The organism is Streptomyces sp. NPDC029216 (genome assembly GCF_040648015.1).
Lineage (GTDB): Bacteria > Actinomycetota > Actinomycetes > Streptomycetales > Streptomycetaceae > Streptomyces.
Window position 1 is genome coordinate 1 of the sequence record NZ_JBEZWL010000006.1, and the last position, 111,577, is coordinate 111,577.

119 protein-coding genes, 4 tRNA genes and 1 pseudogene (1 of these 124 cut by a window edge) are annotated in these 111,577 nt (G+C 70.3%); 100 read left to right on the forward strand and 24 right to left on the reverse strand.

The window, feature by feature from the left end; translation table 11 throughout:
* The 12 genes and pseudogenes from AB0F18_RS03870 to AB0F18_RS03925 all read left to right on the forward strand — a co-directional run.
* Positions 1-522, forward strand: a pseudogene (locus AB0F18_RS03870) (NADH-quinone oxidoreductase subunit C); the annotation flags it as partial.
* Positions 519-1,487 (forward strand): complex I subunit 1 family protein, encoded by a 969-nt coding sequence (locus AB0F18_RS03875; protein WP_362054759.1) that lies wholly within the window; start codon positions 519-521, stop codon positions 1,485-1,487. The pseudogene AB0F18_RS03870 and the gene AB0F18_RS03875, both read left to right, overlap by 4 nt.
* Positions 1,487-2,098 (forward strand): NADH-quinone oxidoreductase subunit I, encoded by a 612-nt coding sequence (locus tag AB0F18_RS03880; protein WP_362054762.1) that lies wholly within the window; start codon positions 1,487-1,489, stop codon positions 2,096-2,098. The genes AB0F18_RS03875 and AB0F18_RS03880 overlap by 1 nt, the downstream gene beginning before the upstream one ends.
* A complete protein-coding gene (locus AB0F18_RS03885) occupies positions 2,095-2,760 on the forward strand; it encodes an NADH-quinone oxidoreductase subunit J (RefSeq protein WP_362054945.1) in 666 nt (221 codons plus the stop codon). Before AB0F18_RS03880 ends, AB0F18_RS03885 begins: the two co-directional genes overlap by 4 nt.
* Positions 2,760-3,128 carry an NADH-quinone oxidoreductase subunit NuoK gene (gene nuoK / locus AB0F18_RS03890; RefSeq protein ID WP_362054765.1) on the forward strand — a complete coding sequence of 123 codons (369 nt, stop codon included), beginning with the start codon at positions 2,760-2,762 and terminating at the stop codon, positions 3,126-3,128. The genes AB0F18_RS03885 and nuoK overlap by 1 nt, the downstream gene beginning before the upstream one ends.
* The gene (locus AB0F18_RS03895) at positions 3,125-5,128 is read left to right on the forward strand and encodes an NADH-quinone oxidoreductase subunit L (protein ID WP_362054768.1); all 2,004 of its coding nucleotides are present in this window, start codon (positions 3,125-3,127) and stop codon (positions 5,126-5,128) included. Before nuoK ends, AB0F18_RS03895 begins: the two co-directional genes overlap by 4 nt.
* Before the next feature lie 38 nt (positions 5,129-5,166).
* Positions 5,167-6,720, forward strand: coding sequence for an NADH-quinone oxidoreductase subunit M (locus AB0F18_RS03900; RefSeq protein WP_362054947.1), 1,554 nt, complete (start codon positions 5,167-5,169; stop codon positions 6,718-6,720).
* Positions 6,717-8,258 carry an NADH-quinone oxidoreductase subunit N gene (locus tag AB0F18_RS03905; protein WP_362054771.1) on the forward strand — a complete coding sequence of 514 codons (1,542 nt, stop codon included), beginning with the start codon at positions 6,717-6,719 and terminating at the stop codon, positions 8,256-8,258. Before AB0F18_RS03900 ends, AB0F18_RS03905 begins: the two co-directional genes overlap by 4 nt.
* A 203-nt stretch (positions 8,259-8,461) precedes the next feature.
* Positions 8,462-9,325 carry a zinc metalloprotease HtpX gene (gene htpX / locus AB0F18_RS03910; protein WP_362054774.1) on the forward strand — a complete coding sequence of 288 codons (864 nt, stop codon included), beginning with the start codon at positions 8,462-8,464 and terminating at the stop codon, positions 9,323-9,325.
* Entirely contained in the window at positions 9,322-9,714 is a 393-nt protein-coding gene (locus tag AB0F18_RS03915) for a YccF domain-containing protein (protein ID WP_362054777.1), read from the forward strand. Before htpX ends, AB0F18_RS03915 begins: the two co-directional genes overlap by 4 nt.
* Entirely contained in the window at positions 9,711-10,802 is a 1,092-nt protein-coding gene (locus tag AB0F18_RS03920) for a hypothetical protein (protein WP_362054780.1), read from the forward strand. The genes AB0F18_RS03915 and AB0F18_RS03920 overlap by 4 nt, the downstream gene beginning before the upstream one ends.
* Before the next feature lie 50 nt (positions 10,803-10,852).
* A complete protein-coding gene (locus AB0F18_RS03925) occupies positions 10,853-10,984 on the forward strand; it encodes a hypothetical protein (protein ID WP_362054783.1) in 132 nt (43 codons plus the stop codon).
* Here the strand turns inward: AB0F18_RS03925 and AB0F18_RS03930 are convergent.
* The 3 genes from AB0F18_RS03930 to AB0F18_RS03940 all read right to left on the reverse strand — a co-directional run bounded on the left by AB0F18_RS03930 (position 10,962) and on the right by AB0F18_RS03940 (position 14,379).
* Positions 10,962-12,206 (reverse strand): APC family permease, encoded by a 1,245-nt coding sequence (locus AB0F18_RS03930; RefSeq protein ID WP_362054786.1) that lies wholly within the window; start codon positions 12,204-12,206, stop codon positions 10,962-10,964. The genes AB0F18_RS03925 and AB0F18_RS03930 overlap by 23 nt on opposite strands.
* A 19-nt stretch (positions 12,207-12,225) precedes the next feature.
* Positions 12,226-13,650, reverse strand: coding sequence for a SulP family inorganic anion transporter (locus AB0F18_RS03935; protein ID WP_362054789.1), 1,425 nt, complete (start codon positions 13,648-13,650; stop codon positions 12,226-12,228).
* Between the two features lie 240 nt (positions 13,651-13,890).
* Positions 13,891-14,379 (reverse strand): YajQ family cyclic di-GMP-binding protein, encoded by a 489-nt coding sequence (locus tag AB0F18_RS03940; protein WP_362054792.1) that lies wholly within the window; start codon positions 14,377-14,379, stop codon positions 13,891-13,893.
* Between the two features lie 204 nt (positions 14,380-14,583).
* Between AB0F18_RS03940 and AB0F18_RS03945 the strand changes: the two genes are divergently transcribed.
* Positions 14,584-14,665 (forward strand) — tRNA-Tyr (locus AB0F18_RS03945).
* Positions 14,666-14,724: 59 nt separating this feature from the next.
* On the opposite strand, the gene AB0F18_RS03950 is transcribed toward AB0F18_RS03945, so the two are convergent.
* The gene (locus AB0F18_RS03950; protein ID WP_362054795.1) at positions 14,725-15,228 is read right to left on the reverse strand and encodes a hypothetical protein; all 504 of its coding nucleotides are present in this window, start codon (positions 15,226-15,228) and stop codon (positions 14,725-14,727) included.
* 104 nt (positions 15,229-15,332) lie between these two features.
* On the opposite strand from AB0F18_RS03950, the gene AB0F18_RS03955 reads away from it, so the two are divergent.
* Entirely contained in the window at positions 15,333-15,773 is a 441-nt protein-coding gene (locus tag AB0F18_RS03955) for a DUF3574 domain-containing protein (protein WP_362054798.1), read from the forward strand.
* Between the two features lie 43 nt (positions 15,774-15,816).
* Here the strand turns inward: AB0F18_RS03955 and AB0F18_RS03960 are convergent, their stop codons facing one another.
* Together AB0F18_RS03960 and AB0F18_RS03965 are read right to left on the reverse strand one after the other, a co-directional pair.
* Positions 15,817-16,473, reverse strand: a complete 657-nt coding sequence (locus AB0F18_RS03960; RefSeq protein ID WP_362054801.1) for an SDR family oxidoreductase — start codon at positions 16,471-16,473, stop codon at positions 15,817-15,819.
* 54 nt (positions 16,474-16,527) lie between these two features.
* Positions 16,528-17,841 carry an amidohydrolase family protein gene (locus tag AB0F18_RS03965; protein ID WP_362054804.1) on the reverse strand — a complete coding sequence of 438 codons (1,314 nt, stop codon included), beginning with the start codon at positions 17,839-17,841 and terminating at the stop codon, positions 16,528-16,530.
* A 338-nt stretch (positions 17,842-18,179) separates the two neighbouring features.
* Between AB0F18_RS03965 and AB0F18_RS03970 the strand changes: the two genes are divergently transcribed.
* From AB0F18_RS03970 to AB0F18_RS04015, 10 genes are all read left to right on the forward strand, one after another.
* Positions 18,180-18,252 (forward strand) — tRNA-Thr (locus AB0F18_RS03970).
* 48 nt (positions 18,253-18,300) lie between these two features.
* Positions 18,301-18,376, forward strand: a tRNA-Met gene (locus AB0F18_RS03975).
* A gap of 89 nt (positions 18,377-18,465) precedes the next feature.
* Complete coding sequence (gene rpmG, locus AB0F18_RS03980) at positions 18,466-18,630, forward strand: 50S ribosomal protein L33 (RefSeq protein ID WP_003956487.1); 165 nt, start codon at positions 18,466-18,468, stop codon at positions 18,628-18,630.
* 133 nt (positions 18,631-18,763) lie between these two features.
* Positions 18,764-19,216 (forward strand): MaoC family dehydratase N-terminal domain-containing protein, encoded by a 453-nt coding sequence (locus tag AB0F18_RS03985; protein WP_351878454.1) that lies wholly within the window; start codon positions 18,764-18,766, stop codon positions 19,214-19,216.
* Between the two features lies 1 nt (position 19,217).
* Positions 19,218-19,646, forward strand: coding sequence for a MaoC family dehydratase (locus AB0F18_RS03990; RefSeq protein WP_045945265.1), 429 nt, complete (start codon positions 19,218-19,220; stop codon positions 19,644-19,646).
* Between the two features lie 124 nt (positions 19,647-19,770).
* Positions 19,771-20,349, forward strand: a complete 579-nt coding sequence (locus AB0F18_RS03995) for a TetR/AcrR family transcriptional regulator (RefSeq protein WP_362054807.1) — start codon at positions 19,771-19,773, stop codon at positions 20,347-20,349.
* Positions 20,350-20,430: 81 nt separating this feature from the next.
* Entirely contained in the window at positions 20,431-21,876 is a 1,446-nt protein-coding gene (locus tag AB0F18_RS04000) for a DHA2 family efflux MFS transporter permease subunit (protein WP_362054809.1), read from the forward strand.
* 131 nt (positions 21,877-22,007) lie between these two features.
* Positions 22,008-22,406, forward strand: a complete 399-nt coding sequence (locus AB0F18_RS04005) for a DUF3291 domain-containing protein (RefSeq protein ID WP_362054811.1) — start codon at positions 22,008-22,010, stop codon at positions 22,404-22,406.
* On the forward strand, positions 22,407-23,507 hold the full coding sequence (locus tag AB0F18_RS04010; protein WP_362054813.1) for a UDP-N-acetylmuramate dehydrogenase: 1,101 nt from the start codon (positions 22,407-22,409) through the stop codon (positions 23,505-23,507).
* Position 23,508: 1 nt separating this feature from the next.
* Positions 23,509-23,925, forward strand: a complete 417-nt coding sequence (locus tag AB0F18_RS04015; protein ID WP_362054815.1) for a hypothetical protein — start codon at positions 23,509-23,511, stop codon at positions 23,923-23,925.
* Here the strand turns inward: AB0F18_RS04015 and AB0F18_RS04020 are convergent.
* Positions 23,915-24,934 (reverse strand): adenosine deaminase, encoded by a 1,020-nt coding sequence (locus AB0F18_RS04020; RefSeq protein WP_362054817.1) that lies wholly within the window; start codon positions 24,932-24,934, stop codon positions 23,915-23,917. The two genes, AB0F18_RS04015 and AB0F18_RS04020, sit on opposite strands and share 11 nt — an antisense overlap.
* 138 nt (positions 24,935-25,072) lie before the next feature.
* Positions 25,073-26,299, reverse strand: coding sequence for a pyridoxal phosphate-dependent aminotransferase (locus AB0F18_RS04025; RefSeq protein ID WP_362054819.1), 1,227 nt, complete (start codon positions 26,297-26,299; stop codon positions 25,073-25,075).
* A 191-nt stretch (positions 26,300-26,490) separates the two neighbouring features.
* On the opposite strand from AB0F18_RS04025, the gene AB0F18_RS04030 reads away from it, so the two are divergent.
* The 10 genes from AB0F18_RS04030 (at position 26,491) to AB0F18_RS04075 (ending at position 39,793) form a co-directional block, all read left to right on the forward strand.
* Positions 26,491-26,563: transfer RNA gene (locus tag AB0F18_RS04030), tRNA-Trp, on the forward strand.
* A gap of 105 nt (positions 26,564-26,668) precedes the next feature.
* Positions 26,669-26,950, forward strand: a complete 282-nt coding sequence (gene secE / locus AB0F18_RS04035; protein ID WP_045945273.1) for a preprotein translocase subunit SecE — start codon at positions 26,669-26,671, stop codon at positions 26,948-26,950.
* Between the two features lie 84 nt (positions 26,951-27,034).
* Positions 27,035-27,952 carry a transcription termination/antitermination protein NusG gene (gene nusG / locus AB0F18_RS04040; protein WP_362054821.1) on the forward strand — a complete coding sequence of 306 codons (918 nt, stop codon included), beginning with the start codon at positions 27,035-27,037 and terminating at the stop codon, positions 27,950-27,952.
* A gap of 171 nt (positions 27,953-28,123) precedes the next feature.
* Positions 28,124-28,558: a 50S ribosomal protein L11 gene (gene rplK, locus AB0F18_RS04045; RefSeq protein ID WP_042818558.1), complete on the forward strand. Its 435-nt coding sequence runs from the start codon at positions 28,124-28,126 to the stop codon at positions 28,556-28,558.
* Between the two features lie 88 nt (positions 28,559-28,646).
* Positions 28,647-29,375, forward strand: a complete 729-nt coding sequence (gene rplA / locus AB0F18_RS04050) for a 50S ribosomal protein L1 (protein WP_362054823.1) — start codon at positions 28,647-28,649, stop codon at positions 29,373-29,375.
* Positions 29,376-29,539: 164 nt separating this feature from the next.
* Positions 29,540-30,436 carry a hypothetical protein gene (locus tag AB0F18_RS04055; protein WP_362054825.1) on the forward strand — a complete coding sequence of 299 codons (897 nt, stop codon included), beginning with the start codon at positions 29,540-29,542 and terminating at the stop codon, positions 30,434-30,436.
* A gap of 261 nt (positions 30,437-30,697) precedes the next feature.
* On the forward strand, positions 30,698-31,228 hold the full coding sequence (rplJ, locus tag AB0F18_RS04060) for a 50S ribosomal protein L10 (RefSeq protein ID WP_042818555.1): 531 nt from the start codon (positions 30,698-30,700) through the stop codon (positions 31,226-31,228).
* 110 nt (positions 31,229-31,338) lie between these two features.
* Complete coding sequence (gene rplL / locus AB0F18_RS04065) at positions 31,339-31,725, forward strand: 50S ribosomal protein L7/L12 (RefSeq protein WP_079429292.1); 387 nt, start codon at positions 31,339-31,341, stop codon at positions 31,723-31,725.
* Between the two features lie 587 nt (positions 31,726-32,312).
* Positions 32,313-35,795 (forward strand): DNA-directed RNA polymerase subunit beta, encoded by a 3,483-nt coding sequence (gene rpoB / locus AB0F18_RS04070; RefSeq protein WP_362054828.1) that lies wholly within the window; start codon positions 32,313-32,315, stop codon positions 35,793-35,795.
* Positions 35,796-35,893: 98 nt separating this feature from the next.
* Positions 35,894-39,793: a DNA-directed RNA polymerase subunit beta' gene (locus AB0F18_RS04075; protein ID WP_042818551.1), complete on the forward strand. Its 3,900-nt coding sequence runs from the start codon at positions 35,894-35,896 to the stop codon at positions 39,791-39,793.
* Positions 39,794-39,852: 59 nt separating this feature from the next.
* Here the strand turns inward: AB0F18_RS04075 and AB0F18_RS04080 are convergent, their stop codons facing one another.
* From AB0F18_RS04080 to AB0F18_RS04105, 6 genes are all read right to left on the reverse strand, one after another.
* A complete protein-coding gene (locus tag AB0F18_RS04080) occupies positions 39,853-40,797 on the reverse strand; it encodes a M48 family metalloprotease (protein ID WP_362054830.1) in 945 nt (314 codons plus the stop codon).
* A gap of 2 nt (positions 40,798-40,799) precedes the next feature.
* Positions 40,800-41,831, reverse strand: coding sequence for a hypothetical protein (locus tag AB0F18_RS04085; protein WP_362054832.1), 1,032 nt, complete (start codon positions 41,829-41,831; stop codon positions 40,800-40,802).
* A gap of 15 nt (positions 41,832-41,846) precedes the next feature.
* Positions 41,847-43,970 carry a hypothetical protein gene (locus AB0F18_RS04090; protein WP_362054834.1) on the reverse strand — a complete coding sequence of 708 codons (2,124 nt, stop codon included), beginning with the start codon at positions 43,968-43,970 and terminating at the stop codon, positions 41,847-41,849.
* A complete protein-coding gene (locus AB0F18_RS04095; RefSeq protein ID WP_362054836.1) occupies positions 43,967-44,740 on the reverse strand; it encodes a hypothetical protein in 774 nt (257 codons plus the stop codon). Before AB0F18_RS04095 ends, AB0F18_RS04090 begins: the two co-directional genes overlap by 4 nt.
* Before the next feature lie 109 nt (positions 44,741-44,849).
* Positions 44,850-45,557, reverse strand: coding sequence for a Crp/Fnr family transcriptional regulator (locus AB0F18_RS04100; protein ID WP_362054838.1), 708 nt, complete (start codon positions 45,555-45,557; stop codon positions 44,850-44,852).
* Positions 45,558-45,656: 99 nt separating this feature from the next.
* Positions 45,657-48,140: a YfhO family protein gene (locus AB0F18_RS04105; RefSeq protein WP_362054840.1), complete on the reverse strand. Its 2,484-nt coding sequence runs from the start codon at positions 48,138-48,140 to the stop codon at positions 45,657-45,659.
* A gap of 402 nt (positions 48,141-48,542) precedes the next feature.
* Between AB0F18_RS04105 and rpsL the strand changes: the two genes are divergently transcribed.
* The 41 genes from rpsL (at position 48,543) to glmM (ending at position 77,381) form a co-directional block, all read left to right on the forward strand.
* Positions 48,543-48,914, forward strand: coding sequence for a 30S ribosomal protein S12 (gene rpsL, locus AB0F18_RS04110; RefSeq protein WP_007265893.1), 372 nt, complete (start codon positions 48,543-48,545; stop codon positions 48,912-48,914).
* Positions 48,915-48,916: 2 nt separating this feature from the next.
* Entirely contained in the window at positions 48,917-49,387 is a 471-nt protein-coding gene (gene rpsG, locus AB0F18_RS04115; RefSeq protein WP_007265894.1) for a 30S ribosomal protein S7, read from the forward strand.
* Positions 49,388-49,426: 39 nt separating this feature from the next.
* A complete protein-coding gene (gene fusA / locus AB0F18_RS04120) occupies positions 49,427-51,559 on the forward strand; it encodes an elongation factor G (protein ID WP_362054842.1) in 2,133 nt (710 codons plus the stop codon).
* A gap of 149 nt (positions 51,560-51,708) precedes the next feature.
* Entirely contained in the window at positions 51,709-52,902 is a 1,194-nt protein-coding gene (gene tuf / locus AB0F18_RS04125; RefSeq protein WP_362054844.1) for an elongation factor Tu, read from the forward strand.
* A 193-nt stretch (positions 52,903-53,095) separates the two neighbouring features.
* Positions 53,096-54,184, forward strand: coding sequence for a hypothetical protein (locus AB0F18_RS04130; protein ID WP_362054846.1), 1,089 nt, complete (start codon positions 53,096-53,098; stop codon positions 54,182-54,184).
* A 454-nt stretch (positions 54,185-54,638) separates the two neighbouring features.
* Positions 54,639-54,947 carry a 30S ribosomal protein S10 gene (gene rpsJ, locus AB0F18_RS04135; protein WP_003948644.1) on the forward strand — a complete coding sequence of 103 codons (309 nt, stop codon included), beginning with the start codon at positions 54,639-54,641 and terminating at the stop codon, positions 54,945-54,947.
* A 14-nt stretch (positions 54,948-54,961) separates the two neighbouring features.
* Complete coding sequence (gene rplC, locus AB0F18_RS04140) at positions 54,962-55,606, forward strand: 50S ribosomal protein L3 (RefSeq protein WP_042812328.1); 645 nt, start codon at positions 54,962-54,964, stop codon at positions 55,604-55,606.
* Positions 55,607-55,610: 4 nt separating this feature from the next.
* Positions 55,611-56,261 (forward strand): 50S ribosomal protein L4, encoded by a 651-nt coding sequence (gene rplD, locus AB0F18_RS04145; RefSeq protein ID WP_362054848.1) that lies wholly within the window; start codon positions 55,611-55,613, stop codon positions 56,259-56,261.
* On the forward strand, positions 56,261-56,584 hold the full coding sequence (gene rplW / locus AB0F18_RS04150) for a 50S ribosomal protein L23 (RefSeq protein WP_007265901.1): 324 nt from the start codon (positions 56,261-56,263) through the stop codon (positions 56,582-56,584). Before rplD ends, rplW begins: the two co-directional genes overlap by 1 nt.
* Before the next feature lie 39 nt (positions 56,585-56,623).
* Positions 56,624-57,460 carry a 50S ribosomal protein L2 gene (gene rplB / locus AB0F18_RS04155; protein WP_007265902.1) on the forward strand — a complete coding sequence of 279 codons (837 nt, stop codon included), beginning with the start codon at positions 56,624-56,626 and terminating at the stop codon, positions 57,458-57,460.
* Between the two features lie 12 nt (positions 57,461-57,472).
* Positions 57,473-57,754, forward strand: coding sequence for a 30S ribosomal protein S19 (rpsS, locus tag AB0F18_RS04160; RefSeq protein ID WP_007265903.1), 282 nt, complete (start codon positions 57,473-57,475; stop codon positions 57,752-57,754).
* Positions 57,755-57,796: 42 nt separating this feature from the next.
* Positions 57,797-58,144 carry a 50S ribosomal protein L22 gene (gene rplV / locus AB0F18_RS04165; protein WP_007265904.1) on the forward strand — a complete coding sequence of 116 codons (348 nt, stop codon included), beginning with the start codon at positions 57,797-57,799 and terminating at the stop codon, positions 58,142-58,144.
* Positions 58,144-58,983, forward strand: coding sequence for a 30S ribosomal protein S3 (gene rpsC, locus AB0F18_RS04170; RefSeq protein WP_007265905.1), 840 nt, complete (start codon positions 58,144-58,146; stop codon positions 58,981-58,983). Before rplV ends, rpsC begins: the two co-directional genes overlap by 1 nt.
* 5 nt (positions 58,984-58,988) lie before the next feature.
* Positions 58,989-59,408, forward strand: a complete 420-nt coding sequence (gene rplP / locus AB0F18_RS04175) for a 50S ribosomal protein L16 (RefSeq protein ID WP_007265906.1) — start codon at positions 58,989-58,991, stop codon at positions 59,406-59,408.
* Positions 59,408-59,632 (forward strand): 50S ribosomal protein L29, encoded by a 225-nt coding sequence (rpmC, locus tag AB0F18_RS04180; RefSeq protein WP_007265907.1) that lies wholly within the window; start codon positions 59,408-59,410, stop codon positions 59,630-59,632. Before rplP ends, rpmC begins: the two co-directional genes overlap by 1 nt.
* Positions 59,632-59,913, forward strand: coding sequence for a 30S ribosomal protein S17 (gene rpsQ / locus AB0F18_RS04185; RefSeq protein ID WP_030008467.1), 282 nt, complete (start codon positions 59,632-59,634; stop codon positions 59,911-59,913). Before rpmC ends, rpsQ begins: the two co-directional genes overlap by 1 nt.
* Positions 59,914-60,015: 102 nt before the next feature.
* Entirely contained in the window at positions 60,016-60,384 is a 369-nt protein-coding gene (rplN, locus tag AB0F18_RS04190) for a 50S ribosomal protein L14 (RefSeq protein WP_003956455.1), read from the forward strand.
* A gap of 2 nt (positions 60,385-60,386) precedes the next feature.
* The gene (gene rplX, locus AB0F18_RS04195; protein WP_079429301.1) at positions 60,387-60,698 is read left to right on the forward strand and encodes a 50S ribosomal protein L24; all 312 of its coding nucleotides are present in this window, start codon (positions 60,387-60,389) and stop codon (positions 60,696-60,698) included.
* On the forward strand, positions 60,698-61,249 hold the full coding sequence (gene rplE, locus AB0F18_RS04200; RefSeq protein WP_358893649.1) for a 50S ribosomal protein L5: 552 nt from the start codon (positions 60,698-60,700) through the stop codon (positions 61,247-61,249). The genes rplX and rplE overlap by 1 nt, the downstream gene beginning before the upstream one ends.
* A gap of 5 nt (positions 61,250-61,254) precedes the next feature.
* Positions 61,255-61,440 (forward strand): type Z 30S ribosomal protein S14, encoded by a 186-nt coding sequence (locus AB0F18_RS04205; protein ID WP_003956452.1) that lies wholly within the window; start codon positions 61,255-61,257, stop codon positions 61,438-61,440.
* Between the two features lie 221 nt (positions 61,441-61,661).
* Positions 61,662-62,060, forward strand: coding sequence for a 30S ribosomal protein S8 (gene rpsH, locus AB0F18_RS04210; RefSeq protein WP_042812335.1), 399 nt, complete (start codon positions 61,662-61,664; stop codon positions 62,058-62,060).
* A 20-nt stretch (positions 62,061-62,080) separates the two neighbouring features.
* Positions 62,081-62,620, forward strand: a complete 540-nt coding sequence (rplF, locus tag AB0F18_RS04215) for a 50S ribosomal protein L6 (protein ID WP_042812337.1) — start codon at positions 62,081-62,083, stop codon at positions 62,618-62,620.
* 4 nt (positions 62,621-62,624) lie between these two features.
* Positions 62,625-63,008: a 50S ribosomal protein L18 gene (gene rplR / locus AB0F18_RS04220; RefSeq protein WP_042812338.1), complete on the forward strand. Its 384-nt coding sequence runs from the start codon at positions 62,625-62,627 to the stop codon at positions 63,006-63,008.
* A gap of 45 nt (positions 63,009-63,053) precedes the next feature.
* Positions 63,054-63,656, forward strand: a complete 603-nt coding sequence (gene rpsE, locus AB0F18_RS04225) for a 30S ribosomal protein S5 (RefSeq protein WP_007265914.1) — start codon at positions 63,054-63,056, stop codon at positions 63,654-63,656.
* Positions 63,656-63,838 carry a 50S ribosomal protein L30 gene (gene rpmD, locus AB0F18_RS04230; RefSeq protein WP_005313525.1) on the forward strand — a complete coding sequence of 61 codons (183 nt, stop codon included), beginning with the start codon at positions 63,656-63,658 and terminating at the stop codon, positions 63,836-63,838. The genes rpsE and rpmD overlap by 1 nt, the downstream gene beginning before the upstream one ends.
* 2 nt (positions 63,839-63,840) lie before the next feature.
* On the forward strand, positions 63,841-64,296 hold the full coding sequence (gene rplO / locus AB0F18_RS04235) for a 50S ribosomal protein L15 (RefSeq protein ID WP_344163495.1): 456 nt from the start codon (positions 63,841-63,843) through the stop codon (positions 64,294-64,296).
* Positions 64,297-64,484: 188 nt separating this feature from the next.
* Entirely contained in the window at positions 64,485-65,798 is a 1,314-nt protein-coding gene (gene secY / locus AB0F18_RS04240) for a preprotein translocase subunit SecY (protein WP_362054853.1), read from the forward strand.
* A complete protein-coding gene (locus tag AB0F18_RS04245) occupies positions 65,798-66,445 on the forward strand; it encodes an adenylate kinase (protein WP_362054855.1) in 648 nt (215 codons plus the stop codon). Before secY ends, AB0F18_RS04245 begins: the two co-directional genes overlap by 1 nt.
* Positions 66,446-66,541: 96 nt before the next feature.
* A complete protein-coding gene (gene map, locus AB0F18_RS04250; protein WP_362054857.1) occupies positions 66,542-67,393 on the forward strand; it encodes a type I methionyl aminopeptidase in 852 nt (283 codons plus the stop codon).
* 139 nt (positions 67,394-67,532) lie between these two features.
* Positions 67,533-67,754, forward strand: a complete 222-nt coding sequence (gene infA, locus AB0F18_RS04255; RefSeq protein WP_003956442.1) for a translation initiation factor IF-1 — start codon at positions 67,533-67,535, stop codon at positions 67,752-67,754.
* Positions 67,755-67,816: 62 nt separating this feature from the next.
* Positions 67,817-67,930: a 50S ribosomal protein L36 gene (gene rpmJ / locus AB0F18_RS04260; protein ID WP_003956441.1), complete on the forward strand. Its 114-nt coding sequence runs from the start codon at positions 67,817-67,819 to the stop codon at positions 67,928-67,930.
* Positions 67,931-68,128: 198 nt separating this feature from the next.
* Positions 68,129-68,509, forward strand: coding sequence for a 30S ribosomal protein S13 (gene rpsM, locus AB0F18_RS04265; protein ID WP_007265919.1), 381 nt, complete (start codon positions 68,129-68,131; stop codon positions 68,507-68,509).
* A 54-nt stretch (positions 68,510-68,563) separates the two neighbouring features.
* Positions 68,564-68,968, forward strand: coding sequence for a 30S ribosomal protein S11 (gene rpsK, locus AB0F18_RS04270; RefSeq protein ID WP_003956432.1), 405 nt, complete (start codon positions 68,564-68,566; stop codon positions 68,966-68,968).
* A 147-nt stretch (positions 68,969-69,115) separates the two neighbouring features.
* Positions 69,116-70,138, forward strand: coding sequence for a DNA-directed RNA polymerase subunit alpha (locus tag AB0F18_RS04275; protein WP_215023456.1), 1,023 nt, complete (start codon positions 69,116-69,118; stop codon positions 70,136-70,138).
* Between the two features lie 84 nt (positions 70,139-70,222).
* Positions 70,223-70,690: a 50S ribosomal protein L17 gene (gene rplQ, locus AB0F18_RS04280; RefSeq protein ID WP_045945293.1), complete on the forward strand. Its 468-nt coding sequence runs from the start codon at positions 70,223-70,225 to the stop codon at positions 70,688-70,690.
* Between the two features lie 99 nt (positions 70,691-70,789).
* Entirely contained in the window at positions 70,790-71,641 is an 852-nt protein-coding gene (gene truA, locus AB0F18_RS04285) for a tRNA pseudouridine(38-40) synthase TruA (protein WP_362054859.1), read from the forward strand.
* A 41-nt stretch (positions 71,642-71,682) separates the two neighbouring features.
* Positions 71,683-73,311, forward strand: a complete 1,629-nt coding sequence (locus AB0F18_RS04290; RefSeq protein WP_362054861.1) for an ATP-binding cassette domain-containing protein — start codon at positions 71,683-71,685, stop codon at positions 73,309-73,311.
* 66 nt (positions 73,312-73,377) lie between these two features.
* Positions 73,378-74,649, forward strand: a complete 1,272-nt coding sequence (locus tag AB0F18_RS04295; RefSeq protein ID WP_362054863.1) for a glycosyltransferase family 87 protein — start codon at positions 73,378-73,380, stop codon at positions 74,647-74,649.
* A 236-nt stretch (positions 74,650-74,885) separates the two neighbouring features.
* A complete protein-coding gene (rplM, locus tag AB0F18_RS04300; RefSeq protein WP_030773854.1) occupies positions 74,886-75,329 on the forward strand; it encodes a 50S ribosomal protein L13 in 444 nt (147 codons plus the stop codon).
* A gap of 41 nt (positions 75,330-75,370) precedes the next feature.
* Positions 75,371-75,886, forward strand: a complete 516-nt coding sequence (rpsI, locus tag AB0F18_RS04305; protein WP_045945298.1) for a 30S ribosomal protein S9 — start codon at positions 75,371-75,373, stop codon at positions 75,884-75,886.
* Positions 75,887-76,022: 136 nt separating this feature from the next.
* On the forward strand, positions 76,023-77,381 hold the full coding sequence (gene glmM, locus AB0F18_RS04310; RefSeq protein ID WP_362054866.1) for a phosphoglucosamine mutase: 1,359 nt from the start codon (positions 76,023-76,025) through the stop codon (positions 77,379-77,381).
* A gap of 53 nt (positions 77,382-77,434) precedes the next feature.
* Here glmM and coaA read toward each other — a convergent pair whose 3' ends face one another.
* Positions 77,435-78,457 carry a type I pantothenate kinase gene (gene coaA / locus AB0F18_RS04315; protein ID WP_362054867.1) on the reverse strand — a complete coding sequence of 341 codons (1,023 nt, stop codon included), beginning with the start codon at positions 78,455-78,457 and terminating at the stop codon, positions 77,435-77,437.
* Positions 78,458-78,736: 279 nt separating this feature from the next.
* Here coaA and AB0F18_RS04320 point away from each other — a divergent pair, with 279 nt between their 5' ends.
* The 8 genes from AB0F18_RS04320 to AB0F18_RS04355 all read left to right on the forward strand — a co-directional run bounded on the left by AB0F18_RS04320 (position 78,737) and on the right by AB0F18_RS04355 (position 86,733).
* Positions 78,737-79,540 carry a hypothetical protein gene (locus AB0F18_RS04320; RefSeq protein WP_362054869.1) on the forward strand — a complete coding sequence of 268 codons (804 nt, stop codon included), beginning with the start codon at positions 78,737-78,739 and terminating at the stop codon, positions 79,538-79,540.
* Positions 79,541-79,660: 120 nt separating this feature from the next.
* On the forward strand, positions 79,661-81,532 hold the full coding sequence (glmS, locus tag AB0F18_RS04325) for a glutamine--fructose-6-phosphate transaminase (isomerizing) (RefSeq protein WP_362054871.1): 1,872 nt from the start codon (positions 79,661-79,663) through the stop codon (positions 81,530-81,532).
* A gap of 14 nt (positions 81,533-81,546) precedes the next feature.
* Positions 81,547-81,915, forward strand: a complete 369-nt coding sequence (locus AB0F18_RS04330) for a holo-ACP synthase (RefSeq protein ID WP_045945303.1) — start codon at positions 81,547-81,549, stop codon at positions 81,913-81,915.
* 51 nt (positions 81,916-81,966) lie between these two features.
* Positions 81,967-83,385, forward strand: coding sequence for an NAD(P)H-hydrate dehydratase (locus AB0F18_RS04335; protein ID WP_362054873.1), 1,419 nt, complete (start codon positions 81,967-81,969; stop codon positions 83,383-83,385).
* Between the two features lie 135 nt (positions 83,386-83,520).
* Positions 83,521-84,657: an alanine racemase gene (gene alr, locus AB0F18_RS04340; protein ID WP_362054875.1), complete on the forward strand. Its 1,137-nt coding sequence runs from the start codon at positions 83,521-83,523 to the stop codon at positions 84,655-84,657.
* A gap of 23 nt (positions 84,658-84,680) precedes the next feature.
* Positions 84,681-85,862 (forward strand): alpha/beta hydrolase, encoded by a 1,182-nt coding sequence (locus AB0F18_RS04345; RefSeq protein ID WP_362054877.1) that lies wholly within the window; start codon positions 84,681-84,683, stop codon positions 85,860-85,862.
* Entirely contained in the window at positions 85,819-86,379 is a 561-nt protein-coding gene (gene tsaE, locus AB0F18_RS04350; RefSeq protein ID WP_362054879.1) for a tRNA (adenosine(37)-N6)-threonylcarbamoyltransferase complex ATPase subunit type 1 TsaE, read from the forward strand. Before AB0F18_RS04345 ends, tsaE begins: the two co-directional genes overlap by 44 nt.
* A gap of 171 nt (positions 86,380-86,550) precedes the next feature.
* Positions 86,551-86,733 carry a hypothetical protein gene (locus AB0F18_RS04355; protein ID WP_362054881.1) on the forward strand — a complete coding sequence of 61 codons (183 nt, stop codon included), beginning with the start codon at positions 86,551-86,553 and terminating at the stop codon, positions 86,731-86,733.
* Positions 86,734-86,812: 79 nt separating this feature from the next.
* Here AB0F18_RS04355 and AB0F18_RS04360 read toward each other — a convergent pair whose 3' ends face one another.
* Positions 86,813-87,373: a hypothetical protein gene (locus AB0F18_RS04360; protein WP_362054882.1), complete on the reverse strand. Its 561-nt coding sequence runs from the start codon at positions 87,371-87,373 to the stop codon at positions 86,813-86,815.
* Positions 87,374-87,522: 149 nt separating this feature from the next.
* On the opposite strand from AB0F18_RS04360, the gene tsaB reads away from it, so the two are divergent.
* The 5 genes from tsaB to AB0F18_RS04385 are packed head-to-tail and all read left to right on the forward strand — an operon-like array spanning position 87,523 to position 90,959.
* Positions 87,523-88,185, forward strand: coding sequence for a tRNA (adenosine(37)-N6)-threonylcarbamoyltransferase complex dimerization subunit type 1 TsaB (gene tsaB, locus AB0F18_RS04365; protein ID WP_362054884.1), 663 nt, complete (start codon positions 87,523-87,525; stop codon positions 88,183-88,185).
* 26 nt (positions 88,186-88,211) lie between these two features.
* Positions 88,212-88,811 (forward strand): ribosomal protein S18-alanine N-acetyltransferase, encoded by a 600-nt coding sequence (rimI, locus tag AB0F18_RS04370; RefSeq protein WP_362054948.1) that lies wholly within the window; start codon positions 88,212-88,214, stop codon positions 88,809-88,811.
* Positions 88,804-89,952, forward strand: a complete 1,149-nt coding sequence (gene tsaD / locus AB0F18_RS04375; protein WP_362054886.1) for a tRNA (adenosine(37)-N6)-threonylcarbamoyltransferase complex transferase subunit TsaD — start codon at positions 88,804-88,806, stop codon at positions 89,950-89,952. Before rimI ends, tsaD begins: the two co-directional genes overlap by 8 nt.
* Positions 89,949-90,227, forward strand: a complete 279-nt coding sequence (locus AB0F18_RS04380) for a hypothetical protein (protein ID WP_362054888.1) — start codon at positions 89,949-89,951, stop codon at positions 90,225-90,227. The genes tsaD and AB0F18_RS04380 overlap by 4 nt, the downstream gene beginning before the upstream one ends.
* Before the next feature lie 57 nt (positions 90,228-90,284).
* Entirely contained in the window at positions 90,285-90,959 is a 675-nt protein-coding gene (locus AB0F18_RS04385) for a hypothetical protein (RefSeq protein ID WP_362054890.1), read from the forward strand.
* Positions 90,960-91,043: 84 nt separating this feature from the next.
* On the opposite strand, the gene AB0F18_RS04390 is transcribed toward AB0F18_RS04385, so the two are convergent.
* Positions 91,044-92,234 (reverse strand): methyltransferase domain-containing protein, encoded by a 1,191-nt coding sequence (locus AB0F18_RS04390; protein WP_362054950.1) that lies wholly within the window; start codon positions 92,232-92,234, stop codon positions 91,044-91,046.
* A gap of 149 nt (positions 92,235-92,383) precedes the next feature.
* On the opposite strand from AB0F18_RS04390, the gene AB0F18_RS04395 reads away from it, so the two are divergent.
* The 3 genes from AB0F18_RS04395 (at position 92,384) to AB0F18_RS04405 (ending at position 95,538) form a co-directional block, all read left to right on the forward strand.
* Positions 92,384-93,259, forward strand: coding sequence for a polysaccharide deacetylase family protein (locus tag AB0F18_RS04395; RefSeq protein ID WP_362054952.1), 876 nt, complete (start codon positions 92,384-92,386; stop codon positions 93,257-93,259).
* Complete coding sequence (locus AB0F18_RS04400) at positions 93,256-94,143, forward strand: polysaccharide deacetylase family protein (RefSeq protein ID WP_362054892.1); 888 nt, start codon at positions 93,256-93,258, stop codon at positions 94,141-94,143. Before AB0F18_RS04395 ends, AB0F18_RS04400 begins: the two co-directional genes overlap by 4 nt.
* 729 nt (positions 94,144-94,872) lie before the next feature.
* Positions 94,873-95,538 (forward strand): HAD family hydrolase, encoded by a 666-nt coding sequence (locus AB0F18_RS04405; protein ID WP_362054894.1) that lies wholly within the window; start codon positions 94,873-94,875, stop codon positions 95,536-95,538.
* Here the strand turns inward: AB0F18_RS04405 and AB0F18_RS04410 are convergent.
* The gene (locus AB0F18_RS04410) at positions 95,519-96,745 is read right to left on the reverse strand and encodes a transcriptional regulator (RefSeq protein ID WP_362054895.1); all 1,227 of its coding nucleotides are present in this window, start codon (positions 96,743-96,745) and stop codon (positions 95,519-95,521) included. The two genes, AB0F18_RS04405 and AB0F18_RS04410, sit on opposite strands and share 20 nt — an antisense overlap.
* Positions 96,746-96,960: 215 nt before the next feature.
* Between AB0F18_RS04410 and AB0F18_RS04415 the strand changes: the two genes are divergently transcribed.
* Both AB0F18_RS04415 and AB0F18_RS04420 read left to right on the forward strand, forming a co-directional pair.
* Positions 96,961-97,119, forward strand: a complete 159-nt coding sequence (locus AB0F18_RS04415; protein ID WP_362054896.1) for a hypothetical protein — start codon at positions 96,961-96,963, stop codon at positions 97,117-97,119.
* A complete protein-coding gene (locus AB0F18_RS04420) occupies positions 97,112-97,366 on the forward strand; it encodes a hypothetical protein (RefSeq protein ID WP_362054898.1) in 255 nt (84 codons plus the stop codon). Before AB0F18_RS04415 ends, AB0F18_RS04420 begins: the two co-directional genes overlap by 8 nt.
* Positions 97,367-97,905: 539 nt before the next feature.
* Here AB0F18_RS04420 and AB0F18_RS04425 read toward each other — a convergent pair.
* Positions 97,906-99,306, reverse strand: a complete 1,401-nt coding sequence (locus AB0F18_RS04425) for an FtsW/RodA/SpoVE family cell cycle protein (RefSeq protein WP_362054900.1) — start codon at positions 99,304-99,306, stop codon at positions 97,906-97,908.
* A gap of 477 nt (positions 99,307-99,783) precedes the next feature.
* Here AB0F18_RS04425 and groES point away from each other — a divergent pair, with 477 nt between their 5' ends.
* Complete coding sequence (gene groES / locus AB0F18_RS04430) at positions 99,784-100,092, forward strand: co-chaperone GroES (RefSeq protein WP_030230757.1); 309 nt, start codon at positions 99,784-99,786, stop codon at positions 100,090-100,092.
* A 109-nt stretch (positions 100,093-100,201) separates the two neighbouring features.
* Positions 100,202-101,830, forward strand: a complete 1,629-nt coding sequence (gene groL / locus AB0F18_RS04435; RefSeq protein WP_358893479.1) for a chaperonin GroEL — start codon at positions 100,202-100,204, stop codon at positions 101,828-101,830.
* A 99-nt stretch (positions 101,831-101,929) separates the two neighbouring features.
* Here groL and AB0F18_RS04440 read toward each other — a convergent pair whose 3' ends face one another.
* Both AB0F18_RS04440 and AB0F18_RS04445 read right to left on the reverse strand, forming a co-directional pair.
* Positions 101,930-102,628, reverse strand: coding sequence for an ester cyclase (locus tag AB0F18_RS04440; RefSeq protein ID WP_362054902.1), 699 nt, complete (start codon positions 102,626-102,628; stop codon positions 101,930-101,932).
* Positions 102,629-102,713: 85 nt separating this feature from the next.
* Positions 102,714-103,487 carry an SDR family oxidoreductase gene (locus AB0F18_RS04445; RefSeq protein WP_362054904.1) on the reverse strand — a complete coding sequence of 258 codons (774 nt, stop codon included), beginning with the start codon at positions 103,485-103,487 and terminating at the stop codon, positions 102,714-102,716.
* Between the two features lie 108 nt (positions 103,488-103,595).
* Between AB0F18_RS04445 and AB0F18_RS04450 the strand changes: the two genes are divergently transcribed.
* Entirely contained in the window at positions 103,596-104,492 is an 897-nt protein-coding gene (locus AB0F18_RS04450) for a LysR family transcriptional regulator (RefSeq protein ID WP_362054906.1), read from the forward strand.
* 161 nt (positions 104,493-104,653) lie between these two features.
* On the opposite strand, the gene AB0F18_RS04455 is transcribed toward AB0F18_RS04450, so the two are convergent.
* Entirely contained in the window at positions 104,654-104,980 is a 327-nt protein-coding gene (locus AB0F18_RS04455; RefSeq protein WP_030298281.1) for a WhiB family transcriptional regulator, read from the reverse strand.
* A gap of 379 nt (positions 104,981-105,359) precedes the next feature.
* Here AB0F18_RS04455 and AB0F18_RS04460 point away from each other — a divergent pair, with 379 nt between their 5' ends.
* From AB0F18_RS04460 to AB0F18_RS04475, 4 genes are all read left to right on the forward strand, one after another.
* Entirely contained in the window at positions 105,360-105,971 is a 612-nt protein-coding gene (locus AB0F18_RS04460; protein WP_003948568.1) for a response regulator transcription factor, read from the forward strand.
* A 342-nt stretch (positions 105,972-106,313) separates the two neighbouring features.
* Positions 106,314-106,943 carry a sigma-70 family RNA polymerase sigma factor gene (locus AB0F18_RS04465; RefSeq protein ID WP_362054908.1) on the forward strand — a complete coding sequence of 210 codons (630 nt, stop codon included), beginning with the start codon at positions 106,314-106,316 and terminating at the stop codon, positions 106,941-106,943.
* 122 nt (positions 106,944-107,065) lie between these two features.
* Positions 107,066-108,565: an IMP dehydrogenase gene (guaB, locus tag AB0F18_RS04470; RefSeq protein WP_362054910.1), complete on the forward strand. Its 1,500-nt coding sequence runs from the start codon at positions 107,066-107,068 to the stop codon at positions 108,563-108,565.
* Between the two features lie 156 nt (positions 108,566-108,721).
* Positions 108,722-109,846, forward strand: coding sequence for a GuaB3 family IMP dehydrogenase-related protein (locus AB0F18_RS04475; RefSeq protein WP_362054912.1), 1,125 nt, complete (start codon positions 108,722-108,724; stop codon positions 109,844-109,846).
* Positions 109,847-109,922: 76 nt separating this feature from the next.
* Here AB0F18_RS04475 and AB0F18_RS04480 read toward each other — a convergent pair whose 3' ends face one another.
* Together AB0F18_RS04480 and AB0F18_RS04485 are read right to left on the reverse strand one after the other, a co-directional pair.
* Complete coding sequence (locus AB0F18_RS04480) at positions 109,923-110,396, reverse strand: hypothetical protein (RefSeq protein ID WP_362054914.1); 474 nt, start codon at positions 110,394-110,396, stop codon at positions 109,923-109,925.
* Positions 110,397-110,567: 171 nt separating this feature from the next.
* Positions 110,568-111,577 carry the 3' portion of a nucleotide sugar dehydrogenase gene (locus AB0F18_RS04485; protein WP_362054916.1) on the reverse strand. Its footprint extends 220 nt past the window's final position, so the window shows 1,010 of its 1,230 coding nt (coding positions 221-1,230); its start codon lies off the right edge, out of view; the stop codon is at positions 110,568-110,570.

Genomic DNA, 111,577 nt, shown 5'->3' on the forward strand with positions numbered 1-111,577 from the left:
AACGACGGGGCCCCGCTCCCGGCCCAGCCCCCCCCGCCCCCGCCCCGCCGGCCCCCCCCCCCCCGCGCCCCCGGCGCGGCGGCCCGCACCCCCCGCGAGGGCGCCCCGGTCCGCCGCACCCGCACGACGACGGAGGGCTCGGCCACCCAGGCCACCCCGGAGGCCACCCCGGGAGAGTCGCCCCGCCCGCCCCGCCGCACCCGCTCGGTCTCCGACGGCTCGGCCAGCCAGACACCCCCGGCCCCGGCCACCGCCACCCCGGCAACGGAACCGGCCACCCCGGCGGCCGACGCCCCGCGTCCCGCCCGGCGGACCCGCTCGGCCTCGGACGGGTCCGCCAGTCAGACCCCCGCGCCCGAGCCGGAGGCCCCCAGGCGCCCGGCCCCGCGCAGCACGGACGCGCCCTGGCACAACCCGAAGCCCGCCTTCGCAGAGCCCGAGCCCGCCCCCGCGCCCGAGCCGCACCCGAAGCCCGAAGCCAAGCCCGAAACCGACCCCGACACCACCGGAGGCGACGCGTGACCGACGTCCTCGACGTCGCCCTGCGACTGATCGTCGTCTTCGCCGTCTTCCTCGTGCTCCCGCTCGTCATCGGGCAGACCGAGCACAAGGTGATGGCGCACATGCAGGGCCGCCTCGGCCCCATGTACGCCGGCGGCTTCCACGGCTGGGCCCAGCTCGTCGCCGACGGCGTGAAGTTCGCGCAGAAGGAGGACATCGTCCCGGCCAACGCCGACCGGCGGATCTTCCAGCTCGCCCCCGCCGTCGCGCTGCTGCCGTACCTCCTCGTCCTCATCGCCATCCCCATCGGCCCCGGCGACAGCTGGATCGGCCAGGTCATCGACGCGGGTCTCTTCTACGCGCTCGCCGTCATGGGCATCGGCGTCCTCGGCAGCCTCATGGGCGGCTGGGCCTCCGCCAACAAGTTCTCCCTCCTCGGAGGCCTGCGCACCGCCGCCCAGCTGCTCGCCTACGAGCTGCCGATGCTGCTCGCCGCCGCCTCCGTGGCGATGGCCGCCGGGACGGTGTCCCTGCCCGGCATCGTGAACGCCTTCGAGTGGTGGTGGCTGCCCTGGCAGATCATCGGCGCGCTCGTCTTCTTCACCGCCGGCCTCGCCGAGCTCCAGCGGCCCCCGTTCGACATGCCCGTCGCCGACTCCGAGATCATCTTCGGCGCGTACACCGAGTACACCGGCCTGCGCTTCGCGCTGTTCCTGCTCGCCGAGTACGCCGGCATCGTCGTCCTGTGCGCCCTGACCACCGTCCTCTTCCTCGGCGGCTGGCACGGCCCCTTCGGCGGCGACGGCCTCGGCTGGGTCTGGACCCTCCTCAAGATCGCCGTGCTGGCCTTCGTCGTCATCTGGCTCCGCGTGAGCTACCCGCGCCTGCGCGAGGACCAGCTCCAGAAGCTCGCCTGGACCGGACTCATCCCCCTCGCGCTCGCCCAGATCGCGCTCACCGGCATCGTGAAGGTGGCGATCCAGTAATGCCCCCGATTCCCGGATCCGGCCTCGCCAAGGGCCTGGCCGTCACCCTGCGCACGATGACCAAGCGCGCGCACACCGCCCAGTACCCCGAGGTGCAGCCGGAGCTCCCGCCCCGCAGCCGCGGGGTCATCGGCCTGTTCGAGGAGAACTGCACGGTCTGCATGCTGTGCGCCCGCGAGTGCCCCGACTGGTGCATCTACATCGACTCCCACAAGGAGACGGTGCCCGCCGCCACCCCCGGCGGCCGCGAGCGCAGCCGCAACGTCCTCGACCGCTTCGCCATCGACTTCTCCCTCTGCATGTACTGCGGTATCTGCATCGAGGTGTGCCCCTTCGACGCCCTCTTCTGGTCGCCGGAGTTCGAGTACGCGGAGACCGACATCCACGAACTCACCCACGAGCGCGACAAGCTGCGCGAGTGGATGTGGACCGTCCCGGCCCCGCCCGCCCTGGACCCCGGCGCCGAGGAGCCGAAGGAGGTCGCCGCCGCCCGCAAGGCCGTCGAGAAGGGCGAGGCGGCAGCCGCGGCCGAGGCAGCCGCCGCCGCGCAGGCCGCAGCGACCCCGCCCGCCGACGGCACCCCCGACACCCCGGCGGGAGGCACCGCCTGATGTACGCCGCCCACCTCGCCGCAGCCGCGGCCGCCGTCACGGCGGCCGCCCCCGCCGGCCCCGCCCCCGCGCCCGGCCCCGGCTTCCTCTCGCCGACCGGCGTCGAGATCGCCTTCGTCCTCGTCGGCCTCGCCACCCTCGGCGCGGCCCTCGTCACGGTCACCACCAAGCAGCTCGTGCACGCCGCCCTCTGGCTGGTCGTCGCGCTCGGCGGGATCGCCGTCGAGTACCTGCTGCTGACCGCCGAGTTCATCGCCTGGGTCCAGGTCCTGATCTACCTCGGCTCCGTGGTCGTCCTCCTCCTCTTCGGACTAATGCTCACCAAGGCCCCCATCGGCCGCTCACCGGACGCCGACTCCGGCAACCGGTGGGTCGCCCTCGGCGTCGCCGGCGTCGCCGGCGCCGCACTCGTCTGGGTGGTCGTCGACGCCTTCCGCACCACCTGGATCGACCTCGACGGCCCCGCCCAGGGCTCCACCAAGGTCTCCGGCGAGATCCTCTTCCAGCACTGGGTGCTGCCCTTCGAGGCGCTCTCCGTCCTCCTCCTCGCGGCCCTGATCGGCGCCATCGTGCTCTCGCGCCGCGCCACACCCGCCGAGGAGGCCGCCGACGCGGCCGACGCCGCCGCCCGCACGGGCACCGAGAAGGGGCAGCAGCGCTGATGCACCTCGCCTACCCCGCCGTCCTCGCGGCCCTCCTCTTCGCCACCGGCCTCTACGGGGTCCTCGCCCGACGCAACGCCATCCTGGTCCTGATGTCCGTCGAGCTGATGCTCAACGCCGTCAACCTCAACCTGGTGGCCTTCGACGTCTGGCTGCGCGACACCCTGCACGCCGGCCAGGCCCTCACCCTCTTCACCATCGCCATCGCCGCCGCCGAGATCGGCATCGGCCTCGCGATCGTGCTGATGGTGTACCGCAACCGGGGCACCTCGGACGTCGACAAGCTCCGCGACACCGCCGAGGGCCACGAGCCCGGCCGGCCCGATGACAGCGCTGACATCACCACCCGGCCGGAGGTCGCCGCGTGAGCACCACGACCCTCGCGGTCCTCGTCCCCCTCCTCCCGTTCCTCGGCGCGGTGGCAGGACTCCTCCTCGGCCGCACGGCCCCCGGCTTCGTCAGGCCGCTTGCCGTCCTGCCGGCACTGGCCTCCGCCGTCCTGGCCGTACTCGTCGCCGTCCGCCACGGCGGCGGCAGGGCGATCGACACCGCCACCCAGCTGACCCCGACCGGCTCGGTACCGATCGAGCTCTCGCTGCACCTCGACGGCTTCGCCGTCCTGGTCGCCGCCCTGGTCGGAGTGGTCGCCACCTGCGTACAGCTCTACTCGACGGCGTACCTCCGCGAGGACCCGCGCTACCCGTCGTACGCCGCTCTGGTCTCACTGTTCACCTCCGCCATGCTGCTCGTCGTCTACTCCGGCGACCTGATGGTGCTGCTGGTCGGCTGGGAGATCATGGGCATCTGCTCGTACTTCCTCGTCGGCCACTACTGGGAGACCGAAGCGGCCCGCTCCGCCTCCCTCAAGGCCTTCCTCGTCACCAAGCTCGGCGACGTCCCCTTCCTCATCGGCCTGTTCGCGCTCGCCGCCGACGCCGGCTCCTTCCGGATCACCAAGATCCTCGGCACCGTCGCCGCGGGCGGACTCGACCACCCGACGCTCATCGCGCTGCTCCTGCTCGCCGGCGTCGCCGGCAAGTCCGCGCAGTTCCCCCTGCACACCTGGCTCCCCGACGCCATGGCGGGCCCCACCCCGGTCTCCGCGCTGATCCACGCCGCGACGATGGTCGCCGCCGGCGTCTACTTCATCGCCCGCCTCCTCCCGGTCTTCACGGCCTCCCGCGCCGCCCTGGTGGTCATGGCCGTCATGGCCGCGACCACGATGATCGGCTCGGCCCTCGCCGCCCTGGCCCAGGACGACATCAAGCGCGTCCTCGCCTACTCCACGGTCGGCCAGCTCGGCTACATGACCGGCGCCCTGGCCGTCGGCGACCGCGGCGCCGCCGTCTTCCACCTCCTGTCCCACGGCGCCTTCAAGGCGCTGCTCTTCCTCGGCGCCGGCGTGATCATCCACGCCGCCGGCACGAACTCCCTCGCCGCCATGTCCCGCATGGACGGCCTGGCCCGGCGCATCCCCGACGCCTTCTGGACGATGACGATCGCGCTGCTCGCGCTCGCCGCCATCCCGCCCTTCGCCGGCTTCTTCTCCAAGGAAGCCGTCCTCGTCGCCGCCGAGCACGCCGCCGGCGGACACTCCGACCTCGCCCCGAGCACGGCCGGCTGGGTGGTGCTCGTCGCCGGGGTGCTCACCGCCCTGCTCACCGCCGCCTACGCCACCCGGCTGTGGCTGATGGCCTTCCGCGGCCGGGGCGCCGCCGCCCCCGACCACGGCAAGGAGCCCGTCGCCATGACCGGCGTCCTGTGGCTGCTGGCCGTCCCCTCGATCGGCTTCGGCCTCGCCGCCGGCCCCCTCGCCGACTGGTTCGACGGCAAGGCGCTCACCCCCTCGGTGACCACCTCCGTCCTCGGCACCGGCGCCGCGCTCGTCGGCGTGATGCTCACCTACGCCCTGTGGCAGCGCGCCACCGCCAGGGCCGCCGCCGGGATCCGCAACGGAGGCGCCGTCCCCGCGTCCGTCGCCGCCGCCGAATCCGCCGCCGAGACCCCCGAGGTCGCCGAGGTGACCCACGACCACCCCGCCGTTTCGGCCGCCCCCGCCGCCGACCCCGGCCGGGCCCTCCTCGGCCCGCTGCACCGGCACGCCGCCGACGGCTTCCACCTCGACGCCGTCTACGACCGGCTCTTCGTCCGCCCCGTGCGCGCGGGCGCGAGCCTGGTGCGCTTCCTCGACCGCGAGGTCGTCGACACGTACGTCCGCGGCGCGGGCACCGGACCCCGGCTGCTCGGCAGCCTCGTACGCCGGGCCCAGACCGGCAACGTACAGAGCTACCTGAGCGCCCTGCTCGCCGGCGCCGTGGTCCTGGCGATCGCCACCGCCGTCCTCGCCAACGTCAACGCCGGATCGTGAGCCGAGAGTCAGCCGTGATCGATATCAGCCCGTCCGTGATGCAGTTCCTTCTGGCGTTCACCGTGGCCGCACCGCTCCTCGGCGCCGTCGCGGCCCTTCTCCCGGCCCCGCCCGGGCTCAAGGGCAGGAGTCCCGAACAGGCCGTGCTCCGCCACGGCGTCACCGTCACCGGTGTCATCCTGGCCGCGGCCGTCGCCCTCACCCTGGGCTTCGACCACGACGCCCCGTCCCGCTTCCAGGCGACCACGGACATCAGCTGGATCCAGGCGCTGAACATCCGGATCCACCTCGGCATCGACGGCATCTCGCTCCCCCTCCTCCTGATGACCGCGCTGCTGTTCTTCCTCTGCGCGGTGTACAGCTACTTCAAGCTCCCCGACGGCCCTTCCCCGAAGGCCTTCGTCGCACTGCTCCTCGTCCTGGAGTCCGGCACCCTCGCGACCTTCGCCGTCCTCGACCTGATGCTGTTCTTCCTCGCCTTCGAGATGGTCCTCATCCCGATGTACTTCCTCATCGCCCGCTGGGGCGGTGCTCAGCGGCAGGCCGCCGCCTGGAAGTTCATCCTCTACACCCTCCTCGGATCCGTGGTCATGCTCCTCGGACTGCTGCTGATCGGACTGAACAGCGGCACCTTCGACATGGTGGCACTCGCCTCTGACAACGGCCGCGGACTGACCCACACCACCCAGGTCCTGGCCGTCCTCGCCATCGGCATCGGCCTCGCCGTCAAGACCCCGATGTGGCCCCTGCACAGCTGGCTGCCCGACGCCCACACCGCCGCCCCCACCGTCGGCTCCGTGCTCCTCGCGGGCGTCCTGCTGAAGATGGGCACGTACGGCTTCGTCCGCATCCTGCTCCCCGTCACCCCCGACGGCATGCACACCTTCGCCCCCTACCTCGGCGCCTTCGCGGCCGTCGGCATCGTCTACGGATCCCTGGCCTGCCTCGCGCTGACCCGCAAGGGCGTCAAGGGCGACCTCAAGCGCCTCATCGCGTACTCCTCCGTGGGCCACATGGGCTTCGTCCTGCTCGGCATCGCGACCATGACCCCCACCGGCGTCAACGGCGCGCTCTTCGCGAACATCGCCCACGGCCTGATCACCGGCCTCCTCTTCTTCCTGGTCGGCGCCCTCAAGGACCGCTACGGCAGCAGCGACCTCGACACCCTCGCCGGAGCCACCGGCGCCGCCCTCTACGGCCGCGCCCCCCGCCTCGGCGCACTGCTGGCCTTCGCCGCCGTCGCCTCCCTCGGCCTGCCCGGCCTGGCCGGCTTCTGGGGGGAGATGCTGGCCCTGTTCGGCGCGTTCGACCCGGCCGAGGGCCTGTCCCGCCCGGCCTTCCTCACCTACATGGCCGTCGGCGCGTTCGGCACCCTGCTCACCGCCGCCTACCTGCTGATCGTCGTACGGCGCGTCTGCATGGGCGACCCGAAGGCCGGACCCGAACTCACCCTCGCGGACGTCCAGCGCTACGAGTTCGCGGCCTGGACCCCGCTCGTCGCCCTCACCGTCCTCGCCGGCCTGTGGCCCGCCACCCTCCTCGGCCTGACCGACCCGGCCGTCCAGAAGCTCCTCGCAGGAGGCAACGCATGACGGCCCTGACGGCCCTGGCCGCCGACACCCCCAGCCTGGTCCAGTCCGTCGACTGGCTCGCGATCACCCCCGTGGTCGTCCCCGCCGCCGTCGCCCTGCTCGTCCTGGTCGCCGACCTCTTCATGTCCGAGGCCCGCAAGCCGGTCCTCGGCTGGATCTCCGTCGCCGGCCTGGCCGCCGCGACCGCCGCCCTGCTGCCGCTGCGCGCCGGCGACCGCAGCACCTTCTGCCTCACCGCCGACCCCGGCGCGTGCAGCTACACCGCCGACCACTTCGCGCTCGTCATCCAGTTCCTGGTGCTGGCCGGAGCCCTCGTCACCGCCCTGCTGTCGGTCACCGTCGTCCGCGAGAGCCGCACCCCGGCCGGCGAGTACTGGTTCCTGCTGCTGTCCTCCGCCGCCGGCGCGGCCCTGCTGCCCGCCTCCCGCGACCTCGCCACCCTGATCGTCGCCCTCGAAGTCGCCTCGCTGCCCGCCTTCGCCCTCGTCGGCATGCGCCGCGGCGACCGGCTGTCCTCCGAGGCCGCCCTCAAGTTCTTCCTGTCCTCCGTCACCGCCACCGCCGTCTCCCTGATGGGCGTCAGCCTCGTCTACGCCGCCACCGGCTCCCTGCACCTGGCGCGGGTCGCCGACCGGCTGGAGGACGTCCCCGGGCAGCTCGACACCCTCGCCGTGGCGGGCGTCACCCTCACCCTCGTCGGCTTCGCCTTCAAGACCGCCGCCGTCCCCTTCCACTTCTGGGTCCCCGACACCTACGTGGGCGCCCCGCTGCCCGTCGCCGGCTACCTCTCGGTGATCGGCAAGGCCGTCGGCTTCACCGGCCTGATCCTCGTCACCGTGATCGCCTTCCCCGCGTACTCCGAGGTCTGGGGCCCGGCCCTGGCCGTACTCGCCGCGCTCACCATGACCCTCGGCAACGCCGCCGCCCTGCGCCAGTCCGCCGACCGCCCGCAGAGCGCCGTCCGGCTGCTCGCCTGGTCCTCCGTCGGGCAGGCCGGCTACCTGCTGGTCCCGATCGCCGCCGCCGCGTACACCGACCGCGACCAGATCGGCTCCACCGTCGCCTACGCGCTCATGTACGCCGCCGTGAACCTCGGCGCCTTCGCCGTCGCCGCGCTGGTCGCCCGGACCAAGCCGCTGCACCGGATCAGCGACTACCGCGGCCTGTACGCCGAGCGCCCCGCCGCCGCCCTGTCGCTGGCGTTCTTCCTGCTCTGCCTGGCCGGCCTGCCGCCGGGCATCATCGGCCTCTTCGCGAAGGTCACCGTCTTCCGGTCCGCCGTCGACGCCGGCCTGGGCTGGCTCGCCGTGGTCATGGCCGTGAACGTCGTCATCGCCCTGTACTACTACCTGCGCTGGACGGCCCTCCTCTTCCGCACCCCGCAGACCCAGGGAGAGGCAGGGGAGACGCCCGCGCGCACGAAGGCCCCCTGGCCCGTCGCCGCCGCCATCGCCCTCACCGCCGTGACGGCCCTGGTCCTGTCGGGCGCCCCGCAGCTGGTCCTGCGCTTCGCCGCGGGCACCCTCTTCCCGCTGTAACCCGCCCGCTCCCCGCGCCCTCACCCGTACGGCGTAACGCCCGCCACCGCCCCCCGGCCCGCCCCGCCGGGGCGGCGGCGCCGCGCCCTGCCCGGGAACCAGACGTCCCCACCTCGCGTTGACCAGGAAGGGAGGGTCCACTGGACCGAAGACCCTCAGATCCACGACGGGGCTCCCCTGACGCACCACTAGGAGGGCGTACCGTGCACCGCCGGCACAACGGGCTGAAGACCGCCGTACTCCTCGGCGGGATGTCCGCACTCATCATCCTCATCGGCAGCTTCTTCGGGCGGGGCGGCCTCATCGTCTCCGTCCTCGTGGCCCTGGGGACGAACGCGTACGCGTACTGGAACAGCGACAAGCTGGCTCTACGCGCGATGCGCGCACGGCCCGTCAGCGAGTTCGAGGCCCCCGAGCTGTACCGCATGGTGCGCGAGCTCTCCACGTCCGCGCGCCAGCCCATGCCCCGGCTCTACATCTCCCCGACCGAGGCCCCCAACGCCTTCGCCACCGGGCGCAACCCGCGCAACGCCGCCGTCTGCTGCACCGAGGGCATCCTGCGCATCCTCGACGAGCGCGAGCTGCGCGGGGTCATCGGGCACGAGCTGAGCCACGTCTACAACCGCGACATCCTCATCTCGTCGGTCGCCGGAGCCCTGGCCTCCGTGGTCATGTTCCTGGTGAACTTCGCCTGGCTGATCCCGGTCGGCCGCTCCGACGACGACGAGGGCCCCGGCATCGTCGGCATGCTGCTGATCATGCTCCTCGGCCCGCTGGCCGCGTCCGTGATCCAGCTGGCCATCAGCCGCTCGCGCGAGTACGAGGCGGACGCCTCCGGAGCCCAGCTCACCGGCGACCCGCTCGCCCTGGCCGGCGCCCTGCGCAAGCTCGACGCCGGCACCAAGCAGCTCCCGCTGCCCCCGGAACCCCGCCTGGAGACGGCGAGCCACATGATGATCGCCAACCCCTTCCGGCCGGGCCAGGGGCTCTCCAAACTGTTCTCGACGCACCCCCCGATGGCCGAGCGCATCGCCCGGCTCGAACAGATGGCAGGCCGCAGCCAGTGAAAACCATCCTGAACGTCATTTGGCTCATACTCAGCGGGATCTGGCTGTTCCTCGGCTACTGCCTGGCCGGCCTGATCCTGTGCATCACCATCATCGGCATCCCCTTCGGCATCGCGGCCTTCCGCATCGCCGTCTACGCCCTCTGGCCCTTCGGCTACACCACCGTCGAGCGCCGCGACGCGGGCGCGCCGTCCTGCGTCGGCAACGTCCTGTGGCTGGTCCTGGCCGGCTGGTGGCTGGCCCTCGGCCACATCGCCACCGGCCTCGCCCTCTGCGTCACGATCATCGGCATCCCGTTCGGCATCGCCAACTTCAAGATGGTCCCCCTCTCCCTGCTCCCCCTGGGCCGCGAAATCGTCCCCACGGACGCCCCCTTCGCCTCCCGGTGACGACGGCCGCGCGCTACGCGCTCTGGGGGGAGGACGAGGACCACGAGGAGGAGCAGCTGTGGGCCCTGTGCGAGGAGGCGGAGCACCTGTTCGCCGACCCGCCGGAGCCCCCGCGGCGCCGCTACGAGCTGCTGGGCTGCGCCTTCGAGGCGGAGCTGCCGTCGGCGCTGGGCTTCCTGGTCCTCAAGCCGCTCGACAAGAACGGCGAGCCCTTGTGGGAGTGGTACCTGGAGGACGCCCGCGTCCTCGCCACCCGTCCGTGCGCCCGAGACCTGGCGCGGCGGGACGTGGTCATCGAGGCAGTACGGTCCGAAGACCAGCCGGCGTACCCGCAGAGGGTCGCCCTGTCGGTGGGCTTCAGTCTCTCGGACATCGATGACGGACTCCTGGGCCACTTCCGGGACCTCGCCGAGGTGCTGCCCGTCGAGGAGCCGGAGCCGCACCGGGTACGCCTCCTCGGGTGCTCCCTGCGGGGTCCGCTGCGGGACGTGGTGGAGGGCCGGAGGGAACGACGGCTCGCCTACCGGCACCTCGACGCCCTGGACGCCGCCGGGGAGGTCCTTTCCGTGGCGGGGAACCCGGACATCGTCGGCTGGGAGCCGTCCCCGCGCGGGCCGGGCCTCTACGACCTGACCGTGCACATGGATCCCCAGCCGCCGGTCGTCGCCGCGATCTGGCCGCTGTGGCGCGAGGGCCGGCCGGCCGTCCCCAACCTGTGGGCGCAGTTCGATCCCACGGGCCGGGCCCGCTGGCTCGACCCGGCCGTGTACCACCGCACGGGCCCGGACCGCCCGGCCGGCGGCACCTACCACCTCGACGGGCGCCACGTCACCGACTCCGAAGGCTTCTTCTGCGCCCTCGGCGAGGCCGTCAACGGCCCCGGCGGGTACTTCGGACGCTGCCTGAACGGCGTCTCGGACGCCCTGGGCGGCGGCTTCGGAGCGACCGGGCCCTTCACCCTCGTCTGGCACGACCACGAGGTGGCCCGCCGCTGCCTGGGCGTCCAGCCGCTGACCCGCTACCCCGTGACCTTCCCCGAACTCCTCTCCTTCCTCCGGGAAAAGCGCATCGACGTGGTCCTGGCCTGAGTTGTCCACAGGCCCGGGCGGCTGTCAGTGCTGTGCCTCACCATGAACACATGAACGAGAACGAGCAATTGCTGGAGCAAGTCACCGCCCGAGTCCGGGACTCCGCGGGCGAGCGCCGAAAACCCCTGCCCGGCCCCCTGGCGGACGGGGAAGCCGAGTTCAGCGCCCGCTGGGGGCCCTGAGCCGGCCCCGCACCGCGTAGGCCAGCGCCCCCAGCGTCAGCACCGCCGCGCCCGTCACCGCCGACGTGAGGGGCAGCGCGCAGGCGAGCAGCACACAGCCGGACAGCCCCGCCGCTGCCACGGCACGACCCTTGACAACTGAACCAAGAGTCCATGCGGAGGCGTTCGCGATCGCGTAGTAGACCAGTACTCCGAAAGAGGAGAAACCGATAGCGCCCCGCAGGTCGGCGGTGGCCGCGAGCACCGCCACCACCGCACCCACGGCCAGCTCCGCGTGGTGCGGCACCTGATGCCGGGGATGCACGGCGGCCAGCGTGCGCGGCAGATGGCCGTCCCGCGCCATCGCCAGAGCCGTCCGCGACACCCCCAGCACGAGGGCCAGCAGAGAGCCCAGCGCGGCCAGCGCCGCACCCACCCGGACGACCGGGGCCATACCGGGCCGGCCGGCCGCCCGCACCGCGTCGGCCAGCGGGGCCGACGATCCCGCCAGCCCGTCGGCACCGAGCACCGACAGGGCCGCCACCGCCACGGCGGCGTACACGAGCAGGGCGATCCCCAGCGCGAGCGGCACCGCGCGCGGGATCGTGCGCTGCGGATCGCGCACCTCCTCGCCCAGGGTGGTGATCCGGGCGTAGCCCGCGAACGCGAAGAACAGCAGACCGGCGCCCTGCAACAGCCCGGCCGCGCCGCCCCACTCCCCGCCCACCAGCCGGCCCGCATCGGCCGTGCCCGAGCTCAGGCACGCCACCACGACCCCGGCCAGCACCGCCAGTACCGCCGCCACGATCAGCCGGGCGATCCGGGCGGACTTCTGTACCCCGCCGTAGTTCGCGGCGGTCAGCGCCACCACCGCCGCCACGGCCACCTCGTGCTCCCGCCCGGGCCACGCGTACGCCCCGACGGTCAGCGCCATCGCCGCGCAGGAGGCCGTCTTGCCGACGACGAACGCCCAGCCGGCCAGATACCCCCAGAAGGGGCCGAGCCGCTCGCGCCCGTACACGTAGGTCCCGCCGGAGGCCGGATAGCGGGCGGCGAGCCGCGCCGAGGAGTGCGCGTTGCAGTAGGCCACGAGGGCCGCCAGGGCCAGTGCGGCCAGGAGCCCGCCGCCCGCCGCGCGCGCCGCCGGGGCGAGGGCGGCGAAGATGCCGGCGCCGACCATGGCGCCGAGCCCGACCACGACGGCGTCGGACACCCCCAGGGTGCGCTTCAGTTGGTTGTCCACCGGCGGGAGGGTAACCGGCCTAGATGACGCCCTCACGGCCGGGAAGAGGCATCCGCTTGCGCTCCCAGCCCTCCAAGGCGGTCAGGCAGGCGTGGTCGAGGTGCCGCAGCCCGCTGAGGTCGAGCCGCACCGGCCCGTGCGGCAGCGCCTCCAGGGAGTCCAGCAGCTTGGGCAGCCGCAGGAAGCTGGCGTTGCCCACGACCCGCACGCACAGCTCGTCGCCCTCCCACACCTCCTCGACGTGCACGTGGGAGGTCTCCCAGGCGGCCTTGGCCACGGCGAGGCCCAGCCCCACGAGCACCCCCTCGAAGAGGCTGGTGGCCAGGATCGAGACGGCCGTCACCACCAGCACCACCGCCTCGCCCCGGTGGGTCCGCCACAGGGCGGCCACCGCCCGCGCCGGCAGCAGCTTCCAGCCCGCGTGCAGCAGCACCCCGGCGAGCGCCGCGAGCGGCACCACCTCCAGCACCTGCGGCAGCGCCACGGCGAACAGCAGCAGCCAGGCCCCGTGCAGGATCCGCGACGCCCGGGTGCGGGCCCCTGCCTCCACGTTGGCGGAGCTGCGCACGATGACGGCGGTCATCGGCAGGGCCCCGAGCAGCCCGCACACCGCGTTGCCGATGCCCTGGGCGACCAGCTCGCGGTCGTAGTCGGTGCGCGGTCCCTCGTGCATCCGGTCGACGGCGGCGGCGCTGAAAAGGGTCTCGGCGGAGGCGATCAGCGCGAGCGCCACCACGGTCCCCACGGCCCCCACCGAGGCCAGCGTGCCGAAGTCCGACCAGCTGGGCAGGGCCACGGCGTCCAGCACCCCGGTCACCCGCACGGTCTCGACGGGCAGCGGCAGCAGCGCGGCCGCGGCGGTGGCGGCCGCGACCCCGACGAGCGCCCCCGGTACGACGCGCAGCCGGGCCGGCGCCCGCCGCCAGAGCACCAGCACGGCGATGGTCCCCGCGCCGAGCGCCACGGCGGCCCAGTCGGCCTGCGCGCCGAGCTCGTGCACCCCGCCCAGCTTGGCGAGGGTCTTCCCGGGGGCCGGGACCCCGCCGAGGGCGTAGAGCTGCCCGGCGATCAGCACGAGCCCGATCCCGGCCAGCATCCCGTGCACGACGGCAAGGGAGATCGCCCGGAACCACCGCCCCAGCCGCAGGGCGCCCAGGCCCAGCTGCACCATGCCGGCGGCCAGCACCAAGACGCCGAGCGCGGGCAGGCCGTAGCTGTCCACGGCTTCGTAGACGAGGACGGTCAGCCCGGCAGCGGGCCCGCTGACCTGGAGCGCGCTGCCCCGGAACCAGCCGGTGACCAGCCCGCCCACCACCCCGGTGACGATCCCCAGCTCGGCGGGTACACCGGAGGCGACGGCGACCCCGACGCAGAGCGGGAGCGCCACCAGCGCGACGACGACGGACGCCCCGAGGTCCGCTCGGAAACTGCCGGCCCCAGGCATGCGGGAACCCCCTTGTGACACGGTGACGGATGTCACCCAGCCTTGTGGGGCGCGCCCGGCCGCGCCCAGTCACCACCGGGGGGCCGGGCGGGAGCGCGCGCCGCTCACGCCGGGCACACACCACGGGCGCCGAAACGGCGAAGGGCACAACGCGGGCGCCCGCCGGCAAAGCCCCGGCGATCCGCCCCCGTTGTGCCCCACGGGGTCCGATCAGCGACGTACGCGCAGGTCAGCGGTAGGTCAGCGGTAGTTCACGAACTGGATGGCGAAGTCCAGGTCCTTGCCCTTGAGGAGGGCCTGGACGGCCTGGAGGTCGTCACGGCTCTTGGAGGTGACGCGCAGTTCCTCGCCCTGGACCTGGGCCTTGACGCCCTTGGGACCCTCGTCCCGGATGATCTTCGCGACCTTCTTGGCGTTCTCCTGGGAGATGCCCTCCTGGATCGTCGCGAAGATCTTGTACTCCTTGCCGGACAGCTGCGGCTCGCCGGCGTCCAGCGCCTTCAGCGAGATCCCGCGCTTGACCAGCTTGCTCTGGAACGTGTCGAGGATGGCCTTGACGCGCTCCTCGCCGTTCGCCTCCATCAGGATCTTCTCGCCGGACCAGGAGATCGAGGCGCCGGTGCCCTTGAAGTCGTAGCGCTGCGAGATTTCCTTGGCGGCCTGGTTGAGGGCGTTGTCGACCTCCTGCCGCTCGACCTTCGAGACGATGTCGAAACTGGAGTCGGCCATGTGCTGTGGCTCCTTGAAGTCGGCTGTGGTGTGCCCCGGAGGGCCGCGGCCGGACATCCCCGGCCCGCTCCGCAAAGCCTAGCCACCGCACCCGCGTGAGGCGCTGATCAATCCGGTGGCGAAGCACCCCCGCACATCAGGTATCGTTTACGTCGTTGCCAGGGAACGACGCCGAAAGGCGGAGGAACCCGGGCGGCATCCCATGGCGGTGTGCCCGAGTGGCCAATGGGAGCGGACTGTAAATCCGTCGGCTTAGCCTACCCAGGTTCGAATCCTGGCGCCGCCACGCGAGTGGAACCCCCGTTCATCTGCGGAAACGCAGTGGGCGGGGGTTTCTTCGCATAGCTAGGGAGCGGTCACCGTCAGGTGGTAGGTCGTGTCCACCCAGAAGCCGTTCGCGGCCGCCGCGTCGATCTCCAGGACGAACTGGCCCGGCGGAAGCGGATCGAGAGCACCCCACAGGCCCCACGCGACCTGGGGTATCCCCATGACGGGGAAGGGCTTCGAGACGAACTCGCGCAGGGGCAGCGGAGTGCTGTTCAGCGCCGCCGATGCCCGCGTCACCTCCAGCCGCCACGGCTTCGTCAGGAACGGCACCGCCGGACGCTTGGTGTTCAGCACCGGGAAGAACAGCGGGCGCCCCGCCGGCACGCTGCACCGGCGCACCACCCGGCCGCCGTGCGTGCCCGCCAGGAACCACAGGTCTGCCGGCTGCCGCCGTCCGGCGTAGGCCCCCGTTGTGTCCGCCACCGGGCTCTCGTCCGCAGGGGCCGTGAGCGCCCACTTCCACCACCGGGCCGCCAGCCGGCCCCCCTCGACCTCGCCGACCTGCCAGTTCCCGTCGCCCATGCCCCGCCCCGGTCCCCCCTTCGGCCGCCCCCTGCGGCCGGATTCCGGGTGACCCTATCGGCCCCCACGGCGCACCGAACCGGGCGGACGGTCGTTCACGGGGCGTGAAACGGACTTCGGACACACGCGGAAAGGTCGGCGGCGGCGTCCTGATGGCCCTGCTCGGCGCCGGGATCCCGGCCCTGGTCGGAGCGGCACTGCACGGCCACGCGGGGGAGCCCTACCGGGAGACGAGGCTCTACTTCGGCACGCAGCGCGCCGAAGGCCACCAGCCCGTCGGGAAGGCGGAGTTCATGGGCTTCCTCGACCGCGAGGTCACCCCCGACTTCCCCGAGGGCCTCACCCTCCACGACGGGTACGGCCAGTGGCGCGGCGCGGACGGCACGATCGTCCACGAGGCCGCGTACGAAGTCGTGCTGCTCTACCCCGAGAAGGAGGCGGCCGAGCGCGGCGCCCGCGTCGAGCGGATCCGGCAGGCCTACGAGCAACAGTTCCGGCAGGGCTCGGTCGGGCGCTCCGACGACGAGCTGGAAGCCGAGTTCTGACCTGCGCCGGCCGGTGTTTGACGGAGGGTCGGGCCGGGCGGAGTCAGTTCCCGGCCACGTCCTTCACGGCGACCTGGACCGGGGTCGCCCCCGACAGGAGCTCCAGCGTCAGACCGGCCGTCGCCGGAGTCTCGACCAGTTCCGCGAGCACCGCCGCCACGTCGTCCCGCGTCACACTGCCCGGCCCGGTACGCGCCTCCAGCCGGACCAGCCCCGTACCGGGATCGTCGGTCAGCACGCCCGGGCGCACGATCGTCCACTCCAGACCCAGCCGGGTCCGCAGGTGGTCGTCGGCCTCGCCCTTCGCCCGCAGGTACGCGTCGAAGACCTCGGCCCCCTCGTGCCGTGAGTCCGACCCCATCGTCGAGACCATCAGGAAGCGGCGCACACGGGCCCGTTCGGCGGCGTCGGCGAACAGCACCGCCGCCCCCCGGTCCACGGTCTGCTTGCGCTCCGGGCCGCTGCCGGGACCCGCTCCGGCGGCGAACACCGCCACGTCCGCGCCCTGCAGGATCCCCGCCACGTGCTCGACCGACGCCGACTCCAGGTCGCACAGCACCGGTTCGGCGTCGACCTCGCGCAGATCGGCGCCCTGCTCCGGGTCCCGGATGATCCCGGCGACCTCGTACCCGCGCGCGGCGAGCAGGCGCTCCAGCCGCAGCGCGATCCGACCGTGTCCACCCGCGATGACGATGCGCATGTCCCGACCGTACGACGACCCGGGCGCCCCCGCCCGCGAACGCCCGGGGAACACTCAGGGGCCGGGCTCCATACGGCCCTGCCGGGGCAGGTCCAGGGCCACCGCGACCGCCGAGTCGCAGTACTCCCGTACGGCACTCGTCCGGGCTACCACCCGCCCCCGGTGGACCACGATCCGGCTGTAGGCCAGCGACAGCACCCCGGCGATCCGGTCCCCGCGCACGGCGAGCAGCTCCGCCGGGAAGCCGGCCTCCACCCGCACCTCAGGCAGGGCCATGGCCTCGCGGGCGGCGGCGCTGACCGCGTCGTACGCCTCGGAGGCGCGCAGCCCGCCCTGGGAAGCCAGCAGGTAGGCGGCTTCCAGGGGGTCGCCCCGCCCGACCGGGTTCCCCGCGTCCCGCAGCGCCCCGCTGCCGGCGGCGACCCGGACCCCGGCGGACCGCAGGAGCCGTACGGGGGCGGTGCGCAGACCGCGCCGCTCCAGCGCGGAGCAGTCGCCCTGGGGCAGGCAGGTGACCCGTACGCCGGCCGCCGCGAGCTGGTCGGCGGCGCGGGAGGCGGCGTCCAGCGGGAGCCGGGACAGGCCGCCGCAGGGGCCGATGGTCACCCCGGGCCGCAGCCCGCCGGCCATCGCCGCGAGCCGGGCGAGGCGGCCCGGGTCGTCACCGTCGGTGTGCAGGTCCACGGGGCAGCCGTGCTCGGCGGCCAGCTCCAGGACCGCCTCGAGGAAGCCCGTCGGGTCGGGGTCCAGGTCGGGACAGCCGCCGATCACGGAGGCGCCCATCTTCACGGCGTCGCGCAGCATCGCGAGCCCGTCGGCCCCGGCCGCCCCGGTCAGCAGCCGGGGCACCGCCACCGTGGCCAGGTCGGTGAGCCCGCGCAGGGAGCGGCGGGCCTGGAGGGAGGCCTCCAGGGGGCCCAGCCCGTGCACGTCGCCGATCCGGACGTGGGAGCGCACGGCGGTGGCCCCGTGCCCGAGCTGGAGCAGCGCCGCCTCGGTGGCCCGGCGCTGCACCTCGTCGGGGGCGTACGAGACGGGCCCCTCGCCGTCGGCGGTCAGGGCGGTGTCCCCGTGGGCGTGCGGCTCGGCGGGGGCGGGCAGGAGCAGGTAGCCGCGCAGGTCGACCCGGGCCAGGGCGGGGGTCGGGAGGCTGCCCGCGGTACCGACGGCCTGGATGCGGCCGCCGCTGAGCCGGACGTCGACGGTGCGCCCGTCGGTCAGCCGGGCCCCGGTGAGCAGGAGGCCTGCGGCCTCGGGGGCGGGGCCGCCGGCGGGACCGCGGGCCCGGGCGTGCCCGGAGCCGTCGGCCGGGCCCCCTGAGGGGTTGCGCGGGGAATGGGACGGCTGCTGCGGCTGGCTGTCGGACATCGCGCTCCTGCGGGGGCTCGGGCGGTTCCAGGGCCGTGGCCGCAGCCCGCGGCCCAAGATCACGCAGCGTGCTCAGAGCCTAGGGCGCGGGGCTCCCCGGTTCGGGGAAGAGCGCAATAGTCGTACCGGTGTGGTGCCCACGCGCCCCGGCGTCCCCGAGCGCGCCCGCGTGACGGCGTGACGGGTGGTGCGCCTGTGACCCCGGACACAAACGGGCCCGAAAGTGGCCTGGGAGAGGCCCGCGGCCGATCGGGAAAGGCCGGCGGGGTCCTTGCGAGCCCAGTCCCCCCAAAGGATTTGGGCGATCGGCGCGCAACCGTGTAATGTCTTCCTCGCTCGCCCCAATAGCTCAGTCGGTAGAGCGTCTCCATGGTAAGGAGAAGGTCTGCGGTTCGATTCCGCATTGGGGCTCTGGTGAGAGAGGTTCCCCGCCCTCGGGCGGGGAACGGATCTCATCAAAGCGGCGTAGCTCAGTCGGTAGAGCAAGCGGCTCATAATCGCTGTGTCACCGGTTCAAGTCCGGTCGCCGCTACCACACCCAGTAGCCGATTGCGGGGTCGGTCTCCCGATCGGCTACTCTTTTATGCGTTCATCCGTCCCATAGTCCGTCCAAGGAGCACTCACGTGGCTGCCACCGACGTCCGCCCGAAGATCACGCTGGCCTGCGTGGAGTGCAAGGAGCGGAACTACATCACCAAGAAGAACCGGCGTAACAACCCGGACCGTCTTGAGATGAAGAAGCACTGCCCGCGCTGCAACTCGCACACCGCGCACCGCGAGACCCGCTAATCACTGGCGAAGTCTCCGCATAGGCACTGTCACGAGGTCGTCCCCTTCCAGGGGGCGGCCTCGTGTCGTTTCTGCGCCGTTTCCTTGATCCGTTTCCTTGATCCGGAATCCCTTCAACAGGAGGTAGTGAGCCATGGCCCTCGACCAGTCCTTCGTGGGGCGGACCTACCCGCCCACCGAGCCGTACGAGGTCGGCCGGGAGAAGATCCGCGAATTCGCGGTAGCGGTGGGCGACGCGAATCCCGTCTACACCGACCCCGAAGCCGCCAAGGCGCTCGGCCACCAGGACGTGATCGCCCCGCCGACCTTCGTGTTCGCCATCACCTTCGCGGCGGCGGGCCAGGTCGTCGAGGACCCGCAGCTGGGCCTGGACTACAGCCGCGTCGTGCACGGCGACCAGAAGTTCGCGTACGTCCGCCCCGTGCGCGCGGGCGACCGGCTCACCGTGACCTCCACCATCGAGGCCGTGAAGTCGCTCGCCGGCAACGACATCATCGACATCCGCGGCGAGGTCCACGACGAGTCCGGCGAGCACGTGGTGACCGCGTGGACCAAGCTCGTCTCCCGCGCCCCCGAGGAGGCCTGAGATGACCGCACAGATCCAGTACGCCGACGTCGAGGTCGGCACCGAGCTCCCCGCGGCGTCCTTCCCCGTGACCCGCGCCACCCTCGTCCGCTACGCCGGGGCCTCGGGTGACTTCAACCCGATCCACTGGAACGAGAAGTTCGCCAAGGAGGTCGGGCTGCCGGACGTGATCGCGCACGGCATGTTCACCATGGCCGAGGCGATCCGCGTCGTGACCGACTGGGTCGGCGACCCGGGCGCGGTCGTCGAGTACGGCGTCCGCTTCACCAAGCCGGTCGTCGTCCCGAACGACGACCAGGGCGCCCTGATCGAGGTCACCGCCAAGGTCGCGCAGAAGCTGGACGACAACCGCGTACGGGTCGACCTGACGGCGATGAGCGCCGGCCAGAAGGTCCTGGGCATGTCCCGCGCGGTGGTCAGGCTGGCCTGAGCGGCCGCCCGACCGGCGGGCCGAGGCGCGGGGGACCACCCCGCGCCCCCTCCCGCCCCCTGCTCCTCCGGCCGCGCACCACACCCCTTGACGTAGTTAGTGATTGAGTACTAACTTTCTATCCATGGCAAGGATGAGTGCGGACGAGCGACGCGAGAGCGTCATCCGCGCCGCGATCCACGAGTTCGCGCGCGGCGGCTACCACGGGACCTCCACGGAGGCGATCGCCAAACGCGTCGGGGTCTCGCAGCCGTACCTCTTCCGGCTGTTCCCGGGCAAGAAGGCGATCTTCCTGGCCGCCGCCGTGCGCTGCCTGGAGACCACCCGCAAGGTCTTCGCCGAGGCCGGCGAGGGACTGCACGGCGAGGAGGCCCGCACCGCCATGGGCGAGGCCTACATCCGGCTGATCGCCGAGGACCCGACGGTGCTGCAGATGCAGCTCCAGATGTACGTCGCCGTGGCCGCCGCCGAGGCCGCCGGAGACCGTGAGCTCGGCGAGCTCGTACGGGCCGGCTGGCTGGAGCTGTGGGACACCATCCGCATCCCGCTCGGCGGGGAGGTCGAGGCCACGGTCTTCATGGCGCAGGGGATGCTCATCAACACCCTGTCCGCCATGGGGTTCCCGTCCGGCCACCGGATCTGGAACGGCTTCCCCGGCGACGTCGACAAGGCGGCCGGCTCGCTCGGCGGCGGCCAGGTGTGAGGTGCGGGGCCGTGCGCGGCCCGGCCTTCTTCTGCCCATGAAAGTTAGTCAGCAATAACTAACAAAACCCCAGGGGGAAGCATGACGCAGCAAAAGCTCCAACGGCCCGCGGTCTGGGCCCTCGTCCTCACCGGCGCCGCCAGCTTCATGGCCGCCCTCGACAACCTCGTCGTCACCACCGCCCTCCCCGCCATCCGCGCCGACCTCGGCGGCAAGCTGGAGGACCTGGAGTGGACGGTGAACGCCTACACCCTCACCTTCGCCGTCCTGCTGATGTTCGGCTCCGCCCTCGGGGACCGCTTCGGCCGCCGCCGGCTCTTCATCGCCGGACTCGCCGTCTTCAGCGCGGCCTCCGCCGCGGCCGCCCTCTCGCCCGGGATAGGCCAGCTCATCGCCGCCCGCGCCGTCCAGGGCGCCGGAGCCGCGGTCATGATGCCGCTCAGCCTCACCCTCCTCACCGCCGCCGTCCCGGCCGCCCGCCGCGGCGCGGCCCTCGGGATCTACGGAGCCGTGACCGGACTGGCCGTCGCCAGCGGCCCCCTCATCGGCGGCAGCCTCACCGAACACATCTCCTGGCAGTGGATCTTCTGGCTGAACGTGCCCATCGGCCTCGCCCTGATCCCGCTCGCCCGCCTGCGCCTCGCCGAGTCCACCGCCCCGGGCGCCCGCCTCGACCTCCCCGGCACCCTCCTCATCAGCGGCGGCCTCTTCGGCATCGTCTACGGCCTGGTCAACGCCAACGCCCACGGCTGGACCAGCGCCCCCGTCCTCACGGGTCTCCTCGCGGGCAGCGCCCTCGTCGGCGGCTTCGTCCACCACGGCTTCCGTAACGCCAACCCCATGCTCCCCATGCGCCTCTTCCGCAGCCGGGGCTTCTTCGGGATCAACTTCGCCAGCCTGCTGATGTACCTCGGCATGTTCGGGTCGATCTTCCTGCTCAGCCAGTTCCTCCAGGGCGTCGCCGGCTACTCGCCGACCGAAGCCGGCCTGCGCATGCTTCCCTGGACCGGCATGGGCATGATCGTCGCCCCCCTCGCGGGGATTCTGGCCGACCGGATCGGCGGCCGCCCCGTCGTCGTCGCCGGACTCGCCCTCCAGGCGATCGGCCTCGGCTGGTTCGCGACGGTCCTGAGCCCCGGCGTCTCCTACGCCGCCCAGCTCCCGGCGCTCGTCCTCAGCGGGATCGGGATGTCCCTCTACTTCGCCCCGGCCAACCACGTGCTCATGTCCACCGTGGCCCCCGCCGACCAGGGCAGGGCCTCCGGCACCAACAACGCCCTCCGCGAGGTCGGCGGCGCCCTCGGAGTCGCCGTCCTCGCCTCGGTCTTCTCCGCCCGGGGCGGCTACGAGACCCCGCAGTCCTTCACCGACGGCACCGTCCCCGCCCTGTGGATCGGCGCCGCCGCGGTCGCCCTGGCCGCCGCGCTCGCCCTGCTGCTGCCCCGCGGCTCCAAGCGGCCCTCCCCGGCTCCGGCCGCCGCCGCGACCCCGTCCGCCCCCATGCCCGAGGTGACCGCCGCCGGCTGAAACCCAGCCCGCCATGTACTACCCAAACACCGGTACGGCCCATTACGATCCGTACGACCCAAGGGGCGCTGTCACCCCTTACTCCCCGCGCGGCCCGACCTGGATCCGAACCAAAGCGAAGGAGCCCAGCCATGCCCGACATCCCCTGGATCACCCCCACCGCCCCCGCCCCCGACGCCGAGGTCTACGTCATGGCCTCCCGCTTCGAAACCGCCACCCTCGCGGGCGCCTTCAAGTTCTTCCTCAAGGCACCCGGCATCATCGGCCAGATCCGCAAGGCCCCCGGCGCCCACGGCGCCGCCCTCCGCGCCCGCGTCCTCGGCCGGACCTTCCTCACCCTCTCCGCCTGGGAGGACCGCGACGCCCTCTACCGCTTCGCCCGCAGCGAGCCCCACCGCTCCAGCTCCCGCGCGGCCAGCGCCTACATGAAGGAATCCGCCTTCACCTACTGGACCGTTCCGGCCTCGGAACTCCCCCTCACCTGGGCCGAGGCCGAGCGCCGCCTGGCCGAGCCGAAACAGAGCCACTGAGTGCCCCGCCGGGATGCGAGGGGGACGGACCGTACTCTTGTCCACGTGCAGGAACTCCACGACGCCCCCCTCGCCCCGCTGACCACCTTCCGCCTCGGCGGCCCCGCGGCCCGGCTGGTCACCGCGACCACCGACGCCGAGGTGGTCGAAACCGTCCGCGCCGCGGATGCCGCAGGCACTCCGCTCCTGGTCATCGGCGGCGGCAGCAACCTGGTCATCGGCGACCAGGGCTTCGACGGCACCGCCCTGCGCATCGCCACCACCGGCTTCACCCTCGACGGCACCACCCTGGAGCTCGCCGCCGGCGAGAACTGGAGCGACGCCGTCGCCCGCACCGTCGAGGCCGGCCTCGCCGGCATCGAATGCCTCGCCGGCATCCCCGGCTCCGCCGGCGCCACCCCGATCCAGAACGTCGGGGCGTACGGCCAGGAGGTCTGCGACACCATCACCGAGGTCGTCGCCTACGACCGCACCACCGGCGAGACCGTCACCCTGGCCGCCGCCGACTGCGCCTTCCGGTACCGCAACAGCCTCTTCAAGGACCAGCCCGACCGCTACGTCGTCCTGCGCGTGCGCTTCGCCCTGGAGGACGCGGGCGGCCTCTCCGCCCCCGTCAAGTACCCCGAGACGGCCCGCGCCCTCGGCGTCGAAGCCGGCGACCGCGTCCCGGCCGCCGTCGCCCGCGAGACCGTCCTGCGCCTGCGCGCCGGCAAGGGCATGGTCCTCGACCCCGCCGACCACGACACCTGGTCCGCCGGCTCCTTCTTCCACAACCCGATCCTCACCGCCGAGGCCTACGCCGCCTTCCTCGCGCGCGTCGAGGACCGCCTCGGCCCCGACACCGCCCCGCCCGCCTACCCGGCCGGCGAGGGCCGTACGAAGACCAGCGCGGCCTGGCTGATCGACAAGGCCGGCTTCACCAAGGGCTACGGCACCGGCCCCGCCCGCATCTCCACCAAGCACACCCTCGCCCTCACCAACCGCGGCGAGGCCACCACGGAGGACCTGCTGGCCCTGGCCCGCGAGGTCGTCGCCGGGGTCCACGCGGCCTTCGGCGTCACCCTCGTCAACGAGCCGGTGACGGTCGGCGTCCGCCTCTGAGATGAACTGCCCCCTGCACGGGGCCGGCACGGACCCCACACGCCTCGTGGGACGCCGGATCAGCCGGGTGGTCGCGTCCTGGCACATCTGCGAGGGCGAGCGCTCCGAGGCCCCCCTCGACGTCTGGCTGATCGACAGCGCCGGCGAGTCCACCCGCATCACCACCGGGTCCGACCAGTGCCTCATCGTCGAGTCCGCCCCGCCCCACGAGCCGTACGACCTGGGGGAGTGGGGCCGGATCGAGGTCGGCGAGGACCTCGGGGAGCACCCGTTCCTGCGCCACCTCGGCCAGACCGTCGAATCGGTCGCCGAATTCGCCCTGCCCGAGCAGGGCCGCACCCACCTGGAGATCGGCTTCCCCGACGGACACCGGGTACGGGCCGACTGCCACCAAGGGGACCTGCGGCTCACCCGGTGAGCCAGTGCTCGATCCCGTCCAGCAGCTTCGCCTTGACCTCCTCCGGCGCCGCCGAACCCCGCACCGACTGACGGGCCAGCTCGGCGAGCTCCGCGTCCGTGAAGGCGTGGTGGCGGCGGGCGATCTCGTACTGGGCCGCCAGCCGGGACCCGAACAGCAGTGGGTCGTCCGCGCCCAGTGCCATCGGCACCCCGGCCTCGAAGAGGGTGCGCAGCGGCACGTCCTCGGGCCGCTCGTACACGCCGAGGGCGACGTTGGACGCCGGGCAGACCTCGCAGGTGATCTGCCGGTCCGCCAGCCGCTTCAGCAGCCGGGGGTCCTCGGCGGCCCGGACGCCGTGCCCGATGCGGGCGGCGTGCAGGTCGTCGAGGCAGTCGCGGACCGAGGCGGGGCCGGTGAGCTCGCCGCCGTGCGGGGCCGCCAGCAGGCCGCCCTCACGGGCGATGGCGAACGCCCGGTCGAAGTCGCGGGCCATGCCGCGGCGCTCGTCGTTGGAGAGCCCGAAGCCGACGATCCCCCGATCGGCGTAACGGACGGCCAGCCGGGCGAGGGTGCGGGCGTCCAGGGGGTGCTTCATGCGGTTGGCGGCGATCAGCACCCGCATGCCCAGCCCGGTCTCGCGGGAGGCCGCGTCGACGGCGTCGAGGATGATCTCGACGGCCGGGATCATGCCGCCCAGCAGGGGGGCGTAGGAGGTGGGGTCGACCTGGATCTCCAGCCAGCCGCTGCCGTCCCGCACGTCCTCCTCGGCGGCCTCGCGGACCAGACGCCGGATGTCCTCGGGCTCGCGCAGGCAGGAGCGGGCGGCGTCGTAGAGGCGCTGGAAGCGGAACCAGCCGCGCTCGTCGGTGGCCCGGAGCTTGGGCGGCTCCCCGGCGGTCAGGGCGTCGGGCAGGCGGACGCCGTACTTGTCGGCCAGCTCCAGCAGGGTCGACGGGCGCATCGAGCCGGTGAAGTGCAGGTGCAGGTGGGCCTTCGGCAGAAGCGTGAGATCGCGTACGTGCTCCATCTGGTGATCCTGCCGCATCGGTCACCCGAATGGCAGCGGATTACCTGAACGGGACATTGCTCGAACGTGAATCTGACACCGGGAACGCCGGAGCGGCGCCGCCCCCGGTGGGGTGACGCCGCTCCGATCGGGTGACGGTTACGCCTTGGCCTCGGCCAGGAGGTTCTGGATGCGGGTCACGCCCTCGACCAGGTCCTCGTCGCCCAGGGCGTAGGACAGGCGCAGGTAGCCGGGGGTGCCGAAGGCCTCGCCCGGGACGACCGCGACCTCGGCCTCGTCGAGGATCAGGGACGCCAGCTCCGCGGAGGTCTGCGGGCGCTTGCCGCGGATCTCCTTGCCGAGCAGCTCCTTCACCGACGGGTACGCGTAGAACGCGCCCTCGGGGGTCGGGCAGAACACGCCGTCGATCTCGTTGAGCATCTTGACCATCGTCTGGCGGCGGCGGTCGAAGGCCTTGCGCATCTCGGCCACGGCCTCCAGGTCGCCGGAGACGGCGGCCAGCGCGGCGACCTGGGCCACGTTGGAGACGTTGGAGGTGGCGTGCGACTGCAGGTTGGTCGCGGCCTTGATGACGTCCTGCGGGGCGATGACCCAGCCCACGCGCCAGCCCGTCATGGCGTACGTCTTGGCGACGCCGTTGACGACGATGCACTTGTCGCGCAGCGCCGGCACCAGCACGGGCAGCGAGGTGAACTTCGCGTCCCCGTAGACCAGGTGCTCGTAGATCTCGTCCGTCATCACCCACAGGCCGTGCTCGGCGGCCCACTCGCCGATCGCCTTCGCGTCGGCCTCGCTGTAGACCGCGCCCGTCGGGTTGGACGGGGAGACGAACAGGACGACCTTGGTGCGCTCGGTGCGCGCCGCCTCCAGCTGCTCGACGGAGACCCGGTAGCCGGTGGTCTCGTCGGCGACGACCTCGACCGGGACACCGCCGGCCAGCCGGATCGACTCCGGGTACGTGGTCCAGTACGGGGCCGGGACGATGACCTCGTCGCCCGGGTCGAGGATCGCCGCGAAGGCCTCGTAGATGGCCTGCTTGCCGCCGTTGGTCACCAGGACCTGCGACGCGTCCACCTCGTAGCCGGAGTCGCGCAGCGTCTTGGCGGCGATGGCCTTCTTGAGCTCGGGCAGGCCGCCCGCCGGCGTGTAGCGGTGGAACTTCGGGTCGCGGCAGGCCGCGACCGCCGCCTCGACGATGTAGTCCGGGGTCGGGAAGTCGGGCTCGCCCGCGCCGAAGCCGATCACCGGGCGCCCGGCGGCCTTGAGGGCCTTGGCCTTGGCGTCGACGGCGAGGGTCGCGGACTCGGAGATGGCGCCGATACGGGCGGACACCCGGCGCTCGGAGGAAGGCGTTGCAGAGGTCATGCGGCCAATCGTCCCAGACGCTCCGGAGGCCCCGCACAACGTTTCAGTCACCGGACGGAGGAGGTCCGGATGTCTTCTGTTCGACGTCAGGCCCAGGACCACGTATGCTCTGCTGTCGTTGGTCCTCACCAAACGCCCCAGGGCGCGAGCACTCCGTGCACTCGTCCGGATGCGGTAGGTTGGGAACACAAAGGGTCGTAGCTCAATTGGTAGAGCACTGGTCTCCAAAACCAGCGGTTGGGGGTTCGAGTCCCTCCGGCCCTGCTTCACACTCCTTCTCGGACGTGTGCGCAGGTACGTATTTCGATGCAACGCCGTGCGGCGCAACCGGGCGCGGCTACGGCCACGACCCGGATTCAGGTGAGAGACGTGACGGACGCCCTGGGCTCCATCGACATGCCTGACGCCGACAGCGACACTCGCGAGAAGAAGGCCCGCAAGGGTGGCAAGCGCGGGAAGAAGGGCCCTCTGGGCCGCCTCGCGCTGTTCTACCGCCAGATCGTCGCGGAGCTCCGCAAGGTCGTCTGGCCCACTCGCAACCAGCTCACGACGTACACCACCGTGGTGATTGTCTTCGTCGTCATCATGATCGGTCTGGTGACCGTGATTGACTATGGGTTCCAGGAAGCCATCAAGTTCGTCTTCGGCTGATCCCCGCGGAGGGCGGCGCCTTGATGGGTGCCGCCCGTTTTCGCATGTTCCACCACCTTTTGTATCCAGGAAGAAGCAGCCACCGTGTCTGACCCGAACCTGAACGCGAGCCACGACTCCGTCGAGTCCGTCGAGGACGAGCTCGACATCGTCGAGGCGGCAGACGCTGTGGACCCCGACGAGGTTGAGCTCGCCGACGCCGAGGCCGGCACCGCCGCCGAGGAAGCCGCGCTGCACGTCGAGGACGCCGACGACGAGGCCGACGCGGACGAGGCCGACGAGGCCGACGCCGAGGAAGCCGACGAGGACGCCGAGGACGAGGGCGACGTCGAGGCCGCCGCCGAGGACGAGGAGGAGGCCGAGGAGGCCGCCCCCGCCGAGCCCGTCGACCCGATCCAGGCCCTCCGCGACGAGCTGCGCCTGCTCCCCGGTGAGTGGTACGTGATCCACACCTACGCGGGCTACGAGAAGCGCGTGAAGGCGAACCTGGAGCAGCGTGCCGTCTCGCTGAACGTCGAGGAGTTCATCTACCAGGCCGAGGTGCCCGAGGAAGAGATCGTCCAGATCAAGAACGGCGAGCGCAAGAACGTCCGGCAGAACAAGCTGCCCGGCTACGTTCTCGTCCGCATGGATCTGACGAACGAGTCCTGGGGCGTCGTCCGCAACACCCCCGGCGTCACCGGCTTCGTCGGCAACGCGTACGACCCGTACCCGCTGACCCTGGACGAGATCGTCAAGATGCTCGCCCCGGAGGCGCAGGAGAAGGCCGCCAAGCAGGCTGCCGAGGAGGCCGGCCTGCCGGCTCCCGCCGTCAAGCGCACCATCGAGGTCCTGGACTTCGAGGTCGGCGACTCGGTCACCGTCACCGACGGCCCGTTCGCGACGCTCCAGGCGACGATCAACGAGATCAACCCGGACTCGAAGAAGGTCAAGGGCCTCGTCGAGATCTTCGGCCGCGAGACCCCGGTCGAGCTGAGCTTCGACCAGATCCAGAAGAACTGATCCAGATCTTCTGAGCGACGCTTCCGAAACAGGTCAGACCAGCCCGAAAAAGGCGGTCTGACCTGCTCGGTTTTTAGCCCCGCACCGATACCCGTTATCGTGGTGCGGTATGCCTCCATCCGGATGACCGGAAGGCGGCTGGAAAACTCTCACTAGGACCCGGAGAGAGCAATGCCTCCCAAGAAGAAGAAGGTCACGGGGCTTATCAAGCTCCAGATCAAGGCCGGTGCGGCCAACCCGGCTCCGCCGGTCGGCCCCGCGCTCGGTCAGCACGGCGTCAACATCATGGAGTTCTGCAAGGCCTACAACGCCGCGACCGAGTCGCAGCGTGGCATGGTCGTGCCGGTGGAGATCACGGTCTACGAGGACCGTTCCTTCACCTTCGTCACCAAGACCCCGCCGGCCGCGCGCCTCATCCTGAAGCACGCGGGCATCGAGAAGGGCTCTGGCGAGCCGCACAAGACCAAGGTCGCGAAGCTCACGCGTGACCAGGTCCGCGAGATCGCCACGATCAAGATGCCCGACCTCAACGCGAACGACCTGGACGCCGCCGAGAAGATCATCGCCGGCACCGCCCGTTCCATGGGTGTCACGGTCGAGGGCTGATCCAGCCCCCTCGCAGTTCCCCAGTGGTAGGGCCAAGCGCTGGCCCGTACCACGACTCCATGCCTGAAGCACTTACACAGGAGCAGAAGTGAAGCGCAGCAAGACTCTCCGCGCTGCGGACGCCAAGGTCGACCGGGAGAAGCTCTACGCTCCCCTCGAGGCCGTCCGTCTCGCCAAGGAGACCAGCACCACCAAGTTCGACGCCACCGTCGAGGTTGCCTTCCGCCTGGGTGTCGACCCGCGCAAGGCCGACCAGATGGTCCGCGGCACCGTGAACCTCCCGCACGGCACCGGTAAGACCGCCCGGGTCCTGGTCTTCGCGACCGGTGACCGTGCTGCGGCCGCGGAAGCCGCCGGCGCCGACATCGTCGGCGACGACGAGCTGATCAACGAGATCGCCAAGGGCAACCGCCTGAACGAGTTCGACGCCGTCGTGGCGACCCCGGACCTCATGGGCAAGGTCGGCCGCCTCGGCCGCGTGCTCGGTCCGCGTGGTCTCATGCCGAACCCGAAGACCGGCACCGTCACCATGGACGTCGCCAAGGCTGTCACCGACATCAAGGGTGGCAAGATCGAGTTCCGCGTCGACAAGCACTCGAACCTGCACTTCATCGTCGGCAAGGTCTCCTTCACCGACGAGCAGCTGGTCGAGAACTACGCGGCGGCCCTGGACGAGATCATCCGTCTGAAGCCGTCCGCCGCCAAGGGCCGCTACATCAAGAAGGCTGCCCTGAGCACCACGATGGGCCCCGGCATCCAGCTGGACTCCAACCGCACCCGGAACCTCCTCGTCGAGGAAGACCCGGCCGCGGTCTGAGCCTGACGGCTCGCCCTTCTGGCTGAACGGGCCCCTCCGCCTCCCTCACGGGAGACGGAGGGGCCCGTTTCGTTAACCCAACGTGACCGATATTCGAACGACTTTCCCGTTCCTTTACCGTACGGTCGGCACAGTTCATCGATCACACCAGGGGTGGGGACTCCATGCTCGTGCACCGCAAGAAGACCGCCATGGCCGCGCTGGCCGCCGTACTGCTCGTGGGCGGCGCCACGACCGCCTGCGAGGGCGGCAAGAAGGACGACGCGGGCAAGGCGGGGGCCGCCCGGTCGGCGGCGCCGTCCACCGGCGCCCCGGAGGCCGGCAAGCCCGCTCAGGGGGCGGCCGGGGCCACGCCGGCCGCGTACCTGGAGAAGGTGAAGAAGAAGAACGAGGAGATCACCTCGCTCCACTACTCCATGTCCGGCACCAGTGCGGGCCAGCAGATCTCCGGCGAGGCCTCCATGCGGATCAAGCCGTCCGTGGCCATGTCGATGAAGATGGCCTCGCCCGGCGAGGGCGGGTCGGTGGAGGTCCGTCTGCTCGACGGGGCCATGTTCATGGGCTCCGAGGGCAAGTGGCTGAAGTTCGACCTGAAGAGCCTGGACCCGGCGGCCGCCAAGCAGCTGGACGGCCTCGGCGCCGGCTCCGGCAGCTCCGCCGAGAACCCGGGGGACCGTGCCGGTGACATGCTGACGGCCAAGGACCTCAAGACCGTCGGCGAGGAGACCATCGACGGCGTGAAGACCAAGCACGTCTCCGGGACGGTCACCATCGAGCAGATGCGGGCCTCCCTGGCCACCGCCACGCCCGAGGCCAAGGAGCGCCAGGAGAAGTCCATCCAGAAGATGGAGGGCGAGGGCATCAAGAGCATGAACATGGACATGTGGATCGACGAGAGCGACCACACCAAGCAGTTCCGCATGCGCGCCGAGGCGGCCAAGCGCCCGATGGACATGACGATCAAGGTCCTGGACCTCAACAAGCCGGTCGACGTCGCCGCCCCGCCGGCCGACCAGGTCATGGACCTCGCCGAGCTGGGCAAGGGCTCCGGTCAGGGCTGACCTGCCCGAATAGGTCGATTTGCTTGACGGGGGAACGTTCGCGTACGCTTCCACAGAAGCCAAAGACCGCTGGTCGTTGCTGTGCCCGTTCAGGGTGCGGTGGCCGAAGGATCCGCTACTGCGGACGACCCGCGCAGGTGACTGTGGAATCGTTCCTGGAAATTTTTCCGGTTGAGCTACGCCCTGGCGCCTGCGCCGGGGCGTTTTGTATGTCAGCCCCTTCTGAGCGGTCCTCATCACCCGGAAGGAGGCCGACGCTCTATGGCAAGGCCCGACAAGGCTGCCGACGTAGCCGAGCTTGAGGACAAGTTCCGCAGCTCGAACGCCGTTGTGCTGACCGAGTACCGGGGTCTCACCGTGAAGCAGCTCAAGACGCTGCGTCGTTCGCTCGGTGAGAACGCCCAGTACGCCGTGGTGAAGAACACGCTGACCAAGATTGCGGCTAACAACGCCGGGATCACCTCGCTCGACGACCAGTTCACTGGTCCGACGGGTGCCGCCTTCATCACCGGTGACCCGGTGGAGTCGGCCAAGGGTCTTCGTGACTTCGCCAAGGAGAACCCGAACCTGATCATCAAGGGCGGTGTCCTTGATGGTAAGGCGCTGTCCGCCGATGACATCAAGAAGCTTGCGGACCTCGAGTCCCGCGAGGTTCTGCTCAGCAAGCTGGCCGGCGCGTTCAAGGGCAAGCAGTCCCAGGCTGCCTCGCTCTTCCAGGCGCTGCCGTCGAAGTTCGTCCGCACTGCGGAAGCGCTTCGCGTCAAGCTCGCCGAGCAGGGCGGTGCCGAGTAATTCGGCTCGCGCACTGATCTACGCCGCCTAGTGCGTGGGTCGTAGCGGGCCGTTACGCCCGCCTCTCTATACATCCGGCACCTGCCGAATTAGTGGAAGGATCGCCCATCATGGCGAAGCTCTCTCAGGAAGACCTGCTCGCTCAGTTCGAGGAGATGACCCTCATCGAGCTCTCCGAGTTCGTGAAGGCCTTCGAGGAGAAGTTCGACGTCACCGCCGCCGCGGCCGTCGCCGTTGCCGCCCCGGGTGCCCCCGGCGCCGGCGCCGTTGCCGAGGTCGAGGAGAAGGACGAGTTCGACGTCATCCTCACCGCCGCCGGTGACAAGAAGATCCAGGTCATCAAGGTCGTGCGCGAGCTGACCTCCCTGGGTCTGAAGGAGGCCAAGGACCTCGTCGACGGCACCCCGAAGCCGGTCCTCGAGAAGGCCAACAAGGAAGCCGCTGACAAGGCCGCTGAGGCCCTCAAGGCCGCTGGCGCCTCGGTCGAGGTCAAGTAACACCTCTGAGGCCGCCTGACGGCCTCAACCAAGGGCGATCACCCGTAAGGGTGGTCGCCCTTTGGCGTATTCGCAGTGCCTGACTTGCCCTGGTCTCGTTGGGGAGTAGGGTGATCTTCGTTGTCCCGACGCAGGGTCCGGAGATGATCCGCTCGGAGCACGGGGCCTTGACGAACGGCCAGCGGCGCGCAATTCTCAGACCCGTCGCGAGGTCGCCCGGCTCGATCCGGGATCCGAGGCATGGATCGACTACGAAGAGGGCAGTACTGATACGCGCTCTGTGTGCGGGCGCTGCGGCGCCGGCCGCGGTGTTGGTTGGACGCGGTGTTGGTTGAAGACGTGGGGAAGGGCCTGTTGCCGGTTTCCGGAAACCTGGTCTGGACATCAGTGAGCCAAGTGGCTACACTGACCCTTTGCGCTGCCTGTTAGCTGTCCCCTGCCCGTCGCCAGGGGCATGCCCACGCTCGAGCACACCGGATTGATACGCCCTGACCTGGTCTTTTAGTCCAGCTGGGGAGGCTCTGTCTTCTGTGTCGGCTGGGACCGGTACGCGCGTAGTGAGTCCGAGCCCTCGGAAGGACCCCCTCTTGGCCGCCTCGCGCAACGCCTCGACCAATACGAACACCGGTGCCAGCACCGCCCCGCTGCGCATCTCCTTTGCAAAGATCAAGGAGCCCCTCGAGGTTCCGAACCTCCTGGCGCTGCAGACCGAGAGCTTTGACTGGCTGCTCGGCAACGCCGCCTGGAAGTCTCGCGTCGAGTCGGCGCTTGAGAGTGGACAGGACGTCCCCACCAAGTCCGGTCTGGAAGAGATCTTCGAGGAGATCTCGCCGATCGAGGACTTCTCCGGGTCGATGTCGCTGACGTTCCGCGACCACCGGTTCGAGCCGGCGAAGAACTCCGTCGACGAGTGCAAGGAGCGCGACTTCACGTACGCGGCGCCGCTCTTCGTCACGGCCGAGTTCACGAACAACGAGACCGGAGAGATCAAGTCTCAGACGGTCTTCATGGGCGACTTCCCGCTCATGACCAACAAGGGCACCTTCGTCATCAACGGCACCGAGCGCGTCGTCGTGTCGCAGCTCGTCCGTTCGCCGGGTGTCTACTTCGACTCCTCCATCGACAAGACCTCCGACAAGGACATCTTCTCCGCCAAGATCATCCCGTCCCGGGGTGCCTGGCTGGAGATGGAGGTCGACAAGCGCGACATGGTCGGTGTCCGCATCGACCGCAAGCGCAAGCAGTCCGTCACCGTCCTCCTCAAGGCCCTCGGCTGGACCACCGAGCAGATCCTGGAGGAGTTCGGCGAGTACGAGTCCATGCGCGCCACCCTGGAGAAGGACCACACCCAGGGCCAGGACGACGCGCTGCTCGACATCTACCGCAAGCTGCGCCCGGGCGAGCCGCCGACCCGTGAGGCCGCTCAGACGCTGCTGGAGAACCTCTACTTCAACCCGAAGCGCTACGACCTCGCCAAGGTCGGCCGCTACAAGGTGAACAAGAAGCTCGGCGCCGACGAGCCGCTCGACGCCGGTGTGCTCACCACCGACGACGTCATCGCCACGATCAAGTACCTCGTGAAGCTCCACGCGGGCGAGACCGAGACCGTCGGCGAGTCCGGCCGGGAGATCGTCGTCGAGACCGACGACATCGACCACTTCGGCAACCGTCGTATCCGCAACGTCGGCGAGCTCATCCAGAACCAGGTCCGTACGGGTCTCGCCCGTATGGAGCGCGTCGTGCGCGAGCGCATGACCACCCAGGACGTCGAGGCGATCACGCCGCAGACCCTGATCAACATCCGGCCGGTCGTCGCCTCCATCAAGGAGTTCTTCGGCACCAGCCAGCTGTCGCAGTTCATGGACCAGAACAACCCGCTGTCGGGCCTGACGCACAAGCGTCGTCTCAACGCCCTCGGCCCGGGTGGTCTGTCCCGTGAGCGGGCCGGCTTCGAGGTCCGTGACGTCCACCCGTCGCACTACGGCCGCATGTGCCCGATCGAGACGCCCGAAGGCCCGAACATCGGTCTGATCGGCTCGCTGGCCTCCTACGGCCGCATCAACCCGTTCGGCTTCATCGAGACCCCGTACCGCAAGGTCTCCGAGGGTGTCGTCACCGACGAGGTCGACTACGTCACCGCCGACGAGGAAGACCGCTTCGTCATCGCCCAGGCGAACGCCCGCCTGGACGACGACATGCGCTTCACCGAGAACCGTGTCCTGGTCCGCAAGCGTGGCGGCGAGGTCGACTACGTCGAGCCGTCCGACGTGGACTACATGGACGTCTCGCCGCGCCAGATGGTGTCCGTCGCGACCGCGATGATCCCCTTCCTGGAGCACGACGACGCCAACCGTGCCCTCATGGGCGCGAACATGATGCGCCAGGCCGTTCCGCTCATCAAGGCGGAGGCCCCGCTCGTCGGCACCGGCATGGAGTACCGCTGTGCGGTCGACGCCGGCGACTCGATCAAGGCGGAGAAGGACGGTGTCGTCCAGGAGGTCTCGGCCGACTACATCACCGTCGCCAACGACGACGGCACGTACACCACGTACCGGGTCGCCAAGTTCTCCCGCTCGAACCAGGGCACCTCGGTCAACCAGAAGGTCATCGTCAACGAGGGCGACCGGATCGTCGAGGCCCAGGTCCTCGCCGACGGCCCGGCCACCGAAGAGGGCGAGATGGCCCTCGGCAAGAACCTGCTCGTCGCGTTCATGCCGTGGGAAGGCCACAACTACGAGGACGCGATCATCCTGTCGCAGCGCCTCGTGCAGGACGACGTCCTCTCCTCGATCCACATCGAGGAGCACGAGGTCGACGCCCGTGACACCAAGCTGGGCCCCGAGGAGATCACCCGGGACATCCCGAACGTCTCCGAGGAGGTCCTCGCCGACCTCGACGAGCGCGGCATCATCCGCATCGGTGCGGACGTCGTCGCCGGCGACATCCTGGTCGGCAAGGTCACCCCGAAGGGTGAGACCGAGCTGACCCCCGAGGAGCGCCTGCTCCGCGCGATCTTCGGTGAGAAGGCCCGCGAGGTGCGTGACACCTCGCTCAAGGTGCCTCACGGTGAGATCGGCAAGGTCATCGGTGTCCGCGTCTTCGACCGCGAGGAGGGCGACGAGCTTCCTCCGGGCGTGAACCAGCTGGTCCGCGTCTACGTCGCCCAGAAGCGCAAGATCACCGACGGTGACAAGCTCGCCGGCCGTCACGGCAACAAGGGTGTCATCTCCAAGATCCTCCCGATCGAGGACATGCCCTTCCTCGAGGACGGCACCCCGGTCGACATCATCCTGAACCCGCTGGGTGTCCCGTCCCGAATGAACCCGGGACAGGTCCTGGAGATCCACCTCGGCTGGCTCGCCAGCCGCGGCTGGGACGTCTCCGGCCTCGCGGACGAGTGGGCGCAGCGCCTCCAGGCGATCGGCGCCGACCAGGTCGCCCCCGGCACCAACGTCGCCACCCCCGTCTTCGACGGTGCGCGTGAGGACGAGCTGGCCGGCCTGCTCCAGCACACCATCCCGAACCGTGACGGCGAGCGCATGGTGCTCCCGACCGGTAAGGCGCGCCTGTTCGACGGCCGCTCCGGCGAGCCGTTCCCGGACCCGATCTCGGTCGGGTACATGTACATCCTCAAGCTGCACCACCTGGTCGACGACAAGCTCCACGCCCGTTCGACCGGTCCGTACTCGATGATCACGCAGCAGCCGCTGGGTGGTAAGGCGCAGTTCGGTGGTCAGCGCTTCGGTGAGATGGAGGTGTGGGCGCTTGAGGCATACGGCGCCGCGTACGCGCTCCAGGAACTCCTGACGATCAAGTCCGACGACGTGACCGGCCGCGTGAAGGTCTACGAGGCCATCGTCAAGGGCGAGAACATCCCCGAGCCGGGCATTCCCGAGTCCTTCAAGGTGCTCATCAAGGAAATGCAGTCGCTCTGCCTCAACGTGGAGGTGCTGTCCTCGGACGGCATGTCCATCGAGATGCGCGACACCGACGAGGACGTCTTCCGCGCGGCGGAGGAGCTCGGTATCGACCTGTCCCGGCGCGAGCCGAGCAGCGTCGAAGAGGTCTGACGGGCCTGGCCGGGGGATCTCACCAAGATCCCCCGGCCGCCCCCGGGACCGTTCAGACCATGATTGAGACTCGACCCCGAAAGAGGGATTGACGCACAGTGCTCGACGTCAACTTCTTCGACGAGCTGCGGATCGGCCTTGCCACCGCGGACGACATCCGAACCTGGTCGCACGGCGAGGTCAAGAAGCCGGAGACCATCAACTACCGCACCCTGAAGCCCGAGAAGGACGGACTCTTCTGCGAGAAGATCTTCGGTCCTACCCGGGACTGGGAGTGCTACTGCGGCAAGTACAAGCGTGTCCGCTTCAAGGGCATCATTTGTGAGCGCTGTGGCGTCGAGGTCACGCGCGCCAAGGTGCGCCGTGAGCGCATGGGCCACATCGAGCTCGCCGCTCCCGTTACCCACATCTGGTACTTCAAGGGCGTCCCGTCGCGCCTGGGCTACCTGCTGGACCTCGCGCCGAAGGACCTCGAGAAGGTCATCTACTTCGCCGCGTACATGATCACGTTCGTCGATGACGAGCGCCGTCAGCGCGACCTGCCGTCGCTGGAGGCCCACGTCTCCGTCGAGCGCCAGCAGATCGAGAACCGCCGCGACGCCGACCTCGAAGGCCGCGCCAAGAAGCTCGAGAGCGACCTGGCAGAGCTGGAGGCCGAGGGCGCCAAGGCCGACGTGCGCCGCAAGGTGCGCGAGGGCGCCGAGCGCGAGATGAAGCAGCTCCGCGACCGCGCCCAGCGCGAGATCGACCGCCTCGACGAGGTGTGGAACCGCTTCAAGAACCTCAAGGTCCAGGACCTGGAGGGCGACGAGCTCCTCTACCGCGAGCTGCGTGACCGCTTCGGCACGTACTTCGACGGTTCGATGGGTGCCGCGGCGCTGCAGAAGCGCCTGGAGTCCTTCGACCTGGAGGAGGAGGCCGAGCGCCTCCGCGAGATCATCCGTACCGGCAAGGGCCAGAAGAAGACCCGTGCGCTCAAGCGCCTCAAGGTCGTCTCCGCGTTCCTGCAGACCAGCAACAGCCCCAAGGGCATGGTGCTCGACTGCGTGCCGGTCATCCCGCCGGACCTGCGTCCGATGGTGCAGCTCGACGGTGGCCGCTTCGCGACCTCCGACCTCAACGACCTGTACCGCCGCGTCATCAACCGCAACAACCGCCTGAAGCGCCTTCTCGACCTCGGTGCGCCCGAGATCATCGTGAACAACGAGAAGCGCATGCTCCAGGAGGCCGTGGACGCGCTCTTCGACAACGGTCGTCGTGGCCGCCCGGTGACGGGCCCCGGCAACCGTCCGCTGAAGTCCCTCAGCGACATGCTGAAGGGCAAGCAGGGTCGATTCCGTCAGAACCTTCTCGGTAAGCGTGTGGACTACTCCGCGCGTTCCGTGATCGTCGTCGGTCCGCAGCTGAAGCTGCACCAGTGTGGTCTGCCCAAGGCCATGGCGCTGGAGCTCTTCAAGCCGTTCGTGATGAAGCGCCTGGTCGACCTGAACCACGCGCAGAACATCAAGTCGGCGAAGCGCATGGTCGAGCGCGGCCGCACGGTCGTGTACGACGTGCTCGAAGAGGTCATCGCCGAGCACCCGGTGCTGCTGAACCGTGCGCCCACGCTGCACCGCCTCGGCATCCAGGCCTTCGAGCCCCAGCTGGTCGAAGGCAAGGCCATCCAGATCCACCCGCTCGTCTGCACCGCGTTCAACGCGGACTTCGACGGTGACCAGATGGCCGTCCACCTGCCGCTCTCCGCGGAGGCGCAGGCCGAGGCCCGCATCCTGATGCTGTCCTCGAACAACATCCTCAAGCCGGCCGACGGCCGTCCGGTCACGATGCCGACGCAGGACATGGTCCTGGGTCTGTTCTTCCTGACCACCGACGGTGAGCTCCGTGACGTCAAGGGTGAGGGCCGCGCGTTTGGCTCGACCGCCGAGGCGATCATGGCGTTCGACGCCGGCGAGCTCGCGCTGCAGTCGTCCGTCGACATCCGCTTCCCGGTGGGCACCATCCCGCCGCGCGGCTGGGTGCCGCCGGTCGCCGAAGAGGGCGAGCAGGAGTTCCAGCCGGGCGACAGCTTCCGTCTGAAGACGACCCTGGGCCGTGCGCTCTTCAACGAGCTGCTGCCCGAGGACTACCCGTTCGTCGACTACTCGGTGGGCAAGAAGCAGCTCTCCGAGATCGTCAACGACCTGGCGGAGCGCTACCCCAAGGTCATCGTGGCGGCGACGCTCGACAACCTGAAGGCGGCCGGCTTCCACTGGGCGACCCGTTCGGGCGTCACCGTGGCCATCTCCGACGTCGTCGTGCCCGAGGCCAAGAAGGCCATCGTCGCGGGCTACGAGGCGATGGACGAGAAGGTCCAGAAGCAGTACGAGCGCGGTCTGATCACCAAGGACGAGCGCACGCAGGAGCTCATCGCGATCTGGACCAAGGCGACCAACGAGGTTGCCGAGGCGATGAACGCGAACTTCCCCAAGACCAACCCCATCTTCATGATGGTTGACTCGGGTGCCCGAGGAAACATGATGCAGATGCGACAGATCGCCGGTATGCGTGGTCTGGTGTCGAACGCGAAGAACGAGACCATCCCGCGTCCGATCAAGGCGTCCTTCCGTGAGGGCCTCACCGTTCTGGAGTACTTCATCTCCACGCACGGTGCCCGTAAGGGTCTGGCGGACACCGCCCTGCGTACCGCCGACTCGGGTTACCTCACCCGTCGTCTGGTGGACGTCTCGCAGGACGTCATCATCCGCGAGGAGGACTGCGGCACCGAGCGCGGCCTCAAGCTCAAGATCGGTACCAAGGACGAGGCGGGTGTCCTCCGCAAGGCGGACGACGTCGAGACCTCCGTGTACGCCCGCATGCTGGCCGAGGACGTCGTCATCGACGGCAAGGTCATCGCGCCGGCGAACGTGGACCTCGGTGACGTGCTCATCGACGCCCTCATCGCGAACGGCGTCGAGGAGGTCAAGACCCGCTCGGTCCTGACCTGTGAGTCCGCCGTCGGCACCTGTGCCTTCTGCTACGGCCGCTCGCTGGCCACCGGCAAGCTGGTCGACATCGGTGAGGCGGTCGGCATCATCGCCGCCCAGTCCATCGGTGAGCCCGGTACCCAGCTGACGATGCGTACCTTCCACACCGGTGGTGTGGCCGGTGACGACATCACGCAGGGTCTGCCGCGTGTCGTCGAGCTCTTCGAGGCCCGTACCCCGAAGGGTGTCGCCCCGATCTCCGAGGCCGCCGGCCGCGTGCGGATCGAGGAGACCGAGAAGACGAAGAAGATCGTCATCACGCCCGACGACGGCAGCGAGGAGACGGCGTTCCCGATCTCCAAGCGCGCCAAGGTCATCGTGCACGAGGGCGACCACGTCGAGGTGGGCCAGAAGCTCACCATGGGTGCCACCAACCCGCACGACGTGCTGCGCATCCTCGGCCAGCGTGCCGTCCAGGTCCACCTGGTCGGCGAAGTCCAGAAGGTCTACAACTCGCAGGGCGTGTCGATCCACGACAAGCACATCGAGATCATCATCCGGCAGATGCTGCGCCGCGTGACGATCATCGAGTCCGGCGACGCGGAGCTCCTCCCGGGCGAGCTCGTCGAGCGCTCCCGCTTCGAGACCGAGAACCGTCGTGTGGTCACCGAGGGCGGTCACCCCGCCTCCGGCCGTCCGCAGCTGATGGGTATCACCAAGGCCTCGCTGGCGACGGAGTCCTGGCTGTCGGCCGCCTCCTTCCAGGAGACGACCCGAGTCCTGACGGATGCGGCGATCAACGCCAAGTCCGACAGCCTCATCGGCCTCAAGGAGAACGTCATCATCGGTAAGCTCATCCCGGCCGGTACGGGTCTGTCCCGCTACCGCAACATCCGGGTAGAGCCGACCGAGGAAGCCAAGGCCGCGATGTACTCGGCCGTCGGCTACGACGACATCGACTACTCCCCCTTCGGCACCGGCTCCGGCCAGGCTGTCCCGCTGGAGGACTACGACTACGGCCCCTACAACGGCTGAGGTCTGAGGCAGTAAACCGCAGGGCGGTCACCCGAGAGGGTGGCCGCCCTGCGGCGTTCCTAGCCGGTCTGGGCGAGGTACCGCTGGAGGTGGTGGAGGCGGGTCCGGGGATGCGGATGCGAGGAGAGCAGCAGTCGCAGGAACCCGGGCTCGTCCTCCTCCTCCGGCTCCGCCGCGAGTACCCGGGCGAGCTGGGGACCGAAGCCGAGAGCGGCGGCATGCCGGTCCGCCCGCAGTTCGGTGCGCCGGCCGACGGCGGCGATCAGGAGGGGCAGGGCGACCAGGAGCAGCGGCAGGCCGAAGGTGAGGGCCAGGACCCGGTAGCCGGCCAGGGCGACGAGCCCCGCCGCCACCGCGACGGCGTACGGGGGCATGTCTTTGATTCCGCGGCGGCCCGAGCGGGCGACCGCGGCCAGAGCCCATCGGGCGATCCTGCCGGGCAGTGCGTACCACCAGCCCAGCAGCTGTGCCCAGGAGTGCCCCGCCGTGTGGTGCCCGAGTTCATGGGCGAGGACCGCCGCCAGCTGGGACGTCGGCAGCGTCTCCAGCGCATGCCTGGTGACGATGACGAGGTGGCCGCCGGCGCCCGAAGCCGTCATTTCCCCGCTCTCCTCGATCCAGAGCTGGTAGCGGCTGCCGTCCACGCCTGCGCGTGCGGTCACCTCGCGCCATACGGGTGCCAGCACGGCGGCCTCCTGCGGCAGGGGGCGCCCGAGCCGCAGAAGGTACCGCGCCAGCAGGGCTTCGGCCGGCGGGTGGAAGACGAGCGCTCCGGCCGCCAGCCACAGCCCGACGGGTATCCCGTAGGGGAGACCGGTGGTGGCCTGCAGGCCACGACCCAGCAGGCCGACCAGGAACAGGCTGAACAGGGCGCCGGGCAGCTGGAGGGCGAGGCGGCCGACGGCCGCGAGGTCGGTGCCGCGGCTTCGGGCCCGGTAGTGGACCCGGGTGCCGGGGGCATGCCGGTAGTCGAGGTCGTCGCCGGGCTCGGAGTCGTCGTACACGGTCACCCCTTGCCGGGGTCGACGGGGGTCCGGCCGTAGCCGGGCGGCAGGTCCTTGGCGGGCGGCCGGTCGGTTGCCTCGGGGGTGGTGCCGGCGGTAGCGCCCGGGAACCGCTGGGTCAGCACCTCGCTCAGCGCGCGTACGGCGTGCCTGCGGGGCTCCGCCAGCTCGTGGGTCTCGGCAGCCGCCGAGTCGAAGAGCTTCGTGACCAGTTCCAGCTGCTTCTCGACGAGCTGCCGCTGGTCCTCCCGCAGGTTGGCCATGACCTCCTGACCCGCCTCGGGGTGCCGGCTCAGGTACCACGCCGAGGCGCGGGCCCCGCCCTGCTCCAGATACTCCTCGTACAGTCCGACCTTCTCGGCCTGCAGCCGCAGGAGTGCGGCCTCGCGGTGCTCGGCCGCGGCGTCCACGTCCTTGCCGAGGACGTCACCGAGGATCTTCGCCTCGGCTTCCTGCGCGATGCCCTGCAGGTGGACCTGGTGGTCGATGGCCTGCTGGTTGCGGCGCAGGCGCAGGGTCCACTCCGTCTTCAAGCCCGCGTCGGCCCCCAGCGGGGGCCAGCCGGCCGCGGCGGCCAGGAGCTCGGCCTCGGCGGCGGCGCTGTCGGTCACGGGGTGGCGCCGGACCAGGCCCCGGGCGCGCCGTTCGAGTTCGTCGCGCAGCATGCGCGGTACGTCGCGCCGTCCGCTGCGGATGAACCGGACCGCATCGTCCACCTGCCAGCGCAGCTCGACCTCGGCCTGGAACTCCAGGGCGTCGTTCGAGCTGGGCAGTACCAGCTCCGTGCGGACGGGGTGGACGCCCAGGTCCACCTCGTAGACGGCGCTGTAGCGGGCGGTGGCTCTGGGGCGGAGGGGCGGCGGGAAGAGCACGTACTCGCCCTGGTGCGTCGCGTAGACCAGACAGTGGTCGAAGTGGGTGTGGCGCTTGCGGCGCAAGTCCCACCGGGCGAGCTGGCGGACGCTGATCACCGGGTCGATCAGCTCGGTGTGCCGGTCGGCGGTCTGTAACCAGTCGAAGTGTGCCGGGGGCATGGGGGCTCCTTGGTGTCAGGGCCGGTGCAGGGCCGAGAGGAGGTCGTCGGCGGCGGCCGGGCGCGGGCCGCCGTCGTCACCGCGCACCGTCCGCAGGAGGTGTGCGATGCGCTGTTCGGCCGTCGCGTCGTCCGCCAGCTTCGGCAGCAGGTCCGCGAGGGCCCAGGACGTTCCGTCGTCCCTGTCTGCGGCCAGGACCCAGTCACGGAGGACGTCCAGGGCCTGCGTGGTGAATTCGGGGTCGCCCAGGGCGGCTCTCCACAGCCTGGGGATGCCGTGGGCGGGTGGTGTTCCGTCGAGGCGGGCCTGCCGGTAGGTGCGCAGGACGAGCGGCAGGTCGGTGGCCTCTTCCGCCGTGTGCCGGCAGGCGCCGAGGAACCCGATGACGGAGATCCGGAACACCGAGCGGTGGTCGTCGAGGGTCCGCAGGACCTCGGAGAGGACGTCCTCGGGCTCCTCGGAAAGCAACAGCAGCTCGACCGACTGGGCGAGCTCGCCCTCCAGTGGTCCGGGCTCGTCGGGGTCGTACTGCTTGCGTGCCTGTACGCGCAGCGCGGCGAGCGCCTCTCGGGGGCGTTCGGCGCCCAGCAGGCCCTGGACGCGGATGCCCACCCAGGAGAGCCGCGGGTCGTCGTCGGCGGTCCAGCTGTCGGCGATCCGCAGGATGTTCGGAGCCCCCACGCGATGGGCGAGGGTCAGGGAACCGACCGCCCCGACCCGCTGCAGCGGGTTGCGGGACATGGCCCAAGGTCCGATGACCAGGGCCATCGCGGACGGCAGGTCGGTGAAGGCGAGCGCTCCCACGGTGGCCGCGGCCCGGGTACGGACGAAGGGCCGGCCGTCGACGATGAGCTCCCCGAGCCAGGCGACCAGGGCGGGACGGGCCGAAGGGTGACCCGTCCACACCTCGCGCAGCAGGACGAAGGCGGTGCGGCTGTCCAGGAACTCGGCCTTGAGCTGCTCCACGGGACCCCACTCGGTCATCTCCCGGTCGGGGTAGGGCCGTGCGCGGGCCGTCTTCAGCCGGTTGCCGATGTGGGTGCCGAACACGGGGACGGCCTTGGGCAGGTCGGAGTTGACGATCGCCTGGAGCTTCTGGAACAGCAGGTCGCTGAGTTCGGCGGTGAGGGCGTACGGGCCGGCGTCGAACGCGGCGAGGGCGATGAGGAAGGCCTTCTCCCGCAGGTGGAGCGTGTCCTCGTCCGCCTCGAACCACTCACGCACCTGCTCGTCCAGCAGCTCGGCCGTGGTGTCACGGAGATCTTCTTCCCGGATCTCTCCCGACACCAGGCGCAGGAGCTGGTGGCCGAACGCGACCACCTCGCGCGGTTGGTGGGCGCGGGGCAGGAACTGGCGGACCTCGGCCAGCGCCAGCAGCCTGCAGGCGGTGGCTTCACCAGCCGCCCGCTCCAGGTGGGAGCGCAGGAGGGCCCCGCCATCGGGGGCGGTCCAGGGCCAGGTGCGGACGTCGTCCTCGACCCACGGCCGCAGGCCGGTGGTGATCACGAGGTGGCCGCCGTGCTCCAGCAGGTGGGCGCGGAGCGACAGCAGATGCGTCTCGCGGAGCGGCTCGTTGCGGGAGGTCACCAGGTCGCACAGCACGTGACCGGGGGCCTCGCCCTTCTGGATCTGCTCCAGGAGCGTGCCCGGGGTCGTCTCCCGGTCGATCGCGTGCACCGGGGTCGCCCCCGCTCGTCGTAGCAGCATCAGGGCGGCGGTGCGGCGCCCGGTGAAGGGGACGCCGGTCAGCACCAGGACCCGCTCTTGACGGAGTCGCTCCAGGAACTCCTCGAAGGGGGTGCCCTCGGAGACGAACGTGAGGGCCAGTCGGTCCAGCTCCGCAGCCGGAATCTCTCCGGAGGTCCGGGTGGGGCCGGAGGCGCCGTAATAGTGGTGCTCGGTCCGGTTGACGTTGCCGTTGATCTCGCCCGCGACCACGCCGCTGTTGCGCCCGGTGAACCGGGCCGAGGCAGGGGCGTGGCGGTCGATGTCGCGCCTGGTGTCCCAGGCCCGTTGCGGTGGGGCCTCCTGCGGCTGGGCGTTCTTCTCGTCGGCGCCCTGCTTGGTGTCGTCCGGATCACCGGGTGCGGCGGGGTCGGCCTTGGGTTCGGCCTGGTCGGGCGGGGCGGGTGTGGTCATCGGCGGTCACCGGGGGCCCCGTTGAAGGTGACGCCGCCGTTGATCACCCCGCCCTGGATCATCGGCCCGTTGATCTGGCCCGCCACCACCCCGCTGTTCGTACCGTGGAACTCGACCGCGCCACCCCCGTCGGCGGGTGCCGGGTCCTGCCGGCGCGCGGGTGCGGCGTCCTGCGCGGGCGGTGCGGTCCCGGCCGCCGTGGGTACGGGGCCGTGGAGCCAGGCCTTCAGGGGGCCGTTCTTGCTCCGCACCGTGATGGGGTGGAAGGCGTCCGCCGGAATGCCCGTGTGGTCGTGGCGCACGATCCCCGCGTGCACGGACTCGGACACGCACAGGGCGATGTCCGAGCTCCCCTCGCGCAGCGCGGCCCGCAGGACGTCGGCATCCAGGAGGCGGCACGCGTGGTTGAGGTCGGAGCCGACCCAGCCGTCGACGGCGTCGACGGTGACGAAGCCGGTGGCCACCACCGCGCGCAGCCTGATCTGGGCCGCACTCGACGCCATCCGGTTGACCTCCCTCAGCTGGGCCGGGGCCTCGGTGAGCAGGACGCGCAGCAGGAGGGGCAGCGAGGCGTTCGCGTCGATCATCACCAGCACCCCGTCTCCCCGGTCGGCGCGCAGGTGGAGGGTCTGGTCGATGCCGGCCGACTGCAGGACGCGCTCGACGACGTCGTAGAGCATGCGGCGCAGGTACGTCTGCTCCACGTCGTCGCGGTCGCTGAACTTCTCGATGTCGAGCAGGAGCAGGGTGCGGTTGAGCGGGTGCGTCATGGCTGCCTCTCACGGGTCGTGTGCCGGTGCCGCACCAGAGTGGAGGCGGGGCGGGGCGCGGTGTGAGGGCAGATGACGCACTGCCACTGTGACGGTGTGCACTGAGCGCTCAGGTGTCGGGACGGCCGATGCGCCGCAGGACGTCGGGCCGGGCGATCAGGACGGTGCGGCGTCCCGTGACGACGATTCCCCGGTCGCGGAAGTCCTTGAGCTGCCGCTGGACCATCTCGCGCGAGGCCCCGACGGCCCCCGCCAGCTCCTGCTTGGTCAGCGGGACGGTGATCTCCACCCCGCCCGCCGAAGGCCGGCCGTGCGTGCGGGCGAGGTCGAGCAGCAGGGTCGCCAGGCGTTCGCGGACGCTCATCGAGGCGTGCGCCAGCTGGCGCCGGTCCGCCGCGCGGGTGCGGTCGGCTGTCAGCCCGATGAGGGTGAAGGCGACCGAGGGGCAGCGGACCAGGAACTCGCGGAACGCGCGGTGGTCGATGGCCACGGCCCGGACGCGCTCCAGCGCGGTGACCGTGGCCGACCGCGGGCGGCCCGTGACGGCTGCGGATTCGCCGACGATGTCCCCCGGGCCGCGCAGCGCCAGGAGTGCCTCGTAGCCCGTGGCCGCCGAGGCGGTGACCTTGGTCCAGCCGGTCAGGATGAGCAGGACGTGCGTCGACGGCTCGTCCTGCCGGATCAGCGGGGTGCGCGGCTCGAAGTGCAGCTCGCGCCCCAGCTTGCGTAACGCCGTACCGTCCTCGTTCTCCAGACGGGCCAGGAACGGGACGCGGTCGTCCAGTCCTCCGTCGCCCGGGAGGTATGCCGGATCCATGGGCCCCCGATCAATCGCGGGCGGTCAATGTACTGACCACGGGGGTCCCCAGGCTGGGGAACGGCGGGATTGGCGCCCGGACGCCGGTCCCGTCCGCCCTCAGCCGCGTTCGCGGCGGCGCCTGAGGTAGGTCGTCGTGGTGACCGAGGTCAGGGTGAGGAGGGACAGGGCGGCGGCTGTGAGGCCTGGGGTGAGGCCCTTGGGGGTGTAGGTGCAGGAGAGGTGGTGGGTGCCCGGGGGGAGGGGGATTGCGAGGAGGCCGTGGAAGTCGGACGTGGGGGCCGAGCACTGCCAGCCCGGGATGTCCGTCATCGCGAAGACGGCGGTGCCCGTGGCGTTCGCCGGGAGGGTGGCCTCGATCGTGTGGCCGCCCGCCTCGACCGAGGTGGCGCCCGTCGTGGTGAGGTGGGCGATCGCCGCGTCCAGGGCCGGACGGTTCAGGCAGCCGATGGGGTTCGGGCCGGCCGTGGCGTTCTGCGTGCCGGTCTCCACCGTCGCGGTGACCGTGCCCGACGCGGGGACCGGGCCCAGGGGGAGGACCCCGGTCATGCGGTCCTCCAGGGGCAGGGAGCGGGAGCCGGTGCGGAGGGTGCCGTAGAGCTCGGGGGAGAACCAGTAGGCCTCGGAGCCCGGCGTGCAGGCGGCCGAGTAGGTCTGCGAGGCGGCGGTGCCGGTGCGGGTCGCCGGGGGGACCTCGTAGACCGTCGCGCCCAGGACGTTCTCCTGATGGGCGTAGACCGAGTCGGCGGGGTTGGGGGAGGTGTACGGGGCCGGGCGGACCGTCACCAGGGGAGGGGCGGCCTGCTTCGTCGCCGTCCAGGTGCCCGGGGCGGCGCCCGGGCGGACGCGGGCGCCGATCGAGAAGATCGCGTCGAGAACCGGGTTGTCGGCGCCGAAGAAGGTCCGGCCGTCGTTCTTGTAGCCGTATCCCAGGGGCTCCAGCGCCTTGTACGTGGCCTCCGGGAGGTAGCTGCTGTAGTACTGCGGGCCCTCCGCCCGGAGCGCCAGGGCGTCGTTGTACGAGGTCTGCGGCGCGCCCGAATCCGTCCGGTAGGCGGGCCAGCCGTCCACGGAGCGGACGGCCTCGAAGTGGTCCGTGATCGAACGGTTCGAGGTCACGGACGGCTTCGCCCAGCGCTCGCGGGAGCGGCGGGCGTCCGCGTTGGCCGCCGCCATCGTGGACTCCGCGAAGACCACGCCGATCATCAGGAGGGCCGCCAGGGGTACCAGGCGGCGGTGCTTCTCGCCCAGGGCCAGGAGGGTCAGGGCCAGCAGGGAGACGGCTCCGCCGCCCAGGACCGCCGGCCAGGTCCAGCCGCCGAAGTCGTTCGTGTGGCGCAGGACGAACGTGGCCACGACCAGCAGCCCGGCCGCCGCGGCCAGGTGCAGGGGGCGGGGGCGGTTGGCCAGGGCCAGCCAGGCCAGGACGACCACCATCCCGCTGAACACGAACGCCTCGCGGTACGGGTTGCCGTTCGGCACCGCCAGGCCGTGCCACACGTACTGCGTGGGCGGGAACTGGAAGGAGACGAGGACGAGGAGCGTGGCCGCCGCCCAGACCAGGCGCGTGCGGCCGGGGATGCGGCGGTTGAGGAGGAAGCCGCCCGCCAGGATCAGCCCCAGCGAGGCCACGTACAGGCGCGGCCGGCCGCCCCACAGGTGGGTGGCCGGGAGCATGCCGGCGAGGAAGACGTCGAGGCGCACCGGGTCGAAGGCCGCGGCCTTCGTGGGCTGGGAGGCGCCGCTGGACAGGAACGACGGCAGGAGGAGGGGCAGGGTCAGGAGGATGCCCGTCGCCGCGGCCGTGGCCGCACGCCACAGGGCGCGCAGCCGCTGCGCACCCGTCAGGTCCAGGGTGAGCAGACGGACGGCCAGCAGCACGCAGGCGGCCATCGTGGCCATCATCGCCGTGTAGAAGTTCCCGTACCAGGCGAGCGCGACGAGCAGGGCCGCCCCCGGCCAGCGCCGGCCCTCCAGGCACCACTCGACGGCGATGCCGAGCAGGGGCAGGGCGACCAGGCCCCACAGCCACATCGGGATGTACGAGGCGTCGCTGAGCGCCCACCCGCACAGGCCGTAGCAGGCGCCCAGGACCCCCCGCTGCCACCACGGGCCGGGCTGGAGCCTGCCCAGGTACACCGTCATCAGGGCGGCGGCCGCGCCCATCGTGACCGGGGTGATCACGAAGACGGCCAGGTCCACGTGCTCCCGCGGGACCAGCACGGCCAGCCAGGAGAACGGGTTGCCGAGGTACGTGTAGTAGTCGGACAGGAACTGCTGTCCGAAGCCCCCGCGCCAGCTGAACAGGACGTCGCCGGCGGCCTGGCCGTGGACCAGGTCCCACAGGGCGCGGTGGAAGGGCACGTACTGGTTGGCCTGGTCGTTGATGGCCCGGCCGGTGTTGCCGAAGGGGAAGCTGCCGCGGGCGGCCCAGGCCGCGCAGAACGCGCCCGAGGTGATGACGAAGGCCAGCAGGGGCCCGTACAGGCGCGAGAGGGCGGCGCGCCGCCGTGCCGAAGGGGCCCGGCCCCCGCCGGGAGGCGGGGGTGCGGCCGTCGTCGGCTCCGAGGTGACCGTCCCCAATGTCCTGCTCCTGGCGCTCGTACGTGTTTGAACTGACTCGCTGGGATTCGCTGGGCAGTGTAGTTCGCCCGCACTACCACGCCCGTGTGACGTCCGCGCGGCCGCCCCGGCATCGGGACGCCACGCCCATGGGGCGCCTGAGCTGCGCGGCCGTGCGGGCCGCGGCGGTGCGGCTTATGTTTTGACCGGAGTGGATGCGGTGGGTACGCTCAGACCTTGTGCCTGGGGTGTGCCTGGGCTCCTGTGCGTGTCCATCAACCGCATGGCGAGCTGAAGCGGCCACCGAGATTCATGCGTCTCCACGCTTGCGCGGAGCTCCGCCGGATCCGACACACCCGACCGCGTGGGTCGGAAAAGTTCCAGGTTAGCTTCACTACACGGCACACAGAAACCGGAGAAGTAGTGCCTACGATCCAGCAGCTGGTCCGGAAGGGCCGGCAGGACAAGGTCGAGAAGACGAAGACCCCCGCGCTTGAGGCTTCGCCTCAGCGTCGTGGTGTCTGCACGCGTGTGTTCACGACCACCCCGAAGAAGCCGAACTCGGCGCTCCGTAAGGTCGCGCGTGTGCGTCTGACCTCCGGCATCGAGGTCACCGCTTACATTCCGGGTGAGGGACACAACCTGCAGGAGCACTCGATCGTGCTCGTGCGTGGTGGCCGTGTGAAGGACCTGCCGGGTGTTCGTTACAAGATCATCCGCGGTGCGCTTGACACCCAGGCTGTCAAGAACCGCAAGCAGGCCCGCAGCCGCTACGGCGCCAAGAAGGAGAAGTAAGAATGCCTCGTAAGGGCCCCGCCCCGAAGCGCCCGGTCATCATCGACCCGGTCTACGCCTCTCCTCTGGTGACCTCGCTCATCAACAAGATCCTCCTGAACGGCAAGCGCTCCACCGCCGAGCGCATCGTTTACGGCGCCATGGAAGGCCTCCGCGAGAAGACCGGCAACGACCCGGTCATCACGCTGAAGCGCGCGCTGGAGAACGTCAAGCCGTCGCTCGAGGTCAAGTCCCGCCGTGTCGGTGGCGCGACCTACCAGGTCCCCGTCGAGGTCAAGCCGGGTCGCCAGTCGACCCTGGCGCTGCGCTGGCTCGTGGGTTACTCCCGCGCCCGCCGCGAGAAGACCATGACCGAGCGCCTGATGAACGAGCTGCTCGACGCCTCGAACGGTCTTGGCGCTGCCGTCAAGAAGCGTGAGGACACGCACAAGATGGCCGAGTCCAACAAGGCCTTCGCGCACTACCGCTGGTAGTCCCAACCCACATCGAGACCGAGAGAAGACTGAGCCGATATGGCTACCACTTCGCTTGACCTGGCCAAGGTGCGCAACATCGGCATCATGGCCCACATCGACGCGGGCAAGACGACCACCACCGAGCGCATCCTGTTCTACACCGGTGTGTCGTACAAGATCGGTGAGGTCCACGACGGCGCTGCCACGATGGACTGGATGGAGCAGGAGCAGGAGCGCGGCATCACCATCACGTCCGCCGCGACGACCTGCCACTGGCCGCTCGAGGACGTCGACCACACCATCAACATCATCGACACCCCGGGTCACGTGGACTTCACGGTCGAGGTGGAGCGTTCGCTCCGCGTCCTCGACGGTGCCGTCACCGTGTTCGACGGCGTCGCCGGTGTGGAGCCGCAGTCCGAGACCGTTTGGCGTCAGGCGGACCGCTACGGCGTCCCGCGCATCTGCTTCGTCAACAAGCTCGACCGTACCGGCGCCGAGTTCATGCGCTGCGTCGACATGATCAAGGACCGCCTCGGTGCGGTTCCGATCGTCATGCAGCTGCCGATCGGTGCCGAGGCGGACTTCAAGGGCGTCGTCGACCTCGTCCGCATGAAGGCCCTCGTGTGGTCCGCTGAGGCCACCAAGGGCGAGATGTACGACGTCGTCGACATCCCGGCCTCGCACACCGAGCTGGCCGAGGAGTGGCGCGCCACCCTCGTCGAGCAGGTCGCCGAGAACGACGAAGAGATGATGGAGCTCTTCCTCGAGGGCACCGAGCCCACCGAGGAGCAGCTGCACGCGGCCGTGCGCCGCATCATCCTCGGCTCCGGCAAGGGCAAGGGCGAGCCCACGATCACCGCGGTCTTCTGCGGTACGGCGTTCAAGAACAAGGGTGTCCAGCCCCTGCTCGACGCCGTCGTGCGCTACCTCCCGTCGCCGCTCGACATCGAGGCCATCGAGGGCCACGACGTCAAGGACGCCGAGGTCGTCGTGAAGCGCAAGCCGTCGGACGAGGAGCCCCTCGCCGCGCTCGCGTTCAAGATCATGAGCGACCCGCACCTCGGTAAGCTCACCTTCGTCCGGGTTTACTCGGGCCGCCTGGAGGCCGGCACCGCGGTGCTGAACTCCGTCAAGGGCAAGAAGGAGCGCATCGGCAAGATCTACCGCATGCACGCGAACAAGCGTGAGGAGATCGACGCGGTGGGCGCCGGCGACATCGTCGCCGTCATGGGCCTGAAGCAGACCACCACCGGTGAGACGCTGTGTGACGACAAGGCACCCGTGATCCTGGAGTCCATGGACTTCCCGGCTCCGGTCATCCAGGTCGCCATCGAGCCCGCCTCCAAGGGCGACCAGGAGAAGCTGGGTGTCGCCATCCAGCGTCTCGCGGAAGAGGACCCGTCGTTCCACGTCCACTCGGACGAGGAGACCGGCCAGACCATCCTCGGCGGTATGGGCGAGCTGCACCTCGAGGTGCTGGTCGACCGTATGAAGCGCGAGTTCAAGGTCGTCGCCAACGTCGGCAAGCCGCAGGTCGCGTACCGCGAGACGATCCGCAAGGCCGTCGAGCGTCACGACTACACCCACAAGAAGCAGACCGGTGGTACCGGTCAGTTCGCCAAGGTGCAGATCGCGATCGAGCCGATCACGGACGCCGATGGTCCGGCGTACGAGTTCGTGAACAAGGTCACCGGTGGCCGCGTGCCGAAGGAGTACATCCCTTCGGTCGACGCCGGTGCGCAGGAGGCCATGCAGTTCGGCATCCTGGCCGGCTACGAGATGACGGGCGTCCGCGTCACGCTTCTCGACGGTGGCTACCACGAGGTCGACTCCTCCGAGCTCGCCTTCAAGATCGCCGGTTCGCAGGCCTTCAAGGAGGCCGCGCGCAAGGCTTCTCCCGTGCTCCTCGAGCCGATGATGGCCGTCGAGGTCACCACGCCGGAGGAGTCCATGGGCGACGTCATCGGTGACATCAACTCCCGCCGTGGCCAGATCCAGGCCATGGAGGACCGTCACGGAGCCAAGATCGTCAAGGGCCTCGTGCCGCTTTCGGAGATGTTCGGCTACGTCGGAGACCTCCGCAGCAAGACCTCGGGTCGCGCCAGCTACTCGATGCAGTTCGACTCCTACGCCGAGGTTCCCCGGAACGTCGCTGAGGAGATCATCGCGAAGGCCAAGGGCGAGTAACTCTTCCGAGTTCACGCTTTAGGCTTGCCACCGGAACCTCTGGGGCAACAGGAGCAACCCTCCTGTTGCCCCGGGGAGCCGGCTATCCAGCAAAGATCACCTGGCGCCGACCATTCAAGGCGTACAGAACCACTCTCAGGAGGACCCCCGTGGCGAAGGCGAAGTTCGAGCGGACTAAGCCGCACGTCAACATCGGCACCATCGGTCACATTGACCACGGTAAGACGACCCTCACGGCCGCCATTACCAAGGTGCTGCACGACAAGTACCCGGACCTGAACGCGGCCTCGGCCTTCGATCAGATCGACAAGGCTCCTGAGGAGCGTCAGCGCGGTATCACCATCTCCATCGCGCACGTCGAGTACCAGACCGAGGCGCGTCACTACGCCCACGTCGACTGCCCGGGTCACGCGGACTACATCAAGAACATGATCACGGGTGCCGCGCAGATGGACGGCGCCATCCTCGTGGTCGCCGCCACCGACGGCCCGATGCCGCAGACCAAGGAGCACGTGCTCCTGGCCCGCCAGGTCGGCGTTCCGTACATCGTCGTCGCCCTGAACAAGGCCGACATGGTGGACGACGAGGAGATCCTGGAGCTCGTCGAGCTCGAGGTCCGTGAGCTCCTCTCCGAGTACGACTTCCCGGGCGACGACCTGCCGGTCGTCCAGGTCTCCGCGCTGAAGGCGCTCGAGGGTGACAAGGAGTGGGGTGACAAGCTCCTCGGCCTGATGGACGCCGTGGACGCCGCGATCCCGACCCCGCCGCGTGACACCGACAAGCCGTTCCTGATGCCCGTCGAGGACGTCTTCACGATCACCGGTCGTGGCACCGTCGTCACCGGCCGCATCGAGCGTGGTGTCCTGAAGGTCAACGAGACCGTCGACATCATCGGCATCAAGCAGGAGAAGACCACCACCACGGTCACCGGCATCGAGATGTTCCGCAAGCTGCTCGACGAGGGCCAGGCCGGTGAGAACGTCGGTCTGCTCCTCCGTGGCATCAAGCGCGAGGACGTCGAGCGCGGCCAGGTCATCATCAAGCCCGGTTCGGTCACGCCGCACACCGAGTTCGAGGCCGCCGCGTACATCCTGTCGAAGGACGAGGGTGGCCGTCACACCCCGTTCTTCAACAACTACCGCCCGCAGTTCTACTTCCGTACCACGGACGTGACCGGCGTCGTGACCCTCCCCGAGGGCACCGAGATGGTCATGCCGGGCGACAACACCGACATGACGGTCGCGCTGATCCAGCCGGTCGCCATGGAGGAGGGCCTGAAGTTCGCCATCCGTGAGGGTGGTCGTACGGTCGGCGCCGGCCAGGTCACCAAGATCACGAAGTAATTCGTGTTCTGACCTGGTAGCTCGCGCGAGCGGGCACCATGTTCGACAGGAGGGCCCCTTCCCCACCGCTCCGGCGGCGGGGGAGGGGCCCTTCGTCGTACCCGCCGGGACGACCCCCGTAAAGACGGGATAAAGGCCCTGTGAGAGGCTCCGCAGCAGATCACGTACAGCGGGAGCGTTCAGGGTGGGAAGCATGGACCGGCAGGGCCGGCAGGGTGACGGCGTACCGGAGATATCCGACGAGGAGCGGGAGCGGGCCGCCCGCCGCCGGTTCGGCCGCGCGCCCAGGCCGGTGCGCAACGATCCGCCGGGATGGCGGACCGGGCCGGCCTGGCGGGAGATGGAGGGCCGGGGCCGGGGCGAGCGTCGGCTCAAGGCCGCGGCGGCGATCGCCGTCATCGCGGGGCTCGCGCTGGTCGCCCTGCGGCCCGAGCTGGTCATCGACAGGCTCACGGGGAAGGCGCACGCCCGCCAGGAGGCCCGGGACGCCGCTCCGCTGCCCGCGGAGTCCGTACGTCCGACGGCGGCCCCGGACGAGACCCACCCGGACCGGCCGACCCTGAAGGAGCCCTTCCGCGGCTCGCCGGCCGCGCAGTGGGCGGAGGGCGCCGCCGCGATCGAGGTACCGGCTGCCGCAGCCGTGAACGGGGTGCCCGCGGGGGAGGTCGCCGAGGGGCTGGCGCTGGCGAAGCGGTTCCTGGTGGCGGCCAATCTGGACCCGGCCGTCCTGAGGGGCGAGCGGCCCACGGCGGCGCTGGACCTGCTGGACCCCGAGGACACCGAGCGGCGCCAGGACACCGCGGAGGCGTACGAGCACCCGAGCCGGGAGCACGACCCGCTGGAGCTGTTCACCCGCTACGACCCGGCCGAGCTGAAGCCGGTGGGCGAGGTGGTCAAGGTACGCGGCCGCATGTGGGTGGAGGCGGGGGAGAAGCCCGGCCAGGCCGACGTGAAGGTGGACTACAGCTTCGTCTACCCGTTCGTGAAGATCGGCGGGAACCCGGAGGACGTCGCCCGGACCGTCGTCCGCCGCGAGGCCACCTTTCAGCTCTTCCGCGGGCGGGAACGGGGCGGCCAGGGCCGGCTGTGGCTGTACGGGGCCGCGCAGGACATCGCCAACAGTGACTGCGGCCGGCGCGACGGCTACCTGCACCCGCGTTTCTTCTCGGACGCGCAGGACAGCGGACCGAGGGCTTCCGGCACCCCGGTGGACCCGTACGACCGTTCCAAGAGCATCGGCGCCGACCCGGCGGAGGGCTGCGGGACCGCATCCCGCTCCTGACCAGGGATCCCCATCGCGCGGCGCGGTTTGACGTGATCGCGCGGAGGGGTATTCTCTTCGGCCCGATTGGCCAGGTGCGTGTCTCGTATGGCAGACTACTCAAGTTGCTCGGCTGTGTGCCGATGCTGCGCGCCTCCCGCCGGGGGGACCGGAAGCGAGTCCCACAGTACTCGTCGTCCTTAATCTGCCTCTCGGGGCAGCAATGAGGGCGGACGTACGGGAATCTTCTGGGAAGTGTCAGCACGGTGCCCACCAGGCACTCGGTGGGTGTTTCTCCCCCGATGCGCGGTCAAGGACCGCACCCCCTTGGACAGGGAATTTCCGTATGGGAATTTTCTCGGAGGGAGTGCGACACGCCCGACCGCGTGGGTCGGAGGAGAGACTGCGGAACCCCGTTCCGCAGCCGGCCGGGAGCCAGAGCGTTTCCATACAGAGACAGGACTACGGAGTAGCCATGGCGGGACAGAAGATCCGCATCCGGCTCAAGGCCTACGACCACGAGGTCATCGACTCCTCGGCGAAGAAGATCGTCGAGACGGTGACGCGCACTGGTGCGTCGGTCGCGGGCCCGGTGCCGCTGCCCACTGAGAAGAACGTGTACTGCGTCATCAAGTCGCCGCACAAGTACAAGGACTCGCGCGAGCACTTCGAGATGCGCACGCACAAGCGCCTGATCGACATCCTCGACCCGACGCCCAAGACCGTTGACTCGCTGATGCGCCTGGACCTTCCGGCCGGCGTTGACATCGAGATCAAGCTCTGAGAGGCGCGGAGAAGATGGCAAAGCAGATCAAGGGCGTCCTGGGCGAGAAGCTCGGCATGACCCAGGTCTGGGACGAGAACAACCGTGTCGTCCCGGTGACCGTCGTCAAGGCCGGGCCCTGTGTCGTTACCCAGGTCCGTACCAATGACACCGACGGCTACGAGTCGGTCCAGATCGCCTTCGGCGAGATCGACCCGCGCAAGGTGAACAAGCCCCTCAAGGGCCACTTCGCCAAGGCCGACGTGACCCCCCGCCGCCACCTGGTGGAGCTGCGTACCTCCGACGCGAGCGAGTACACGCTCGGCCAGGAGATCACCGCCGCTGTGTTCGAGTCCGGCGTCAAGGTTGACGTCACGGGCAACAGCAAGGGCAAGGGCTTCGCCGGTGTCATGAAGCGCCACAACTTCCGGGGCCTCGGCGCCGGTCACGGTGTGCAGCGCAAGCACCGCTCCCCCGGTTCGATCGGTGGCTGCGCCACCCCTGGGCGTGTCTTCAAGGGCATGCGCATGGCCGGTCGCATGGGTAACGAGCGCGTCACCACCCAGAACCTGACCATCCACGCGGTTGACGCGGAGAAGGGTCTGCTCCTCATCAAGGGCGCGGTCCCCGGTCCGAACGGCGGCCTCGTCCTGGTCCGTACCGCGGCCAAGGGGGCTTGAGGTAATGAGCACCATTGACATCCTTTCGCCGGCAGGCGACAAGGCCGGTACCGTCGAGCTCCCCGCGGAGATCTTCGACGCGAAGACCAGCGTTCCGCTGATCCACCAGGTCGTCGTCGCCCAGCTGGCCGCTGCCCGTCAGGGCACGCACAAGACCAAGACCCGTGGCGAAGTCCGTGGTGGTGGCAAGAAGCCTTACCGCCAGAAGGGCACCGGCCGCGCCCGTCAGGGTTCGACCCGCGCTCCGCAGTTCGCCGGCGGTGGCGTCGTCCACGGCCCGCAGCCGCGTGACTACTCGCAGCGGACCCCCAAGAAGATGAAGGTCGCCGCCCTCCGCGGTGCCCTCTCGGACCGTGCGCGTCACTCCCGCATCCACGTCGTCACCGGCGTGGTCGAGGGTGCCGCCTCCACGAAGGCCGCCAAGACGCTGTTCGGCAAGATCTCGGAGCGCAAGAACCTGCTCCTGGTCGTCGAGCGTGCCGACGAGGCCGCGTGGCTGTCCGCCCGCAACCTGCCCCAGGTTCACATCCTGGAGCCGGGCCAGCTGAACACGTACGACGTGATCGTCTCTGACGACGTGGTCTTCACCCAGGCCGCGCTCGAGTCCTTCGTGTCTGGCCCCAAGGCCGATGAGACCGAAGGGAACGAGGCCTGATGTCTGAGGCGACCGTTACCAGCAAGACCTTCACCGACCCGCGCGACCTGCTGATCAAGCCGGTCGTCTCGGAGAAGAGCTACGCGCTGCTGGACGAGAACAAGTACACGTTCATCGTCGCGCCCGGCGCCAACAAGACCCAGATCAAGCAGGCCGTCGAGGCGGTCTTCTCGGTCAAGGTCACCGGGGTCAACACGATCAACCGTCAGGGTAAGCGCAAGCGCACCAAGACCGGTTTCGGCAAGCGCGCCAACACCAAGCGCGCCATCGTGACCCTTGCCGAGGGCAACCGTATCGACATCTTCGGCGGCCAGGCCTCCTAACGGAGGTCTAGTCGTCCGGAATCGGACGAGGACTGAGAAATGGGTATCCGCAAGTACAAGCCGACGACCCCGGGCCGTCGTGGCTCCAGCGTCGCCGACTTTGTCGAGATCACGCGGTCCACGCCGGAGAAGTCGCTGGTCCGCCCGCTGCACAGCAAGGGCGGCCGTAACAACACCGGTCGTGTGACCGTTCGCCACCAGGGCGGTGGCCACAAGCGCGCCTACCGCGTGATCGACTTCCGTCGTCACGACAAGGACGGCGTGCCGGCCAAGGTCGCGCACATCGAGTACGACCCCAACCGCACCGCGCGCATCGCGCTGCTGCACTACGCCGACGGCGAGAAGCGCTACATCATCGCGCCGCGCGGTCTGCAGCAGGGTGACCGGATCGAGAACGGCCCGACGGCCGACATCAAGCCGGGCAACAACCTCGCGCTGCGCAACATCCCGGTCGGTACGACCATCCACGCCATCGAGCTGCGTCCCGGCGGCGGTGCGAAGTTCGCCCGCTCCGCGGGTGCCTCCGTGCAGCTGCTCGCGAAGGAGGGCGTGATGGCCCACCTCCGCATGCCGTCCGGTGAGATCCGTCTCGTCGACGCGCGCTGCCGCGCCACGGTCGGCGAGGTCGGCAACGCCGAGCAGTCGAACATCAACTGGGGCAAGGCCGGCCGCATGCGCTGGAAGGGCGTCCGCCCGACCGTCCGCGGTGTCGCGATGAACCCGGTTGACCACCCGCACGGTGGTGGTGAGGGCAAGACCAGTGGTGGTCGCCACCCGGTCTCCCCGTGGGGTCAGAAGGAGGGTCGTACTCGCTCGCCGAAGAAGGCTTCGAGCAAGTACATCGTCCGCCGCCGCAAGACGAACAAGAAGCGCTAGGAGCGGGTTTAGATGCCGCGCAGTCTCAAGAAGGGACCCTTCGTCGACGACCACCTCGTAAAGAAGGTGGACGCTCAGAACGAAGCCGGTACCAAGAACGTCATCAAGACCTGGTCCCGCCGCTCGATGATCATCCCCAGCATGCTGGGTCACACGATCGCGGTGCACAACGGCAAGACCCACGTCCCGGTGTTCGTCACCGAGTCGATGGTCGGCCACAAGCTCGGCGAGTTCTCGCCGACTCGCACCTTCCGCGGCCACGTCAAGGACGACCGGAAGTCGAAGCGCCGCTAACGCGGGGTGGTTACGACTATGACTAACACCGAAGGGACAACCATGGAAGCCAGGGCCCAGGCGCGGTACATCCGCGTCACGCCCATGAAGGCCCGCCGAGTGGTGGACCTCATCCGTGGCATGGATGCCACGGAGGCTCAGGCGGTCCTGCGTTTCGCCCCGCAGGCCGCGAGCGTGCCGGTCGGCAAGGTGCTGGACAGCGCCATTGCCAACGCCGCGCACAACTACAACCACCCGGACGCCTCCACGCTGGTCATCAGCGAGGCGTACGTGGACGAGGGCCCGACCCTGAAGCGGTTCCGTCCGCGTGCCCAGGGCCGTGCCTACCGGATCCGCAAGCGGACCAGCCACATCACCGTGGTCGTCAGCAGCAAGGAAGGTTCCCGGTAATGGGCCAGAAGGTAAACCCGCACGGGTTCCGACTCGGCATCACCACCGACTTCAAGTCGCGTTGGTACGCCGACAAGCTGTACAAGGACTACGTCAAGGAAGACGTCGCCATCCGTCGGATGATGACGTCCGGCATGGAGCGCGCCGGCATCTCGAAGGTTGAGATCGAGCGCACCCGTGACCGCGTGCGTGTGGACATCCACACCGCTCGTCCCGGCATCGTCATCGGCCGCCGTGGCGCCGAGGCCGACCGCATCCGCGGTGACCTCGAGAAGCTCACGGGCAAGCAGGTCCAGCTGAACATCCTCGAGGTCAAGAACCCCGAGCTCGACGCTCAGCTCGTTGCCCAGGCCGTTGCCGAGCAGCTCTCCTCCCGCGTCTCCTTCCGTCGTGCCATGCGCAAGAGCATGCAGGGCACCATGAAGGCCGGCGCCAAGGGCATCAAGATCCAGTGTGGCGGCCGTCTCGGCGGCGCCGAGATGTCCCGCTCCGAGTTCTACCGCGAGGGTCGTGTGCCGCTGCACACGCTGCGCGCGAACGTGGACTACGGCTTCTTCGAGGCCAAGACCACCTTCGGCCGGATCGGCGTGAAGGTCTGGATCTACAAGGGCGACGTCAAGAACATCGCCGAGGTTCGCGCCGAGAACGCTGCGGCCCGTGCGGGTAACCGCCCGGCCCGTGGTGCCGGCGCTGGCGACCGTCCCGCCGGCCGTGGTGGCCGTGGTGGCGAGCGCGGCGGCCGTGGTGGCCGCAAGCCGCAGCAGGCTGCTGGTGCCGAGGCCCCCAAGGCCGACGCTCCCGCCGCCGCTCCGGCTGAGAGCACCGGAACGGAGGCCTGACCGACATGCTGATCCCTCGTAGGGTCAAGCACCGCAAGCAGCACCACCCGAAGCGCAGCGGTATGGCCAAGGGCGGTACTGAGGTCTCGTTCGGCGAGTACGGCATCCAGGCGCTCACCCCCGCCTACGTGACGAACCGCCAGATCGAGGCGGCTCGTATCGCGATGACCCGCCACATCAAGCGTGGCGGCAAGGTCTGGATCAACATCTACCCGGACCGCCCGCTGACGAAGAAGCCGGCCGAAACCCGCATGGGTTCCGGTAAGGGTTCCCCCGAGTGGTGGATCGCGAACGTGCACCCGGGCCGGGTCATGTTCGAGCTGTCCTACCCGAACGAAAAGATTGCGCGTGAGGCCCTCACTCGTGCGGCCCACAAGCTGCCGATGAAGTGCCGGATCGTCAAGCGCGAGGCAGGTGAGTCGTGATGGCGACGGGAACCAAGGCGTCCGAGCTCCGCGAGCTCGGCAACGAGGAGCTCGTTGCCAAGCTTCGCGAGGCCAAGGAGGAGCTGTTCAAGCTCCGTTTCCAGGCGGCCACCGGCCAGCTGGAGAACAACGGCCGGCTCAAGTCCGTCCGTAAGGACATCGCTCGCATCTACACCCTGATGCACGAGCGTGAGCTCGGTATCGAGACGGTGGAGAACGCCTGATGAGCGAGAACAACGTGACTGAGAAGACCGAGCGCGGTTTCCGCAAGACCCGTGAGGGTCTGGTCGTCAGCGACAAGATGGACAAGACCGTCGTCGTCGCCGTCGAGGACCGTGTGAAGCACGCGCTGTACGGCAAGGTCATCCGCCGTACGAACAAGCTCAAGGCGCACGACGAGCAGAACGCTGCCGGCGTCGGCGACCGCGTCCTCATCATGGAGACGCGTCCGCTGTCGGCGAGCAAGCGCTGGCGCATCGTCGAGATCCTCGAGAAGGCCAAGTAATCACTTGAAGGGGTAACCCTTCAGGTTCGTTCCGCCAGGCTCGGCCGGGGCTTCCTTCACTGGAGCCCCGGCCGGGAACCGGCAGACAAACAGGAGATAGACGTGATCCAGCAGGAGTCGCGACTGCGTGTCGCCGACAACACTGGTGCCAAGGAGATCCTTTGCATCCGTGTTCTCGGTGGCTCCGGTCGCCGCTACGCGGGCATCGGTGACGTCATCGTCGCCACCGTCAAGGACGCGATCCCCGGTGGCAACGTGAAGAAGGGTGACGTCGTCAAGGCGGTCATCGTTCGCACCGTCAAGGAGCGCCGCCGCCAGGACGGCTCGTACATCCGCTTCGACGAGAACGCCGCCGTCATTCTGAAGAACGACGGCGACCCTCGCGGCACCCGTATCTTCGGCCCCGTCGGCCGTGAGCTGCGCGAGAAGAAGTTCATGAAGATCATCTCGCTCGCGCCGGAGGTGCTGTAAGCATGAAGATCAAGAAGGGCGACCTGGTCCAGGTCATCACCGGTAAGGACAAGGGCAAGCAGGGCAAGGTCATCGCGGCCATGCCCAGCGAGAACCGTGTCCTGGTCGAGGGTGTCAACCGGGTCAAGAAGCACACCAAGGCTGGGCAGAACCAGGCCGGCGGCATCGTGATCACCGAGGCCCCCGTCCACGTGTCCAACGTCCAGCTGGTCGTGGAGAAGGACGGCAAGAAGGTCGTCACCCGCGTCGGTTACCGCTTCGACGACGAGGGCAACAAGATCCGCGTTGCCAAGCGCACGGGTGAGGACATCTGATGGCTACCACTCCGCGTCTGAAGACGAAGTACCGCGAGGAGATCGCGGGCAAGATGCGTGAAGAGTTCTCCTACGAGAACGTCATGCAGATTCCCGGCCTCGTCAAGATCGTCGTGAACATGGGTGTCGGCGACGCCGCCCGTGACTCGAAGCTGATCGACGGCGCCATCCGCGACCTGACGACGATCACCGGTCAGAAGCCGGCCGTCACGAAGGCCCGCAAGTCCATCGCGCAGTTCAAGCTGCGTGAGGGTCAGCCGATCGGCTGCCACGTCACCCTCCGTGGTGACCGCATGTGGGAGTTCCTGGACCGTACGCTGTCGCTCGCGCTGCCGCGTATCCGTGACTTCCGCGGTCTGTCGCCGAAGCAGTTCGACGGCCGTGGCAACTACACCTTCGGTCTCACGGAGCAGGTCATGTTCCACGAGATCGACCAGGACAAGATCGACCGTACCCGGGGTATGGACATCACCGTGGTCACCACGGCGACCAACGACGCTGAGGGCCGCGCGCTCCTTCGTCACCTCGGCTTCCCCTTCAAGGAGGCGTAAGCGAGATGGCGAAGAAGGCTCTCATCGCGAAGGCTGCCCGCAAGCCCAAGTTCGGTGTGCGTGCGTACACCCGCTGCCAGCGCTGCGGTCGTCCCCACTCCGTGTACCGCAAGTTCGGCCTGTGCCGCGTGTGCCTCCGTGAGATGGCTCACCGTGGCGAGCTGCCGGGCGTGACCAAGAGCTCCTGGTAAATCCCTTCACCCTTTGGGGTGTTGAGGTTTTCCAGACGCTCTCGGTAAGTATCTGGGCCGGTGGAGGCCCAGCCCCCATGCCGTAGGCTAGTGGGGTTGGGCGTCCACCGCCCGTCGACTTACTACGCCGTAGGTCCCCGCGCCGCACCCGTCCCGCCTCTGTGTGGGGAGAGGGATGGCGCATACAGGAAACCCCGGCGAGAGAGGCCGAAGGCCGATTCATGACCATGACTGACCCGATCGCAGACATGCTCACTCGTCTGCGTAACGCAAACTCGGCGTACCACGACTCCGTCGTGATGCCGCACAGCAAGATCAAGTCGCACATCGCGGAAATCCTCAAGCAGGAGGGTTTCATCACCGGCTGGAAGGTCGAGGACGCCGAGGTTGGTAAGAACCTCGTCCTCGAGCTGAAGTTCGGTCCGAACCGCGAGCGCTCGATCGCCGGCATCAAGCGGATCTCGAAGCCGGGTCTGCGTGTCTACGCGAAGTCCACCAACCTGCCGAAGGTCCTCGGCGGCCTGGGCGTGGCGATCATCTCCACGTCCCACGGTCTCCTGACCGGCCAGCAGGCGCAGAAGAAGGGCGTGGGTGGGGAAGTCCTCGCCTACGTCTGGTAGTCGGGAACGGAGGAATAGCTATGTCTCGTATCGGCAAGCTCCCCATCCCGGTTCCCGCCGGCGTGGACGTCACCATCGATGGCCGCACGGTCACCGTCAAGGGCTCCAAGGGCTCCCTGACGCACACCGTCGCCGCCCCCATCGAGATCGTTAAGGGCGAGGACGGCGTTCTGAACGTCACCCGTCCGAACGACGAGCGTCAGAACAAGGCCCTCCACGGCCTGTCCCGCACGCTGGTGGCCAACATGATCACCGGTGTGACCACGGGATACACCAAGGCGCTCGAGATCAGCGGTGTCGGTTACCGCGTCGCCGCGAAGGGCTCCGACCTGGAGTTCCAGCTCGGTTACAGCCACCCGATCCTGGTGGAGGCGCCCGAGGGCATCTCCTTCAAGGTCGAGTCGCCGACCAAGTTCTCGGTCGAGGGCATCGACAAGCAGAAGGTCGGCGAGGTCGCCGCCAACATCCGCAAGCTGCGGAAGCCCGACCCGTACAAGGCCAAGGGCGTCAAGTACGCGGGCGAGGTCATCCGCCGCAAGGTCGGAAAGGCTGGTAAGTAAAGCCATGGCATACGGTGTGAAGATCGCCAAGGGCGACGCTTACAAGCGGGCCGCCAAGGCCCGCCGCCACATCCGCATCCGCAAGAACATGTCGGGTACGGCGGAGCGTCCGCGCCTCGTCGTGACGCGTTCGAACCGCGGCATCACCGCTCAGGTGATCGACGACCTCAAGGGTCACACCCTGGCGTCGGCGTCCCACCTGGACGCGTCGGTCCGTGGTGGCGAGGGTGACAAGTCCGCGCAGGCCAAGCAGGTCGGCGCCCTGGTCGCCGAGCGCGCCAAGGCTGCCGGTGTCGAGGCCGTCGTGTTCGACCGTGGTGGCAACCGATACGCCGGGCGCATTGCCGCTCTGGCTGACGCCGCCCGCGAAGCCGGGCTGAAGTTCTAAGCCCCGGTTCCGGGACTAACGGACGTAACAGAGAGAGGTAATCCAATGGCTGGACCCCAGCGCCGCGGTAGCGGTGCCGGTGGCGGCGAGCGGCGGGACCGGAAGGGTCGCGACGGTGGCGCTGCCGCCGAGAAGACCGCTTACGTTGAGCGCGTTGTCGCGATCAACCGCGTCGCCAAGGTTGTCAAGGGTGGTCGTCGCTTCAGCTTCACCGCGCTCGTCGTGGTGGGTGACGGTGACGGCACCGTAGGTGTCGGTTACGGCAAGGCCAAGGAAGTTCCCGCGGCCATCGCCAAGGGCGTCGAGGAAGCCAAGAAGAACTTCTTCAAGGTTCCCCGCATCCAGGGCACCATCCCGCACCCGATCCAGGGCGAGAAGGCGGCCGGCGTTGTCCTGCTGAAGCCTGCTTCCCCCGGTACCGGTGTTATCGCCGGTGGCCCGGTGCGCGCCGTTCTGGAGTGCGCCGGCGTTCACGACATCCTGTCGAAGTCGCTCGGCTCCGACAACGCGATCAACATCGTGCACGCGACCGTGGAGGCCCTCAAGGGCCTGCAGCGTCCCGAGGAGATCGCGGCTCGCCGTGGTCTGCCGCTCGAGGACGTCGCTCCCGCGGCCCTGCTTCGTGCGCGCGCTGGGGCGGGTGTCTGATGGCCCGCCTCAAGATCACGCAGACGAAGTCGTACATCGGCAGCAAGCAGAACCACCGCGACACCCTGCGTTCGCTCGGGCTCAAGCGCCTGAACGACGTGGTCGTCAAGGAGGACCGCCCCGAGTTCCGCGGCATGGTGCACACCGTCCGCCACCTCGTGACGGTTGAGGAGGTTGACTAATCATGGCTGAGAACAGCCCGCTGAAGGCCCACAACCTCCGTCCCGCCCCCGGCGCCAAGACCGCGAAGACCCGTGTGGGTCGCGGTGAGGCGTCGAAGGGTAAGACGGCTGGTCGTGGTACGAAGGGTACGAAGGCCCGCTACCAGGTTCCGCAGCGCTTCGAGGGTGGGCAGATGCCCCTCCACATGCGCCTGCCGAAGCTGAAGGGCTTCAAGAACCCGTTCCGCACCGAGTTCCAGGTCGTGAACCTGGACAAGCTCGGTGCCCTCTACCCCGAGGGTGGAGAGGTCACGGTGGCCGACCTGGTCGCCAAGGGCGCGGTTCGCAAGAACAGCCTCGTCAAGGTCCTGGGCCAGGGCGAGATCTCCGTGGCGCTGACGGTTTCGGTTGACGCCGTTTCCGCCTCCGCCAAGGAGAAGATTGCCGCCGCCGGCGGCACTGTGACCGAGCTCGTCTAAGACGAACTTTGTGACAAATAGCGAGTAAAACCCGACCGGGGATGCCTCACATATGGGGCATCCCCGGTCGGTCGTTCCACGGGGGGCGCAGTCGCCGGTAAGGTGGCCTGCACCTTTGCTTGTACGTATTCGTCGATCCCTCAGACCGTCACCTCTGACGCAGTAGCGCGGGGGTCGCAGGAGGCACCGTGCTCACCGCGTTCGCCCGGGCGTTCAAGACGCCCGACCTGCGCAAGAAGCTGCTCTTCACGCTCGGCATCATCGTGCTGTATCGGCTCGGGTCCCACATCCCGGTACCCGGCGTGAGCTACAAGAACGTTCAGATCTGTGTGGACCAGATGGGGAGCAGCAACAGCCTCTTCGGTCTGGTCAACATGTTCAGCGGCGGTGCGCTGCTGCAGATCACGATCTTCGCGCTCGGCATCATGCCGTACATCACCGCGAGCATCATCCTGCAGCTGCTGACCGTGGTCATTCCGAAGCTGGAGAACCTCAAGAAAGAGGGACAGGCCGGCACCGCGAAGATCACCCAGTACACGCGTTATCTGACGGTCGCCCTCGCGATCCTGCAGGGCACCGGCCTGGTCGCCACCGCGCGGACCGGCGCCCTGTTCGGCACCTGCCCGGTCGCTCGCGAGATCGTCCCGGACCGCTCGATCTTCACCACGATCACCATGGTGATCACCATGACCGCCGGTACCTGCATCGTCATGTGGCTCGGTGAGCTCATCACCGACCGCGGCATCGGCAACGGCATGTCGATCCTGATGTTCATCTCGATCGCGGCCGGCTTCGTCACCGCTCTCTGGACGATCAAGCTCCAGGGCAAGATCGCTGATGGCTGGGTGGAGTTCGCCGTCGTCATCCTCGTCGGACTCGCGATGGTGGCCCTGGTGGTCTTCGTCGAGCAGGCCCAGCGCAGGATCCCCGTCCAGTACGCGAAGCGCATGATCGGCCGCCGTGCCTACGGCGGCACGTCCACCTACATCCCGCTCAAGGTGAACCAGGCCGGTGTCATCCCGGTCATCTTCGCCTCGTCGCTGCTGTACATCCCGGCCCTGATCGTGCAGTTCAGCGGCTCGACCGCGGGCTGGGCGACCTGGATCCAGAAGCACTTCGTCAAGGGCGACCACCCGTACTACATCGCCGCCTACTTCCTCCTGATCGTCTTCTTCGCGTTCTTCTACGTGGCGATCTCGTTCAACCCCGAGGAAGTTGCTGACAACATGAAGAAGTATGGTGGGTTCATCCCGGGCATCCGCGCCGGCCGGCCTACCGCTGAGTACCTGAGCTACGTACTCAACCGGATCACCTGGCCGGGGTCGCTGTACCTGGGTCTCATCGCTCTAGTGCCGACAATGGCGTTGGCCGGCTTCGGAGCGAACCAGAACTTCCCGTTCGGCGGGACGAGCATCCTGATCATCGTGGGTGTGGGTCTGGAAACCGTGAAGCAGATCGAGAGCCAGCTCCAGCAGCGCAACTACGAAGGGTTCCTCCGCTGATGCGAATCGTCCTCGTCGGACCCCCCGGGGCGGGCAAGGGAACGCAGGCCGCGTTCCTCGCCAAGAACCTGTCGATCCCGCACATCTCCACGGGCGACCTCTTCCGCGCCAACATCAGCCAGGGCACGGAGCTGGGTGTGCGCGCCAAGGCGTTCATGGACCGCGGTGAGCTCGTCCCGGACGAGATCACCATCGGCATGGCCAAGGACCGCATGGAGCAGCCGGACGCCGCGAACGGCTTCCTGCTCGACGGCTTCCCGCGCAACGTCGCCCAGGCCGAGGCCCTGGACGAGATGCTGACCGGTGCCGGCATGAAGCTGGACGCCGTCCTCGACCTGGAGGTCGAGGAGGACGAGGTCGTCAAGCGCATCGCCGGCCGTCGCATCTGCCGTCAGGACTCCGCGCACGTGTTCCACGTGATCTACGCGGCGCCCAAGGTCGAGGGCGTCTGCGACAAGTGCGAGGGCGAGCTCTACCAGCGCGACGACGATTCCGAGGCCACGGTCCGTAATCGGCTGGAGGTCTACCACACGCAGACCGAGCCGATCATCGACTACTACAAGGCCCAGGGTCTGCTGGTGACCATCTCCGCCCTCGGCGAGGTGCACGAGATCACCAAGCGGGCGATGGACGCCCTGAAGAAGTAGTCACCCCCCTGTTGTGCCGGTACGGCCGCGGTGTCCCTAGGGCATCGCGGCCGTACTGTTGAAACGACCCGTTTTCGAAGGTGGAAGGTCCCGTTCATGGTTCAGCTGAAGACCCCCGAGCAGATCGCGAAGATGCGCGAGGCAGGGCTGGTCGTCGCCGCGATCCACGCGGCGACCCGTGAGGCGGCCGTGCCGGGCGCCACGACGCGGGACCTGGACATGGTGGCCCGCAAGGTCATCGCGGACGCCGGGGCGAAGTCGAACTTCCTTGGCTACGGCGGTTTCCCCGCGACCATCTGCACGTCGGTGAACGAGGTCGTCGTCCACGGCATCCCGGACGACAAGACGGTCCTCAAGGACGGCGACGTCATCTCCATCGACGCCGGCGCCATCGTGGACGGCTGGCACGGGGACGCGGCGTACACGGCCTTCGTGGGCACCGGTCACGCTCCGGAGCTGGTCGAGCTCTCCCGGGTCACCGAGGAGTCGATGTGGGCCGGTATCGCGGCCATGAAGCTCGGCAACCGCCTCGTGGACATTTCGAAGGCGATCGAGGGTTACATCAAGCGCCAGCCGCGTCCCGCGACGGGCGACCACAGCCTCGGCCGGTTCGGGATCATCGAGGACTACGGCGGCCACGGCATCGGCTCCGAGATGCACATGGACCCGCACCTGCTGAACTACGTCTCGCGCAAGCGGGGCAAGGGCATCAAGCTGGTCCCGGGCCTGTGCCTGGCGATCGAGCCGATGGTGTCCCTGGGCACCGCCCAGACGGAGGTACTCGCCGACGACTGGACGGTCATCACGACGGACGGCACCTGGTCCTCGCACTGGGAGCACTCCGTGGCCCTCACGGAGGCCGGTCCCATCGTCCTGACCAGCCCCGACTGCGGCAAGGCGAAGCTCGCGGAGTACGGCGTCACGACGGCGCCGGACCCCCTCGGGTAGCCGCCGGTTAATGATCTAGACTCTGGGGCAAACTTTCCGGATTCGTCTTTCTGGGTGCCCTGACGTAGACTGACTCGTCGGCTTACGTGCATTCGCATGTCCGTCAGCCGATCAAGGTAGCCGATTCGAAAGGCGAAGCGTGGCCAAGAAGCAAGGTGCCATCGAGATCGAGGGCACCGTGATCGAGTCCCTCCCGAACGCCATGTTCAAGGTGGAACTCCAGAACGGTCACAAGGTCCTCGCGCACATCAGCGGCAAGATGCGGATGCACTACATCCGCATCCTTCCCGATGACCGGGTCGTTGTGGAGCTGTCTCCGTACGACCTGACGCGTGGCCGGATCGTCTACCGATACAAGTAGATCTTGCCCCCGCACCCCGCTCCGGCGCGGGTGGTGGCACTGACCCGGAGAACCTCACCCACATGAAGGTCAAGCCGAGCGTCAAGAAGATCTGCGACAAGTGCAAGGTGATCCGCCGTCACGGCCGGGTCATGGTCATCTGCGACAACCTGCGCCACAAGCAGCGCCAGGGCTGACGCACGCCGACCGACCTGCCTTCCGCAGTTCTTCGCGCGACGCAACAAAACGTACATACGCAGAGCCCGCCCAGCCCTGAGAGGGGCCGGCGGCACCTCCGGCGGGGGCCGGGGACCCGGACGTACCATCACCCACGAGGGTGGTCGGCGGTCGGGAGTGGTTCTGCGGAAGACCCCCGAACACACAGGAGCCATTGAATGGCACGCGTTTCCGGTGTTGACATCCCGCGCGAAAAGCGTGTGGAGATCGCACTCACCTACGTCTTCGGTATCGGGCGCACCCGGTCCAAGGAGATCCTCGCCTCCACCGGCGTGAACCCGAACACCCGCGTTCGTGACCTGGCCGAAGAGGACCTCGTCAAGATCCGCGAGTACGTGGACGCCAACCTCCGTACCGAGGGTGACCTCCGCCGCGAGATCCAGGGCGACATTCGCCGCAAGATCGAGATCCAGTGCTACCAGGGCATCCGCCACCGTCGTGGCCTGCCGGTGCACGGTCAGCGCACCAGCACGAACGCGCGTACCCGCAAGGGCCCGCGTCGCGCGATCGCCGGCAAGAAGAAGCCGGGCAAGAAGTAGTCCTGTTCAGCGGTCTTGCGCTGTAGGACCGACCACCTCCCGTAGGAGTAAGAGATGCCCCCCAAGGGTCGTCAGGGCGCTGCCAAGAAGGTGCGCCGCAAGGAAAAGAAGAACGTCGCTCACGGGCACGCCCACATCAAGAGCACGTTCAACAACACCATCGTTTCGATCACGGACCCGTCCGGCAACGTGATCTCCTGGGCCTCCGCCGGCCACGTCGGCTTCAAGGGCTCGCGCAAGTCCACCCCCTTCGCCGCGCAGATGGCCGCCGAGTCGGCCGCCCGCCGCGCGCAGGAGCACGGCATGCGCAAGGTCGACGTCTTCGTCAAGGGTCCCGGCTCCGGCCGTGAGACCGCGATCCGCTCCCTCCAGGCCACCGGCCTCGAGGTGGGTTCGATCCAGGACGTCACCCCCACCCCGCACAACGGCTGCCGCCCGCCGAAGCGCCGCCGCGTCTGACGCAGCGGACGCACCTGTGCGTTCTTGAGTGTCCGGGCGGTACGAACCCTTCGGGGGACGTACCGCCCGTACCCTTGTAAGTCCGCGGCCCCCGGGCCGCACCCGTCGGGCGTCAAATAGTGGGCGTCCACGACTGAAGGAACAGACATGCTTATCGCTCAGCGTCCTTCGCTGACCGAAGAGGTCGTCGACGAGTACCGCTCGCGGTTCGTGATCGAGCCGCTGGAGCCGGGCTTCGGCTACACCCTCGGCAACTCCCTGCGCCGTACCCTCCTGTCCTCCATCCCGGGTGCCGCTGTCACCAGCATCCGCGTGGACGGCGTCCTGCACGAGTTCACCACCGTGCCGGGCGTCAAGGAAGACGTCACGGACATCATCCTCAACATCAAGCAGCTGGTCGTCTCCTCGGAGCACGACGAGCCGGTCGTGATGTACCTGCGCAAGCAGGGTCCCGGCCTGGTCACCGCTGCCGACATCGCGCCCCCGGCCGGTGTCGAGGTGCACAACCCGGACCTGGTCCTCGCCACGCTCAACGGCAAGGGCAAGCTGGAGATGGAGCTGACCGTCGAGCGCGGTCGCGGCTACGTCTCCGCCGTCCAGAACAAGCAGGTGGGCCAGGAGATCGGCCGTATCCCGATCGACTCCATCTACTCGCCGGTTCTGAAGGTCACCTACAAGGTCGAGGCGACCCGAGTCGAGCAGCGCACCGACTTCGACAAGCTCATCGTCGACGTCGAGACCAAGCAGGCCATGCGCCCGCGCGACGCCATGGCATCCGCCGGCAAGACCCTGGTCGAGCTGTTCGGTCTGGCGCGCGAGCTCAACATCGATGCCGAGGGCATCGACATGGGCCCGTCCCCGACGGACGCCGCCCTGGCCGCCGACCTGGCGCTGCCGATCGAGGAGCTGGAGCTCACCGTTCGGTCGTACAACTGCCTCAAGCGCGAGGGCATCCACTCCGTGGGTGAGCTCGTGGCCCGCTCCGAGGCCGACCTGCTCGACATCCGCAACTTCGGTGCGAAGTCGATCGACGAGGTCAAGGCGAAGCTCGCCGGCATGGGCCTGGCCCTCAAGGACAGCCCGCCCGGGTTCGACCCGACCGCCGCGGCCGACGCCTTCGGCGCGGACGACGACGCCGACGCCGGCTTCGTCGAGACCGAGCAGTACTAAGAAATGACTTTCCCGGGGCATCCGCCCCGGGGGAACTGACACCGGTACCTGACACGGCCGGTGCAGATATGAAGGAGTAACACCATGCCGCGTCCCGCAAAGGGTGCCCGTCTGGGCGGCTCCGCCGCGCACGAGAAGCACCTTCTCGCGAACCTCGCGAAGGCGCTCTTCGAGCACGGCCGCATCACCACCACCGAGGCCAAGGCCCGCCGCCTGCGTCCCTACGCCGAGCGTCTGGTCACCAAGGCCAAGAAGGGCGACATCCACAACCGTCGCCTGGTGCTGCAGACGATCACGGACAAGAGCATCGTGCACACGCTGTTCACCGAGATCGCCCCGCGCTACGAGAACCGCCCCGGTGGTTACACGCGCATCACCAAGATCGGCAACCGTCGTGGCGACAACGCCCCGATGGCCGTGATCGAGCTGGTCGAGGCCCTCACGGTCGCCCAGCAGGCCACCGGCGAGGCCGAGGCCGCCACCAAGCGTGCGGTCAAGGAGGCCGAGGCTGCCGCCGAGGCCCCCGCCGCCGAGGAGACCAAGGAGGCCTGATCCCCCGGGATCACGCTTGCTTGATCGGCTCTGAACGGGCCCGCCCCTTCCCGGGGCGGGCCCGTTCTGCATTTCTGTGCGTCTGAGAGGATCTGTCACGTGAGTGACGAGGTGGAGCCCGGGCACGTCCGGGTACGGCTGGACCTGTCCTACGACGGCAAGGACTTCTCCGGCTGGGCGAAGCAGCGCACGCTGCGGACCGTCCAGGGCGAGCTGGAATCGGCCCTGAAGACCGTGATGCGGCTGCCCGAGCCGGTCGAGCTGACCGTCGCCGGGCGCACCGACGCGGGCGTGCACGCCCGCGGGCAGGTCGCCCAGTTCGACATCGACGGGGAGGTGTGGGCCGAGCACCACGACAAGCTGCTGCGCCGCCTCGCCGGCCGCCTCCCGCACGACATCCGGGTGTGGAAGGTCGCCGAGGCCCCCCAGGGCTTCAACGCGCGCTTCTCCGCCATCTGGCGCCGCTACGCCTACCGCGTCGGCGACCACCAGGGCGGAGTGGACCCGCTGCGCCGCGGGCACGTGCTGTGGCACCAGTGGCCGCTGGACGTGGACGCCATGAACGAGGCCTCCCGCGCGCTGCTCGGCGAGCACGACTTCGCCGCCTACTGCAAGAAGCGCGAGGGCGCGACGACCATCCGCACCCTCCAGGAGCTCAGCTGGGTGCGGGCCGAGGACGGCATCGTCACCGCGACCGTCCGCGCCGACGCCTTCTGCCACAACATGGTCCGCTCCCTGGTCGGCGCGCTGCTGCACGTCGGCGACGGGCACCGGCCCGTCGAGTGGCCCGGGCAGGTCCTGGCCGCGGCCGTACGGGACTCCTCGGTGCACGTGGTCAAGCCGCACGGGCTGACCCTGGAGGAGGTCGGCTACCCGGCGGACGAGCTGCTGGCCGCCCGCAGCAAGGAGGCGCGGAACATGCGCACCCTGCCGGGCAAGGGCTGCTGCTAGGTAAGAATCCCGTTTGGGTCCGGCGCCGCCGGACCGGGAGAATGCCCGGCATGGGACATCTCGAAGCCAGCCACCTGGAGTACTACCTTCCCGACGGGCGGGTCCTGCTCCCCGACGTCTCCTTCCGCGTGGGGGAGGGGTCGGTGGTGGCCCTGGTGGGGGCCAACGGCGCCGGCAAGACCACGCTGCTCAAGCTGATCTCCGGCGAGCTCCAGCCGCACGGCGGCGGGGTCACCATCAGCGGCGGCCTCGGCGTGATGTCCCAGTTCGTGGGCTCGGTGCGGGACGAGACGACCGTACGGGACCTGCTGGTCTCCGTGTCCCAGCCGCGGATCCGGGAGGCCGCGAAGGCCGTGGACCGGGCCGAGGAGCTGATCCTCACCGTCGACGACGAGGCCGCCCAGATGGCCTACGCCCAGGCGCTCAGCGACTGGGCCGACGTCCAGGGCTACGAGGCCGAGACCCTGTGGGACGTGTGCACGATGGCCGCGCTGGCCATCCCGTACGACCAGGCGCAGTTCCGCGAGGTGCGCACGCTCTCCGGCGGTGAGCAGAAGCGGCTCGTCCTGGAGGCGCTGCTGCGCGGGCCGGACGAGGTGCTGCTGCTCGACGAGCCGGACAACTACCTGGACGTCCCCGGCAAGCGGTGGCTGGAGGAGCAGCTGCGGGCCACCCGCAAGACGGTCCTGTTCGTCTCCCACGACCGGGAGCTGCTGACGCAGGCCGCTCAGAAGATCATCAGCCTGGAGGCGAGCCCGATGGGCTCCGACGTCTGGGTGCACGGCGCGGGCTTCGGCACCTACCACGAGGCCCGCAAGGAGCGCTTCGCCCGGTTCGAGGAGCTCAAGCGGCGCTGGGACGAGGAGCACGCCCGGCTGAAGGCCCTGGTGCTGCGGCTGCGCAACCAGGCCGCGAGCAGCCCCGACATGGCCTCGCGCTACCGGGCGATGCAGACCCGCTTCCAGAAGTTCGAGGAGGCCGGCCCGCCGCCGGAGCCGCCGCGGGAGCAGGACATCAAGATGCGGCTCAAGGGCGGCCGTACGGGCGTGCGCGCGCTGACCGTGGAGAACCTGGAGCTGACCGGCCTGATGAAGCCGTTCTCCCTGGAGGTCTTCTACGGGGAGCGGGTCGCGGTGCTCGGCTCGAACGGCTCCGGCAAGTCGCACTTCCTGCGGCTGCTGGCGGGCGAGGACGTCAAGCACACCGGTGACTGGAAGCTGGGCGCACGGGTGGTTCCCGGCCATTTCGCGCAGACCCACGCCCATCCGGAGCTGTTCGGCCGCACGCTCGTCGACATCCTGTGGACGGAGGCGGCCAAGCCCCTGGGCCAGGCGATGGGGGCGCTGCGCCGCTACGAGCTGGAGCGCCAGGCGGAGCAGCCGTTCGAGAAGCTTTCGGGCGGTCAGCAGGCGCGGTTCCAGATCCTGCTGCTGGAGCTGGCCGGTACGACGGCGCTGCTGCTGGACGAGCCGACCGACAACCTCGACCTGGAGTCGGCGGAGGCCCTGCAGGACGGGCTGGAGTCGTACGAGGGCACGGTGCTGTGCGTGACGCACGACCGCTGGTTCGCGCGCACATTTGACCGTTACTTGGTCTTCGGTTCAGACGGTGTTGTGCGCGAGACTCAGGAACCCGTCTGGGACGAACGTAGGGTCGACCGGAAGCGTTAGGGGGCCGACCTTCCCCGCGCGGGTCGAGGGGGAGGCGTCGTGGGGCTGCGGCCTAGCATCTGGCTCATGCGCATCTGGCTGACGCAGAGTGGCCGGCCGGTCACCGGTGACCGGCTGGTCGCCTGGCTGCTCGGGCCGGCGCCGCGGTCCTGGCGGGCGGTGGCGCTGGTGGTCCTGCTGGCGGTCTCGGTCTCGACGAGCCTGCGGGCGAACTGGGGCTCGGACAACGCGTTCGTGGTGAAGGCCGCGGACGCGCTGCTGGAGGGGGTCTCCCCGTACGAGGACAAGCGCTTCCTGTACCTGCCCAGCGCGGTGCTCATGGCGGTGCCGGAGGCGCTGGTGCCCCGGGGGGTGCTGCGCTGGCTGCTGCCGGCGGGGATCTCCGGGCTGGTCGGGGCCGGCTGGTGGGCGGCGCTGCGGCTGTTCTCGGTGCCGCTGTGCTCGCGGTTCGCGGTGGGCGGGCTGGGGCTGCTCGGGCTGGCGTACAAGCCGTACCTGAACCTGGTGCTGATCGGGAACTGGACGGCGATCTCGGCGGCGGCCCTGCCGTTGGCGCTGCTGCTGGCGCACCGCAGGTCCTGGGCGGCGGCGGGGCTGGTGGTGGGGCTGGCGATCGCCTGCAAGCCGATGCTGGTGCCGGTCGGGCTGGTCTTCGTCCTGGCCCGGCGGTGGCGGGGGCTGGCGGTGGCGGTGCTGGTGCCGGTGGGGCTGTCGCTGGCGGGGGCGCTGCTGATGCCGAGTCCGACGCTGTTCTTCACCAAGACGCTGCCGTTCCTGTTCCAGGGGCAGGACGCGTACGCGCTGCCCTGGGACGCCTCGCCGATCGCGGTGCTGCCGCGGCTGGGGGTGCCGCAGCCGGTGGCGGTGGTGCTGGCGGGTGCGGGGGCGGTGGCCGGGCTGTGGGCGGCGTGGCGGCGGTGGCGGCGGCCGGATCCGGCGGGCGAGGGGGGTGAGCTCCGTCTGGTGGAGACCACCTGCATGGTGATGCTCGCCGTGTTCCTCGTCTCACGCCCGTCCTTCGACCACTACCTGCTGGTGGTGCTGCCGATGCTGCTGGCGTCGGGGGTGCGGGAGGGCTCTCTGCCCCGGTCAGGCTGGTTCTGGGCGGCCCTGGTGCCGCAGGCGGCGGGGATCCCGTGGCCCTCGGAATTCGAGCACAAGCGGCGTGCTTTCCGTGACTGTGTGACGTTGTGCGGGCTCGCGGGGTTGCTGGCGCGTCGCGCTCTGCGCTCCGGTCGGGTTACTCTGGAGCCCGTAACAACTGCGGGGTCCCCACCCAGGACCGAACCGGAGTGCGCCGCGACGTCAGCAGAATCGGCATCGCGGACCGCGTTTTGACCCGTAAGGGTCTCCTTGGGTATCCTGCTGGTTTGTTATGCGTATTGGCTTTCTCATTCTCACGTGAAAGGGCCTTACGCCGGTCCACCGGACCGATGACCAGCAGTTTTCACTCGGGTGCGTCCCCGATGTGAACGAGGGCTGTCGTGATCGTCCGTGGTGACCCTGTCAGGACCCTTCCCGCGGGGCTTAGGCCCTATGGGATGACCCACCACTGAAGAAGCGAAGGCATACGCGTGCGTACGTTCAGCCCCAAGCCCGGCGACATCTCGCGCCAGTGGCTCGTCATTGACGCCCAGGACGTTGTCCTCGGCCGTCTGGCGACCCAGGCCGCCACCCTCCTCAAGGGCAAGCACAAGCCGACTTACGCCCCCCACATGGACATGGGCGACTTCGTCATCATCATCAACGCCGACAAGGTTCACCTGTCCGGCAACAAGGCCTCGCAGAAGATGGCCTACCGCCACTCCGGTTTCCCGGGCGGTCTGCGCTCCGTGCGCTACGACGACCTGCTGGCGAACAACCCGGAGAAGGCCGTCGAGAAGGCCGTCAAGGGCATGCTCCCCAAGAACTCCCTGGGCCGTCAGATGCTCTCGAAGCTGAAGGTCTACTCGGGCGACCAGCACCCGCACGCTGCCCAGCAGCCGGTGCCGTTCGAGATCACCCAGGTCGCGCAGTAGTTCCGGCCACCCCCTAAACACAGAGAATTCTGAGGAGCATCGTGGCCGAGACCACCGCCGAGACCCCCGTCGACGAGTTCGAGGGCGTCGAGGAGTACACCACCGAGTCGGACGTCGTCGTCGAGGGCGACTACACCTCCGAGTCCCTTGCCGGTCGCTTCGGTGACCCCCAGCCGGCCGCCGGCCTGGGCCGTCGCAAGAACGCCATCGCCCGCGTCCGGATCGTTCCGGGCACCGGCAAGTGGAAGATCAACGGTCGCACCCTTGAGGACTACTTCCCCAACAAGGTGCACCAGCAGGAAGTCAACGAGCCCTTCAAGCTCCTGGAGCTTGACGGCCGTTACGACGTCATCGCCCGCATCTCGGGTGGCGGCGTCTCCGGTCAGGCCGGCGCCCTGCGCCTCGGCGTGGCCCGCGCGCTGAACGAGGCGGACGTGGACAACAACCGCCCGGCGCTGAAGAAGGCCGGCTTCCTCTCCCGCGACGACCGTGCGGTCGAGCGCAAGAAGGCCGGTCTCAAGAAGGCCCGTAAGGCTCCGCAGTACAGCAAGCGTTAATCTGCGCCTGCTGTTCAGCAACGAAACCGCCCCGGCAGCACTCTCTGTGCTGTCGGGGCGGTTCGTTTACCGCCAAAAACGGCAAACACCTGTCACTAGCGGGCACCAAGCGAAGCGTGAACTCGGGAGGACAACAGTGGGACGACTCTTCGGGACGGACGGTGTGCGAGGCGTCGCCAACGCGGATCTGACGGCTGAGCTCGCGCTCGGCCTCTCCGTGGCGGCCGCACACGTACTGGCCGAGGCGGGCACCTTCGCGGGCCACCGCCCCACGGCGGTGGTCGGCCGCGATCCCCGCGCCTCGGGCGAGTTCCTGGAGGCCGCGGTCGTCGCGGGCCTCGCCAGCGCCGGCGTGGACGTCCTGCGCGTCGGTGTGCTGCCCACCCCGGCGGTGGCGTATCTCACCGGTGCGCTGGGCGCCGACCTCGGCGTGATGCTCTCCGCGAGCCACAACGCCATGCCCGACAACGGCATCAAGTTCTTCGCGCGCGGCGGCCACAAGCTCGCCGACGAGCTGGAGGACAAGATCGAGGCCGTCTACGAGGAGCACCGCACCGGCGCCCCCTGGGCCCGGCCCACCGGCGCCGGCGTCGGCCGGGTCTCGGACTACGACGAGGGCTTCGACAAGTACGTCGCCCACCTGATCGGCGTGCTGCCCAACCGCCTCGACGGCCTGAAGATCGTCCTGGACGAGGCGCACGGCGCGGCCGCCCGCGTCTCGCCCGAGGCCTTCGCCCGGGCCGGGGCCGATATCGTCACCATCGGCGCCGAGCCCGACGGCCTGAACATCAACGACGGTTGCGGCTCCACCCACCTCGGCCTGCTCAAGCAGGCCGTCGTCGAGCACCGGGCGGACCTCGGCATCGCCCACGACGGCGACGCCGACCGCTGCCTCGCGGTGGACGGCGACGGCAACGAGATCGACGGCGACCAGATCCTCGCCGTGCTCGCCCTCGCCATGCGCGAGGCCGGCCAGCTGCGCGAGAACACCGTCGTGGCCACCGTCATGTCGAACCTGGGCTTCAAGCTGGCCATGGAGGGCGAGGGCGTCCACCTCGTCCAGACCGGCGTCGGCGACCGGTACGTCCTGGAGTCGATGAAGGAGCACGGCTACGCCCTGGGCGGCGAGCAGTCCGGCCACGTGATCATCCTGGACCACGCCACCACCGGCGACGGCACCCTCACCGGCCTCATGCTGGCCGCCCGCGTCGCCGCCACGGGCCGCTCGCTGGCCGAGCTGGCCGGGGTCATGACGCGGCTGCCGCAGGTCCTGATCAACGTCAAGGACGTCGACAAGTCCCGCGTCTCCACCTCCGCCGAGCTGGCCAACGCCGTCACCGAGGCGGAGCGGGAGCTCGGTTCCACCGGACGGGTGCTGCTGCGCCCCTCGGGCACCGAGCCGCTCGTACGGGTGATGGTGGAGGCCGCCGACATCGAGCAGGCCCGCACGGTCGCCGGGCGCCTCGCCGACGCGGTGAAGTCCGCCCTGGGCTAGGCCCTCGCGCCACGGCCGTTCCAGGGCCTCCCCGGAACGGCCGCGGCGGGTGTTCAGAGCTTGCGCAGGCTCAGCTTCGTGACCTTGTGGTCGGGGCCCTTGCGGACGACGAGGGTGGCGCGGCCGCGGGTGGGGGCCACGTTCTCCAGGAGGTTGGGCTTGTTGATCGTCCGCCACATCGTCTGCGCGTACTCCAGGGCCTCCTCCTCCGAGACCTGGGTGTACTTGCGGAAGTAGGAGAACGGGTTCTGGAACGCGGTCTCGCGCAGCTTCCGGAAGCGGTTGAGGTACCAGCGCTCGATGTCCTCGGGGCGGGCGTCCACGTACACGCTGAAGTCGAAGTAGTCGGCGAGACCGACCCGGGTGCGGCCGTCCTTGCCGGGCAGGGCCGGCTGGAGGACGTTGAGCCCCTCGACGATGAGGATGTCCGGGCGGCGGACGACGAGCCGCTCGTCCGGGACGATGTCGTAGATCAGGTGCGAGTAGACCGGGGCGGTGACCTCGTCCTTGCCGGCCTTGATGTCGGCGACGAACTTGGTGAGCGCGCGGCGGTCGTAGGACTCGGGGAAGCCCTTGCGCGAGGTCAGGCCGCGGCGCTGGAGCTCCTTCATCGGGTAGAGGAAGCCGTCCGTGGTGACGCGCTCGACGCGCGGGTGCTCGGGCCAGCGGGCCAGCAGGGCCTGGAGCAGACGGGCCACGGTGGACTTGCCGACGGCCACGGAGCCGGCGACGCCTATGACGAACGGGGTCCCCTGCTGGGCGCCGTGGCCGTTGCCGCCCGCGTCGCCGAGGAAGGTGTTCAGGGTGCCGCGGAGGTTGCTGGTGGCGCCGACGTACAGGTTGAGCAGGCGGGAGAGCGGGAGGTAGACGTCCCGCACCTCGTCCAGGTCGATGACGTCGCCGAGGCCGCGCAGCCGCTCGACCTCCTCCGCCGTCAGTGGCAGGGGGGTGCGCTCGCGCAGGGCGCTCCACTCCGCCCGCGTGAGGTCGACGTAGGGCGAGGGCTCCGGCACCCGGCGGGGACCGGGACGCTCCGTTGCGTGCTCCGGCGTAGAGCGCGTCGGCGATGTGATCACACCGCCATTGTCCCGGCTCGGGGCGCCGTGTGGGTGGTGGGGTCGGTCACGTGGCCGGTGGGAGGGGCGGGAAGGGCCGGGTGGCGGGTTGTGCCCGAGCGGATCTCGATCGGAAGCCCGTCCTGTCTCGTGCCGATCACGATTCGGGGTGTGTGACCAGGAAGATCCCGCCGGAGTGCCATTAACACCGGTCGCGTGATCGAGCAAGTCGTACATTGTTCGTCACCGCGGCGTTGACCGGCGCCCTTGCGGTGTCTGCTTCATGGGGGAGAGCTCTACGTGGGTACCACGTTTGTCCGCCGCGGCCTCGTGGCCGCGTCCGTGTCGGGGGTGGCGCTGGCCGTGCTGGCCACCGGGTGCGGGGCCGGACGGCCCACCGTGATCGTGGTGGAGGAGGACGTGGCGGCCGCCGAGCTGCCCACGTCCGACGTGGGCGCCGGGCCCGCCCGCAAGGGGCAGCAGGCCGCTTCCCCGCAGAAGGGCAGGGTGCAGGAGGCCCCCGAGCGGCTGCTCGTGGCGCAGGGGGACCTGCTGGACCACAAGGTCACCCCTCAGGTCCACGACAGCGCGCCGGCGAGCGTGGACCGGCCCGAGTGCCGGGAGCTGGCCCACGCCGTCTCCGGGTTCCTTCCGGCCGGGCGGACCGGCTGGGCCAGGGCCGCCGTGGTCGCGATGGCGTCGGCGCTGCCGGACGACGCCCCGGAGGGGCAGAAGCGGGCGGCCGCGCTGGACGCCGCCAGCTCGACGGTGACGGTGGTGACCGTCGGCTCGTACGCGGGGGACGCCGCCCACGGGCACTTCACCGAGGTGCAGACGGCGGGGCGGGCCTGCGAGGGCGGGTACGCGGCGACGGCGGACGGGGAGACCGTCACGGTGACCCGGGTCGTCCCGCACGCCGCGTCCGGCGGCGACGAGGCCCTGGCGTACACCGTCGAGGCGGAGCGCGACGGCGAGCCGTTCCAGACCGAGCTCATGGTGGTGCGCAAGGGCGGCACGCTCGTCAACTTCTTCGCCAACCGGCACTCCGGCGAGGCGCAGCTGGCGGCGCCCGCGATCGAGGCACAGGTCAGGAAGCTCGGCTGAGCCCGCGACGGGGGGCGTCAGCCAAGAAGGTCAACCCCGCTCCGGTGGATTCGCCGGGGCGGGGTTTTCGTCCTGTACGGGTACCCGACAGACGGCCAACTCAGGCGTACCCTGCGGCCTATGTGCGGAATTGTGGGATACGTGGGAGCGCAGTCGGCGCTCGATGTGGTCATCGCCGGACTGAAGCGGCTGGAGTACCGAGGCTATGACTCGGCGGGGGTCGCCGTCCTCGCCGACGGGAAACTCGCCAACGCCAAGAAGGCCGGGAAGCTCGTCAACCTGGAGAAGGAACTGCTCGCGCAGCCCCTTCCGGCGGGCTCCACGGGCCTCGGGCACACCCGCTGGGCGACCCACGGCGGGCCCACGGACGTCAACGCACACCCCCATCTGGACAACTCCGGCCGGGTGGCCGTCGTCCACAACGGGATCATCGAGAACTTCGCGGTGCTGCGCGCCGAACTGGCCGAGCGCGGGCACCGGCTGGAGTCGGAGACGGACACCGAGGTCGTCGCGCACCTGCTGGCCGAGTCCTTCGACACGGCCGTGGGGGCCGGCGGCGCCCGGGGCGCGGGGCTCGCGGAGGCGATGCGGCAGGTGTGCCGGCGGCTGGAGGGCGCGTTCACGCTGGTCGCGGTGCACGCCGACGAGCCGGACGTGGTGGTCGGCGCGCGCCGGAACTCCCCGCTGGTGGTGGGCGTTGGGGAGGGTGAGAACTTCCTCGCCTCGGACGTGGCCGCGTTCATCGCCCACACGCGGTCCGCGATCGAGCTGGGGCAGGACCAGGTCGTCGAGCTCCGCCGCGACGGTGTCTCGGTGACCAACTTCGACGGTTCGCCCGCGTCGGTGCGGGCGTACCACGTGGACTGGGACGCTTCGGCGGCCGAGAAGGGGGGTTATGACTACTTCATGCTCAAGGAGATCGCCGAACAGCCGAAGGCCGTCGCCGACACCCTCCTGGGCAGGATCGACGCGAGCGGCCTGCTGACCCTCGACGAGGTGCGCATCCCCGCCTCGGTGCTCCGCGAGGTCGACAAGGTCGTGATCGTGGCGTGCGGTACGGCGTACCACGCGGGCATGATCGCGAAGCTGGCCATCGAGCACTGGACCCGCATCCCGTGCGAGACCGAGCTGGCCAGCGAGTTCCGCTACCGCGACCCGATCCTGGACCAGCGGACGCTGGTGATCGCGATCTCGCAGTCCGGCGAGACCATGGACACCCTGATGGCGCTGCGGCACGCCCGCGAGCAGGGTGCCAGGGTGCTGGCCATCTGCAATACGAACGGCTCTACGATCCCGCGCGAGTCGGACGCCGTGCTGTACACGCACGCCGGGCCGGAGGTGGCCGTCGCCTCGACGAAGGCGTTCCTGACGCAGCTGGTGGCCTGCTACCTGGTCGCCCTCTACCTCGGGCAGGTGCGGGGGACCAAGTGGGGCGACGAGATCGAGGCGGTGATCCGGGAGCTGTCGGACATCGCGGCGGCGGTGGACCGGGTCCTGGAGACGATGGAGCCGGTACGGGCCCTCGCGCGCTCGCTGGCCGACAAGGACACCGTGCTGTTCCTGGGCCGGCACGTCGGCTACCCCGTGGCGCTGGAGGGTGCGCTCAAGCTCAAGGAGCTGGCGTACATGCACGCCGAGGGCTTCGCGGCGGGCGAGCTCAAGCACGGGCCGATCGCGCTGATCGAGGAGGACCTGCCGGTGGTGGTCGTCGTACCGTCACCGCGCGGCCGCTCGGTCCTGCACGACAAGATCGTCTCGAACATCCAGGAGATCCGGGCGCGCGGGGCCCGGACCATCGTGATCGCGGAGGAGGGCGACGACGCGGTGGTCCCCTACGCCGACCACCTGATCCGGATTCCGGCGACGCCGACGCTGCTGCAGCCGCTGGTGGCGACGGTCCCGCTCCAGGTGTTCGCGTGCGAGCTGGCGACCGCGCGCGGCAACGAGGTCGATCAGCCGCGTAATCTCGCCAAGTCCGTGACGGTGGAGTAATTGGGGTTGTTGCTGTGATTGTCGGTGTGGGGATTGACGTGGCCGAGATCGCCCGGTTCGGCGCGGCGCTGGAGCGGACGCCGCAGATGGCGGAGCGCCTCTTCCTGCACACCGAGTTGACGCTGCCGAGCGGCGAGCGGCGCGGAGTCGCCTCGCTCGCCGCCCGGTTCGCGGCCAAGGAGGCCCTCGCCAAGGCGCTGGGCGCGCCGGGCGGGCTGCTGTGGACCGACGCCGAGGTCTACGTCGAGGACTCCGGGCAGCCCCGGCTGCGGGTGTCGGGCACCGTCGAGGCGCGGGCCCGGGCCCTCGGGGTGAAGTCCTGGCACATCTCGCTGAGCCATGACGCCGGGATCGCGTCGGCCGTGGTGATCGCCGAGGGCTGACGGGCCGGGCCGGCTCGGGAAGGGACGGCCCGAGTGGGGCACGCTGAGGGCATGCGTACTGCTTACAGCGTGGAGACCGTACGGGCCGCCGAGCGCGAGCTGATGGCCCGTCTGCCCGAGGGCGCCCTGATGGCGCGGGCCGCGGCCGGGCTGGCCGCCGTGTGCGCGCAGCTGCTGGCCCGGCGCCGCGGCCGGGTCTACGGGGCCCGGGTCGTCCTGCTGGTCGGGCCCGGCGACAACGGCGGCGACGCCCTGTACGCGGGTGCGCGGCTGGCGCGGCGCGGGGCCGGGGTGACGGCCGTCCCGATGGACCCCGGGCGGATGCACCCCGGCGGGCTGGCCGCGCTGCGGGCCGCCGGGGGACGGGTCGCGGAGGCGGTGCCGGCGCGGGCCGACCTGGTCGTGGACGGGCTGCTCGGCATCGGCGGCCGGGGCGGGCTGCGGCCGGCCGCGGCCGCGCTGGTGGAGCGGATCCCGGCCGGGGCGCCGGTGGTCGCGGTGGACCTGCCGAGCGGGGTGGACGCGGACACCGGGGAGGTGGCGGGCCCGGCGGTGACGGCCGAGGTGACGGTGACCTTCGGGGCGTACAAGCCGGGGCTGCTGACCGACCCCGGGGCCTCGCGGGCGGGAGCGGTGCGGCTGGTCGACATCGGGCTGGAGTTCCCGGAGTCCGCCGTGGCGATGGAGGCGCTGCAACACGCCGACGTGGCACGGCTGCTGCCGGTGCCGAACGCGTCCAGCGACAAGTACCGGCGGGGCGTGGTGGGCGTCGTCGCCGGATCGGAGCAGTACCCGGGCGCGGCGGTGCTCGCCGTGGCGGGCGCCCTGAGGGGCGGCGCCGGTGCGGTGCGGTACGTGGGCCCGGCGGCGCAGGCCGTGCTGGCGCGCTTCCCCGAGGTGCTGGTGGGGCGGGGCCGGGTGCAGGCCTGGGTGGTCGGGCCGGGGCTGGGTTCGGGGCGCGCGGAGGAGGTCGGGCGGGCCCTGGCGGACCTGGACGTGCCGGTGCTGGTCGACGCGGACGGGCTGCGCGGGCTGGACGGCGCGGTGGTGCGGGGGCGCCGGGCCGCGACCCTGCTGACCCCGCACGCGGGGGAGGCGGCGGCGCTGCTGGGGGTGCCGCGGGAGGCGGTGGAGGCGGGCCGGCTGGCCGCCGTGCGGGAGCTGGCGGAGCGGTTCGGGGCGGCGGTGCTGTTGAAGGGGGCGACGACGCTGGTCGCCTCCGGCGGTGGGGGAAGGGCCGTCCGGGTGAATCCGACGGGGACGCCGTGGCTGGCCACCGCCGGGAGCGGGGACGTCCTGTCGGGGCTGGCGGGGGCGCTGCTGGCCGGGGGGCTGTCCGGGGTGGACGCGGGGGCGGTGGGGGCGTACCTGCACGGGCTGGCGGGGCGGTTCGCGGCCGGCGGGGCGCCGGTGGTGGCGCAGCAGGTGGCCGAGGCCCTGCCGGAGGCCTGGCGGTCGGTGCGGGCCTGACCCCGGCCGGGCGGGGCCGCTGCGCGGAGCCGCCTCGAACGCCGGCGGGGCTGGACTTTCGCTCGGAGAGTCGGACAAGGCCGGTCGAACCATGCCCGATCACCGGCCGGTACGGGTTCTGAGAGACTGTGGGCGATGAACGAGACACCGATGCGCGTGTACGCCGAGATCGATCTTGACGCGGTACGGGACAACGTGCGCGCCCTGCGCGCACGGGCGCCCCGGGCCGGGCTGATGGCCGTCGTCAAGGCGAACGCCTATGGGCACGGGGCCCTCCCGTGTGCCCGGGCGGCCCAGGAGGCCGGGGCCACCTGGCTCGGCACCGCCACCCCCGAGGAGGCGCTCGCGCTGCGCGCCGCCGGGATCCAGGGGCGGATCATGTGCTGGCTGTGGACCCCCGGCGGGCCGTGGCGGGAGGCCGTCGAGGCCGACATCGACGTGTCGGTCAGCGGGATGTGGGCCCTGGACGAGGTCCGCGAGGCCGCCCGCGCCGCCGGCCGGACCGCCCGGATCCAGCTCAAGGCCGACACCGGCCTCGGCCGCAACGGCTGCCAGCCCTCCGACTGGGCCGAACTCGTCGGCGCGGCCGTCGCCGCCCAGGCCGAGGGCACCGTGCAGGTCACCGGCGTCTGGTCGCACTTCGCCTGCGCCGACGAGCCGGGCCACCCCTCCATCGGGCCCCAGCTCGACGCCTTCCGCGACATGCTGGCCTACGCGGAGAAGGAGGGCGTCGACCCCGAGGTCCGGCACATCGCCAATTCGCCCGCGACCCTCACCCTCCCCGAGAGCCACTTCGACCTCGTGCGCACCGGCCTGGCCGTCTACGGCGTCTCGCCCTCGCCCGAGCTCGGCACCCCCGCCGAGCTCGGCCTGCGGCCCGCGATGACCCTCAAGGCCTCCCTCGCGCTGGTCAAGACCGTCCCCGCCGGCCACGGCGTGAGCTACGGCCACCACTACGTCACCGGGTCCGAGACGCACCTCGCGCTCGTCCCCGCCGGGTACGCCGACGGCCTCCCGCGGGGCGCCTCCGGCCGCGGGCCCGTGCTCGTCGCCGGGAAGATCCGGCAGGCGGCCGGGCGGATCGCCATGGACCAGTTCGTCGTGGACCTGGGCGAGGACCTCGCCGAGGCCGGCGACGAGGTCGTCATCCTCGGCGACGCGGAACGCGGCGAGCCGACCGCCGAGGACTGGGCTCAAGCGGCGCATACGATCGCGTATGAGATCGTCACCCGCATCGGAGGTCGGGTGCCGCGGGTCTATCTCGGCGGCTGAGGCTGAGTGAGGACGGCGACGTCGTGAGCGAGAACTGGCGCAAGGCCGGCTGGGCCGGCGCCGCCATCGGTGTCATAGCGGCGGGCGCCGCGGCCGGTGTCGCCGTCGAACGGATCACCGTGGGCCGGGGCATCCGCCGCAAGGCGCGCCTCGCCCTGGACGCCGCCGGGGACTACGGCTCCCTGCGCGGGACCGAGGGCACCTGCCGGGCCGAGGACGGCACCGAGCTCTACTACGAGGTCGACGAGGCCGCGGAACCCGCCCCGGGCGGCGGAAAGCGGCGGCTGCGGCGCAAGGGCGCGGCCGGGCCCACCGTCGTGTTCTGCCACGGCTACTGCCTCAGCCAGGACTCCTGGCACTTCCAGCGCGCCGCCCTGCGCGGAATCGTCCGCAGCGTCTACTGGGACCAGCGCAGCCACGGCCGCAGCGCCCGCGGCCTCGCCCAGGCCGACGGCGAGCCCGTCACCATCGACCAGCTCGGCCGCGACCTCAAGGCCGTCATCGACGCCGCCGCCCCCGAGGGCCCGCTCGTCCTCGTCGGCCACTCCATGGGCGGCATGACCGTCATGGCCCTCGCCGAGCAGTTCCCCGACCTCGTGCGCGAGCGCGTGCTCGGCGTGGCCCTGGTCGGCACCTCCAGCGGCCGGCTCGACGAGGTCACGTACGGGCTGCCGTCCATCGGGCAGGGCGCGGTGCGGCGCATCCTGCCGGGCGTGCTCAAGGCACTCGGCTCCCAGGTGGAGCTCGTGGAGAAGGGCCGCCGGGCCACCGCCGACCTCTTCGCCGGCATGATCAAGCTGTACTCGTTCGGCTCCCGCGACGTGGACCCCGGCGTCGCGCGCTTCGCCGAGCGGCTGATCGAGGCCACCCCCATCGACGTGGTCGCCGAGTTCTACCCGGCCTTCCAGATCCACGACAAGAGCGCCGCCCTCCAGCGGTTCGCCGACCTGCCCGTCACCGTCATCGCCGGGGACCGGGACATGATCATCCCGCCCGGGCACAGCGTGACGATCAAGGAGGAGCTGCCGGCCGCCGAGCTGGCGGTGCTGGAGGAGACCGGGCACCTGATGATGCTGGAGCGCCCCGAGATCGTGACCGGGCTGCTCACCGGCCTGCTGGCCCGCGCCGGTGCCGTCCCCGCAGCGACTAACGTTGGGGCGCATGGAAGACGTACAGCGGGAAGCGCCGCGCAGCCCGGCCGCTGAGGCCCTGGCCGAGGCCGCCGCCGAAACCCTGATCACCGTCGACTCGCCCGCCTCCATGCAGGAGCTGGGCCGCAGGATCGCCGGCCTGCTGCGCCCCGGCGACCTCGTCCTGCTGACCGGTGAGCTCGGCGCGGGCAAGACCACCCTGACCCGGGGGCTGGGGGAGGGGCTCGGCGTGCGCGGGGCCGTGACCTCGCCGACCTTCGTGATCGCCCGGGTGCACCCGTCCCTGGGCGACGGGCCGCCGCTGGTGCACGTGGACGCGTACCGGCTGGGCGGCGGGCTGGACGAGATGGAGGACCTGGACCTCGACGTCTCCCTGCCCGAGTCCGTGGTCGTCGTGGAGTGGGGCGACGGCAAGGTGGAGGAGCTCTCCGACGACCGGCTGCACGTGGTCATCGGACGGGCGGTCGGCCACGAGGAGGTCCTGGACGACGTGCGCGAGGTCGCGCTGCGCGGCGTCGGCGCGCGGTGGGCCGGGGCCGAGCCGGAGCTGGCGCGGCTGTCGCTCGCGTAGGCCGCGAGGGGCCCGCGCGGTGCGGGCGTGGGCGGTCCGGCCGATCCGGGGACGACGTGCCGACAACTCGTCGGGAAAACATTGCGCAGGCGCGGGCCCGCGTGATGACATGGTACCGAGCGCTGGTTAGGTGTGCCTAAGTACGGCGTCCCGGGGTCTCAGGAGGCAGCCATGTCGACAGCAGGAGCAGAGCGAGCGCCCGTCGTGTCCATGCGGGCCCTGCTCGCGGCGGGCGTGGCCGCCACCGCGGTGTCCACGCCGCCCGCACGCTCGGAGCCGGCCCCCCGGGACCCCTCCGCCGAAGGGGCGGCCGACGCGGAACAGGCCGCCTCCCCGGAGCCGGAAGCGGCCTGACAGTCCGACGGTGGGGTGCGCGAGCCCGCACGCGATACCCACGTACGGGTGAAAAGTGTGCCCGGAAACCGGGGGCGTCCTACGGGACGACGACCACCTTCGAGTTGTACAGCGCGAACGCCCACATGGCGTCGCCGTCCGCACGCGACATCCGGATGCCGCCCGTCTTCTTCGCCGGGTCCGGCTGCGGCAGCGCACCGTCCACACGGGCGCTGAAACCGATCGCGATCCCCTCGGTGCTGCTGGCGAACCGCACGACGTGCTCGATCGGCACCCCGTCCGAGCCGGTGACCGTCCCCGCACGCGAGTTGACGAGATAGCTGCCCGGCACCGGGTTCACCGTGCTCGGCACCACCGTGAACGACTTCGGGTCCTTGCCGTCCTCCGTGACCAGCCACACCCGCTTCTGCGCCACCGAGTACACGACCCGCTGACCGGTCCCCGAGTTGGCCGGCAGCGCCACCGGCTTCGCCGCGTCCTGCTGCGCCGGCGCCGGGTTCTGCGGGGCGGGCGGGGCCTGCTCGGCGGCCTTCGCGGGGTGCGCGGGAGCGGTCGCGTGGGCCTGGTAGCCGAGGAAGCCGATGGCGGCGATCGCCGCGGCGGTGAGCCCGGCCACGATTCCCGAGCTGCTGCGTGCCACCTTGCTCCACCTCTCCGCGCCTGCGCGTGCCGGATCCTGCTGCCGCGTCGCCTGGGCGGACGCGTCGTACTCCCGGTCGAAAGGTAGCAGCCGGGCCCCGCTCCGACCGGCCGCAAGGCCCGGGGGCCGGGGAGTCGTAGGCTGTTCGCGTGCTCTTGCTCGCCGTAGATACCGCCACGCCCGCCGTCACCGTCGCCCTGCACGACGGGGAGTCCGTCCTGGCCGAGTCCAGTCAGGTCGACGCCCGCCGCCACGGGGAGCTCCTGCTGCCCTCCGTGGACCGGGTCCTCGCCGAGGCCGGGGTGAAGCTCGAAGCCGTCACCGGCATCGTCGTCGGCGTCGGCCCCGGCCCCTACACCGGGCTGCGCGTCGGCCTCGTCACCGCCTCCACCTTCGCCGCCGTCCTCGGCGTGCCCGTGCACGGCCTGTGCACCCTCGACGGCCTCGCGTACGCCGCCGGCGCCGCCGGGATCGAGGGCCCCTTCACCGTCGCCACCGACGCGCGGCGCAAGGAGGTCTACTGGGCGCGCTACGAGGACCCGCGCACCCGCGTCGGCGAGCCCGCGGTGGACCGCCCGGCCGACATCGCCGAGCAGGTCGCCGGCCTGCCCGCGGTGGGCCACGGCGCCCGGCTGTACCCGGAGGTCTTCCCGGACGCGCGCGGCCCCGAGCACCAGTCGGCCGCGGCCCTGGCCTCCCTGGCCGCCGAACGCCTCGCGGCGGGCCTGGAGTTCCTCCCTCCGACCCCGCTCTACCTGCGCCGCCCCGACGCCCAGGTGCCCAAGAACTACAAGGTGGTCACCCCGCAGTGACCGCCCCGACCGCAGTGCTCCGCGAGATGCGCTGGTGGGACATCGCACCGGTGCTGGAACTGGAGCACGAGCTCTTCCCCGAGGACGCCTGGTCGGCCGGGATGTTCTGGTCCGAACTCGCCCACGCGCGCGGCCCGCGGGCCACCCGCCGCTACGTCGTCGCCGAACTCGCTCCTGACAGCGGCTCCGCCGCGGGCGCCGCCGGCCGTCTGGTCGGCTACGCGGGCCTGGCGGCGGCGGGCGACCTGGGCGACGTACAGACCATCGCGGCGGCCAAGGACCAGTGGGGCACCGGACTCGGCGCCCGGCTGCTCACCGAGCTGCTGCGCGCCGCGACCGCCTTCGAGTGCGCGGAGGTGCTGCTGGAGGTCCGGGTGGACAACACCCGCGCCCAGCGGCTCTACGAGCGCTTCGGCTTCGAGCCGGTCGGCTTCCGGCGGGGCTACTACCAGCCGGGGAACGTCGACGCGCTGGTGATGCGCCTGACGGACCCGGCGCGGACGGCCGCCGGCCCCGAGGCACCGGACGCCCCGGACGCCCCGGACGCCCTGGATGCACCGGCCGGCCCCGCCACCTCGACCCCTGAGACCCCCGAACACCCTGAGAGCAGTGAGACCCATGGCTGACGAACCGCTCGTCCTCGGCATCGAGACCTCCTGCGACGAGACCGGCGTCGGCATCGTCCGCGGCACCACCCTGCTGGCCGACGCGGTCGCCTCCAGCGTCGACGAGCACGCCCGCTTCGGCGGCGTCGTGCCCGAGGTCGCCTCCCGGGCGCACCTGGAGGCGATGGTCCCGACCATCGACCGCGCCCTGAAGGAGGCCGGCGTCAGCGCCCGCGACCTCGACGGCATCGCCGTCACCGCCGGCCCCGGCCTCGCGGGCGCGCTGCTCGTCGGCGTCTCGGCGGCCAAGGCGTACGCGTACGCGCTCGGCAAGCCGCTCTACGGGGTCAACCACCTCGCCTCGCACATCTGCGTCGACCAGCTGGAGCACGGCCCGCTGCCCGAGCCGACCATGGCCCTGCTGGTCTCCGGCGGGCACTCCTCGCTGCTGCTGGCCCCGGACATCACCAGCGACGTACGCCCGCTCGGCGCGACCATCGACGACGCGGCCGGCGAGGCCTTCGACAAGATCGCCCGCGTGCTCCAGCTCGGCTTCCCCGGCGGCCCGGTCATCGACCGGCTGGCCAAGGAGGGCGACCCGAAGGCCATCAACTTCCCGCGCGGACTGACCGGGTCGCGCGACCCGGCGTACGACTTCTCCTTCTCCGGTCTCAAGACGGCGGTGGCCCGCTGGATCGAGGCGAAGCGGAACGCGGGCGAGGAGGTGCCGGTGCGCGACGTGGCGGCGTCCTTCCAGGAGGCCGTGGTGGACGTGCTGACGCGCAAGGCGATCCGCGCGTGCAAGGACGAGGGCGTGGACCACCTGATGATCGGCGGCGGCGTGGCGGCCAACTCGCGGCTGCGCGCGCTGGCGCAGGAGCGGTGCGACGACGCGGGGATCATCCTGCGCGTGCCGCGGCCCAAGCTGTGCACCGACAACGGTGCGATGGTCGCCGCGCTGGGCGCGGAGATGGTCAAGCGCAACCGCCCGGCCTCGGACTGGGACCTGTCGGCGGACTCCTCCCTCCCGGTGACGGACCCCCACGTCCCGGGCACGTCCCAGGACCACGACCACGACCACGGCGATGGCGGCCACTCCCACGCGCACTCCCACTCCCACGACCACGTGCACGAGCTCAGCAAGGACAACCTCTACTCATGAGCACCGTCGCGCTGATGTGGGAGGCCCGGGCCGTCGAGGGCCGGGGGAACGAGCTGCTGGAGTGGGCCCGGGCGCAGGTCCTGGCCCGCGAGCCGGTGCGCCGCGAGGTGCTGCGGGCCGCGCAGGACCGGGTCCTCGTGATCACCTGGTGGGAGGTCCCGCAGGGCGGCCCGTCGGCGGAGCTGCCCGAGCTGCCGGAGCCGTCGGCGGACCTGATCACCCGGGCGGTGCACCGCTGGCGGTTCGAGTCCGTCGAGGTCACGCACGGCGGCTGAGCGAGGGTCGAGGAGCGCTGCGGTGAAGCTCTACGGGGCGCCGCTAGGGTCGTGCGCATGCCTAGCCGCCGTGACCTGCCGCCCCCGCCGCCCGCCGCGCACCTGCGCGAGTGGCTGGACGAGAGCGTCGTACGGGCCGACCGCGCGCGCTTCCTCGCGGACCTGAGCCGCCGCAGCCTGGGCCTGGGGCGGCTGGCGCTGCTCTGGGTGGTGGCGGCGGCCTTCGCGGCCGGCTGGACCTTCGTCGCCGTGGCCGTGATGACCTTCCGCTCCGGCGAGGGGCTGGACCGCCTGTTCGGGGCCGTCTTCGCCGTGATGGGGCTGACGGTGCTGGTGCGCGCCGGGTACGGCTTCGTACGGGGCGCCCGGCAGGAGCGCCGGGTGCACCGGCTGCTGTGCGCCTGGGTCGTCGCGGGCCGGGACCCCGACACGGACGCGGGGCTGCGCGCACCGGGCCGGAGCCTGGTGTGGCTGGTGGCCTCGCTGGCCCTGGGCACCCTCGGCCTCTGGACGGCCTTCGCCCCGGCGGCGGGCGCCCACCCGGGCCCGGACACGGTCGGCCGGCTCACGTACCTGATGGGCCTCGGCCTGATCCTGTGGATCACGGCCCTCCTGGGCCTGGCGAAGGCGGCAACCCACTACAGCTGGTCCCTCCGGGCGCGCACGCCCCGGCGCGGCGCGGCGACACCGGCCCCCTCGCGCAGGGTGAAATCCAGCCTCGCGGGCATCTGAGCCGCAACGGCGTGGCACCGGGGCAGCCACATCCAGCCCCGCCGGCGCTTGAGGCGCGGGGTCCGGGGCGGAGCCCCGGGGAACCTAGGCCACCGGGGAGCCGATCAGCATCGCCGGCCCCCCGGCAACCCGCGTCAGGAACACCGTCGCGGAATTCGGCCCCGACGGCTTCACCTTCCGCCGCAGCTCCTCCGGCTCGATGGCCGACCCCCGCTTCTTCACCGTCAGCACCCCCACCTCCCGCTCCCGCAGCAGCGCCTTCAGCTTCTTCAGCCCGAACGGCAGCACGTCCGTGATCTCGTAGGCCGTCGCATACGGAGTGGGCCGGAGCTCGTCGGCCGTGATGTACGCGATCGTCGGATCGATCAGCCGCCCGCCCAGCTGCCCCGCCACCTCCGCGACCAGGTGCGCACGGATCACCGCTCCGTCCGGCTCGTACAGCCAGCGCCCCACCGGCCCCGCCTCCGGGTCCGGCAGCGGCTCGGCGGTGCGCAGCCCGACGGGCCCCGGCAGCAGGGTGGCCCGTACCGTTCCGGGGGCGGTGCCGAACCACAGCACGGCCTCCTTCACGTCTCCGTGGTCCGAGATCCACTCCGCCTCGGCCTCCGCCGGCACCGCCTCGTGCGGGATCCCGGGCGCGATCTTGATGGCCGCGTACTTCGCCGCCCGCGCCGCCTCCACCGCCCACGACAGCGGCGGTGAGTACGACTCCGGGTCGAAGATCCGCCCGCGCCCGCCGCGCCGCGCCGGGTCGATGAAGACGGCGTCGTACGAGGAGACGTCGACCGTCGTCACGTCCGCCTCCCGGACCTCGATCAGGTCCGCCAGCCCGAGCGCCTCGGCGTTGGCCCGCGCGACGGCCACCGTCAGCGGGTCGAGGTCCACCGCCAGCACCCGGATCCCGCGCCGCGCCAGGGCCAGCGCGTCCCCGCCGATCCCGCAGCACAGGTCCGCGACGCTGCGTACGCCCAGCTCGGCGAGGCGGTCGGCCCGGTACGCGGCCACCGACGCGCGGGTGGCCATCTCCCCGCCGCCGGGGGTGAAGAACATCCGGAACGCGTCCTCGGCGCCGAATTTCGCCACCGCCCGCTGCCTCAGCCGGGCCTGCCCCAGCGCGGCCGACACCAGCCCGGCGGGGTGCTCGCGGCGCAGCCGGGTGGCCACGGCCAGCTCCTGGGCGGGGTCGTAGTCGCGGAGCGAGTCGAGGAGCGCGCGGCCCTCGGGGGTGAGGAGCGCGGCGAAGTCTTCGGGAGTCACGGTTCCATTGTCGGCCAGTCGGTGGAAGGGGGGACTGCGGCCGTGGTGTCGACCGGGGAGCCGGGCCGTGTGGTGCAAGGATCCGCGCCATGCAGCTTGTACGACAAAAGGGAAATCCCACGCAGTTTGGTCACCGGTCCGCGGCACGTCCGCGCGGCCGGTACGGGGTGGCCGCGGCCGCGCTGCTGGTCGCCGCCCTGGGCACGGGGTGCGGCGCCGCGGACCCGGGTACGCCGGTCAAGGGCAAGCCGGGCCAGGCCGCCGCCGAGGCCGGCCCCGGCGCGGCGGGCGCACTCGCCAACTCCGCCGAGAAGCTCAAGGCCGCCCAGCAGGCACGCGTCGCCATGGCCCAGAAGTGGCACCTGGCCAAGCCCCCGCTCATGGCCCCCGCCGCACCCAAGGTGAAGCCGGAGATCACCACCCGGGACGGCTTCGAGGTCGAGGGCCAGGACGAGCTGCCCCCGGTCTTCACCACCATTCCGACCGAGGACAAGGTCGTCTTCCTGACCGTCGACGACGGGGCCGAGAAGGACCCCGAGTTCATCAGGATGATGCAGGAGCTGAAGATCCCGTACACGGCGTTCCTCAGCGACTACCTCGTGCGCGACAACTACCCGTACTTCAAGGAGATGCAGGCCGCCGGCGTCACCCTGAACAACCACACCCTCAACCACCGCTACATGCCCGGTCTCAACTACGAGCAGCAGCGCGAGGAGATCTGCGGGCAGCAGGACACCATCCAGAAGCAGTTCGGCAAGCGGCCCGCGCTCTTCCGGCCCCCGTACGGCAACTACAACCAGGACACGCTGCGCGCCGCGAAGTCCTGCGGCATCAAGGCGGTTCCCCTGTGGAACGCGGAGGCCTTCCCGAACCGGATGGACTACCGTGAATGGGACAGGGACCTGCACCCCGGAGACATCATCCTCACGCACTTCCGGGGCCGAGAGGACTGGAAGGGCACCATGCCTGACATGATCCGTCATGTCATGAAGACCGTCACGGACAAGGGGTACGCCGTGGCCCGCCTGGAGGATTACCTGTGAAGTACGCGCGCCGGCTGGTAGCCGGGACGCTGACGGCCGGCGCGCTCGCGCTGTCCCTGTCGGGATGCGGGAACAGCGTGGATCCCATCGAGAGGCTGGGCCGCAAGGCCGGGCAGTCGGGGAGCCCGTCGGTCTCCCCCTCCGCCCCGGCCTCCGCGGCCGCCTCCGCACAGGCGGGCACCCCGGGGGACGAGGCGTACCGCAAGTGGGGGCTGACCGCCCCGCTGCAGTACGCCCCGAAGCCGGCGCAGAAGCCCCAACTCCCCAAGCCGGGCGGCCCGGGCAAGCCGGTGGTGCTGGACCGAATACCCGTGGCGCCGAACGAGAAGGTCGTCTTCCTGACCTTCGACGACGGCGCGGAGAAGGACCCCGAGTTCCTGAAGATGGCGGCCGACCTGAAGCTGCCGATCAGCATGTTCCTGACGGACAACGTGGCTTCGTCGGACTACGGCTACTTCGAGAAGCTCCGCGACAACGGCTCCGGCAGCACGATAAACAACCACACCCTGACGCACCCCAACATGCGCACGCTGGCGTTCGCGGCGCAGAAGAAGGAGATATGCGGGCAGCAGGAGCGCCTGGAGAAGCGCTTCGGGAAGCGCCCGGTCCTCTTCCGCCCGCCGTTCGGCAACTACAACGACGACACCCTGAAGGCCGCCTCCGAATGCGGCATCGGCACGGTCGTGCTGTGGCGGGCGTCGATGCAGATAAACGACTTCCAGTACGCCGAGGGCTCGGCCCTCAAGCCCGGCGACATCATCCTGGCCCACTTCCGCGGCCCGTCGGAACTCAAGGGCGCGACGGAGATCCACATGGTCACGCGCATGCTCCAGCACATCCAGGAACAGGGCTACAAGATCGCCCTCCTGGAGGACTACCTGTAGGGGTACGGGGCCACGGCGCGGGCCGCTTTTCGCCCCCGCGAGGGGTGGGGGCCGGGCGGTGGCTGCCCACCCGCCGGCCGGGGGTGGGGGGCGGGGCGGTGGCTGCACGGTGCGGCGGGGGTGGGGGATGGCGGTGTCCTGGCGGGGCGGTCTCAGGGAAGGGTTGGGGGTTTCCCGTCAGTCTCATCGTCCTTCCGCGTCGGGCCGGTCAGTCAAGAGCGCTCCTTCGTCGCGTCGCTACGCGATGTCGCTGCGCTCCACTCTTGACAGCCCGACCCGCCACGAAAAGCCGAAGACTGCCGGGAACCCCCCAAAGGAACGGGACGGACCGGAGACAGGCATGCGGCTCCCTCAGCGATGAGCCGGGCGGCCGGGGGCCGGCAGACCGGGCATCCGGCCCCAATCAGCCACAATCGGGGCCACCCTACGCATCAGATCGCTACGCGCTCCTCCCGTCTCAGCGTCCGGCGGCCGTCTGGGGTTGCTACCCGCACCAAAGGCCAACCAGGACGTCTTCGGGCTCCGTCCGGCGCATCAGATCGCTACGCGCTCCCCATATCCCGGCGTCTGCGGCCCGTCCGGGGCTGATATCCGCACCGAACGCGCTGCGGGTGCCAGGTGGGCCGGACGCTTCCCAGCGCAGCAGGCGGATGCCCGCGACGGCGTAGCCGGGGTTGGTGCTGTGAAGTAGCCGGGAAAGAGGTGGAGTTCGCGGGCTAGGCTGCCCGTATGACGATTCGTGCTGTGGTCTTCGACGTGGGCGAGTGCCTGGTGGACGAGACGCGGGAGTACGGGACCTGGGCCGACTGGCTCGGCGTGCCGCGTCACACCTTCGCCGCCATGTTCGGCGCGGTCATCGCGCAGGGGCGGGACTACCGCGAGACGTTCCAGGCCTTCAGGCCCGGCTTTGACCTGTACGCGCAGCGGGAGGCACGTGCGGCTGCCGGTCAGCCCGAGCACTTCGACGAGGGTGACCTGTACGCGGATGTCCGCCCCGCGCTGGCGCGGCTGCGGGACGATGGGCTGTGGCTGGGCATCGCCGGCAATCAGACCGTTCGCGCCGGGGGGATCCTGCGGGACCTGTTCGCCTCGGACGTGGACCTGATCGGCACCTCGGACGACTGGGGGGCCAGCAAGCCCGACCCGGAGTTCTTCGTCCGCGTGGCGAAGGCCGTGCCCTTCGCCCCGGAGGAGATCCTCTATGTCGGTGACCGGGTCGACAATGACCTGCGCCCCGCCGTCGCTGCGGGCATGCGCAGCGCCCTGATCCGGCGGGGACCGTGGGCCACCATCCAGTGGGGAACGGCCGAGGCCCTGGAGCTGCCGACCTTCCGGGTCGAGAGCCTCCTTGAACTCCCGGACCGAATCGTCGAGTTCAACGGGTCAGGGCGCTGAGGGTCGCGGCCCAGCCGTACAGCCGGTCATCGAGGTCGCGTACGCACTCTCTGTGCTGCCATGTCGCGAGTGCGCGGCGCGCCTCGCGTACCCGTTCCATGCCGGTCGCGTACCAGTGCGTTTCCAACTGCTCCAGCGCGCGGACGGCGAAGGCGCAGGCGGCTTCCGGGGCTCCGGCCGCGGCCTCGACCGCCGCCAGGTCGGCGAGTACGACGGTGCGTTGCTTGTCCGCATCAGGAGGAAGCGCGTCCAGCACTCCCAGGAGGGTTTCCCGGGCCTGCGGAAGATGCCCCGCGATGAGCTGAGTGTTTCCCTTGAAAGCGGCCAGCCGGACCGCGCTGAACCAGTCCATCCATTCCGGCGAGGAGTGCTCCGGTCCATCGGCCAGGACGCCCTCGCCGTGGGCGATCAGGTTCAGTGCTGTCCCGGTCCGCCCGCAGCGGGTCTCGCACTCGGCCTCGACGGCATCCAGCCACGCCAGGAATTCGGCGGAGGCCGGCCCTCGGCGGGCATAGGTCCGTGCCATCACCATCCGTTCGACGGCCCCGTCACGGTCGCCGCCCCAGCCCGGCACAAAGGCCATGTGGGCCAGCACCGCAGCGCCGAGGAGCGAATCGTCCGCCTCGCCGGCTGCCTGGAGAGCGCGGAGCCACGTCTCACCGGCTTGCTGGGGCTCGCGCAGGTCGAAGAATTCGATCCGGCCGGCCAATAGGAACGACTCGGCCAGTGCTGCGGCGAGGGTTTGCCGTGTGGCCCCCGCCGTGGCGGGGAGAAGCGCTTCACCGAGTACAGCGTGAGCGCTGACCACAGGATGGAGCACGGTCGGGGCGACGGTCCAGTACAGGCGCCGATGCGCTCGTGTCACGGCAAGATAGTCGGCGGCAGCGCTGCTCGGCTGCATAGTGGCAGGGTTCTGCACAGCGGCCCTGATCTGCGGGATCCTCACGCGGCGACTCGTCAGCGTGCGGTCGTGCCCGGCCGGCGGGGTGAACCCGAGGGCCTCGATGTCCTGCCCGAGCAGCTCGGTCAGCGCCTGCTGCGCTCCTGCGTAGGGCCAGGGAGGGGTGTCGGACTCCCACCTCCTGACCTGGCGCACGTCGACGGAGACACCCCGCTCTGCGAGGGCCTCGACGAGCGCCTGCTGCGACGCGTAGCCGGCAGCCACACGAGCCGCCTTGAACCGGATGTTTCCGGGCGATCTCGCCACGCTCAACCTCCGCACTCTGTCGGGTAGATGACTAACTGTCTCAGCAAGTCCTCTGCGAGGCCACCTTCTCACCCCAATGGGCCATGAGAAGTCCTCAAATGGGCATCAGAAGGCCAAAGGAAGTCCTTCATTCAAGTCCTTCTGGGGGTGAACCTGAGCATCCCGGCGCAACCGCCGCCAGGCATCCGGCCCGCTGACGACGGCAGGAACGACCTATGAGTGACCACCTCATCCCCACCCGCGACGCACTCGTCTCGGACTTCTCCTGGCCCCAGCCTGGGGCCGCGCCCACGCCCAGCCAGGAACTTCTCGACCGTGCACGGTTCGGCTGGGAGCGTTTCCTCGACTCCATGGAGAAGACGCCCGATGAGTGAGCAGTACGAGTACGTCCCCCACCGCCTCCTGCACCGCCGCGTGCGCGACATCGCGTCCGGTGTCGAGGGCGTGCTGATGGCCGTGATCAACGAGAACGTCTCGGACACCGGCATCGAGCGCTGGATGGAGCTGGCCTACATCCGGAACGCGTCCGGCCGCGAATTCACCACCGCCGTCGCCAACGTCCACCCCGCCTATGACCAGCCCCAGACCGCCCGCAGACGCCGGGATATGGGGAGCGCGTAGCGATCTGATGCGCCGGACGGCGCCCGAAGACGTCCTGGTTGGCCTTTGGTGCGGGTAGCAACCCCAGACGGCCGCCGGACGCTGAGACGGGAGGAGCGCGTAGCGATCTGGTGCGTGGGGTGGCCCCGATTGTGGCTGATGGGGCCGGATGCCCGGTCTGCCGGCCCCCGACCGCCCGGCTCATCGCTGAGGGAGCCGCATGCCTGTCTCCGGTCCGTCCCGTTCCTTTGGGGGTTTCCCGGCAGTCTTCGGCTTTTCGTGGCGGGTCGGGCTGTCAAGAGTGGAGCGCAGCGACATCGCGTAGCGACGCGACGAAGGAGCGCTCTTGACTGACCGGCCCGACGCGGAAGGACGATGAGACTGACGGGAACCCCCCAACCCTTCCCTGAGACCGCCCCGCCAGGACCCGGAGGCACCCCACCCCCGCCGCACCGTGCGACCACCGCCCCACCCGCACCCCGGCCGGCGGGTGGGCAGCCACCGCCCGGCCCCCACCCCTCGCGGGGGCGAAAAGCGGCCCGCGCCGTGGCCCCGTACCCCTACCGCACCCCCGCCACCACCGGCGTGATGGTCGTCTCTACCGGCCCCCGTGCGTCCGCCTCCCGCTGTCGTTCCGCGCTGTCGCTGATGCGGAGGAGGAGGGCGATCATGATCCAGTTGGCCAGCAGTGACGAGCCGCCCTTCGCCAGGAAGGGCAGGGCCTTGCCGGTCAGGGGGATGAGGCCCGTGACGCCGCCCGCGACCACGAAGACCTGGAGCGCCAGGGCCGCCGCGAGCCCCACCGCCAGCAGCTTGCCGAACGGGTCCCGCGCGGCCAGCGCCATCCGCAGGCCCCGCTGCACGAGGAGGGCGTACAGCAGCAGCACGGCCATCACGCCGGCCAGCCCCAGCTCCTCCCCGACCGTCGTCAGGATGAAGTCGCTGCGCCCCGCGAACTTGATCAGCTCGGGATGGCCCATACCGAGCCCCGTGCCCGAGACGCCGCCCGTGCCGAAGCTGAAGAGCGCCTGCGCCGACTGGTCGGAGGTGACCCCCGGCGGGCGGTTCTCCCAGTAGTAGGACAGCGGATTGAGCCACGCCGCCACGCGCGCCTTGACGTGCGGCTCGGTCGAGCCGACCACGAAGGCGCCGCCCGCCGCCATGACCAGGCCGCACGCGATCCAGCTGGTGCGCTCGGTGGCGACGTACAGCATCACCACGAACACCCCGAAGAAGATCAGCGAGGTACCCAGGTCACGCTCGAAGACCAGCACCAGCAGCGAGATGATCCACACGGTGATGATCGGCCCCAGCTGGCGCATCGGCGGCAGCCGCATGCCCAGGAACTTCCGGCCCGTCAGCGCCAGCGAATCCCGGTGGATCACCAGGTACCCCGCGAAGAAGACCGCGATCATGATCTTCACGAACTCGCCGGGCTGGAGCGAGAACCCGAAGAGGACGATCCACCGCTTCGCCCCGTACTTGTCCGCGCCGAAGAACGCCGGCGCGATCAGCAGCACCAGCGCGACCACCATCGTGATGTAGATGAACCGCTGGAGCAGCCGGTGGTCCCGCAGCAGCGCCACCACCAGCAGGCAGGCGGCGACCCCGACCACCGTCCACATCAGCTGGCCGGGGGCGTTCGCGTCCGAGCCGTAGCGCTCGATGTACCCCTGGTCGAGCCGGTGGATGAGTACGAGCCCCAGCCCGGTCAGCAGCATGGCGAGCGGGAAGATCAGCGGATCCGCGTACGCGGCGAACCGGCGGATGCCCAGGTGCCCCACCAGGGAGAGCAGGGTCATGCTGATCACGAAGCTGGTGAGGTGCTGCGGCAGCTCGCCGTTCATGGCGAGGCCCGCGCTCACGTGCCCGAAGACGGCGATGCCGACGACGAACACCAGCAGGAGTGCTTCGGTCCGGCGGCGGGCACCCGCCACCGTCAGCGGCCTCAGTCCACGCACGGGACGCCGCCGCCGTCGAGGGTGTCCTGCTCCCGCGCCGGCTGCGGCGGAGGGGAGGGCGGCGCGGCTGACGAGGGGGAGGAAGCGGAGGCGGAAGGAGACGCGGCGCCCGGTGCACTCGGGGTCGCAGTGGCGGTCTGGGGACCGATCTGCTCGGCAATGAGGCGCTTTATCTTCATATCGTCTATGACGTTGATGTCCTCCTCATGGTTCCTTGCGGAGGTGGGCCGCCCGCGCCGTGAGGCCCGTATCGAATGCGCCAACCGGGGGAACCCGCGGCTGGATTGCGCTGGCCCGGCGGCTCGTGTTGGCACTCCGCTTGACCGAGTGCTAATCGCCGGAATAGTGTCACACCTGGCACTCGCCCCCGGTGAGTGCCAACACAGCGACAGGCAGGTCCGGCACCCGCGACGACGGATCGACCTGGTCGCCACCTCAGACAGTTAACCCCGGATCTCCGAAGGGGGAGGTCGGATCGTGACGACCGCCAGCTCCAAGGTTGCCATCAAGCCGCTTGAGGACCGCATCGTGGTCCAGCCGCTCGACGCCGAGCAGACCACGGCCTCCGGCCTGGTCATCCCGGACACCGCGAAGGAGAAGCCCCAGGAGGGCGTCGTCCTCGCGGTCGGCCCGGGCCGCTTCGAGGACGGCCAGCGTCTCCCGCTGGACGTCAGCGTCGGCGACATCGTGCTGTACAGCAAGTACGGCGGCACCGAGGTGAAGTACAGCGGCGAGGAGTACCTCGTCCTCTCGGCTCGCGACGTGCTCGCGATCGTCGAGAAGTAATTCACCGAAGCATTGCTTTGAGCTGCGCCCCTGGTCACCCCGCTGATTGCCGGGCGGCGAGGGGCGCAGCTCGTTAAACCCGAGTTTTCGAGAGGGCTGAACCGCTCCCATGGCGAAGATCCTGAAGTTCGACGAGGACGCCCGTCGCGCCCTCGAGCGCGGCGTCAACAAGCTTGCCGACACGGTCAAGGTGACGATCGGCCCCAAGGGCCGCAACGTCGTCATCGACAAGAAGTTCGGCGCCCCCACCATCACCAACGACGGTGTCACCATCGCCCGCGAGGTCGAGCTGGACGACCCGTACGAGAACCTCGGCGCGCAGCTCGTGAAGGAGGTGGCGACCAAGACCAACGACATCGCGGGTGACGGCACCACCACCGCCACCGTGCTCGCCCAGGCGCTCGTCCGCGAGGGTCTGCGCAACGTCGCCGCCGGCGCCTCCCCGGCCGCCCTGAAGAAGGGCATCGACGCCGCGGTCAAGGCCGTGTCCGAGGAGCTCCTCGCGACCGCCCGCCCGATCGAGGACAAGTCGGACATCGCCGCCGTGGCCGCGCTCTCCGCGCAGGACTCGCAGGTCGGCGAGCTCATCGCCGAGGCCATGGACAAGGTCGGCAAGGACGGTGTCATCACCGTCGAGGAGTCCAACGCCTTCGGCCTGGAGCTGGAGTTCACCGAGGGCATGGCCTTCGACAAGGGCTACCTCTCCCCGTACATGGTCACCGACCAGGAGCGTATGGAGGCCGTCCTCGACGACCCGTACATCCTGATCAACCAGGGCAAGATCTCCTCCATCCAGGACCTCCTGCCGCTGCTGGAGAAGGTCATCCAGGCGGGTGGCTCCAAGCCGCTGCTGATCATCGCCGAGGACGTCGAAGGCGAGGCGCTCTCCACCCTCGTCGTCAACAAGATCCGCGGCACCTTCAACGCGGTCGCCGTCAAGGCCCCGGGCTTCGGTGACCGCCGCAAGGCGATGCTGCAGGACATGGCCACCCTCACCGGTGCCACCGTCATCGCCGAGGAGGTCGGCCTCAAGCTCGACCAGGCCGGTCTGGACGTCCTCGGTTCCGCGCGCCGCGTGACCATCTCCAAGGACGACACGACCATCGTCGACGGTGGCGGCAACGCCGCTGACGTCGCGGGCCGCGTCAACCAGATCAAGGCCGAGATCGAGTCCACGGACTCCGACTGGGACCGCGAGAAGCTGCAGGAGCGCCTGGCGAAGCTCGCCGGCGGCGTCTGCGTCATCAAGGTCGGCGCCGCCACCGAGGTGGAGCTCAAGGAGAAGAAGCACCGTCTCGAGGACGCCATCTCCGCGACCCGCGCCGCGGTCGAGGAGGGCATCGTCTCCGGCGGTGGCTCCGCGCTCGTCCACGCCGTCAAGGTCCTGGAGGGCAACCTCGGCCTGACCGGCGACGAGGGCACGGGTGTGGCGGTCGTCCGCCGCGCCGCCGTCGAGCCGCTGCGCTGGATCGCCGAGAACGCCGGCCTCGAGGGCTACGTCATCACCTCGAAGGTGGCGGAGCTGGAGAAGGGCAACGGCTTCAACGCCGCCACCGGCGAGTACGGCGACCTGGTCAAAGCCGGCGTCATCGACCCGGTCAAGGTCACCCGCTCCGCGCTGGAGAACGCCGCGTCCATCGCCTCCCTGCTGCTCACGACCGAGACCCTGGTCGTCGAGAAGCCGGCCGAGGAAGAGGCCGACGCCGGTCACGGCCACGGTCACGGCCACAGCCACTGAGGCTGAGGCCGGCGCCTGAGCGCTAGCCGGACGAGAGGCCCTGGTCACCGCTGCTCCGCGGGGGTGACCAGGGCCTCTTGCGTGCCGTCCGGGGGTCGGTTACTCGGGCAGCATGCCCATCTGGCGCATCAGGCTGGGGGCGTCGTAGTACCACCAGCCCTCGGCGATCTGGCCGTTGTCGAGGCGGAAGGTCGTACACCCCGACATCGTCACTTCCTTGCCCGTCGGGGCGACGCCCATGAACTCGCCCTTCTGGGTGCCCTTCCAGTTCCACAGCGTCGTCACGCAGTCGCCTTCGGCGATCTGCCGGGTCTTCTCGAAGGAGAAGTCGAAGGCGTCCCGCCACATGCTGATGGTCTGCTGCATGCCGTCGCGGCCGTCGCTCTGCCCCTCGCTCTCCATGATGTCGTGGTCGGTGTAGTTCATCGCCAGGCACTCGTCCAGGACGGCGAAGTCGCCCTTGAGGATGCACTCCTCGAACATGCGGTTCACGACGAGTTTGTTGAGGTACTCGTCGCGCACCACGTCGAGGTTCATGAACTTGGGCATTCCCTCACACAGGGCGACCATTTCCTGGAACATCCGGTCGGTCTCCGGGAGGTGAGAGTTCTTCATCGCCTCCTCGTACGAGGGGAATTCGACGAGGTCCACGTAGTGGTTCCGCGCCTCGCGATCCCTGCCGATCATGGTGTGGGTGACCGTGCGCCTGCCGCTGGTCTGTTCCGCGTAGCGGTCGATGAGGGCGTTCATCTCGTCGAACCGCCTGGTTTCGTAATCGATTACCTGTACGAATGTCATCGCGTCGCCTCCCGCAGTGGATGAGACACGTCCATTTTAGGGAGATTTCACCCTTTTGCCGCGCTTACCCATGGGTCATACGGGGCTACTGCGGGCCGTACTTCCGCCCCGTACGGGAGGACACGCCGCCGAGCAGACCGCGCGGGGTCAGCTTCACCACGCCCATCAGCGCCTTGTACCGCGGGTCCGGGATCGACACCGTCTTCCCGCGCGCCAGGTCGGCCAGCGCGGCGGCCACCAGCTTGTCGGCGTCGAGCCACATCCAGTTCGGGATGTTGTCGGTGCCCATGCCGGCCCGCTGGTGGAACTCGGTCCTCACGAAGCCCGGGCACAGCGCCATCAACCGCACCCCGGACCCGGCCAGGTCCCGGGCCGCGCCCTGGGTGAACTGCACGACCCAGGCCTTGCTCGCGCCGTAGGTGCCGCGCGGGACGAAGGCGGCGACCGAGGCCACGTTGACGACCCCGCCCCGGCCTCGCGAGCGCATCGACTCCGTCGCCGCCGAGGTCAGCCGCAGCACCGCCTCGATGTGCACCTTCAGCATGGCCAGCTCGTCGGCGAGGGAGACCTCCAGGTAGCGGCCCTTGTTGCCGAAGCCGGCGTTGTTGACCAGCAGGTCCACCGGGTGCGTACGGTCCCCGAGGCGGGTCTCGACGGCCGCGATGCCCTCCTCCGTCGAGAGGTCGGCGGCCAGTACCTCGGCCTCGATGCCGTGCCGGTCGTGCAGCTCGGTGGCCTGCTCGGCCAGCCGCTTCGTGTCCCGGGCCACCAGTACGAGGTTGTGCCCCTGGGCGGCGAGCCGCCGGGCGAAGGCGGCGCCGATGCCCGCCGTGGATCCAGTGATCAACGCAGTCGTCATGTGCGCAAAATAGCCGCCCGCGCCTGATCCCGTACCCCTGCGCCGCCCATTCCCAAAGGGTCGGCTGGATATGTCCGCCCGAGCAAAAGGCGGGCTTATGCTCGGAGGGTGATTGAGGCACGCCACCTGCGGATCCTGCGCGCTGTCGCCGGGACCGGTTCCTTCTCCGCCGCCGCCCGCGAACTGGGCTGCACCCAGCCCGCCGTCTCCCAGCAGATGAGGGCCCTGGAGCTGTCGGCCGGCACCCCGCTGCTCGTCCGTACGGGGCGTGAGATGCGGCTGACCCAGGCGGGGGAGGCCCTCGTGCGGCACGCCGCCGGGATCCTGGCCGGGCTGACCGCCGCCGAGGAGGAGGTCGCGGCCATCGCGGGGCTGCGCGCGGGACGGGTGCGGCTCGTCTCCTTCCCGAGCGGCAGCTCCACGCTCGTGCCGACCGCGCTCGCGGCGATGCGCGCCGAGCACCCGGGCACCCGTATCTCCCTGGTGGAGGCGGAGCCCCCGCGTTCGGTGGAGATGCTGCGCGAGGGGGACTGCGACCTGGCGCTGGCCTTCAGCTACGGCGGGGCCCGGGCCGGGGCCGAGTGGGAGGACCTTGTCGTCACCCCGCTGCTGACCGACCGGCTCGTCGGGCTCGTGCCCGAGGGGCACCGGCTGGCCGGTGCCGGGCGAGTGGGCATGGCGGAGCTGGCCGACGAGCCCTGGATCGCGGGCTGTCCGCGCTGCCGCCGCCATCTGGTGGAGGTGTGCGAGGGGGCGGGCTTCACGCCGCGCATCGACTTCGCCACCGACGACTACCCGGCCGTGGTCGGTCTGGTCGGCGCGGGGCTGGGGGTGGCGGTGCTGCCGGAGCTGGCGGTGGAGTCCGTACGGGCGAAGGGCGTGAGCGCCCTGGCCGTGGAGCCGGCGGTGGAGCGCCAGGTCGTGGCGCTGACGCTGCCCGACCTGGCGCGCGTGCCGGCGGTGGCGGCGACCCTGGGGGAGCTGGTGCGGGCCGCCGCCCGCTGACCGGCCGCGCGGGCCCGGCGGACGCGCGTCGGTGCGACACGCCCGGTGCGCGTGCGGATCCGAAAGGGTTCAAGAGGGTCGGAGGCGGTGAGGGGCGCGGAGGGGAAACGTTCCTTCGTGCGTTTCTTCGGATGTTCCTCCGTACGCCGTGCGGCCGGCGGTCAGTGCGGCGGGACGGGGCCGATCGTGCTGGAGGCGGGGATCAGGCGGTGCCGCGCGCGGCCCATCAGTTCCTCGCGCTCGTCCTCGGTGAGGCCGCCCCACACCCCGTAGGGCTCGCGGACGGCGAGGGCGTGCGCGGCGCATTCCGAGCGCACCGGGCAGCGCATGCAGACCTCTTTAGCCGAGGCCTCGCGCGCACTCCTGGCCGCGCCCCGCTCGCCCTCCGGGTGGAAGAAGAGGGAGCTGTCGACTCCGCGGCAGGCTGCCAGCAGCTGCCAGTCCCAGAGGTCGGCGTTCGGTCCGGGGAGGCGGGAGAAATCTGCCATTGGTAGTCCTCTTGGTGCCGGTACTGAGGCGGATACGGTCCATGTCTCCACACCTACTGTCGTAGTAGATGTAAATATGACTCATTGGGAATCTAGCCTCAGACACATGCCAAATGGAAGGAAAGCCGCCAAATAGGGCATAGCTCCAGATGGAGGACGCGCGGCTGGTGGCTCCAGCGCCGTGATCGCTTCCTCACGTAGAGTGCCGAAGGTGTCCGTCCGACCCGTAACTCTTTCGAGTGACCATCGTTGAGAGAGCGAGTGCGGTTGAAACCAGAAGTTCCCGGACAGGTGTCCGAGGGCATCGACCGCACAGGTGACGATACGTACCAGCCTGGAGGCTCAAGGTGACGCGCATCAGCAGCTGCGGAGGGCGGTCATGACATCCGTCCTCGTCTGCGACGACTCCCCGCTTGCCCGAGAGGCGCTCCGTCGCGCGGTTGCCACCGTGCCCGGCGTCGAGCGTGTGACGACGGCTGCCAACGGCGAGGAAGTCCTCCGCCGCTGGGGTGCCGACCGGTCCGACCTGATTCTGATGGACGTACGGATGCCCGGCCTCGGCGGTGTCGAGACCGTCCGCCGGCTCCTGTCCGCCGACCCGGGGGCCCGCATCATCATGCTGACGGTCGCCGAGGACCTGGACGGCGTGGCCCTCGCGGTCGCCGCCGGTGCCCGCGGGTACCTGCACAAGGACGCCTCGCGCGCCGAACTGCGGGCCACGGTGACCCAGGCGCTCGCCGACCCGACCTGGCGGCTGGCCCCGCGCCGGCTGCGCTCGGCCGAGATGGGCGCCGCGCCCACCCTCACCGCGCGCGAGATCCAGGTGCTGGAGGGCATGAGCCACGGCCGGTCCAACGCGGAGATCGGGCGCGAGCTCTTCCTCTCCGAGGACACGGTCAAGACGCACGCCCGCCGGCTGTTCAAGAAGCTCGGCGCCTCGGACCGGGCGCACGCCGTGGCGCTCGGCTTCCGCTGGGGCCTCGTCCGCTGACCGAGGGAGTGGCGTCCGGTCGTCCGGAGCGGTCCCGTCCGCCGATGGCGGGCGGGGCGGCGGGCCCTCCTTCCGGGGCGGGGCGCGAAACTCCCGTCCCGACCGGTGTCCCGTCGGGGATTGACGGGGCACAATCCAGGGGACGTGTCGCTTCGGGCGCGATGCCGCATCCTTGATGGTGTGCCGCATTCTTGGAGAGGTCGAGTCCTCGGGGACGACGATTCGGGCCGAGCGGAGGGGAGGGCGCAGAAGATGAGTTCCGGCGCACCCGCTCATAACGCTTCGATGCACAACACGGACCGCGATGCCACGAACGCTCCGGCGCCAAGGCACCATGGATTGATGCGCGACGACGAGGCCCTGGGGTCACCCCCGGCCGCAGGCCCCACCGGCGCCGCCAAAGGCGGCAACGCCGGGGCCGTCAGCGCGCTCGTACGCCGTGCGGTCGACGGCGACGAACAGGCCACGCACGATCTGCTGGCCTTCGTGCACCCCCTCGCCATCCGCTACTGCCGCACCCGGCTGTCGCGGCTCCCGGGTGACGCCCGTCACTTCGTGGAGGACCTCGCGCAGGAGGTGTGCGTCGCCGTCCTGATGGCGCTGCCCCGCTACCGGGACACCGGGCGCCCCTTCGAGGCGTTCGTCTTCGCCATCGCCGCGCACAAGGTCGCCGACCTCCAGCGGGCCGCCATGCGGCACCCCGGGAGCACCGCCGTGCCGTCCGACGAGATGCCGGAGCGGCCGGACGACTCGCTCGGCCCGGAGGAGCGGGCGCTGCTCAGCAGTGACGCCGCCTGGGCCAAGAAGCTGCTGGCGAACCTTCCGGAGAACCAGCGCGAGCTGCTCGTCCTGCGGGTGGCCGTCGGGCTGACCGCGGAGGAGACCGGCCAGATGCTCGGCATGTCCCCGGGCGCCGTGCGGGTCGCGCAGCACCGCGCGCTCAGCCGGCTGCGGGCGCTCGCCGAGCAGTGAGCCGGCATTTTCGCTCGTAGGAAAGCACGAATCTTCTGCTTGGCCTTGGTCGTGGAATGAGACGCGTCGGTATCCCGTTAGCATGGACATCCGCGCTGAGCAAGACCATTTGGGAAGGTGTCATGACCGCCGACGGAGTACCCGACAAATTCGCCGCGCTCGGACTGACCTACGACGACGTGCTGCTGCTGCCGGGCGCGTCGGACATGGCCCCGGACGAGATCGACACTTCCTCCCTCATCTCGCGCAACGTCCGCGTGAACGTTCCGCTGCTGTCCGCCGCCATGGACAAGGTGACCGAGTCCCGCATGGCCATCGCGATGGCCCGCCAGGGCGGCGTCGGTGTCCTGCACCGCAATCTCTCCATCGCCGACCAGGCCAATCAGGTCGACCTGGTGAAGCGCTCCGAGTCCGGCATGGTCACCGACCCGATCACGGTGCACCCGGACGCGACGCTGCGCGAGGCCGACGAGCTCTGCGCGAAGTTCCGCATCTCCGGCGTCCCGGTCACCGACCCGGCGGGCAAGCTGCTCGGCATCGTCACCAACCGCGACATGGCCTTCGAGTCGGACCGCAGCCGCCAGGTGCGCGAGGTCATGACCCCGATGCCGCTGGTCACGGGCAAGGTCGGCATCTCCGGCGTGGACGCCATGGAGCTGCTGCGCCGCCACAAGATCGAGAAGCTTCCGCTGGTCGACGACGCGGGCATCCTCAAGGGCCTCATCACGGTCAAGGACTTCGTCAAGGCCGAGAAGTACCCGAACGCCGCCAAGGACAAGGACGGCCGCCTGCTGGTCGGCGCCGCCGTCGGCGTCGCCGGTGACGCGTACGAGCGCGCCCAGGCCCTGATCGAGGCGGGCGCCGACTTCATCGTCGTCGACACCGCCCACGGCCACTCCCGCCTGGTCGGCGACATGGTCGCGAAGATCAAGTCGAACTCCTCCGTCGACGTCATCGGCGGCAACGTCGCCACCCGCGACGGCGCCCAGGCGCTGATCGACTCGGGCGTCGACGGCATCAAGGTCGGCGTCGGCCCCGGCTCCATCTGCACCACCCGCGTCGTCGCCGGCATCGGCGTCCCGCAGGTCACGGCGATCTACGAGGCCTCGCTGGCCGCCAAGGCCGCGGGCGTCCCCGTCATCGGCGACGGCGGCCTGCAGTACTCCGGCGACATCGCCAAGGCCCTGGTCGCGGGCGCCGACACGGTGATGCTCGGCTCGCTGCTCGCGGGCTGCGAGGAGTCGCCGGGCGAGCTGCTCTTCATCAACGGCAAGCAGTTCAAGTCGTACCGCGGCATGGGCTCGCTCGGCGCCATGCAGTCCCGCGGGGACCGCAAGTCGTTCTCCAAGGACCGCTACTTCCAGGAGGGCGTCGGCGGCGACGACAAGCTGATCCCCGAGGGCATCGAGGGCCAGGTCCCCTACCGCGGCCCGCTCTCCGCGGTGGTCCACCAGCTCGTCGGCGGTCTGCGCCAGTCGATGTTCTACGTCGGCGGCCGTACGGTGCCGGAGCTCCAGGACCGCGGCCGGTTCGTCCGGATCACCTCGGCGGGCCTCAAGGAGAGCCACCCGCACGACATCCAGATGACGGTGGAAGCGCCGAACTACAGCCGCAAGGGCTGAACACGATGACCGCCCGGAGGGGCGGGCCCGGCCGGGCCCGCCCCTCCGGCGCGTCCGCGCACACCGGCGCGTGCGTCCGTACAGCGGTCACCGGGACGCGTGTCCCCGGGGTTCGGGGATACTGGACGGGCAGACCCAGAGGAAAGGCCACCACACGTGACTGAGATCGAGATCGGGCGCGGCAAGCGCGGCCGCCGGGCGTACGCCTTCGACGACATCGCCATCGTCCCCAGCCGGCGTACGCGGGACCCGAAGGAGGTCTCGATCGCCTGGCAGATCGACGCGTACCGCTTCGAGCTCCCCTTCCTGGCCGCCCCCATGGACTCCGTGGTCTCCCCGCAGACCGCCATCCGCATCGGCGAGCTCGGCGGCCTCGGCGTGCTGAACCTCGAAGGCCTGTGGACCCGCTACGAGGACCCGCAGCCGCTGCTCGACGAGATCGCGGAGCTGGACGAGGACGCCGCGACCCGCCGCCTCCAGGAGATCTACGCCGCGCCGATCCAGGCCGACCTGATCCGTCAGCGGATCAAGGAGGTGCGCGACTCCGGTGTCGTCACCGCCGCCGCGCTCTCCCCGCAGCGCACCGCCGAGTTCTCCAAGGCGGTCGTCGACGCGGGCGTGGACATCTTCGTGATCCGCGGCACCACCGTGTCGGCCGAGCACGTCTCGGGCGCGGCCGAGCCGCTGAACCTGAAGCAGTTCATCTACGAGCTCGACGTCCCGGTCATCGTCGGCGGCTGCGCCACCTACACGGCGGCCCTGCACCTGATGCGCACCGGCGCCGCGGGTGTCCTCGTCGGCTTCGGCGGCGGCGCCGCGCACACCACGCGCAACGTGCTGGGCATCCAGGTCCCGATGGCCACCGCCGTCGCGGACGTGGCCGCGGCGCGCCGCGACTACATGGACGAGTCCGGCGGCCGCTACGTGCACGTCATCGCCGACGGCGGCGTGGGCTGGTCCGGCGACCTGCCCAAGGCCATCGCCTGCGGTGCGGACGCCGTGATGATGGGCTCCCCGCTGGCCCGTGCCACCGACGCGCCCGGCAAGGGCCACCACTGGGGCATGGAGGCCGTCCACGAGGACGTGCCGCGCGGCAAGAAGGTCAACCTCGGCACGGTCGGCACGACCGAGGAGATCCTCACCGGCCCGTCGCACACCCCGGACGGTTCGATGAACCTCTTCGGCGCCCTGCGCCGCTCGATGGCCACGACCGGCTACAGCGAGCTCAAGGAGTTCCAGCGGGTCGAGGTCACGGTCGCGGACTCCCAGCACCGCCGCTGACCCGTCGCCGTACGCAACGCCGGAGGGCCGGCACCCCGAGCGGGGTGCCGGCCCTCCGGCGTGTGCGGGAGCCCGCTCAGTCGCTGGCCTTCTTGGCGGAGCCGAAGCCGACGAAGGCGCCGATGCCGAAGAAGACGAAGGACATGAAGTCCATGCCCTCCTTCCAGACGTCGACCAGGCCCGAGACGCCGACCTTGTCGAGGACGTCGAGGACGCCGGTGTCGGCGTACTTGGCCATCGCGAGCGCGACGAAGAACAGCTGGCCGAGGAAGACGCCGGCGATCGAGAGCACGGCGGCGATCCCGGGCAGGACGGGGTTGCGGCCGCCGGCCTTTCCGGCCGCCAGGCCCACGAGCAGGCCGACGCCGGCGGCGGCGTAGCCGACCTCGCGGTCGATGGCGTTCATGATGCCGCCGTACGCGGCCGCCGCGATGAGCGCGGCCACGACGCCGGCCACGACGCCCAGGGCGACGTTGCCGCCGCGGGCCGGCACCGGGGCGGGGACCTCGGTGTAGGACGAGGGCGCGGGCGGCTGGAAGTTCTGGCTCATGCGGGAAATCCCCCCCAGGGATTCGAAGACGCACGTGTGCCCCGGGGGCATAAGTGCGCGATAAGTGACGCCGCAGGCTAGCAGGGGACCACGGCATTCCAGGAGGGGATTTCGGTCGGATGATCGAACCGGGATCGGGCCGTGACCTGGGGCGGCGTCCGGTCGCGGGGGTCAGAGGCGGTGGGTCGCGCCGGGGGGGCTGGCGCCGCGGGTGTCGAGGAGGAGCTGGGCCTTCACCGCCAGGCCCTGCATGTCGTACGTGCGGTGGTGCTGGAGCAGGATCGTCAGGTCGGCGTTGGCGGCGGCCTCGTAGAGGGAGTCGGCGCGGGGTACGGGCTGGTCGCGGACCCGCCAGCCCGCGATGTACGGGTCGTGGTAGCTGATCAGGGCGCCGAGGTCGAGGAGGCGGCTGGCGATCTCGCCCGCCGGGGAGCCCTCCTGGTCGGCGAGGTCGGGCTTGTAGGTGACGCCCAGGAGGAGGACGCGGGCGCCCCGGGCGGACTTGCCGTGCTCGTTCAGCAGGGTGGCGCAGCGCTGGATGACGTACTGCGGCATCCGGTTGTTGATCTCTTGCGCGAGGCCGACCATGCGCAGCGGGTGGCCTGGGGTGCGGGTGGTGTGGGGGAGGTAGTTGGGGTCGAGGGGGACGCCGTGGCCGCCGACGCCGGGGCCCGGGCGGAAGGCCTGGAACCCGTAGGGCTTGGTCTCGGCGCAGCGGATGACGTCCCACAGGTCGACGCCGAGGTCGTGGCAGAGGACCGCCATCTCGTTCATGAGGGCGATGTTGACGTGCCGGTAGTTGGTTTCGAGGAGCTGGACGGTCTCGGCCTCGCGCAGGCCGCGGGCCCGGACGACCTTCTCGGTGAGGCGGGCGTAGAAGGCGTGTGCGGACTCGGTGCAGGCGGGGGTGAGGCCGCCGATGACCTTGGGGGTGTTGGCGATGGTGTGGGTGCGGTTGCCGGGGTCGAGGCGGCTGGGGGAGTAGGCCAGGTGGAAGTCGCGCCCGGCGCGCAGCCCTGAGCCCTCTTCGAGGATGGGCCGCAGGTAGTCCTCGGTGACCCCGGGGTGGGCGGCGGATTCCAGGATCACGGTGGTGTGCGGGCGCAACCGGGCGGCGAGGGTGCGGCCGGCCGCGCCGACGGCGCCGAGGTCGAGTGCCCGGTCGGCGCCGAGCTGGGTGG

Excerpts from the sequence above, each read along its gene's own strand:
- AB0F18_RS04290 (WP_362054861.1), top strand. The coding sequence starts at position 71,683 with ATGCCCGGCATGGGACATCTCGAAGCCAGCCACCTGGAGTACTACCTT.
- AB0F18_RS04405 (WP_362054894.1), top strand. The coding sequence starts at position 94,873 with ATGACGATTCGTGCTGTGGTCTTCGACGTGGGCGAGTGCCTGGTGGAC.
- AB0F18_RS04455 (WP_030298281.1), bottom strand. The coding sequence starts at position 104,980 with ATGGCAGATTTCTCCCGCCTCCCCGGACCGAACGCCGACCTCTGGGAC.
- AB0F18_RS04055 (WP_362054825.1), top strand. The coding sequence starts at position 29,540 with ATGCTCGTGCACCGCAAGAAGACCGCCATGGCCGCGCTGGCCGCCGTA.
- rpsE (WP_007265914.1), top strand. The coding sequence starts at position 63,054 with ATGGCTGGACCCCAGCGCCGCGGTAGCGGTGCCGGTGGCGGCGAGCGG.
- rpsH (WP_042812335.1), top strand. The coding sequence starts at position 61,662 with ATGACCATGACTGACCCGATCGCAGACATGCTCACTCGTCTGCGTAAC.
- rplR (WP_042812338.1), top strand. The coding sequence starts at position 62,625 with ATGGCATACGGTGTGAAGATCGCCAAGGGCGACGCTTACAAGCGGGCC.
- AB0F18_RS04100 (WP_362054838.1), bottom strand. The coding sequence starts at position 45,557 with ATGGATCCGGCATACCTCCCGGGCGACGGAGGACTGGACGACCGCGTC.
- AB0F18_RS03965 (WP_362054804.1), bottom strand. The coding sequence starts at position 17,841 with ATGTCCGACAGCCAGCCGCAGCAGCCGTCCCATTCCCCGCGCAACCCC.
- AB0F18_RS04020 (WP_362054817.1), bottom strand. The coding sequence starts at position 24,934 with ATGGAGCACGTACGCGATCTCACGCTTCTGCCGAAGGCCCACCTGCAC.
- rplP (WP_007265906.1), top strand. The coding sequence starts at position 58,989 with ATGCTGATCCCTCGTAGGGTCAAGCACCGCAAGCAGCACCACCCGAAG.
- AB0F18_RS03925 (WP_362054783.1), top strand. The coding sequence starts at position 10,853 with ATGAACGAGAACGAGCAATTGCTGGAGCAAGTCACCGCCCGAGTCCGG.
- rpmD (WP_005313525.1), top strand. The coding sequence starts at position 63,656 with ATGGCCCGCCTCAAGATCACGCAGACGAAGTCGTACATCGGCAGCAAG.
- AB0F18_RS04355 (WP_362054881.1), top strand. The coding sequence starts at position 86,551 with ATGTCGACAGCAGGAGCAGAGCGAGCGCCCGTCGTGTCCATGCGGGCC.
- AB0F18_RS04460 (WP_003948568.1), top strand. The coding sequence starts at position 105,360 with ATGACATCCGTCCTCGTCTGCGACGACTCCCCGCTTGCCCGAGAGGCG.
- rpsC (WP_007265905.1), top strand. The coding sequence starts at position 58,144 with ATGGGCCAGAAGGTAAACCCGCACGGGTTCCGACTCGGCATCACCACC.
- AB0F18_RS04295 (WP_362054863.1), top strand. The coding sequence starts at position 73,378 with ATGCGCATCTGGCTGACGCAGAGTGGCCGGCCGGTCACCGGTGACCGG.
- AB0F18_RS04025 (WP_362054819.1), bottom strand. The coding sequence starts at position 26,299 with ATGACCTCTGCAACGCCTTCCTCCGAGCGCCGGGTGTCCGCCCGTATC.
- rpmJ (WP_003956441.1), top strand. The coding sequence starts at position 67,817 with ATGAAGGTCAAGCCGAGCGTCAAGAAGATCTGCGACAAGTGCAAGGTG.
- glmS (WP_362054871.1), top strand. The coding sequence starts at position 79,661 with ATGTGCGGAATTGTGGGATACGTGGGAGCGCAGTCGGCGCTCGATGTG.
- AB0F18_RS04445 (WP_362054904.1), bottom strand. The coding sequence starts at position 103,487 with ATGACGACTGCGTTGATCACTGGATCCACGGCGGGCATCGGCGCCGCC.
- AB0F18_RS03940 (WP_362054792.1), bottom strand. The coding sequence starts at position 14,379 with ATGGCCGACTCCAGTTTCGACATCGTCTCGAAGGTCGAGCGGCAGGAG.
- AB0F18_RS04380 (WP_362054888.1), top strand. The coding sequence starts at position 89,949 with ATGAGCACCGTCGCGCTGATGTGGGAGGCCCGGGCCGTCGAGGGCCGG.
- rimI (WP_362054948.1), top strand. The coding sequence starts at position 88,212 with ATGCGCTGGTGGGACATCGCACCGGTGCTGGAACTGGAGCACGAGCTC.
- AB0F18_RS04420 (WP_362054898.1), top strand. The coding sequence starts at position 97,112 with ATGAGTGAGCAGTACGAGTACGTCCCCCACCGCCTCCTGCACCGCCGC.
- AB0F18_RS04000 (WP_362054809.1), top strand. The coding sequence starts at position 20,431 with ATGACGCAGCAAAAGCTCCAACGGCCCGCGGTCTGGGCCCTCGTCCTC.
- AB0F18_RS03950 (WP_362054795.1), bottom strand. The coding sequence starts at position 15,228 with ATGGGCGACGGGAACTGGCAGGTCGGCGAGGTCGAGGGGGGCCGGCTG.
- AB0F18_RS04085 (WP_362054832.1), bottom strand. The coding sequence starts at position 41,831 with ATGCCCCCGGCACACTTCGACTGGTTACAGACCGCCGACCGGCACACC.
- fusA (WP_362054842.1), top strand. The coding sequence starts at position 49,427 with ATGGCTACCACTTCGCTTGACCTGGCCAAGGTGCGCAACATCGGCATC.
- rplV (WP_007265904.1), top strand. The coding sequence starts at position 57,797 with ATGGAAGCCAGGGCCCAGGCGCGGTACATCCGCGTCACGCCCATGAAG.
- tsaD (WP_362054886.1), top strand. The coding sequence starts at position 88,804 with ATGGCTGACGAACCGCTCGTCCTCGGCATCGAGACCTCCTGCGACGAG.
- AB0F18_RS04095 (WP_362054836.1), bottom strand. The coding sequence starts at position 44,740 with ATGACGCACCCGCTCAACCGCACCCTGCTCCTGCTCGACATCGAGAAG.
- AB0F18_RS03960 (WP_362054801.1), bottom strand. The coding sequence starts at position 16,473 with ATGCGCATCGTCATCGCGGGTGGACACGGTCGGATCGCGCTGCGGCTG.
- map (WP_362054857.1), top strand. The coding sequence starts at position 66,542 with ATGGTTCAGCTGAAGACCCCCGAGCAGATCGCGAAGATGCGCGAGGCA.
- AB0F18_RS04335 (WP_362054873.1), top strand. The coding sequence starts at position 81,967 with ATGCGTACTGCTTACAGCGTGGAGACCGTACGGGCCGCCGAGCGCGAG.
- rpsJ (WP_003948644.1), top strand. The coding sequence starts at position 54,639 with ATGGCGGGACAGAAGATCCGCATCCGGCTCAAGGCCTACGACCACGAG.
- AB0F18_RS04130 (WP_362054846.1), top strand. The coding sequence starts at position 53,096 with ATGGACCGGCAGGGCCGGCAGGGTGACGGCGTACCGGAGATATCCGAC.
- AB0F18_RS04205 (WP_003956452.1), top strand. The coding sequence starts at position 61,255 with ATGGCGAAGAAGGCTCTCATCGCGAAGGCTGCCCGCAAGCCCAAGTTC.
- rplF (WP_042812337.1), top strand. The coding sequence starts at position 62,081 with ATGTCTCGTATCGGCAAGCTCCCCATCCCGGTTCCCGCCGGCGTGGAC.
- rpsQ (WP_030008467.1), top strand. The coding sequence starts at position 59,632 with ATGAGCGAGAACAACGTGACTGAGAAGACCGAGCGCGGTTTCCGCAAG.
- rplW (WP_007265901.1), top strand. The coding sequence starts at position 56,261 with ATGTCTGAGGCGACCGTTACCAGCAAGACCTTCACCGACCCGCGCGAC.
- rplO (WP_344163495.1), top strand. The coding sequence starts at position 63,841 with ATGGCTGAGAACAGCCCGCTGAAGGCCCACAACCTCCGTCCCGCCCCC.
- nuoK (WP_362054765.1), top strand. The coding sequence starts at position 2,760 with ATGCACCTCGCCTACCCCGCCGTCCTCGCGGCCCTCCTCTTCGCCACC.
- rplQ (WP_045945293.1), top strand. The coding sequence starts at position 70,223 with ATGCCGCGTCCCGCAAAGGGTGCCCGTCTGGGCGGCTCCGCCGCGCAC.
- AB0F18_RS04440 (WP_362054902.1), bottom strand. The coding sequence starts at position 102,628 with ATGACATTCGTACAGGTAATCGATTACGAAACCAGGCGGTTCGACGAG.
- guaB (WP_362054910.1), top strand. The coding sequence starts at position 107,066 with ATGACCGCCGACGGAGTACCCGACAAATTCGCCGCGCTCGGACTGACC.
- rplJ (WP_042818555.1), top strand. The coding sequence starts at position 30,698 with ATGGCAAGGCCCGACAAGGCTGCCGACGTAGCCGAGCTTGAGGACAAG.
- rplK (WP_042818558.1), top strand. The coding sequence starts at position 28,124 with ATGCCTCCCAAGAAGAAGAAGGTCACGGGGCTTATCAAGCTCCAGATC.
- AB0F18_RS03880 (WP_362054762.1), top strand. The coding sequence starts at position 1,487 with ATGCCCCCGATTCCCGGATCCGGCCTCGCCAAGGGCCTGGCCGTCACC.
- rpsK (WP_003956432.1), top strand. The coding sequence starts at position 68,564 with ATGCCCCCCAAGGGTCGTCAGGGCGCTGCCAAGAAGGTGCGCCGCAAG.
- AB0F18_RS03900 (WP_362054947.1), top strand. The coding sequence starts at position 5,167 with ATGCAGTTCCTTCTGGCGTTCACCGTGGCCGCACCGCTCCTCGGCGCC.
- rpsG (WP_007265894.1), top strand. The coding sequence starts at position 48,917 with ATGCCTCGTAAGGGCCCCGCCCCGAAGCGCCCGGTCATCATCGACCCG.
- rpsS (WP_007265903.1), top strand. The coding sequence starts at position 57,473 with ATGCCGCGCAGTCTCAAGAAGGGACCCTTCGTCGACGACCACCTCGTA.
- rplX (WP_079429301.1), top strand. The coding sequence starts at position 60,387 with ATGAAGATCAAGAAGGGCGACCTGGTCCAGGTCATCACCGGTAAGGAC.
- AB0F18_RS04480 (WP_362054914.1), bottom strand. The coding sequence starts at position 110,396 with ATGAGCCAGAACTTCCAGCCGCCCGCGCCCTCGTCCTACACCGAGGTC.
- AB0F18_RS04090 (WP_362054834.1), bottom strand. The coding sequence starts at position 43,970 with ATGACCACACCCGCCCCGCCCGACCAGGCCGAACCCAAGGCCGACCCC.
- AB0F18_RS04245 (WP_362054855.1), top strand. The coding sequence starts at position 65,798 with ATGCGAATCGTCCTCGTCGGACCCCCCGGGGCGGGCAAGGGAACGCAG.
- rplL (WP_079429292.1), top strand. The coding sequence starts at position 31,339 with ATGGCGAAGCTCTCTCAGGAAGACCTGCTCGCTCAGTTCGAGGAGATG.
- rpsM (WP_007265919.1), top strand. The coding sequence starts at position 68,129 with ATGGCACGCGTTTCCGGTGTTGACATCCCGCGCGAAAAGCGTGTGGAG.
- groL (WP_358893479.1), top strand. The coding sequence starts at position 100,202 with ATGGCGAAGATCCTGAAGTTCGACGAGGACGCCCGTCGCGCCCTCGAG.
- AB0F18_RS03995 (WP_362054807.1), top strand. The coding sequence starts at position 19,771 with ATGGCAAGGATGAGTGCGGACGAGCGACGCGAGAGCGTCATCCGCGCC.
- rplD (WP_362054848.1), top strand. The coding sequence starts at position 55,611 with ATGAGCACCATTGACATCCTTTCGCCGGCAGGCGACAAGGCCGGTACC.
- AB0F18_RS04415 (WP_362054896.1), top strand. The coding sequence starts at position 96,961 with ATGAGTGACCACCTCATCCCCACCCGCGACGCACTCGTCTCGGACTTC.
- AB0F18_RS04275 (WP_215023456.1), top strand. The coding sequence starts at position 69,116 with ATGCTTATCGCTCAGCGTCCTTCGCTGACCGAAGAGGTCGTCGACGAG.
- rplC (WP_042812328.1), top strand. The coding sequence starts at position 54,962 with ATGGCAAAGCAGATCAAGGGCGTCCTGGGCGAGAAGCTCGGCATGACC.
- AB0F18_RS04015 (WP_362054815.1), top strand. The coding sequence starts at position 23,509 with ATGAACTGCCCCCTGCACGGGGCCGGCACGGACCCCACACGCCTCGTG.
- AB0F18_RS03985 (WP_351878454.1), top strand. The coding sequence starts at position 18,764 with ATGGCCCTCGACCAGTCCTTCGTGGGGCGGACCTACCCGCCCACCGAG.
- AB0F18_RS03935 (WP_362054789.1), bottom strand. The coding sequence starts at position 13,650 with ATGCCTGGGGCCGGCAGTTTCCGAGCGGACCTCGGGGCGTCCGTCGTC.
- AB0F18_RS04385 (WP_362054890.1), top strand. The coding sequence starts at position 90,285 with ATGCCTAGCCGCCGTGACCTGCCGCCCCCGCCGCCCGCCGCGCACCTG.
- AB0F18_RS04005 (WP_362054811.1), top strand. The coding sequence starts at position 22,008 with ATGCCCGACATCCCCTGGATCACCCCCACCGCCCCCGCCCCCGACGCC.
- AB0F18_RS03905 (WP_362054771.1), top strand. The coding sequence starts at position 6,717 with ATGACGGCCCTGACGGCCCTGGCCGCCGACACCCCCAGCCTGGTCCAG.
- AB0F18_RS04465 (WP_362054908.1), top strand. The coding sequence starts at position 106,314 with ATGCGCGACGACGAGGCCCTGGGGTCACCCCCGGCCGCAGGCCCCACC.
- AB0F18_RS03990 (WP_045945265.1), top strand. The coding sequence starts at position 19,218 with ATGACCGCACAGATCCAGTACGCCGACGTCGAGGTCGGCACCGAGCTC.
- rplB (WP_007265902.1), top strand. The coding sequence starts at position 56,624 with ATGGGTATCCGCAAGTACAAGCCGACGACCCCGGGCCGTCGTGGCTCC.
- rplE (WP_358893649.1), top strand. The coding sequence starts at position 60,698 with ATGGCTACCACTCCGCGTCTGAAGACGAAGTACCGCGAGGAGATCGCG.
- rpmC (WP_007265907.1), top strand. The coding sequence starts at position 59,408 with ATGGCGACGGGAACCAAGGCGTCCGAGCTCCGCGAGCTCGGCAACGAG.
- alr (WP_362054875.1), top strand. The coding sequence starts at position 83,521 with ATGAACGAGACACCGATGCGCGTGTACGCCGAGATCGATCTTGACGCG.
- tsaE (WP_362054879.1), top strand. The coding sequence starts at position 85,819 with ATGGAAGACGTACAGCGGGAAGCGCCGCGCAGCCCGGCCGCTGAGGCC.